This is a genomic window from Pararhodonellum marinum, assembly GCF_015354735.1.
GTDB classification, from domain to species: Bacteria; Bacteroidota; Bacteroidia; order Cytophagales; family Cyclobacteriaceae; genus Pararhodonellum; species Pararhodonellum marinum.
This window is the reverse complement of record NZ_JACEFJ010000004.1, coordinates 173,015-288,357: the sequence shown is the minus strand read 5'-3', so window position 1 is coordinate 288,357 and position 115,343 is coordinate 173,015. Positions and strand designations below refer to the sequence as shown.

The 115,343-nt window shown below is 42.5% G+C and carries 112 protein-coding genes, 1 tRNA gene and 1 other RNA gene (2 of these 114 running past the window's edge); 52 read left to right on the top strand and 62 right to left on the bottom strand.

All coding sequences use genetic code 11. The features are described from left to right. From H1A14_RS10645 to H1A14_RS10600, 10 genes are all read left to right on the top strand, one after another. Positions 1 to 399 carry the 3' end of a helix-turn-helix domain-containing protein gene (locus H1A14_RS10645; protein ID WP_194776227.1) on the top strand. The gene continues 723 nt to the left of window position 1, outside the view, so 399 of the gene's 1,122 nt are visible here — the last part of the coding sequence; the start codon falls outside the window, past its left edge; the stop codon is at positions 397 to 399. A 108-nt stretch (positions 400 to 507) separates the two neighbouring features. After that, on the top strand, positions 508 to 3,390 hold the full coding sequence (locus H1A14_RS10640; RefSeq protein WP_194776226.1) for a M1 family aminopeptidase: 2,883 nt from the start codon (positions 508 to 510) through the stop codon (positions 3,388 to 3,390). A 386-nt stretch (positions 3,391 to 3,776) separates the two neighbouring features. Next, entirely contained in the window at positions 3,777 to 3,917 is a 141-nt protein-coding gene (locus H1A14_RS10635; RefSeq protein WP_194776225.1) for a hypothetical protein, read from the top strand. A gap of 465 nt (positions 3,918 to 4,382) precedes the next feature. Continuing rightward, complete coding sequence (locus tag H1A14_RS10630) at positions 4,383 to 4,568, top strand: hypothetical protein (RefSeq protein ID WP_194776224.1); 186 nt, start codon at positions 4,383 to 4,385, stop codon at positions 4,566 to 4,568. 274 nt (positions 4,569 to 4,842) lie between these two features. Then, a complete protein-coding gene (locus H1A14_RS10625) occupies positions 4,843 to 5,166 on the top strand; it encodes a four-helix bundle copper-binding protein (protein ID WP_194776223.1) in 324 nt (107 codons plus the stop codon). 40 nt (positions 5,167 to 5,206) lie between these two features. Continuing rightward, positions 5,207 to 5,506: a cupin domain-containing protein gene (locus tag H1A14_RS10620; RefSeq protein WP_194776222.1), complete on the top strand. Its 300-nt coding sequence runs from the start codon at positions 5,207 to 5,209 to the stop codon at positions 5,504 to 5,506. 369 nt (positions 5,507 to 5,875) lie between these two features. Continuing rightward, positions 5,876 to 6,202, top strand: a complete 327-nt coding sequence (locus H1A14_RS10615) for an ArsR/SmtB family transcription factor (protein WP_194776221.1) — start codon at positions 5,876 to 5,878, stop codon at positions 6,200 to 6,202. Beyond that, positions 6,199 to 7,161, top strand: a complete 963-nt coding sequence (locus H1A14_RS10610) for an SRPBCC domain-containing protein (RefSeq protein ID WP_194776220.1) — start codon at positions 6,199 to 6,201, stop codon at positions 7,159 to 7,161. Before H1A14_RS10615 ends, H1A14_RS10610 begins: the two co-directional genes overlap by 4 nt. Positions 7,162 to 7,746: 585 nt before the next feature. Next, positions 7,747 to 9,999 carry an outer membrane protein assembly factor BamB family protein gene (locus tag H1A14_RS10605; protein ID WP_194776219.1) on the top strand — a complete coding sequence of 751 codons (2,253 nt, stop codon included), beginning with the start codon at positions 7,747 to 7,749 and terminating at the stop codon, positions 9,997 to 9,999. 60 nt (positions 10,000 to 10,059) lie between these two features. After that, positions 10,060 to 11,274: a cupin domain-containing protein gene (locus H1A14_RS10600; RefSeq protein WP_194776218.1), complete on the top strand. Its 1,215-nt coding sequence runs from the start codon at positions 10,060 to 10,062 to the stop codon at positions 11,272 to 11,274. Between the two features lie 283 nt (positions 11,275 to 11,557). Here H1A14_RS10600 and H1A14_RS10595 read toward each other — a convergent pair whose 3' ends face one another. The 3 genes from H1A14_RS10595 to H1A14_RS10585 all read right to left on the bottom strand — a co-directional run bounded on the left by H1A14_RS10595 (position 11,558) and on the right by H1A14_RS10585 (position 18,029). Continuing rightward, positions 11,558 to 13,114, bottom strand: a complete 1,557-nt coding sequence (locus tag H1A14_RS10595; protein ID WP_194776217.1) for a SusD/RagB family nutrient-binding outer membrane lipoprotein — start codon at positions 13,112 to 13,114, stop codon at positions 11,558 to 11,560. A gap of 4 nt (positions 13,115 to 13,118) precedes the next feature. Continuing rightward, positions 13,119 to 16,394 (bottom strand): SusC/RagA family TonB-linked outer membrane protein, encoded by a 3,276-nt coding sequence (locus H1A14_RS10590; RefSeq protein ID WP_228527727.1) that lies wholly within the window; start codon positions 16,392 to 16,394, stop codon positions 13,119 to 13,121. A gap of 732 nt (positions 16,395 to 17,126) precedes the next feature. Then, on the bottom strand, positions 17,127 to 18,029 hold the full coding sequence (locus tag H1A14_RS10585; RefSeq protein ID WP_194776216.1) for a helix-turn-helix domain-containing protein: 903 nt from the start codon (positions 18,027 to 18,029) through the stop codon (positions 17,127 to 17,129). Between the two features lie 556 nt (positions 18,030 to 18,585). Here H1A14_RS10585 and H1A14_RS10580 point away from each other — a divergent pair. The 9 genes from H1A14_RS10580 (at position 18,586) to H1A14_RS10540 (ending at position 24,973) form a co-directional block, all read left to right on the top strand. Continuing rightward, the gene (locus H1A14_RS10580) at positions 18,586 to 19,506 is read left to right on the top strand and encodes an RraA family protein (protein WP_194776215.1); all 921 of its coding nucleotides are present in this window, start codon (positions 18,586 to 18,588) and stop codon (positions 19,504 to 19,506) included. Positions 19,507 to 19,579: 73 nt separating this feature from the next. Continuing rightward, entirely contained in the window at positions 19,580 to 19,918 is a 339-nt protein-coding gene (locus H1A14_RS10575; RefSeq protein ID WP_228527726.1) for a hypothetical protein, read from the top strand. 437 nt (positions 19,919 to 20,355) lie between these two features. Continuing rightward, positions 20,356 to 20,661: an RNA polymerase alpha subunit C-terminal domain-containing protein gene (locus tag H1A14_RS10570; RefSeq protein ID WP_194776214.1), complete on the top strand. Its 306-nt coding sequence runs from the start codon at positions 20,356 to 20,358 to the stop codon at positions 20,659 to 20,661. Continuing rightward, positions 20,654 to 21,043, top strand: coding sequence for a VOC family protein (locus H1A14_RS10565; RefSeq protein WP_194776213.1), 390 nt, complete (start codon positions 20,654 to 20,656; stop codon positions 21,041 to 21,043). Before H1A14_RS10570 ends, H1A14_RS10565 begins: the two co-directional genes overlap by 8 nt. 258 nt (positions 21,044 to 21,301) lie before the next feature. After that, positions 21,302 to 21,706 carry a DUF1801 domain-containing protein gene (locus H1A14_RS10560; protein WP_228527725.1) on the top strand — a complete coding sequence of 135 codons (405 nt, stop codon included), beginning with the start codon at positions 21,302 to 21,304 and terminating at the stop codon, positions 21,704 to 21,706. A gap of 133 nt (positions 21,707 to 21,839) precedes the next feature. Further along, positions 21,840 to 22,268, top strand: coding sequence for a VOC family protein (locus H1A14_RS10555; protein ID WP_194776212.1), 429 nt, complete (start codon positions 21,840 to 21,842; stop codon positions 22,266 to 22,268). Beyond that, positions 22,255 to 22,593 (top strand): MmcQ/YjbR family DNA-binding protein, encoded by a 339-nt coding sequence (locus tag H1A14_RS10550; RefSeq protein ID WP_194776211.1) that lies wholly within the window; start codon positions 22,255 to 22,257, stop codon positions 22,591 to 22,593. Before H1A14_RS10555 ends, H1A14_RS10550 begins: the two co-directional genes overlap by 14 nt. Before the next feature lie 389 nt (positions 22,594 to 22,982). After that, positions 22,983 to 23,720 carry a DUF2092 domain-containing protein gene (locus H1A14_RS10545; RefSeq protein WP_194776210.1) on the top strand — a complete coding sequence of 246 codons (738 nt, stop codon included), beginning with the start codon at positions 22,983 to 22,985 and terminating at the stop codon, positions 23,718 to 23,720. A gap of 8 nt (positions 23,721 to 23,728) precedes the next feature. Next, positions 23,729 to 24,973, top strand: coding sequence for a DUF6515 family protein (locus tag H1A14_RS10540; RefSeq protein WP_228527724.1), 1,245 nt, complete (start codon positions 23,729 to 23,731; stop codon positions 24,971 to 24,973). Between the two features lie 168 nt (positions 24,974 to 25,141). Here H1A14_RS10540 and H1A14_RS10535 read toward each other — a convergent pair whose 3' ends face one another. Further along, on the bottom strand, positions 25,142 to 26,170 hold the full coding sequence (locus H1A14_RS10535; protein ID WP_194776209.1) for a DUF481 domain-containing protein: 1,029 nt from the start codon (positions 26,168 to 26,170) through the stop codon (positions 25,142 to 25,144). A 299-nt stretch (positions 26,171 to 26,469) separates the two neighbouring features. Here H1A14_RS10535 and H1A14_RS10530 point away from each other — a divergent pair, with 299 nt between their 5' ends. Continuing rightward, entirely contained in the window at positions 26,470 to 27,066 is a 597-nt protein-coding gene (locus H1A14_RS10530; protein WP_228527723.1) for a Crp/Fnr family transcriptional regulator, read from the top strand. Positions 27,067 to 27,143: 77 nt separating this feature from the next. Beyond that, entirely contained in the window at positions 27,144 to 28,019 is an 876-nt protein-coding gene (locus H1A14_RS10525) for a pirin family protein (RefSeq protein ID WP_194776208.1), read from the top strand. Positions 28,020 to 28,105: 86 nt separating this feature from the next. Here H1A14_RS10525 and H1A14_RS10520 read toward each other — a convergent pair whose 3' ends face one another. After that, positions 28,106 to 29,278, bottom strand: coding sequence for a helix-turn-helix domain-containing protein (locus H1A14_RS10520; RefSeq protein ID WP_194776207.1), 1,173 nt, complete (start codon positions 29,276 to 29,278; stop codon positions 28,106 to 28,108). A 636-nt stretch (positions 29,279 to 29,914) separates the two neighbouring features. Here H1A14_RS10520 and H1A14_RS10515 point away from each other — a divergent pair. From H1A14_RS10515 to H1A14_RS10505, 3 genes are read left to right on the top strand one after another with little or no spacing between them, the layout of a single operon-like run. After that, positions 29,915 to 30,571 (top strand): hypothetical protein, encoded by a 657-nt coding sequence (locus H1A14_RS10515; protein ID WP_228527722.1) that lies wholly within the window; start codon positions 29,915 to 29,917, stop codon positions 30,569 to 30,571. A 26-nt stretch (positions 30,572 to 30,597) separates the two neighbouring features. Next, positions 30,598 to 32,163, top strand: coding sequence for an arylsulfatase (locus tag H1A14_RS10510; protein ID WP_194776205.1), 1,566 nt, complete (start codon positions 30,598 to 30,600; stop codon positions 32,161 to 32,163). A 22-nt stretch (positions 32,164 to 32,185) separates the two neighbouring features. Beyond that, positions 32,186 to 33,217, top strand: coding sequence for an HAD family hydrolase (locus tag H1A14_RS10505; protein ID WP_194776204.1), 1,032 nt, complete (start codon positions 32,186 to 32,188; stop codon positions 33,215 to 33,217). A 9-nt stretch (positions 33,218 to 33,226) separates the two neighbouring features. Here the strand turns inward: H1A14_RS10505 and H1A14_RS10500 are convergent, their stop codons facing one another. Continuing rightward, entirely contained in the window at positions 33,227 to 33,445 is a 219-nt protein-coding gene (locus H1A14_RS10500; protein WP_194776317.1) for a hypothetical protein, read from the bottom strand. Between H1A14_RS10500 and H1A14_RS10495 the strand changes: the two genes are divergently transcribed. The 7 genes from H1A14_RS10495 to H1A14_RS10465 all read left to right on the top strand — a co-directional run bounded on the left by H1A14_RS10495 (position 33,444) and on the right by H1A14_RS10465 (position 43,461). Continuing rightward, positions 33,444 to 35,684, top strand: coding sequence for an arylsulfatase (locus H1A14_RS10495; RefSeq protein ID WP_228527721.1), 2,241 nt, complete (start codon positions 33,444 to 33,446; stop codon positions 35,682 to 35,684). The two genes, H1A14_RS10500 and H1A14_RS10495, sit on opposite strands and share 2 nt — an antisense overlap. A gap of 72 nt (positions 35,685 to 35,756) precedes the next feature. Next, positions 35,757 to 36,446, top strand: coding sequence for an outer membrane beta-barrel protein (locus H1A14_RS10490; RefSeq protein ID WP_194776203.1), 690 nt, complete (start codon positions 35,757 to 35,759; stop codon positions 36,444 to 36,446). Positions 36,447 to 36,721: 275 nt separating this feature from the next. Beyond that, positions 36,722 to 38,113, top strand: a complete 1,392-nt coding sequence (locus H1A14_RS10485; protein WP_194776202.1) for a DUF1254 domain-containing protein — start codon at positions 36,722 to 36,724, stop codon at positions 38,111 to 38,113. 40 nt (positions 38,114 to 38,153) lie between these two features. Further along, a complete protein-coding gene (locus H1A14_RS10480) occupies positions 38,154 to 39,584 on the top strand; it encodes a DUF1254 domain-containing protein (protein WP_194776201.1) in 1,431 nt (476 codons plus the stop codon). 72 nt (positions 39,585 to 39,656) lie between these two features. Further along, complete coding sequence (locus H1A14_RS10475; RefSeq protein ID WP_194776200.1) at positions 39,657 to 40,028, top strand: VOC family protein; 372 nt, start codon at positions 39,657 to 39,659, stop codon at positions 40,026 to 40,028. Positions 40,029 to 40,360: 332 nt separating this feature from the next. Next, entirely contained in the window at positions 40,361 to 41,842 is a 1,482-nt protein-coding gene (locus H1A14_RS10470; RefSeq protein WP_194776199.1) for an MFS transporter, read from the top strand. Positions 41,843 to 42,003: 161 nt separating this feature from the next. Beyond that, the gene (locus H1A14_RS10465; RefSeq protein WP_194776198.1) at positions 42,004 to 43,461 is read left to right on the top strand and encodes a porin; all 1,458 of its coding nucleotides are present in this window, start codon (positions 42,004 to 42,006) and stop codon (positions 43,459 to 43,461) included. Between the two features lie 111 nt (positions 43,462 to 43,572). Here the strand turns inward: H1A14_RS10465 and H1A14_RS10460 are convergent, their stop codons facing one another. The 26 genes from H1A14_RS10460 to H1A14_RS10335 all read right to left on the bottom strand — a co-directional run bounded on the left by H1A14_RS10460 (position 43,573) and on the right by H1A14_RS10335 (position 68,675). Then, positions 43,573 to 43,788, bottom strand: coding sequence for a hypothetical protein (locus H1A14_RS10460; protein WP_228527720.1), 216 nt, complete (start codon positions 43,786 to 43,788; stop codon positions 43,573 to 43,575). A 75-nt stretch (positions 43,789 to 43,863) separates the two neighbouring features. Beyond that, positions 43,864 to 44,343, bottom strand: a complete 480-nt coding sequence (locus H1A14_RS10455) for an urease accessory protein UreE (protein ID WP_194776197.1) — start codon at positions 44,341 to 44,343, stop codon at positions 43,864 to 43,866. Between the two features lie 49 nt (positions 44,344 to 44,392). After that, entirely contained in the window at positions 44,393 to 45,115 is a 723-nt protein-coding gene (hypB, locus tag H1A14_RS10450; protein WP_194776196.1) for a hydrogenase nickel incorporation protein HypB, read from the bottom strand. Positions 45,116 to 45,118: 3 nt separating this feature from the next. Further along, complete coding sequence (locus H1A14_RS10445) at positions 45,119 to 45,463, bottom strand: hydrogenase maturation nickel metallochaperone HypA/HybF (RefSeq protein WP_194776195.1); 345 nt, start codon at positions 45,461 to 45,463, stop codon at positions 45,119 to 45,121. 14 nt (positions 45,464 to 45,477) lie between these two features. After that, positions 45,478 to 45,960, bottom strand: coding sequence for an urease accessory protein UreE (locus H1A14_RS10440; protein WP_194776194.1), 483 nt, complete (start codon positions 45,958 to 45,960; stop codon positions 45,478 to 45,480). Beyond that, entirely contained in the window at positions 45,957 to 46,865 is a 909-nt protein-coding gene (locus tag H1A14_RS10435) for an urea transporter (protein ID WP_194776193.1), read from the bottom strand. Before H1A14_RS10435 ends, H1A14_RS10440 begins: the two co-directional genes overlap by 4 nt. Positions 46,866 to 46,881: 16 nt before the next feature. After that, positions 46,882 to 48,072, bottom strand: coding sequence for a porin (locus H1A14_RS10430; RefSeq protein ID WP_194776192.1), 1,191 nt, complete (start codon positions 48,070 to 48,072; stop codon positions 46,882 to 46,884). 122 nt (positions 48,073 to 48,194) lie between these two features. Further along, positions 48,195 to 49,058: an urease accessory protein UreD gene (locus H1A14_RS10425; RefSeq protein ID WP_194776191.1), complete on the bottom strand. Its 864-nt coding sequence runs from the start codon at positions 49,056 to 49,058 to the stop codon at positions 48,195 to 48,197. Between the two features lie 60 nt (positions 49,059 to 49,118). Then, positions 49,119 to 49,760: an urease accessory protein UreG gene (gene ureG, locus H1A14_RS10420; RefSeq protein WP_194776190.1), complete on the bottom strand. Its 642-nt coding sequence runs from the start codon at positions 49,758 to 49,760 to the stop codon at positions 49,119 to 49,121. A gap of 28 nt (positions 49,761 to 49,788) precedes the next feature. Further along, the gene (locus H1A14_RS10415) at positions 49,789 to 50,475 is read right to left on the bottom strand and encodes an urease accessory protein UreF (protein WP_194776189.1); all 687 of its coding nucleotides are present in this window, start codon (positions 50,473 to 50,475) and stop codon (positions 49,789 to 49,791) included. Between the two features lie 266 nt (positions 50,476 to 50,741). Further along, positions 50,742 to 52,463 (bottom strand): urease subunit alpha, encoded by a 1,722-nt coding sequence (gene ureC, locus H1A14_RS10410; protein ID WP_194776188.1) that lies wholly within the window; start codon positions 52,461 to 52,463, stop codon positions 50,742 to 50,744. Between the two features lie 2 nt (positions 52,464 to 52,465). Then, positions 52,466 to 52,834 (bottom strand): urease subunit beta, encoded by a 369-nt coding sequence (gene ureB, locus H1A14_RS10405; protein WP_194776187.1) that lies wholly within the window; start codon positions 52,832 to 52,834, stop codon positions 52,466 to 52,468. A gap of 24 nt (positions 52,835 to 52,858) precedes the next feature. Further along, complete coding sequence (ureA, locus tag H1A14_RS10400; protein ID WP_194776186.1) at positions 52,859 to 53,164, bottom strand: urease subunit gamma; 306 nt, start codon at positions 53,162 to 53,164, stop codon at positions 52,859 to 52,861. 561 nt (positions 53,165 to 53,725) lie between these two features. Next, entirely contained in the window at positions 53,726 to 54,802 is a 1,077-nt protein-coding gene (locus H1A14_RS10395; protein ID WP_194776185.1) for a PA0069 family radical SAM protein, read from the bottom strand. A 262-nt stretch (positions 54,803 to 55,064) separates the two neighbouring features. Continuing rightward, positions 55,065 to 56,201, bottom strand: a complete 1,137-nt coding sequence (locus H1A14_RS10390) for a family 20 glycosylhydrolase (RefSeq protein ID WP_194776184.1) — start codon at positions 56,199 to 56,201, stop codon at positions 55,065 to 55,067. Between the two features lie 15 nt (positions 56,202 to 56,216). After that, on the bottom strand, positions 56,217 to 57,422 hold the full coding sequence (locus H1A14_RS10385) for a DUF5009 domain-containing protein (protein ID WP_194776183.1): 1,206 nt from the start codon (positions 57,420 to 57,422) through the stop codon (positions 56,217 to 56,219). Positions 57,423 to 57,772: 350 nt separating this feature from the next. After that, entirely contained in the window at positions 57,773 to 60,412 is a 2,640-nt protein-coding gene (locus H1A14_RS10380) for a PVC-type heme-binding CxxCH protein (protein ID WP_194776182.1), read from the bottom strand. Positions 60,413 to 60,516: 104 nt separating this feature from the next. Beyond that, positions 60,517 to 61,422 carry a sugar phosphate isomerase/epimerase family protein gene (locus H1A14_RS10375; protein WP_228527719.1) on the bottom strand — a complete coding sequence of 302 codons (906 nt, stop codon included), beginning with the start codon at positions 61,420 to 61,422 and terminating at the stop codon, positions 60,517 to 60,519. A gap of 891 nt (positions 61,423 to 62,313) precedes the next feature. Next, positions 62,314 to 62,400: transfer RNA gene (locus tag H1A14_RS10370), tRNA-Ser, on the bottom strand. Positions 62,401 to 62,486: 86 nt separating this feature from the next. Beyond that, positions 62,487 to 63,563, bottom strand: a complete 1,077-nt coding sequence (locus tag H1A14_RS10365) for an asparaginase (protein ID WP_194776306.1) — start codon at positions 63,561 to 63,563, stop codon at positions 62,487 to 62,489. Between the two features lie 2 nt (positions 63,564 to 63,565). After that, positions 63,566 to 64,336 carry a TatD family hydrolase gene (locus tag H1A14_RS10360; protein WP_194776181.1) on the bottom strand — a complete coding sequence of 257 codons (771 nt, stop codon included), beginning with the start codon at positions 64,334 to 64,336 and terminating at the stop codon, positions 63,566 to 63,568. Next, positions 64,333 to 65,439, bottom strand: coding sequence for a glycosyltransferase (locus H1A14_RS10355; RefSeq protein WP_194776180.1), 1,107 nt, complete (start codon positions 65,437 to 65,439; stop codon positions 64,333 to 64,335). Before H1A14_RS10355 ends, H1A14_RS10360 begins: the two co-directional genes overlap by 4 nt. Next, a complete protein-coding gene (locus tag H1A14_RS10350; protein WP_194776179.1) occupies positions 65,436 to 66,062 on the bottom strand; it encodes a polysaccharide deacetylase family protein in 627 nt (208 codons plus the stop codon). The genes H1A14_RS10355 and H1A14_RS10350 overlap by 4 nt, the downstream gene beginning before the upstream one ends. A 2-nt stretch (positions 66,063 to 66,064) precedes the next feature. Continuing rightward, complete coding sequence (locus tag H1A14_RS10345; RefSeq protein ID WP_194776305.1) at positions 66,065 to 67,276, bottom strand: PP2C family protein-serine/threonine phosphatase; 1,212 nt, start codon at positions 67,274 to 67,276, stop codon at positions 66,065 to 66,067. A gap of 12 nt (positions 67,277 to 67,288) precedes the next feature. Beyond that, a complete protein-coding gene (locus H1A14_RS10340; RefSeq protein ID WP_194776178.1) occupies positions 67,289 to 67,540 on the bottom strand; it encodes a hypothetical protein in 252 nt (83 codons plus the stop codon). After that, positions 67,533 to 68,675, bottom strand: coding sequence for a glycosyltransferase (locus tag H1A14_RS10335; protein ID WP_194776177.1), 1,143 nt, complete (start codon positions 68,673 to 68,675; stop codon positions 67,533 to 67,535). The genes H1A14_RS10340 and H1A14_RS10335 overlap by 8 nt, the downstream gene beginning before the upstream one ends. 21 nt (positions 68,676 to 68,696) lie before the next feature. Here H1A14_RS10335 and ruvC point away from each other — a divergent pair, with 21 nt between their 5' ends. Continuing rightward, complete coding sequence (gene ruvC / locus H1A14_RS10330) at positions 68,697 to 69,269, top strand: crossover junction endodeoxyribonuclease RuvC (protein WP_194776176.1); 573 nt, start codon at positions 68,697 to 68,699, stop codon at positions 69,267 to 69,269. A gap of 24 nt (positions 69,270 to 69,293) precedes the next feature. Here ruvC and H1A14_RS10325 read toward each other — a convergent pair whose 3' ends face one another. The 11 genes from H1A14_RS10325 to rpsT all read right to left on the bottom strand — a co-directional run bounded on the left by H1A14_RS10325 (position 69,294) and on the right by rpsT (position 78,435). Then, the gene (locus tag H1A14_RS10325; protein WP_194776175.1) at positions 69,294 to 69,686 is read right to left on the bottom strand and encodes an HIT family protein; all 393 of its coding nucleotides are present in this window, start codon (positions 69,684 to 69,686) and stop codon (positions 69,294 to 69,296) included. Positions 69,687 to 69,734: 48 nt separating this feature from the next. Then, the gene (gene greA / locus H1A14_RS10320) at positions 69,735 to 70,208 is read right to left on the bottom strand and encodes a transcription elongation factor GreA (protein WP_194776174.1); all 474 of its coding nucleotides are present in this window, start codon (positions 70,206 to 70,208) and stop codon (positions 69,735 to 69,737) included. Positions 70,209 to 70,707: 499 nt separating this feature from the next. Continuing rightward, on the bottom strand, positions 70,708 to 70,839 hold the full coding sequence (locus H1A14_RS23300) for a hypothetical protein (protein WP_262893964.1): 132 nt from the start codon (positions 70,837 to 70,839) through the stop codon (positions 70,708 to 70,710). A 158-nt stretch (positions 70,840 to 70,997) separates the two neighbouring features. Next, positions 70,998 to 71,789: a zinc-dependent peptidase gene (locus H1A14_RS10315; protein ID WP_228527718.1), complete on the bottom strand. Its 792-nt coding sequence runs from the start codon at positions 71,787 to 71,789 to the stop codon at positions 70,998 to 71,000. A gap of 223 nt (positions 71,790 to 72,012) precedes the next feature. Next, complete coding sequence (gene rny / locus H1A14_RS10310) at positions 72,013 to 73,578, bottom strand: ribonuclease Y (protein ID WP_194776173.1); 1,566 nt, start codon at positions 73,576 to 73,578, stop codon at positions 72,013 to 72,015. A gap of 60 nt (positions 73,579 to 73,638) precedes the next feature. Further along, entirely contained in the window at positions 73,639 to 73,923 is a 285-nt protein-coding gene (locus tag H1A14_RS10305; RefSeq protein ID WP_194776172.1) for a cell division protein ZapA, read from the bottom strand. A 1-nt stretch (position 73,924) separates the two neighbouring features. Beyond that, a complete protein-coding gene (locus tag H1A14_RS10300; RefSeq protein WP_317174869.1) occupies positions 73,925 to 74,143 on the bottom strand; it encodes a hypothetical protein in 219 nt (72 codons plus the stop codon). A gap of 67 nt (positions 74,144 to 74,210) precedes the next feature. Further along, positions 74,211 to 76,622: a phenylalanine--tRNA ligase subunit beta gene (gene pheT / locus H1A14_RS10295; protein WP_194776170.1), complete on the bottom strand. Its 2,412-nt coding sequence runs from the start codon at positions 76,620 to 76,622 to the stop codon at positions 74,211 to 74,213. Between the two features lie 141 nt (positions 76,623 to 76,763). Further along, positions 76,764 to 77,375 carry a DUF1684 domain-containing protein gene (locus H1A14_RS10290; RefSeq protein ID WP_194776169.1) on the bottom strand — a complete coding sequence of 204 codons (612 nt, stop codon included), beginning with the start codon at positions 77,373 to 77,375 and terminating at the stop codon, positions 76,764 to 76,766. 6 nt (positions 77,376 to 77,381) lie between these two features. After that, complete coding sequence (radC, locus tag H1A14_RS10285) at positions 77,382 to 78,077, bottom strand: RadC family protein (RefSeq protein WP_194776168.1); 696 nt, start codon at positions 78,075 to 78,077, stop codon at positions 77,382 to 77,384. 103 nt (positions 78,078 to 78,180) lie between these two features. Next, positions 78,181 to 78,435 (bottom strand): 30S ribosomal protein S20, encoded by a 255-nt coding sequence (rpsT, locus tag H1A14_RS10280; protein WP_194776167.1) that lies wholly within the window; start codon positions 78,433 to 78,435, stop codon positions 78,181 to 78,183. Positions 78,436 to 78,636: 201 nt separating this feature from the next. On the opposite strand from rpsT, the gene H1A14_RS10275 reads away from it, so the two are divergent. Then, complete coding sequence (locus H1A14_RS10275; RefSeq protein ID WP_194776166.1) at positions 78,637 to 79,647, top strand: zinc dependent phospholipase C family protein; 1,011 nt, start codon at positions 78,637 to 78,639, stop codon at positions 79,645 to 79,647. Here the strand turns inward: H1A14_RS10275 and H1A14_RS10270 are convergent. The 5 genes from H1A14_RS10270 to ettA all read right to left on the bottom strand — a co-directional run bounded on the left by H1A14_RS10270 (position 79,627) and on the right by ettA (position 83,726). Next, the gene (locus H1A14_RS10270) at positions 79,627 to 80,967 is read right to left on the bottom strand and encodes a pyridoxal phosphate-dependent aminotransferase (RefSeq protein WP_194776165.1); all 1,341 of its coding nucleotides are present in this window, start codon (positions 80,965 to 80,967) and stop codon (positions 79,627 to 79,629) included. The genes H1A14_RS10275 and H1A14_RS10270 overlap by 21 nt on opposite strands. 225 nt (positions 80,968 to 81,192) lie before the next feature. Next, positions 81,193 to 81,456: a PqqD family protein gene (locus tag H1A14_RS10265; RefSeq protein WP_194776164.1), complete on the bottom strand. Its 264-nt coding sequence runs from the start codon at positions 81,454 to 81,456 to the stop codon at positions 81,193 to 81,195. A gap of 146 nt (positions 81,457 to 81,602) precedes the next feature. Next, positions 81,603 to 81,800, bottom strand: a complete 198-nt coding sequence (locus H1A14_RS10260; protein WP_194776163.1) for a hypothetical protein — start codon at positions 81,798 to 81,800, stop codon at positions 81,603 to 81,605. Then, positions 81,797 to 81,976: a hypothetical protein gene (locus H1A14_RS10255; RefSeq protein ID WP_194776162.1), complete on the bottom strand. Its 180-nt coding sequence runs from the start codon at positions 81,974 to 81,976 to the stop codon at positions 81,797 to 81,799. The genes H1A14_RS10260 and H1A14_RS10255 overlap by 4 nt, the downstream gene beginning before the upstream one ends. Positions 81,977 to 82,046: 70 nt before the next feature. Then, positions 82,047 to 83,726: an energy-dependent translational throttle protein EttA gene (gene ettA / locus H1A14_RS10250; protein WP_194776161.1), complete on the bottom strand. Its 1,680-nt coding sequence runs from the start codon at positions 83,724 to 83,726 to the stop codon at positions 82,047 to 82,049. 128 nt (positions 83,727 to 83,854) lie between these two features. Here ettA and H1A14_RS10245 point away from each other — a divergent pair, with 128 nt between their 5' ends. Further along, positions 83,855 to 85,102 carry a DUF349 domain-containing protein gene (locus tag H1A14_RS10245; protein WP_194776160.1) on the top strand — a complete coding sequence of 416 codons (1,248 nt, stop codon included), beginning with the start codon at positions 83,855 to 83,857 and terminating at the stop codon, positions 85,100 to 85,102. A gap of 77 nt (positions 85,103 to 85,179) precedes the next feature. Beyond that, positions 85,180 to 85,401: a DUF2795 domain-containing protein gene (locus H1A14_RS10240; RefSeq protein ID WP_008625540.1), complete on the top strand. Its 222-nt coding sequence runs from the start codon at positions 85,180 to 85,182 to the stop codon at positions 85,399 to 85,401. A 23-nt stretch (positions 85,402 to 85,424) separates the two neighbouring features. Here H1A14_RS10240 and H1A14_RS10235 read toward each other — a convergent pair whose 3' ends face one another. The 5 genes from H1A14_RS10235 to queA all read right to left on the bottom strand — a co-directional run bounded on the left by H1A14_RS10235 (position 85,425) and on the right by queA (position 89,939). Next, positions 85,425 to 86,147, bottom strand: coding sequence for a LytR/AlgR family response regulator transcription factor (locus H1A14_RS10235; protein WP_194776159.1), 723 nt, complete (start codon positions 86,145 to 86,147; stop codon positions 85,425 to 85,427). Continuing rightward, the gene (locus H1A14_RS10230; protein WP_228527717.1) at positions 86,125 to 87,141 is read right to left on the bottom strand and encodes a sensor histidine kinase; all 1,017 of its coding nucleotides are present in this window, start codon (positions 87,139 to 87,141) and stop codon (positions 86,125 to 86,127) included. Before H1A14_RS10230 ends, H1A14_RS10235 begins: the two co-directional genes overlap by 23 nt. Positions 87,142 to 87,197: 56 nt before the next feature. After that, positions 87,198 to 87,965, bottom strand: a complete 768-nt coding sequence (locus H1A14_RS10225) for a LiaF transmembrane domain-containing protein (protein ID WP_194776157.1) — start codon at positions 87,963 to 87,965, stop codon at positions 87,198 to 87,200. Between the two features lie 132 nt (positions 87,966 to 88,097). Further along, positions 88,098 to 88,778: a 2-C-methyl-D-erythritol 4-phosphate cytidylyltransferase gene (locus H1A14_RS10220; RefSeq protein WP_194776156.1), complete on the bottom strand. Its 681-nt coding sequence runs from the start codon at positions 88,776 to 88,778 to the stop codon at positions 88,098 to 88,100. Between the two features lie 111 nt (positions 88,779 to 88,889). Continuing rightward, complete coding sequence (queA, locus tag H1A14_RS10215) at positions 88,890 to 89,939, bottom strand: tRNA preQ1(34) S-adenosylmethionine ribosyltransferase-isomerase QueA (protein WP_194776155.1); 1,050 nt, start codon at positions 89,937 to 89,939, stop codon at positions 88,890 to 88,892. Positions 89,940 to 90,059: 120 nt separating this feature from the next. Here queA and H1A14_RS10210 point away from each other — a divergent pair, with 120 nt between their 5' ends. Then, the gene (locus H1A14_RS10210; protein WP_194776154.1) at positions 90,060 to 91,304 is read left to right on the top strand and encodes an ABC transporter permease; all 1,245 of its coding nucleotides are present in this window, start codon (positions 90,060 to 90,062) and stop codon (positions 91,302 to 91,304) included. 82 nt (positions 91,305 to 91,386) lie between these two features. On the opposite strand, the gene recA is transcribed toward H1A14_RS10210, so the two are convergent. Then, the gene (gene recA / locus H1A14_RS10205) at positions 91,387 to 92,415 is read right to left on the bottom strand and encodes a recombinase RecA (protein WP_194776153.1); all 1,029 of its coding nucleotides are present in this window, start codon (positions 92,413 to 92,415) and stop codon (positions 91,387 to 91,389) included. A 187-nt stretch (positions 92,416 to 92,602) separates the two neighbouring features. Here recA and H1A14_RS10200 point away from each other — a divergent pair, with 187 nt between their 5' ends. From H1A14_RS10200 to H1A14_RS10190, 3 genes are all read left to right on the top strand, one after another. Then, on the top strand, positions 92,603 to 93,409 hold the full coding sequence (locus tag H1A14_RS10200) for a DUF3108 domain-containing protein (protein WP_194776152.1): 807 nt from the start codon (positions 92,603 to 92,605) through the stop codon (positions 93,407 to 93,409). Positions 93,410 to 93,540: 131 nt separating this feature from the next. After that, positions 93,541 to 94,230, top strand: coding sequence for a response regulator transcription factor (locus tag H1A14_RS10195; protein ID WP_194776151.1), 690 nt, complete (start codon positions 93,541 to 93,543; stop codon positions 94,228 to 94,230). 5 nt (positions 94,231 to 94,235) lie between these two features. After that, positions 94,236 to 95,279, top strand: coding sequence for a sensor histidine kinase (locus H1A14_RS10190; RefSeq protein ID WP_194776150.1), 1,044 nt, complete (start codon positions 94,236 to 94,238; stop codon positions 95,277 to 95,279). Between the two features lie 4 nt (positions 95,280 to 95,283). Here H1A14_RS10190 and H1A14_RS10185 read toward each other — a convergent pair whose 3' ends face one another. Both H1A14_RS10185 and H1A14_RS10180 read right to left on the bottom strand, forming a co-directional pair. Beyond that, complete coding sequence (locus H1A14_RS10185; RefSeq protein WP_194776149.1) at positions 95,284 to 95,667, bottom strand: DUF3037 domain-containing protein; 384 nt, start codon at positions 95,665 to 95,667, stop codon at positions 95,284 to 95,286. Then, on the bottom strand, positions 95,645 to 96,448 hold the full coding sequence (locus tag H1A14_RS10180) for a HipA family kinase (RefSeq protein ID WP_194776148.1): 804 nt from the start codon (positions 96,446 to 96,448) through the stop codon (positions 95,645 to 95,647). Before H1A14_RS10180 ends, H1A14_RS10185 begins: the two co-directional genes overlap by 23 nt. Before the next feature lie 199 nt (positions 96,449 to 96,647). Between H1A14_RS10180 and H1A14_RS10175 the strand changes: the two genes are divergently transcribed. The 7 genes from H1A14_RS10175 to tsf all read left to right on the top strand — a co-directional run bounded on the left by H1A14_RS10175 (position 96,648) and on the right by tsf (position 101,830). Then, the gene (locus tag H1A14_RS10175; RefSeq protein ID WP_194776147.1) at positions 96,648 to 97,298 is read left to right on the top strand and encodes an outer membrane beta-barrel protein; all 651 of its coding nucleotides are present in this window, start codon (positions 96,648 to 96,650) and stop codon (positions 97,296 to 97,298) included. After that, the gene (locus tag H1A14_RS10170; RefSeq protein WP_194776146.1) at positions 97,298 to 97,981 is read left to right on the top strand and encodes a hypothetical protein; all 684 of its coding nucleotides are present in this window, start codon (positions 97,298 to 97,300) and stop codon (positions 97,979 to 97,981) included. Before H1A14_RS10175 ends, H1A14_RS10170 begins: the two co-directional genes overlap by 1 nt. A 316-nt stretch (positions 97,982 to 98,297) precedes the next feature. Continuing rightward, positions 98,298 to 99,008: an RluA family pseudouridine synthase gene (locus H1A14_RS10165; protein WP_194776145.1), complete on the top strand. Its 711-nt coding sequence runs from the start codon at positions 98,298 to 98,300 to the stop codon at positions 99,006 to 99,008. Between the two features lie 121 nt (positions 99,009 to 99,129). After that, positions 99,130 to 99,573 carry a 50S ribosomal protein L13 gene (gene rplM, locus H1A14_RS10160; protein ID WP_194776144.1) on the top strand — a complete coding sequence of 148 codons (444 nt, stop codon included), beginning with the start codon at positions 99,130 to 99,132 and terminating at the stop codon, positions 99,571 to 99,573. 12 nt (positions 99,574 to 99,585) lie between these two features. After that, positions 99,586 to 99,972, top strand: coding sequence for a 30S ribosomal protein S9 (rpsI, locus tag H1A14_RS10155; RefSeq protein ID WP_194776143.1), 387 nt, complete (start codon positions 99,586 to 99,588; stop codon positions 99,970 to 99,972). 44 nt (positions 99,973 to 100,016) lie between these two features. Continuing rightward, positions 100,017 to 100,784, top strand: coding sequence for a 30S ribosomal protein S2 (gene rpsB / locus H1A14_RS10150; RefSeq protein WP_194776142.1), 768 nt, complete (start codon positions 100,017 to 100,019; stop codon positions 100,782 to 100,784). Between the two features lie 218 nt (positions 100,785 to 101,002). Beyond that, on the top strand, positions 101,003 to 101,830 hold the full coding sequence (gene tsf / locus H1A14_RS10145; protein ID WP_194776141.1) for a translation elongation factor Ts: 828 nt from the start codon (positions 101,003 to 101,005) through the stop codon (positions 101,828 to 101,830). A 302-nt stretch (positions 101,831 to 102,132) separates the two neighbouring features. Here the strand turns inward: tsf and H1A14_RS10140 are convergent, their stop codons facing one another. The 3 genes from H1A14_RS10140 to H1A14_RS10130 form a co-directional block, all read right to left on the bottom strand. Continuing rightward, positions 102,133 to 103,266, bottom strand: a complete 1,134-nt coding sequence (locus H1A14_RS10140; RefSeq protein ID WP_194776140.1) for a hypothetical protein — start codon at positions 103,264 to 103,266, stop codon at positions 102,133 to 102,135. Between the two features lie 192 nt (positions 103,267 to 103,458). Then, positions 103,459 to 103,884 carry an NUDIX domain-containing protein gene (locus H1A14_RS10135; RefSeq protein WP_194776139.1) on the bottom strand — a complete coding sequence of 142 codons (426 nt, stop codon included), beginning with the start codon at positions 103,882 to 103,884 and terminating at the stop codon, positions 103,459 to 103,461. Between the two features lie 4 nt (positions 103,885 to 103,888). After that, a complete protein-coding gene (locus H1A14_RS10130) occupies positions 103,889 to 105,178 on the bottom strand; it encodes an aminopeptidase P family protein (protein ID WP_194776138.1) in 1,290 nt (429 codons plus the stop codon). 104 nt (positions 105,179 to 105,282) lie between these two features. Here H1A14_RS10130 and H1A14_RS10125 point away from each other — a divergent pair, with 104 nt between their 5' ends. Genes H1A14_RS10125 through H1A14_RS10110 form a run of 4 tightly spaced genes read left to right on the top strand, consistent with a single transcriptional unit; the run spans position 105,283 to position 109,807 of the window. Beyond that, positions 105,283 to 106,512 carry a M16 family metallopeptidase gene (locus H1A14_RS10125; RefSeq protein WP_194776137.1) on the top strand — a complete coding sequence of 410 codons (1,230 nt, stop codon included), beginning with the start codon at positions 105,283 to 105,285 and terminating at the stop codon, positions 106,510 to 106,512. Between the two features lie 2 nt (positions 106,513 to 106,514). Continuing rightward, positions 106,515 to 107,159 carry an O-methyltransferase gene (locus H1A14_RS10120; RefSeq protein WP_194776136.1) on the top strand — a complete coding sequence of 215 codons (645 nt, stop codon included), beginning with the start codon at positions 106,515 to 106,517 and terminating at the stop codon, positions 107,157 to 107,159. 8 nt (positions 107,160 to 107,167) lie between these two features. Continuing rightward, on the top strand, positions 107,168 to 108,775 hold the full coding sequence (locus H1A14_RS10115; RefSeq protein WP_194776135.1) for a LysM peptidoglycan-binding domain-containing protein: 1,608 nt from the start codon (positions 107,168 to 107,170) through the stop codon (positions 108,773 to 108,775). Positions 108,776 to 108,811: 36 nt separating this feature from the next. Next, positions 108,812 to 109,807 (top strand): DUF3078 domain-containing protein, encoded by a 996-nt coding sequence (locus H1A14_RS10110; protein ID WP_194776134.1) that lies wholly within the window; start codon positions 108,812 to 108,814, stop codon positions 109,805 to 109,807. Here H1A14_RS10110 and H1A14_RS10105 read toward each other — a convergent pair. The 3 genes from H1A14_RS10105 to H1A14_RS10095 all read right to left on the bottom strand — a co-directional run bounded on the left by H1A14_RS10105 (position 109,804) and on the right by H1A14_RS10095 (position 112,416). Next, positions 109,804 to 110,289, bottom strand: a complete 486-nt coding sequence (locus H1A14_RS10105) for a DNA polymerase III subunit gamma/tau (RefSeq protein ID WP_194776133.1) — start codon at positions 110,287 to 110,289, stop codon at positions 109,804 to 109,806. The genes H1A14_RS10110 and H1A14_RS10105 overlap by 4 nt on opposite strands. 101 nt (positions 110,290 to 110,390) lie before the next feature. Beyond that, a complete protein-coding gene (locus H1A14_RS10100; RefSeq protein WP_194776132.1) occupies positions 110,391 to 111,536 on the bottom strand; it encodes a DNA polymerase III subunit gamma/tau in 1,146 nt (381 codons plus the stop codon). A 91-nt stretch (positions 111,537 to 111,627) separates the two neighbouring features. After that, positions 111,628 to 112,416: a DUF481 domain-containing protein gene (locus tag H1A14_RS10095; protein ID WP_228527716.1), complete on the bottom strand. Its 789-nt coding sequence runs from the start codon at positions 112,414 to 112,416 to the stop codon at positions 111,628 to 111,630. 210 nt (positions 112,417 to 112,626) lie between these two features. Here H1A14_RS10095 and ssrA point away from each other — a divergent pair. Both ssrA and H1A14_RS10085 read left to right on the top strand, forming a co-directional pair. Further along, positions 112,627 to 113,033: a transfer-messenger RNA gene (ssrA, locus tag H1A14_RS10090) on the top strand. Positions 113,034 to 114,064: 1,031 nt separating this feature from the next. Beyond that, a protein-coding gene (locus H1A14_RS10085) for a glucuronyl esterase domain-containing protein (RefSeq protein ID WP_194776131.1) crosses the window boundary here: on the top strand, positions 114,065 to 115,343 show its 5' portion. 74 nt of this gene lie beyond the right edge of the window; 1,279 of the gene's 1,353 nt are visible here — the first part of the coding sequence; its start codon is at positions 114,065 to 114,067; its stop codon lies off the right edge, out of view.

Sequence of the window (115,343 nt, the reverse complement as noted above, 5' to 3'; positions counted from 1 at the left end):
TCCATTCAAAAAGTTGATTTACCAAAACCAACCAATCCCGAGGCTTTTGACAATTTAGACTTGCTCCGTTCAGCAATGGAAAATGAAAAGCTTTTCCTTAATCCCCATCTCAACCTTCAAATGGTGGCAGAACATCTTGGGATTCCTACCAAAGAAATTTCCTATGCACTCAACCAAGCCGGAAACACCAATTTCAATGATTTTGTCAACAATTATCGGGTTGAGACTTTTTGTGAAAAGCTGGAAAGTGAAAGCAAACCTAATTTGACCATTTTTGGCATTGCACAGGAATGTGGATTCAATTCACCCGCTACTTTTCAGAGGGCATTCAAAAAAGCCAAGAACATGAGTCCAAAGGTATATCTGGTCAAAAAAATGGAATACAAGGCGACAGTTTAGGCTGGATATTTTTGCTCAAATCTGGATTTGAGACGAATTGTTCCATTTTTATGCCATCATAGGGATAAGGGCATCCGTATTTTTGTATGGATTCTTCTGCCAACGAATATGAACCAACATTTAAACTTCCTCCTAAAGTGCATTATAGTTGCTTTCACTTTTTCCGCAGTTTCCGGTTATTCCCAAAGCCTGACCATTCATGGTAAAATCATAGATAAATACAGCAAAGAAGCCATCCCTTTTGTCAATGTAAGGAACATCCAATCCAATGCCAGCGCGGTCGCTGACCTTAACGGATACTTTTCCATGATCTTTTCCAAGGGGACTGATAACATCAGTTTTTCCTGTATGGGATATAGACCGATAACTATAGCAGGGCCTAATCCAGGTAAAGAAATAACTGTAGAAATGGAACAGGATGTAATCCAATTGCAAACTGTGGATGTCAAGCCACTTAATCCTGTAGCTATAATTAAAGAAGCAATGCAGCGTATACCGGAGAATTATGGAATTGACACAACAGCTATCAGTGGCTATTACCATAATTTCACTTTATTGGATGATAAAAACCTGCGTTATACAGAGGCATTTATCGATGTATACAAACCACCCTTTATTCCCCATGATAATAAAAAGAACGTGGTGGGTGATTCTATTCTAGTCAAAGAAGTCAGAACCAAACCTTCTGAATTTGATGATTGGAAGATCATGATGCTGACTCCTTGGGAATTGGGCATTCATCTGTTGCAAGGCAGAGACGTGGCAAGGGATTTTACATCTTCGGTTATGTCCGAAGGATTTGTTGGTAGTTACCATTTTGAATTGGAAGACATGGTCAATATGGAAGGTAGACCCACATACAAAATCCTGTTGGCTCCAAGAAAAAACAAGAAAACAGGTATTTGGAACGGGCATTTGTACATCGATGAGGAAACGAAAGCTTTTGTCAAAATCGATTTTAAATCCAGTCCAAAGCTATTCAAAAGGGTAATTTCCAGTCCCAGCTATATCATGGTGACCAATCTCTACAAATTCCATTATAAAGAGGGGGAATGGCGGGAAGTGATCCAATACAAACTACAGGATGGAATTTGGTATTTAGATGAAGTCAATTCAGGGAAAAACTTCATCGTCAATAGCAAAAAGCGGAATATGGATTATATCCCTTTGGTTCAAAAACTTCATTACAAAACTGCTGATTTCATAAAAAAAACTACATTACCAGATTCAGGATTTCTTTCCCATGACCTAGGCAAAGCTGATAAATACTTTGAGGCAAACTACCGGCAAGAGTTCTGGCGAACTTTTGACAAATCAATGGGAATAGAAACAGATGACCACAAATACGGGTTGAAAAATACCTTTGCAGAATCAAAACCCTATCAATTTTCCAGATTGGATACACTGAAAGGTTCTTTGACGCAGTTAAGGACAGCTTTTGATGTAGGCTATTACCATTTGGATGTGGAAGTGTTTCCGGATGCAGAAGAGATCTTGGGAAGCAGTTTGATCAGATTCAAGTTAGTGGAACCAACAGATAAAATCCAGATAGACTTGTATTCAGGAATGAAGATTGACAGTATTATTTATCGTGCAAAGCATTTGGATTTTGAAAGGGAATATGATGCTGTTTATGTTTCCTTTGAGAAACAACTAGAGCGAGACAGCATCGAAGAAATCAAGGTGTATTTTGGTGGAAGGCCTTTGGACTTTGACCCTTTGACGCCCATGTATGCCTCTTTTCTTTGGTTTACTGATAATAATGGAAATCCTTGGATCCAGGCCATTTGCCAGGGATATGGGGCAAGTGGTTGGTGGCCTAACAAAGACCATTTATCGGATGAACCCGATTCCGTAACAATCAGCATTACCAATCCTTCGGATTTGGTGGCGGTTTCCAATGGGAGATTGGTTGATAAAATGGAATTGGAAAATGATAGGACCCGTACTACCTGGCATGTCTCCTACCCCATCAACAATTATAACATCACCCTTAACCTTGGGAATTATGAACAGATTAAGAGAATTTTTCCCTCTCTGGATGGTGAATTGGATGTGGAATACCATGTGATGGATTACCATCTGGACAATGTGGCTTCGAAATATGAAACCACTGGGAAAGCCCTGAATACATTTGAAAAGTATTTTGGCCCATATCCATTTCCGAGAGATGGCATCAAGTTTATAGAAGCCCCACATGCCATGGAGCATCAGAGTGCGGTGGCATTGGGTTTTGAATATTTCCAAGATGATGAATCTGAAGGAGAGAAAAATTCAATACCTGATTTTGGGGCAGCAGAACTTCCGGATCAGATTCTTATCCATGAATTCGCCCATGAATGGTGGGGCAATAGCGTGAGTTGTACAGACAATGCCGAACTGTGGATCCATGAAGCATTTGCTACCTATGCGGAAGCCCTTTACATCGAGGAGCAATACAGCTATGAGGAATCATTGGTTTATCTCAATGCCATGAAACCAAGTATTTCCAACAAACATCCTGTTATCGGAAATTTCGGGGTCAACCATGTCCATTATAATATTTGGGACATGTATGCAAAAGGGGCGCTTTTCCTCAATACTTTAAGACATATAATTGATGATAACACTTTATGGTTTGATATTATTAAAGGAATTCCCAGAGATTTCAAATACCAAAGCATCAATACAGATCAGATCCTTGAATATTTCAACCAAAAAACCGGAAAAGAATTGAGACCAATATTTGACCAATACCTCAGATTGGCCGAGATTCCGGTGCTGGAATTTGAAATGAAAGAAAGTCCATCGGGTAATATGCTACAATATAGATGGAAAGCTAATGCCGAGGGTTTTGCCATGCCTATCTCCTATCAATTGAGTTCAGGTGAAAAACAATGGCTACAACCCAATTCTGATTGGCATGAACTGGGGTTGGATGAGTTAAACATTTTTGAAGTAGATTTCAATACTGATATGTTTTACATAGAAGTAAGAAATAATTCAAAATAAATACTATTCATAATTGTATTATTTACAAATTAGGTAAATATTACCTTTATTCTAACAATTGAATTGCACGAAATAAACAGTCAATTTTAATCTCCTTAACTTAAAGAACTATGGGTCTTTTTGACATTTTTAAGGCATTCCAAAATGAAAAAACCAAATCTGTCACAAATGATTTAGGTACATTTTTTTTGGTTGAAGCCCACAGAACAAAAGAGTATCAAGGTTCAGTCAAATCAAAGATTGATGACAGAACCAAGATTCATTTTCCTCCTGAAAATGGAGTTATTTCAAATTATCAAATTGAATATTTCAGAAGAATTGAAAATAATTGGAATTCAATTTTAAACCAATTGAAATTCAAAATTCCAAGAAATGAATTTTCGGAAATGAAAATATCAAACATCCTTATTCCGGACAAAGAAAATGATGACTATGATATGGATGCCGAAATTGTTTTCGACAGCAAAGGAGATTACATTTCAGTAATTTTAGCTGATATTGATGTGGATGAGGTAATTCAAATTTAGTCACATTGGTTTGAAGGTTGGTTCCGATATTGATTGGGCTATGAGTTATTATTGTTACCAATTTGGATCTCAAATGGCTCTATTAAAGAATTTTAATTACGATTAATTAGTTAAATTAGTACATTTAATAAAATTAGCAGATGATGAATACGCTTGAAAACATACTGAAAGAAATTAAAGATGTCCCTGATAATCGATTGAAGGAACTGTATCAGTTTGTTCAATCCTTGACTCCTAAATCCAAAATAGTTGAGTCCAAAAGTGATAAAATTCTTTCTTATGAGCATTCAGTGATTTGTAAAACTCTGATTATGAAGAATTTATCAATCAAACCAAAGTAATTAGAAAAACTCTTTTCAACAGAAAAGTGGATTTATGAAACCGTCCATGCTGGAAACTGATGAATAGTAGGACTTGAAATTGAAAATTGGAAAAATTAAGATAAATTCCTCTAGATATCTACCTATGAAACCTTTGACCAAATTCTTCAAATCAATCTGGAAACCCATCAAAAATCTGGCTTGGGCATTGATTGTGGCATTTATGCTTGGCATCCATAATTTTTATACCGGAGAGACCAAATCCAAGGACGATATTGTATTTACCATTGAACAGGACGTGGTAGAGGAGGATTCGGCACCGAAGGATTGATATTTAAATTTTTTTCCTAAATCCAATCCCGAATGGGTTTAGCTGGGAAGCCAATATCGAAAAGATATTTCCCTAAATATCTGCTTTTGAATTGAAGACCTTTATAATTCAGTAGTGGAATGACTGGCAGACTGGACAAAAATCCCGTTGTCTTTGCAGGTTAGCCGTGAGTAAATCATGTAGGATAATTATAAAAATGTGTAACGGATAATTTTTTAAAGATGCTTACATTATCAAATCATTGAAATTCATCTACACATTCAACCCCAATAAAATGAACAATTTAAAAAACAGCATAGAAGCCTGTTTGGATTGTTTGGTGACATGTGAAAGGTGCATCATAGATTGCATCAAAGAAGGCAAACAAAATTGTATCACCATCTGTCGCGATTGTGCTGACATCTGCGCTTTATGTGCAAGATTTGATGCAAGGGAATCTGAATATGCAGGGCAACTGCATGGTGTGTGTGCTGAAATCTGCAGAGCATGCGCCGAAGAATGTGCTAAACACGCTTCTCACCACGACAGTTGCAAGGAATGTGCTGAGGCCTGTCAAAAATGCGCTGAAATATGTGGGGAACTTGCTTCTTCCAATTAGTATTCAGACACTTCTATATTAAATACAACTCGATAAATAAATGACCATAAATGATATAAAAGAAGAATTGAAGGAGGCCAATCAACCGGTTGCAAAATCGCTTCATCATGGGAAAGGGTTCAAAGTTCTCATTATTGGGTTCAGGAAAGGCATGATTTTACAGAAACATAAAGCCCATACGAAGTCTAAATTGACGGTTTTGGAAGGTGCTGTAGTCTATAAAGAGGAAAGTAGAAATGTAGCGCTTACGCAATATGAAGAAGTGGAAATACCGGTTGAAATCATGCATGCTGTAGAAGCCGTTGAGGACAGTCTTTGTATTTTGACACAGGGTGAATAGAAGTCCCCACTAAAAGCACATTGAATAATGTGGAACATTGATTTTTTTATTGATACATCATCTAAAGAAAGTGTCAGCTAAATTCGATTCCTCCTCCTAAGGATTCTTAGAAACTAGAGGTAATTTTTTTTTGGAAAATGCATTATTAGGTGTAACCAAATTTGAAATTTTTCAAACTATGCCAATTCCTTATACGGATAAAAATTGAATTACTTCATAGGCAAAAAGAACGCATTGACTTGAAAAAAAATCGTTTGAGAAAAATTTGTTCTTTAACACAGAGTAAGCCATTGAAAAAACTTGTGATTTTTTTGCGCAACCAAATAATTGCATATATATTTGCAACCATAAGGTAGCAAATAAGAAATAATGGATTTTAGAAGAGATGTATTTCAGGCCATTGCCGACCCGACTAGAAGGGCTATCATCATGCTATTGACAGTGGGTGCAATGACACCCAATAACATTGCCGATCATTTTCAAAGCAGTAGGCAAGCGGTGTCAAAACATATTAAGGTGTTGACCGAATGCGAAATCCTGACCCAAGAGCAACAGGGAAGGGAAATCTATTACCACCTCAACGCCGACAAAATGAAGGACATTGAAAAATGGTTGGATCAGTTCAAGGAGCTTATGGCGAAAAGATTTGACCAATTGGATCAAGTATTACAGCAACTAAAACAATACAAAAAATGAACCCAGCAATTCTTTTCAATTTTGAGGTGGACAAAACAAACCATTCCATCCACGTAGAGCGATCCTTCCCTGCCCCTATCGACTTGGTTTGGGCGGCTTGGACAGAAGCCGAAATTTTGGATCAGTGGTGGGCACCAAAGCCCTATCAAGCCGTGACAAAATCCCTGGATTTTAAAGTGGGCGGTCGTTGGCATTACTACATGAAAGGTCCAGAAGGTGACATCCATTGGTGCAGGTTTGACTACGAATCCATCGAAAAGGAGAAGTCCTTTTCAGGGATAGATGCCTTTTGTGATGAAAATGCCAACATGAACAATACCAAACCGAGGGTAAAATGGAAAAACGAGTTTTCCGAAGAAGAAAATAATACTTTGGTCAATATCCATCTTGAATTTAACTCATTGGAAGACTTGGAAACCATCATTCAAATGGGCTTCAAAGAAGGATTCACCGCAGGGTTGGAAAATCTGGATCAATACATCAATGCACAGTTTTACCTGAGATTGCAGAAAAAAACCAACAATCATGTGAGGGTAAATACCTACGTAAACTTCCCGGGCAACACCGAAGAAGCATTCAATTTCTACAGGAATGTGTTCAAAACCGAATTTGTCAACGGTATCCAAAGATTTGGGGACATTCCAGCAGATTCAGACCATCCACCCATTGCGGAAAATGTCAAAAAATTGGTCTTGCATGTGGAGCTTCCATTGATCGGCAACCACATACTCATGGCTACTGATTCACCAAAGGAAATGGGCTTTACCGTCGTACCCGGCAACAACATGCACATCAACTTGGAACCAGAATCTAGGGAAGAAGCAACACGGTTATTCGACGCACTCTCAGTAGGTGGAAAAATTGAAATGCCACTTCAGGATACTTTTTGGGGTGCTTATTACGGTAGCTTTACAGACCAATTTGGGATCAACTGGATGATCAATTACCAAATAAAATGAAAATCCCACATAATTTAAAATGGTTATCCGCTTCTTTGCCAGTAACCCTATACTCTTCCTCAAACGGGTCGGAAGCTCGAAGTCGGAAGCCGGATGTAATGGACATTTCATTTTGCTGTGGAGAATTAAATTGAATTACCAATTTATTGGCATCATTGCGTAAATACAAATAATTTAAATGCCCATGGCCAGATCAGGTTATGGGCTTTTCTTTTATTTACACCAATCCCCCAAGTTTCTCTCCAAATAAGGGTTTTTATGATATTCTATCTGAATATAAAATCATGGGGTGAAATGATTATTCCTAAGAAAAATTCCAAATTACCATTCACCTTCCTCACCAAGGGCTTGAAAAATCAGGACAGCAATAAAATAAGTGTGAAAAAAACATTAAAAGTATTATAAGCGGTCAATATGCCATTCAGCTTTCTTGCTAAAATCATCTTACCACGATAATTTTATACTTTGCACAATGCCTTAATGCTATTGATCATGAAATGATTATATAGAAAACGCCAAGACCCAATAAGAACGTGATGGCTAAGTGCCTAAAAGCCTATTAACCTAAAATAACCTATTAATGAAATGATGAAATACCAACAAAAATTTTCGATTAAAATGGGTCGGATCGTTTTCATTTTTGTTTCCTTGGTCCTAATATTCGGATGCAGCAAGGACAAAGGGATACCCCAACACACCACCTGGACCCATTATGGTGGCTCACCCGATCAATCCAAATATTTCAAATCGGACCAAATCACCAAAGAAAATGTTTCTCAATTGGAAGTCGCTTGGGTTTATCCCACAGGTGATGAAATGCCTTATTTTTTCAGTCCCATCATCGTAGATACTACCATGTATGTCATGGGTAAAAATTCTTCATTGATAGCTGTCCACGTGGAGACCGGTGAAGAAATTTGGATTCATGCTGGCTTAATGGGCTTAACCAGAAGGGGCCTCAATTACTGGGAAAGTAAAGATAAAAAAGACAAGCGACTGATATTTACCATCAACAATACCATTCAGGCCATAGATGCCATCACAGGCCAGTCCATATTGAGTTTCGGGGAAAATGGTTACGTTGACCTTCGAAAAGGTTTGGACAGGGACCATACCTCCATCCGCAGGATTCAACCTTTGATGCCCGGGGTTATTTATGACAACCTGATCATCATCGGATCAGCACCGGGAGAAAATTATTTTTCTCCTCCCGGACATGTCAGGGCCTATAATCTGTTGACAGGAGAAATGGAATGGATATTTCATACTATCCCCCACCCTGGTGAATTTGGTTATGATACCTGGCCAAAAGATGCTTACAAATATGTGGGAGGAGTGAATGTATGGAGTGAAATTTCTGTAGATACGGAAAGAGGAATCGCTTATCTTCCTGTGGGATCGCCTACATATGATTATTATGGCGTAGACCGGATTGGCAGCAATTTATTCGGAAATTCACTGGTGGCCTTAGACGCCAAGACGGGGAAAAGACTTTGGCATTACCAGACCGTTCACCATGACCTTTGGGATTATGATCTTTCACCCGCACCACAGTTGCTCACTATCAACAAAGATGGTAAAACCATTGACGTGGTGGCTGTGGCCACCAAACATGGATTTGTATTTGTTTTTGACAGGGTTACCGGCGAGCCGATTTTTCCCATTGAAGAAACACCATTTCCAAGCAGTGATATGCCAGGAGAAGAGGCGTGGCCTACTCAACCCATTCCCTCCCTTCCTAGCTTTACTAAGCATGAAGTCACCAAAGAAAACCTGAATCCACATTTTCCAGACAGTGTCAGAAACTTTTGGCTGGAAAGGTTGGAAAGTGCAAAATCAGGGCTCTTTGTTCCCCCGTCCGATAAGTATGAAACTGTGATGATGCCAGGCGCTTTGGGCGGTTCCAACTACGGGAACACTGCTTCAGATCCCGATCGGGGAATTCTGTATGTACAAACTCAAGAACACGTGTCGATCTACCAACTGAAAAAAGTAGAACCCCCAAAAATAAACTTGTCGGACAATGAAATCCAGAGGGTGAAATCCCTCTATGCGAGTTCATGTCAGACCTGCCACGGCGCGGACATGTCTGGGGGATCAGGACCCTCCCTGTTGAATATCGGAGAGCAACTGTTCTATGATGAATTCAAAAACACCATAACCAATGGCAAAGGTCAAATGCCAGGATTTGTCCATGTAGACGAAGAAACCCTCCGGGCCCTGTACCGATACCTTGGTGGCAACCCTAGAAGTTTTAACTTTAGAAGAAATATGGATACCAGTCCACCCGAAGGGCCTGTGGTCGCTTCTGGCGGAGCCACGATAAAACCCGACACAACAAGAGGTGCTGCCATGACGGATTATCCTGAAAATGTAGACCATCCTGATGTCCGATATACCACTGATTATGGACTGGAATGGCCTGGGCTAGCTGCACCACCTTGGTCTTCCCTAGTTGCTTATGATTTAAATGAAGGCACCATCAAATGGCGCAAACCCATCGGTCAGGATTCCCTCTATGTTCAGGGAGACCAAAGTAAAGGTGCTCCTGGTGGCGTATTGAGAAAAGGAATGATTGTCACTTCAACGGGAATCGTCTTTGCCACTGCCAAAGGGGGCAAATTGTATGCTTTTGATGCAGATAATGGAGATCTTCTCTGGGAAACCACCCTAAGTCATGAGGTAAATGCCCAGCCGAGTATATACAAGCACAAGGGAAAGGAATTTCTCGTCATCAATGCAACCTCCAATTTTACCAGAGACAGCTACGACCATTCCAAGAAACCCGGTGCATTGCCCAAAGGATACGTGGTTTATGCTATACCTGAAGCAAAGTAAGACCATGACCGACATTATTGAAAATAGGATTATTTCAAATAAACCAAACCTAGCACTTCTATGAAAAGATTGATGATATTTCTATTGATACTGATATCAGTAGACTCCTTCGCACAGGCTATACATGAACGGATAGTTCCGAATGATCCCGAGAAGTATAGAGAGCTCTCCGCTGTCCATGATGGCGCCGGAAAGATGGGTTTTACGCAATTGATAGGCCGAAATGATTTGGCATCTAACTTTCTTTACCTTCATGCTGGAAGGATAGAAGGAAGGTCAGGCATAGGCCACCATTTTCATCATTCCATCGAAGAAATGTTCGTGATCCTGGATGGGGAGGCCGAATTCACCATCAATGGCCGAACCTCAAGGATTAAAGCACCGGCAATTGTCCCTTGTAAAATGGGGAGTTCCCATGGTATATTCAATCCCTCAGAGGAAGGATTAACCTGGCTCAATTTTGCCGTGAGCAGTGTCAAAGGCAGAGGAGATGCTTTCGACTTGGGAGATACCCGTGAAGGAGCAGCAATAGACCCCATCCCCACTTTTGTCAATGGCCAACTGGACAAGGAAAAGCTTCGAGCCAATACCACTGCGTATGAAGGAGAAAATGTCCGCTACCGAAGGATACTAGGCCCGGAGGTTTTTAGGTCAGACTGGAACCATGTTGACCATGTGCTCATCCCTTCTGGAAGCAAAGAGGTGATCCGTAAACTTGAAGGTCTTGAAGAAGTGTATTATGTGACCAATGGAACTGGAACTGTGGCAATTGGTTCCGATAAGGGCAGTATCCAATCTCATGTTGCCTTTTTTGGCTCATTGGGTGAAACCCTTACTTTTTCCAATGAAGGATCTGAGGATCTTGAAATTTTGGTGATTGGAATCCTTCCTGCCAAACAGAGTGGTCGCACCATTGAAAAACCGCTGGAAAACCCAAAAGCAATGGTCTTACAAATGGACTTTGTGGTAGACAAGGCCAATGCCAAAGCTTTTGAAGAAATGTATTATTCCATCTATGTTCCTGCCATGGTTCTTCAGACTGGCTATCTGGGGTCCAAATTGTTGAGACTTTTTCCGGAAAAAATTGCCAAAGAAATTGAGGCAGAACCTACCACCTACAACTACCAGATCATGATTTCATTTGATACAGAGGAAAACCGGAGAAAATGGGTGGCAAGCAAACAGCATGATATTGCCTGGCCCGCAGCCTCCTCACTGGCTAAGGAATTCAAATGGAGAGGCTATGATGTCATGGGGGACGATGACAAAAAATAGCCGCTGAAAATGGGTGATGGTGATATAAGGATATTGTATTTAGTAGATCCTTATGTCTATCAGGTTCATTACTTTTTCGAGTAATAGTATGGATAATCAGTTTTTATAATGGTCCACAAGATAAAAACACAGCATTCAGATTAGACAGAGGTGTTTTCCTTGATTGTTACCTGAACCATTGTAAGGAAAGTCCCTATCAAAACAGGAATCAGGCGATAAAAAAAGGCGGTTTGATTGAATCAAGCCGCCTTTTTAATTGAGATTTATTTACTAGTTATCAAGGTCATTGCGTATCCCAGAAAACCCTGGAAACCAAATCATTGGGCCTGATAGCAATTGCAGCCGCATAGCTTTGGGCATTTGCAGAAGCTTCACGGTCAGGGTAAGACATTCTTCTTACGAATCCTCCGTTCAGGTTGTTATTGAAGAGATTAGGCTGCAAATCAGGATATCCACTTCTTCTGAAATTGGCCCAGGCTTCACCACCGTTTCTGAGATTTACTACCCAGTATTGGGTATTGATGAGCTCCAGCGCCCTTCCTGCATCGAAAAGCACTCCCGGTTCATTGAGATAGGCGTTGATTTCCGCGTCAGTGATCGGCGAGGTTGCAGGGTATAGTTCATACACCTGCATGTCTGCCCTGATGGCATTTTCATAATAGGTGCGTACGTCACCGCTTACCCAACCTCTGTGAGCTGCTTCTGCCAGAAGTAAAGAGGTCTGGGCATAAGTAACCCAAAAATCCGGGGCTGCAGGTGAAGCTATCGCCCATATATTCATCTGAGAATAGTTCAGACCACCTAACCGACTGCCTCTGTAAGGCCCGTTTGGATCGGCAAGATCTGTACTGATCACCCCAATGGGTACACCAAACTGATTGGCCAGCTCCGTATCAGGTTCCGGATCATTTACCACCGCCGCCGGATCGGTAAAATTCGCCAGAATAAACTGGGCACGCGGATCATTGGTTGACTTCAACTGTTCCACAAAAGGCTCAGCTGCATAATAGAAGTAGGAAAAGTCGCGCAAGCCATTGTTGGCTCCCTGTGTAAACAATGATCCATCGTATTTCACATAAGCATTGTCATCATTGGAAGTCATCACCCCTCCTGCAAATGCTTCTGCCACAATAGACTGGGCCTTGGAAGGATTGACTTTGGAATAGCGCATGCCCAATCTCAACAGCAGAGAATTGCCAAGTTTTCTCCACTTTTCCACCTGTACCGTCGCATTGGCTGAAGGGTTTTCACTGTTTGCACCATAAAAAAGGTCCTCCGAAACAAAATCAGCCCCTGGATTTAATGCCGCCAAGGCACCGGTGAGCTCACTGTACAGGTCATCGTAGATGGCTTCATCAATGTCATATACAGGAAAGAAAATCTGTTCGATAACTGCCTTTCCTGCTTCGGAATAGGGAACATTTCCATAAGCATCCACCAAACCCATAAACACCTGGGCTTTCCATATGCGGATCATGCTTTTCAGATTGACCCGGTCGGTATCTTCACCTAAAATTTCCAATGCCTGAACCATAAGTCTCACATGTCCGGGACCGGAATAAGCCGAATTCCATCTTCCGGAACTCCTGAGATCAATGTCCTCGTTGAAATTAAAACCGAGTGTAGCACCCTGGTTGTAAGGGTTCACAAAATGTTGGACGATGGTGTGTTCATCTTCCCAACCTCCAAGTGGAGTCCGTTGTGCTCCTGCAAACAAAAGCGCAGGATTAATTACCGTTACCGCATAGGGGTCTGTGTTGATTTCAACAAAATCCTTATCACAGCCTAGTGTGCTCAGCAGAACAGCAGATACGATTATATAATTTTTTAGCTTTTTCATAATTCTAAAATCTAACGTTTAAGCTGAAATTGTAATTACGGGTAGTCGGAAGTGACGAGTTTTCATATCCTGCCCTGAAGTCGCCGGATGACTGAATGGCTTCGGGATCCAACCCTACGAAGTCCCTATGAAGGAATGCCAGGTTTCGGACTGCTGCCGACACTGTAAGACCACCTATAGTACTCAAGAAAGGTACTTTACGCGCCGCATCCGTAAGATTGTACGCTAGGGATACATTTCTTACCCTGATAAAATCAGTGCTGAAAATAAAAGGGTCTCCGATCTGAAGGTTCCTGTAGTCGGCATAGAAAGCCTGAAGGTTTGTAACCGCCGTGGTGTTGGGTTCTCCCGAACTTGCATAAACGCTGTTGGGAACAATAATGCCGTTTTCGCCTTCTCGTCGGCCTTCCAAAGACAGTTTCGAATGGCCCTGTCTAAGCATATTTAAATGGGTAGCTGACATTACGGTACCACCAAAATTGTATTCAATATGAACACCCAGGCTTAGTTTTTTATAAGTGAAAGTGTTGTTCCAACCTCCTACCCACTTAGGAATCGAACTGCCTATGGGAAGAAATCCATTGGTCAACTCGGCTCCCGGCGTAGCACCTGTAGTGGCAAGTAAGCGACCATCATCATTTACCAAGATCTGCCCGGCTTCATTTCTCCTGTAAGTTCTGGTGTACAATTGGTTCATCGCCAACCCCTCGGTGTATCTCAGTTCTCCAAGAAACTCATTTCCTGTTCCATTGAAAAAGATCACCAGAAGGGTTCCACTTTCATTACCCACATCCAGTACGTTGGTATACAAGTAGGAATTGTTCCAGGAAGATGTCCATCTGAAATCACTGGTTTGAATAGGTGTCACTTCAATCAAAGTTTCCAATCCACTGTTCCTTAATGAGGCCTGGTTTTGTCTTGAATTGTTATAGCCTGATGCATTGGAAATGGTGACATCAATGATTTGATCTTCAGTCACTTTGTCAAATACAGCAACATCAAAAAGCACCTTGTTGTTGAACAGCCTCATTTCAACGCCAAGTTCTTTTTCTGTAACATTATAAGGTTGGATCAACGCATTTGGGGCTAAAGTCCCGCTGATACCAGCTATCGTCTGACCGTTGAACTGATTTGGGTTGATGGAATATCTGAGTACGTTCTGATAAGGACTTGCACCGTTTTCTCTTCCTGCCATGGCCCAGGATGCTCTAACCTTACCGAATGAAAGCCAACTTGAACCTTTCAATGCCTCTGAGAAAACGAAACTTCCCGATACTGAAGGATAAAAAGCACTGTTGTTGGCAGGATCCAGCACTGAAAACCAATCCTGACGTCCTGTTATGTTCAGGAACAGCATATCATCATATCCAAACTCTGCCCAGCCGTACAGTGAATTGACTCGGAATTCACTGAAGCCAAAGCCAGGCTGTCTTACCGAACCGTTTTCAATGGAATAGAGATTCGGGACAGTAAAATTGGTCACTGTTTGATTGTTTGACTGGTTCTGTACTCTCCAGGTATTGCCTCCAAAATTTGCGTCGACGGTTAATTTGCCGAACTCTTTATAAGCACCCAAGATAAAGTCAGCATTTATATCAGTCGATACACCCTGTCTGATATTATAACTTCCTCTGTATGAACCATCTCCTGCAAAAAGACTTGTGGCTCCTGATCCATTCAATTCATTCCATTCCTGAAAACTTGACCCACGGTTATAATTGTATCTTCCTTGGGCAAAAAGCCAATCTGTGATTTGATAGCGCAGGGTGGCTGTTCCAAGTAGGCGGTTTCTGTCATCGTGGAAGTATTGGCCGTTTTGAATGTCATAGTAAGGGTTGTTGATTGTTCCAAGGAATCCATTTGTCCTAAGTTCAGCACCGGTAACGGGATCGGTAGAGTTTTCCCTATATGCCTCAATTGGCGTGGAAATACCCACTCTGGTGAAGAAGTTGACAGCCCCTCCGCCCTGCGTACCGATCTGCGGGGGATTGATGTTTTCTTCGTTGGCATAATTGATATTCAACTGTAGCTTGAGTTTACTTGTGATGTCATGGTTGATGCCTACATTGAAAATCCTCTTTCTGTATTCATTGTTGGGCACAATCCCTTTTGCATCAGTATCGGAAAAAGAAACCCTGAAACTTCCCCTTTCGCTTCCCCCTGACAGTGCTACAGTATTGGTGAAATTTGATCCATTGCGTAAAAAATCAAACAACTGATGGGGATAAGCGGAGTAGGGCCTCATAACCCCATCAAAATTCATCGTGGGCACCCCATCCAATCGGGCACCAAAACCAAACTGACCAAAAGTCTGCGCATCGCCTTGGGTCATGGGGCGATTGCCGCCTGTGCCTATACCATACTCGGTCTGAACAATTTCATCCATATAGTTCAGAGGTTCCATAGTTGTAAAGCTGGAGGTGAATTCAACTCCCATTCCACCGTCTTTTTTCCCGGACTTGGTGGTGATGATAATGGCACCTGCAGCGGCCCTTGCTCCATAAAGCGCTGCCGCAGTGGCCCCTTTCAGCACAGTCATGCTTTCAATGTCATCTGGATTGAGGTTCTGTAAATTATCCCCTTGGTCACGTTGTGCCTGTTGCCCAGCCCCGTTGGCTCCCCTTGCTTCCTGATCCAGAGGCAAACCGTTGATCACAATGAGCGGTGCGTTGTTGGATCCGGCAAATGCGGACTGTCCACGTAAACGAATCTGTGTACTGGCACCTGCTCCGGCCGCGGGTGCAGTAATGTTCAAACCTGCTACCCTACCGGTAAGCGCCTCCATCACATTGGTGGTCCGGTTGACCACAAGTTCTTCGGTATTGACTGCGGTCACAGAATATCCGAGCTTTTTGGTGTCTTTTTCTATACCCAGTGCGGTGACAACCACCTCCCCCAACGACACCAAATCAGGACTCAGAGCCACATTGATGATGGAACGTCCGGCAATGGCTTCTTCTTTGGATAAAAAGCCGATAAATGAAAAAACCAGAATGCTGTTTTCATCGGGTACATCGATGGTGTAGCGACCATCCAAATCGGTAATTGCCCCGATGGTGGTGTTTTTTACCGATACCGTTACTCCGGGAAATGGTTCCCCGTTTTCATCGGTGACGGTTCCCGAAATTCCTATCATTTCGGGGTTCATGGCAGTCACCATAGGATGACTTGAATAAAGATGTGAAATTTCTGCTTCAGAAGCATACCGATCATTTTCGATGGCATTTGCTCCTTCATGAAACAGCAGAAATAACCCGCACAATGCGTACACTTGTTTCATGGTTATTGGGTTTAATGTTGAACATGAATTCTGCAATGCAGATACATTTTCTTCAGCTGACCAATCCGTTGTTTACCCAATAATCATTGGAGCAATCTACATATCACAATCAGATCAAATGAAATGGAAATACACGACAGAAATTTTAATAAATGTTCAAAATACATTTATTATATTCTTCCAATTAAACCCAATGTAGATTTTTGAACAAAATCTTTTACAAGCATAGTTTTGATATTCCATATATAATTGAGAGATATTTTATCAATTCCATTGGATATTTTATGTTTTAAAAAAATTCAAGGAAGCTGTTTTCCTGCATATCCATCCGGTTAAGTCCTGCGTATGGAATGGATATAAAAAAACCCAAATGGCTACACATTCCTAGCAAAAATCAAGAATCTCCTTCTTTTTCATGAGGTAATTTCAAAAAATCAGGATAAAATTTTGTGATATGTTAAAGTAGAAAATTCACTATTCCAAAAAGTCAAATTTTGCCAGTGATTTAGTTATATGTTATGGAACAGCCGCACCGATTGCACCATCATTCTTTAATCCCTCAGCTTGGCAAGCTTAACCACTCGTGTAAATGTTTTTGATGGATGGGAAATGAGGACAACAATAAGATGATTTTTGGTTTGTTTGATACTGTGGCTTACTCAATAGATTAAGGGTGTAGAGATAAAAAACAGAATGCCTTTAATTTTCAAAAATGAGATCTTTATAAACTTATCAATAGCATTTCTTTTTAGAATTAACCTTCCTTCTGTATTCTCCTGGGGTATGACCAGTAAGCTTTTTGAAGGTGGTGGAAAAATGCTGGGATGAATAAAAACCAGTATCCAAGGCCACTTCTGTGATACTTACTTCCTCCCGTCCCAAAAGCTTCTTGGCTTCAGAGATCCTGATATCGATCAGAAAATGCAGAGGAGCGAATCCAGTCTGATTCTTGACTTTTTCAGTAAATGCCGAAGTCCCAAGTCCCACCATAGCAGCCATTTCAACCACTGTCCATTGGTGGTCCAGATTTTTTCTCAAGGTCTTTTCTAACTTTGTGATGGCCTTTGGGAAATTTCTCTTAGAAGCTGCCTGACGCGTGGATTGCCTACCAATATTAATCAATAAGGAATCAATCAAGGCATTGACCCGGGTTTGAAACCCAAATTCTCTGGTCTCAATTTCATGGTACAAATCTTGAAAAATCAGGCCGAAATTATTTCCCTTCAGTACAGAATGAGCATTTAATAGTAGAATTTCGCTCAAGTCTCTACACTCCATTTTTGTAAGGGAGCTCCATTTACCCATCCTCAGGATGTTTTCCCAACTTATCAGTTCCACTTCCAGTTTGAGACAATAAAACGCTCCTATTCCTAAAAACCCTTTTACTCCTCCTATTTCCTGTCCCGGTAAGACGACTGCAACGTCTTCAGGGAATAAAACATGCTGGTGATGATTGATTGTCCATTCAAACTTCCCTTCCGAAACAAAATATATTTGCAATTCATTTGCTTTTTCAGGAACAAAAGAACCAAGTTGAATGGACTTGTTTTTCACAAGACCAAACTCCAATATCTGGGGAAATAAATCTAACACCTCAGAAACTCCTTGTTGAAATTTAAATTGGGCTTGGGACATTTTAGCAGATTTGTAGGGTTTATTATGGAAATTTGGCGCTCCGCTAAAGAAATGATTCTTTTGGGTGCTTTAAATCTTAGCGATTCAGTCTTCCAATTATATCCTTTAGTATTGCCGTATAAAGGTGAAGAAACTAGCGTCTCGGTTAATGAGCATATGCTTTGCATTATAGCTTTACGAACTCAATTGTTTTTCTCAACCTTAATTTACAATTATAAAGTGTATTTTTTACAGATAATGGTAAAACAAGTTTAATGTTTTTCTTTTTTTTAAAGAAGAAAGAAACAAAATTTTACACAGTTGGTATATTTAGGTTATGTAGATGGTTTCAATTAAGGGTTCCTATGACTAAAAAATGTGTATAAAAGTAATCAAAGAGGGTTTAAACAAAGGTGCATTTCATTTTTTATGATAAAAGCATCAGTTTATCATCAAATTTTCAAAATGGTTGACCGAATTTACTTTCATACCTCCATATATGTAAAAAAAAAATAAATTATCAATTTTAATTGTATAAATTACATTTCATTTTTCTCATAGTAAAACAAACAGTAGTATGAAAATCCATTTGGTAGTTTTGATGGTGTCCATGATCTCTTTGAGCGTTTTTGTAAATGCACAAACCCTATCGAAAGAAGAGATGATTTTCCTTACCTCAGATTGGAAAGGTGAACGCTTTTCAGATGGACGGCCTAAAATACCCGATGAACTTTTGGAACGGGCAAAGCACATCATGATAGATGATGCTTGGAATGCTTTGAGAAATGAGGGCTATTTAAATCAATATGAAGGTGGATGGAAAACGGTAAACGAAACCTTGATGACAGGACGTGCTGTGACTGCCATGTACCTGCCAAGCAGACCGGATGTTGAGCGAAACATCAAGGAGCGGGGTGCCAAAGAAGGAAGAAAGGGAAATACCAATTCATGGCCAATCGACATCCTTACAAAGGGGGACCTTTATGTGGCTGATGCTTTTGGTAAAATCGGAGGTGGACCCATTATGGGGTCCACATTGGCCAATTCCATTTTCAGCAAATCTGGAAACGGTGTTGTTTTCGATGGGGCTTCTAGGGATTTGCAGGAAATCAGGAATATCCCTGGATTCAATGCGTTTGTACGTGATTTCCACCCGTCATTTACCGAAGAAATGGTCCTAATGGGACTCAATACGCCCATTCGGATCGGAAATGCGATTGTGCTTCCCGGGGACTTGGTCATAGCCACTATCGAAGGTGTGTTGTTTGTACCGGCACATTTGGCCGAAGAGGTGATCAGTGTTTCAGAATTTGTGGTTCGCAAAGATCAATTCGGTTTTGAAATGGTCCGCAACAATGTATACAGCACCGGTGAAATCGACAGCCAATGGACCGATGAAATAAAATCAGCATTCCTAAAATGGCTGGAAAAACACCCGGAACTTGGTAGTATGACAAGAGCAGAATTGGATCAGATGATGGAGAAAAGAACGTGGTAGGACGCCACTTCCCGTAAAGTGCATTTCTATTCTAACCTATATACCTTAAATCAATTTTCACAAAAAACCCAGCATGATGAAAACAGTATTGATTGCATTATTCTTTGTCGGCAGCTTGACGGCATTTGCACAAAACCCCATCGATGGAGAGTGGAAGGGCTCTCGGGACACCCCTAACGGGACCATGGAGATCAACTACACCTTTAAAGTGGAAGGCACAGAACTCAAAGGAGAATTGGAAACTCAATTCGGAGAAGTCCCATTAGAAAATGGCCAAGTGGATGGCAAAAAATTTTCATACCGCATTTCATTCAATGATTTCAGTATTGAAAGTAAAGGTGAGTTGGTCACCGATGATGAAATCATTATTAGAAATGAAATGGGAGAAATGACCCTAAAAAGGGTGAAGTAACCTGAAATTGGTTATTCATGCCCCATGAATACCGAAAAAGATTAGCCACTAAACTTTCTTTAAACTTCGAAACCTCTCAGACCAATAGTTGTCTGGGAGGTTTTTTATTCTTTTAGTGAACCCTGTACCATACTTTTTGCGCTCTGTGGTGAAATACACACCAAAAGTAAAAGTCGAGAAAGCGATTCCCCATTGATCATTAAGGACCAAACCCGAAATTTTGTCGGAATCAACCCTCCATATTGTCGAATTTCACCATTGGTTTAGCGCCAAGTGTTTTATAACTTTATTGAAGGAAAACTTCGGCGAAACAAACCCTGACATTAGGCAGGAAAGGACAAAACCAGCTTTTCCTTTAACCTGAGACAGCTGCAGACCTTTGGCATTTAGGGTATTCCATAGGTTTCTGTTTAAAAGGAGAAAATATTTTAAAAAATATGGTGACCCAAAAACAAAAAAGAACCTACAAGTTTGGACACACCTTTTACAAGAGCAGTGACTGTCCTACTTGCCCGACCTGCGAGAAACTGAAAGAACCTGCCTCGGGTTTCTTGGCTTTATTGAGTAATCCTGCGAGAAACTCCTTGCTCTATTACGGGATTGATACTATTCAGAAGCTGGCCAGTCACACGGAGAAGGAAATCTTAGCGCTACACGGAATGGGTAAAGCTTCCCTTCCTGCTTTACATAAAGCGCTAGAAGAGGAAGGTTTGACATTTAAAAATAAAGTGAACCATGACTAAAGACTTCAAACCGGAAGGTTACAATTCTGTTTCACCTTACTTCATTGTAGATGGAGCAGACAAGTTTATTGACCTGTTGAAACAGGTTTTTGATGCAAAGGTTCTCCGAGAATTCAGGTTGTCGGATGGAAACCTCATGCATGCAGAAGTACAAATTGATGACTCTGTCATTATGCTTAGCAATTCATCAGCAAAATACCCTCCCATCACGCTAGTCATGCATGTTTATGTACCTGATGTTGACAAAATTTACCAAATCGCCATTGAGGCGGGATGTGAAGCGGTGGAGGCCCCAAAAGAAAATGATGGGGATCCGGATAGGCGGGGGACATTTAAGGATTTTGCCGGAAATATGTGGTCAGTCGGAACCCAAATGTGTTGAAAATTGGGTCAAATGGCGGTTAAAACTAAATTGGTGAATGACTTCTCGCGATTTATTCGGGATTAGATATTAGTTCTATAAAAATAAAAAAATGGTTATCCGCTTCTTTGCAACTAACCCAATATCATCTTCAAAAGGGTTGGAAGTCCGAAGTCGGAAGTCATCCGCCTTTCGTCGGGCAGGAAAGTACGGGACAATTCAGTTTGGTGGCGAGAATTGTATTGAATTACCATTTTACTGACATCATTGGGTGTATACATGAATAAAAATATGAATTCGGACATCAAGAATTTTAACGAATCGCAAAGTGAAGGTGAAAACGAAATTTGCAAAGCGCTTGCCAAAGAAATTGACAAAGGACTTCCCGAAGCCGAAAGTAAAATTTGGCACCGGCACCCGGTTTGGTTTTTGGAAGACAACCCTACAGTGGGGTATAGTAAGCTGAAAGCCGGCATTCGGTTGATGTTTTGGAGTGGGGTGGACTTTAAGGAAGAAAAACTTCAGCCAGGAACAGGGAAATTCAAAGATGCGTCTATAACCTATACTTCGGTAGATCAAGTTGATAAAGGAGAACTGAAAAGGTGGCTGGAAAAATCCAAGGAAATCCGCTGGGATTATAAAAACCTGATCAAAAGAAAAGGAAAATTGGAAAAACTCAAATAATTGCCATAAAGGCACAAGGGCATAAAGGTTTGAATGGAGAATATATATAATTTCTTAGTGCCTTCGTGTCTTCGTGGCCATAGGATTTCACGCTTAATCAACTAGTTTTAATTTGACCTAAAAATTTCCACCTATGAAGAAGTCCGTTCAACCCTATTTGCATTTCGATGAAAACTGCCGGGAAGCCATGCAGTACTACCAAAGCCTGTTTGGTGGAGACCTGGAACTGATGTCCATCGGTGAGTCCCCGTCAAAAGAGGAGTTCCCCTCAAAGTTACACCATCAGATCATGCATGCCAGTTTGATCAACGAGGACTTTAACCTAATGGCCTCAGACATGTGCGGACAGGGACCACTCCATCAGGGAAACTCGGTCCAGTTGAGTCTCGATTGCAGTTCTGAGGATGAAATCAATAAACTCTATCAACAAATGATTGATGGAGGTAAGGTCGAACAGGAATTGGGTGAGCAGTTTTGGGGGGCATTGTTTGCTATGGTGATCGATAAGTTTGGTGTGCGGTGGATGCTTTCCTATGATAAAAACCAACATGAAACAGGTTGATCTCTTAAAGACTTATTCTCTTTCCCTCCCCGAGGTGACCGAAGAACCCCATTTTGAAAAGACTTCATTCCGGGTTAAAAAGAAGATGTTTGCAACCTATGATGCCTCAAAAAATCAAGCTTGCCTGAAGTTTTCTGAAACTGATCAAGACCTTTTTTCCCTGATTGACCCTTTGTTGATTTATCCTGTACCCAACAAATGGGGCAAACAGGGATGGACGATGATGGAGCTCGACCGACTGGACAATGAAATCCTTCAGGATGCGATTACCACTGCCTATTGTACAGTAGCACCCCAAAAGCTGGCTGAAATGATCAAAAGATGAAGCAATAAACGTTTCATGCAGTTTCAAAAGTGGTTCTAACCAGGGATCCAAAAATTGAGGCATTAGGGTCTTCTCAAACCTTTCATAAGCAGTGTAAAATTGGACTTGCTAGGGTTAGCTATAGCTCTTCGGCATTCCTTGACCAAATAAATGCCATTCAAGTTCATACCAAAACTAGGACCAATATTCCAGATCCTTCCTCTATTCTGGATATTGACCTCATATCCATATTTTATTTTGAAAAATTACACTTCCGGCAAAATCCGCTTTATCCAAAAATCTTATGCTTACATTTTGTATTTTTTGATTAAAAAGAATGTATTTTTAGGTTATCAAGTGTCGAAAAAAACTCTTCCATTTTCAAAGCATTGACCCCAAATCATTTACATATGAAGAAATCTCTTTTTTTTGTCCCCTTTTGGCTTTTAGCATTTTGCGGATTTAGCCAGGAAAAGGCCTTGGATTCCAGAGCGGTTATCGTCTTGGACAGGATGAGTGAAGTCATAGGTGATTTGACCTCATGTAGTTTCGAACTGAAAACTACCGTAGACCAACCTCACGATTCGGTGGGGGTCATTCGGGAATTTTTCAGCCATGATGTTTTTTTTACAGGACCCGACAAAATGCACGTAGTCACCAAAGGACCTCAAGAAACTCATGCTTACTGGTATAATGGAGACATCGTCATGTATTATTCTTTTACTTACAACAGATATGGGTTTATAGATGCTCCTGATAACATTTTAGAGACCATTGATTTTGTCAATAATGAATATGGTGTGGATTTCCCGGCTTCGGATTTCTTTTATCCCACCTTTACGGATGATTTATTGGAGAACAGTGATCGGGTGGATTACATCGGGCGAGTCAATGTGGACGGCAAAGAATGTCACCATATCGTGGCAAAATCTGAAGATTCCCACATTCAGATTTGGATCAGCAATGACACGTTTGTTTTGCCCATGCGGTATGTCATCAGTAAGAACCAAAACGGAAAAGTAATGGATTTTGAAGGTGTGTTTTCAAATTGGAAATTAAACCCCAATCTCCCAAATGCCATATATGATTTTGTGGTGCCGGAAAGTGCGCGAATTCTAACGATCCTTCCCAAATCATCCATTCAATAATTGAAATTATGAAAAGATCAGCCTTAAAATTTCAGATGGGTTTTGCGCTTTTGTTGACATTTTTTCTAGTGGTAGAACCTGAAATGCTTTATGCCCAAAGGATGAACCATGCTCCAGCCCGTGGCGGTGCAGCCCCCTCGAGGGGAGGCGGTTCTATGTCAGCCCCGCAAAGATCCGGCGGATCGATGAGTGCCCCATCCCGAGGGAACCCCAGTGCTGCTTCCAGAAACATGCCTTCAGGTCCATCGAGACAAACTGCCGCACCACCAAGAAACAATACCATAAATGGTGGAGCCCAGCGAGCGCCAAACAGAAGCGGAAGTACCAATAACGCAGGACACAATAGGTCCATCAATTCAGCCCAGCAAAACAGACAACAGACCACTAGACCCTCGGCTGGGTCAAGTAGGGATCAGGGAAATAGGGCTGCACCCTCGGATCGAACATCCAATAGGGGTGGAGACCGGTCCAACAGTGCCACAGGAAGCAGGCCGTCCAGCCGTCCTGGCAACGATAGAAACCCAGGGGTTGGGAATGGCCGTCCTAGTACGGGAGGAGGCAACAGACCGGGAGGAGGCAGGCCAGGTGGAGGAAATAATATCAACATCGGCAATAACAACAACATCAATATCAATGCCCAGCGCAATACAGTTGTAAGGATCAATGTCATGTCACCCATGATGATGCGGCCCCCCTTTATGTGGGGAGGAATTAGGGTATTTGCCTTTCATCCTTTTTATATGTTTCCTTTCAGACCTATGTTTTGGGGACCAATGTGGCACCCGTGGGGTTTTTATGTACCCATGCCCCCACCTCAGGCCCAAGTGGTCAATGTAACCAATGTAACGAATGAAAAAAACATAACAAATGTCACCAATGTGACCAATGTCATCAATGAATACCATTACTTTGACGGTGTGTTTTACCAAGAAGATGATGAGGGTTATGTCGTAGTACCTGCACCCATCGGCGCTGAAGTAAAATCCATTCCTGCCAATTACGAAAGAGTAGAAGTGGGTGAAAACGAGTACAACTACTATTGGGGAGGTGCCTTTTTTGAACAAACAGCCAATGGTTATGTGGTTGTGCCTCCTACAGCAGGAACTCTGGTAGAGAATATCTCAGAAGGTGGTGAAGAAATCAAAATGGGAGATAGAACATTGATCCGTTTTGGTGAAACCTATTATCAACCTGTACAGGTTAACGGAAGAAATATGTTTGAAGTGGTGTATATAGAACCTGAAGAGGAGTGATTTTAAAATTTAAAAAACTTCACTGAATTTAGACAAGTCCTCTATCTGAAATATTCAAATAAAATAAATCAATAAAAACTGGGTTGAACTTTAAGTTTTCCTTAGTTAAATTATCCTCTAAGAAAGACCCTGAGCAGCAAAGTTTTGGTTTGACCATAGAGTTTAGCATCATTTGAATTTATAGCCTATATTCAACACGAGACCATAGTCAAAATTGGTGTTGCTACCTTCCAATGCCCGGTTGTCATAATTGGTATAAGTTTGTATGCCTAGGTTAAGGTTGTTGATCACTTCCCAATTAACCGTAATATCTCCATCAAATCTCAGCCTGCCATCCTGGTTGACCCCGAAAAACACCCTTGGATTAAACACAAACTGTAAATTGGGAGCAGAATAATGGAAATAATTCAACCTGAAATTCAGTGGGATCTCGTACAGGCTTCCGCTGGAATTTCCGGCTAAGTCTCTTTCCTGATTGATGACTCCCCCTGTAACCAACATTCCCTGTAAATTGCTCTTCATCAGAATCCTACGGCCGAAACCCACCCCCTGCTGTAAGCGGCTTGCCAATCCGAGCTCAATATTTCTTTGGTAATTGAAGTAAATACCTCCTACCAAAACCGTGGAAAAATTGTAAAAGCCGACCAGGGAAATATTTTCCCTGTCTCTTGATTTTTCACCTTGATTATTGGTAAAAATGAAGGAGCCCATAAAATCAGCCTGAAATTTTTCCTCGTCCATATGCAGGTTCCAGTCAAAATTCGTCCTTCCGATGTCCGAATTCTTGGTGTAGGAATATCCGGCACTGACCGTTCCCTTTATTTTCTTGATAAATTTCTTTTCAAGAGATACCAACTGGTAGATTTGATCCAAATGATATGTTTGTTCCACAAACCCATCATCTACGATCACCTCTCCAAAAACATTGGAAGGTTTAATCACCCCAAAATAAATGGATTTGTCTATGGTTTCTATCCTGAAAGTCCTGGTAGCGGCCTTTAAAGTACGGATCTTGTGATACCTTACATTTTGGATATTGAGGTCCACATCATCAAATTCTATGGTGCCCAAACTGATTTTGTTGAGTTTACCCACCATGATTTGTCCGTTTCTCAGGTACACGGTATCCCGTTCCTGCGCTTGGGCCAAAAAGGAAAAAGATAACAGACAAAAACCAATACACAAAAATTTACTCATACCAACCAGTTTAGCCATGAAGATTTTAAGCTGTTAAAAAAACAAACTTGACTAATGCTAGAATATCAAGATATTCAATAAGCGTCCTTAATTGCAAAATAACAGTTTAATTTAATGAAATTCATGGTTAAACGGATATGAATTGAAAAATGATGTTTCATAAAAAGTAGACCTTAAAAACTTTTGGAATGCCTAAATCAAAATCTGATAAAGTCAGGTAAAAAAAACTTAAAAGCTGCAGTCAGATTTCAACTCAGGTAAGCCAGATAAATTGGATTCATTAAATTTGAAAAACAGCAATGCTTTTGAAGCCGATGGTTGAGCCTTTTAGAAAATACCTTCAAAACAAAGCCATGGTGCGTCAGGAGCACTTGGAGGAGATCATGGATATGGTTATCCACAAATCCATTGACAAAGGGGAATTTCTGCTGCAAAAAGGACAAGTGTGTACGCATTCGTTTTTTGTCTTGGAAGGTCTGGTAAGATTTTTTTCGATAGACCAAGAAGGCAAAGAGCACATCGTCCAATTCGCCCCGGAAAACTGGTTTATCAGTGACAGAGGCAGTATCTTTTTTGGGAAACCCTCCGAGTACTTTATAGATGCGATCGAGCCTACCCATGTGGTGATGTTGGACTCCGGATTTTTCCATAAAGCCACAGCCATCAGTTCTGAATTCCGTACCTACAATGAATATCTCCTCCAAAACCACATCCGGCAACTCCAAAACAGGATTAACCTGTTGATAGGCGCAAATGCGGAAATCCGGTACCTTGACTTTTTGACCCTTTATCCCAACATTACACAAAGGGTTCCCCAATGGATGGTGGCCTCCTACCTAGGCATCACCCCGGAAAGCCTAAGCAGGGTGAGGAAAGGATTGCTGTCTAAGGAGTAAGCCTTCCTTTCTTATCATACATCAATGTACGGCAAGGGTGTCTGATTTAACTTTGTGTCAAACAAATGAAAAAAGTTATGGCAACAAGGCAAATAGAATTGGTAGCAGCACCCAGGTCACCACATTTCGTTGGGGACGGCTTTAGGGTGCATAACTTCATTCCAAGTGGCTACTGCCTGGATATGAAACGCATGGATCCCTTTATCATGTTGGATTACAATTCGAAGTTCTACTTTCCTCCTTCCGACAAGCCAAGAGGTGTAGATGTACATCCACACAGAGGTTTTGAGACTGTCACCATCGCGTACAAGGGAAAAGTAGCCCACCATGACAGCAGTGGCGGGGGTGGCATTATAGGTGAAGGAGATGTACAATGGATGACGGCGGCTTCCGGCGTTTTGCACAAAGAATACCATGAGGAAACATTCAGTAAAGAAGGCGGTGACTTTCAAATGGTACAACTTTGGGTGAATCTCCCAGCCAAGGACAAAATGTCCACCCCCCACTATCAGGGCATCACGAATGCGATGATTCCAAAAGTCAACCTTCCCGGAAACGGGGGAACTGTTGAAGTCATTGCGGGTGAATGGAATGGGGTAAAAGGGGCTGCAACAACCTATTCTCCAGTGCACCTTTATAACCTGAAGTTAAATGCCGGGGGAAAAGGAAGCTTTTCGCTTCCAGAAACTTACAGCACAGGGCTATTGGTGATTGAAGGTAGTATTCTGGTGAATGGTGAGGTGAAAGTGGAATCTGACCATTTTGTGTTACTCGAAAACTCAGGGGAGGAATTTACAGTCGAAAGCATGACGGATGCCACAGTTCTGCTGTTGAGTGGAGAACCGCTGCATGAACCCATCGTGGCCCATGGCCCTTTTGTGATGAATACCCATGAGGAAATTGTTCAGGCAATTGACGATTTCCATTCAGGCAAATTCGGAAAATTGGACTAAAACAGCGCTTTTTATGCTCAATCAGGTTCTTTGTATATGTCAAGAACCTGATTTTTTTTAGTAAGAGCAGGGTGTTTCACCAAATGTTACAAGGCTTTTACCTTTTTGATATAAGCAGATGGGGACATTCCAGTCACCTTTTTAAAGGCCTGTGTGAAGGTGTTTCGGTTGTTGAATCCACACTGTTCGGCAATCCAGTCAATTTTTTGGTAAGAAAACCTATCTTCCTGCAATTTTTCAAGACAGTATTGAATCCTGTACCTGTTTAAAAAATCATTGAAATTGACCTGATCACATTCATTGATGGCAGCAGACAGATATTGCGCAGGCACACCCAGTTCTCCGGACATTTGAGAAAGGCTGTATTGGAGCTTGAGGTACGGTTGATGCTGTTCGAAATGATCGTGAACCAAATCGGAAAGCTCTTGAATTTTGGCTTTCGAAAGGTACCGGTCTTTGGCATTTTCGACATTTGGCCTGGACTGCTTTGAAATCAAGGAGGCCCTGTGTGGCAATTCCTGAATACCATAGAGAATTTCAGGAAAAAGAAACAAACTAACCGCCGATAGGGTACATAAGCTTCCTGTCATAAACAGATAGACCAAATATTGATATTCCCTAAATGCTTCCCCCAGGAAGGGCAAAGGTGGCATGAAAACAGTCAGCTGACAGAACAGAAATACCCCAACCCAAATCAGAAGGACTCTATTTTTTGCCAATACCTGCTGCTTTTGGTTATGGACATACCGGAATAAAATACTTGCCTGTAACATCCAATAAATCCCTTGAATCAGGTATTTGAGGGTAAGGTAACCCCCGGCGGGAAGGAAACGGCTTTCGGCAAACATCAAAATTGTAGAACCTGCTTCTCCACTGTTGAGGGCTTGCATTTTTTCTTCACCAGTCAACAAAAAAAACGGAAGAAAATCCAGCAAATATAGGAGGGCAGGCAGACCGTGCCAAAGGTCCTTTTTGGAAAGCTTGACCTGAGAAAACAAAGATCTCACATAAAGGTAAGACACCGGAACGAACAGAATCATCGCCACGTAACCGGTCCGATAGAGGTGAGGAACCACCTCTATGAATCCTGTACTCACCAAGTAAGTGAGAAATATCGGATAGGATAGCAACAAAAAGGCAAAGGAAAGCAAATTTCCGGCTTCTCTGTTGGTGGATTTAAACCACAAAAGCAAAACCCCCACAAAAAATGAAACCGAAGAGGCTAAAATCAGACTGGATTGAAAATAAACTGGATCCATAAAACAATCAATTGAAAATATACCATATGGTCAAATTCATTGGGAATACCTTATTCACTTCGGGAATTATATAGCTTAAACTTTAAATAACCCACAAAATCTTTTAAACGCTACTCTACATGACAATCAAATTCAGAAAAAAATACTACAAATACAAAAAAACGATCCTGGTATTTCCAGTTTAAAATGGAATAACTTATATGTTTTATTAAATTTTTTCTTGCAAAGAATTGATTATTTTGTGCGAAAATAATCTCCATACACTTTTCAGCTCTATTTATAGAGGATACCTTTAAATTTCTCAAAACTCAATTTAGCGTCTTGCAAAGGCGGACTGTCGGACATTTTAATAAAAGTTTCTTTATATCTCAGATCGGAAAAACTTCCCTTGTAATAAGGATCAATCCACTGGCTCCTATCTTTTACTTGGATCACAATTGGCTGGATTGAGTATAAGAATTGATTTTAAGTCTTGAAAAAGGACTTTAAGTGCTTCGACCATTAATTAAAGGGTAGAAAAACCCCATCATAAAAGTGAGTGCTAAAGGGTCTTTTGGCAGATTGTGTTGGGATGTGAATTTGAATTCTTTGCATACAAGTTATCAACCTTAAAAAACAAGTTACAATCAAATGAAAATGACCAGACACATCATCGGAATTTTGGGCCTGTTTGTCTTCATGACATGGTCAGGCTGTTCCCCTTCCACCAAAATCATTGGTTCTTGGAAAAGTCCTGAAGCTGCTGAGACAGGTTATCAAGACCTCTACGTGGTTGCCCTGATCAATGAAAACATGGTGGCCAAAAAAACCATCGAAGATGACATTGACCAGCTTTTGAGGGAAAAGGGCATTCAAGCAGAGAGTAATCTGGAAAATATACAGCCGGGACTTTCAAGAAAAAAAGACAACATCGATGAGGTCGTGCAGGCCATTAAGGAAAGTGGAAGTGACGGCATCATGACTGTGGCTGTATTGGTAAAGTCCACCGAAACCAGGTATGTGCCTGGAAGCACCAACTATTACAATCCCATGCTTTATGGAGGGTATGGCAGGTTTGGAGGCTACTACGGATTGTATCAGCCAATGGTTTCCTCTCCCGGTTACTATGAAACGGACAACAATTACTTTTTGGAAATCAACCTTTACGACACCTCCACTGAAAAACTGGTCTGGTCCGCACAGTCTCAGACCACCAATCCATCCAACATAGATACGGCTGCCAAGGCATTTTCCAAAAAGGTGGTGGAACAGCTCATTGACGATGGGATCATACTGCCAGCCACTCAGAATTAATTCCAAACCCTAAATAAAATTACACCATGAAAAATCCAGTACTTTGTTTTTTGTTCTTCACCTTGAGTATGGGCATCTTAAATGCCCAAGAGTCCAAGCCAAACATCCTCGTGATTTGGGGAGATGACATCGGCTATTGGAATGTCAGCCACAATAGCCATGGCATGATGGGATACCAAACCCCTAACATAGACCGGATTGCAAAAGAAGGCATTTCGTTTACTGATTATTATGGTCAACAGAGTTGTACTGCTGGTCGTGCAGCCTTTCTGGCAGGTACTTCCCCTGTCCGCACAGGAATGACCAAGGTAGGAATGCCTGGTTTCAAAGAGGGCTGGCAAAAAACAGATGTCACCATTGCCACGGTATTGAAGAGCCAAGGATACAATACGGGACAGTTTGGTAAAAACCATCAGGGAGATAGGGACGAACACCTGCCAACCATGCATGGATTTGATGAATTTTTTGGGAACCTCTACCACCTGAATGCAGAAGAAGAACCTGAAAACGAAGATTATCCCGGGGATATGGTGATGGCCGATGGCCGAACTTTCAAGGAGGCTTTCGGACCCAGGGGAGTGATCAAAAGCTGGGCCGATGGCAAAGGCGGTCAAAAAGTGGAAGATACCGGGGCTTTGACCAAAAAGCGCATGGAAACCGTGGATGAAGAAACCCTTGCGGCTGCAAAGGAATTTATTCAAAAACAGGTTTCGGATGGCAAGCCATTCTTTTGTTGGTGGAATGCCACCCGGATGCACTTCAGAACCCATGTTAAAGAAGAGCATAGAGGTCTATCCGGTCAGGATGAGTATGGTGATGGAATGGTGGAACATGACATGCATGTAGGCGAATTGTTGGCTTTACTGGACGAATTGGGGATCGCAGACAATACCATCGTGGTCTATTCTACGGACAATGGCCCACATTATAATACCTGGCCGGATGCAGCGACGACTCCATTCCATGGAGAAAAAAACAGCAATTGGGAAGGCGCCTACCGTGTACCTGCTTTTGTGCGCTGGCCGGGAAAATTTGAAGCCGGGAAAGTCCTCAACGGGATTGTCAGTCATGAAGACTGGCTTCCTACTTTTGCTGCCATAGCAGGAAACGCCAACATATCGGAGCAGTTGAAAAATGGCACTTCTTTAAACGGACGTAAATACAGAAATTACATTGATGGTAAAAACCAATTGGACTACCTCACCGGAAAGTCTGAAACCTCTGCGAGAGAAGGGTTCTTTTACATGACTGATGGAGGCAATATTTCCGGCATCCGCTATGGTGACTGGAAAGTCAACTTTTTGGAAAACCGTGCCAGACAATTGCAAGTTTGGCTGGAACCTTATGTGGAATTGAGGTCTCCCAGCCTGGTAAACCTAAGAAGGGATCCTTTTGAAAAAGCCATGGAATCCTCTAACACGTATTACGATTGGACCCTTGACCGTGCTTTCGTCGTTGCACCCATTCAACAATACGCTTCCCGATTTCTGATGACTTTCATAGACTATCCTCCAAGCCAGACCCCAGGTGAGTGGAGTCTGACAGCCTTGGAGAAAAGGGTAAACGATATGTTGAAGAGTATGAGTAATTGATTTATATGGACATCCATTTGTCATGGGAAAGTATATTTTTCTAATTGTTTGTTTTGGTATTCTGTGGCTATCCTTTAGCTGTGGGCAGCCACAAAATGTATTGGCATCACATCCTGAAAATGGGTTGGATGATCCCCTGCCATCTTGGAAGGAAGGTAAGGCAAAAGAGGCTGTTTTGGATTTTGTCAGGAACACAACGGATAGCTCCCACACCGATTTTGTCAAACCTCCGGACAGGATTGCCTGCTTTGACAATGATGGGACCTTATGGTCAGAACAGCCCATTTATTTCCAGTTGGCCTTTGCGCTGGATGAAATCAAACGGAAGGCTCCACAACATCCCGAGTGGAAAACGCAGCAGCCTTTCCAAGCGGTATTGGAAGATGATCATTCCTCCTTGATGGCTTCCGGAGAGAAAGGACTGGCTAACCTTATGTCGGAAAGCCATAGTGGCATGACAGCTGCCGAGTACGATGCTTCGGTCAAAGCGTGGCTGGTTACAGCCACCCATCCTGTAACGGGCAAAAAATACAATGAAATGGTGTTCCAACCTATGTTGGAGCTTTTGGAGTTTTTGCGTTCCAATGGCTACAAGACCTTTATCGTCAGCGGAGGAGGGATTGATTTTATGCGTGCATGGGTAGAGGAAGCCTATGACATACCTCCCTACCAGGTAGTGGGCAGTATGGGTGGATATGAATACCGTTTTTCTGAAGGTGAGGCCAGTCTGCAAAAGCTTCCGGAAATGGTATTCAATGACGATAAAGCAGCCAAACCCATCGGCATTCACCGTGCCATTGGAAAGATTCCGGTATTTGCTGCAGGCAACAGCGATGGGGACTTTGAAATGCTTCAATATACAACGACAGCATCAGGTCCGCGGTTTGGGATGTTGATTCACCATACTGATAGCATCAGAGAGTTTGGCTATGACCGGAAAGGGCATATCGGGGTATTGAATAAAGGATTGGACAGTGCTGCATTTTACAACTGGCAAGTTGTCGATATGGCCAAAGATTGGAAGCAAATCTTTCCCAACGGAGATTTCCCATAGACTTCCTACTTAACCTGCATTCATTTTATTGATAATCAAGTATTGATCATTTACCAAAGCCAAAAGTATGATGAAGCTACAAACATTTTCAAAATGGCCCAATTCCTTAACTAAGGCCTTCACTGTAATGGCAATGGTGCCATTCATGTATTTCCCAATACTGGCAAATGCGCAGGAAATTTTACCGTTTAAACAAACACCTTCTGCCAGTAAAGCTGGAAGGACCATGCAGGAATCGGTATATCAAAACCGACAAATCCCGTCAAATTTACCCGATGATGCGCCTAATATTTTGATCATCTTGATCGATGATTCAGGTCCGGCCCTGCCCAATACCTTTGGCGGGGAGGTAAACACACCGAGCCTGACGAAGTTGAGCAAGGAAGGCATTTCCTACAACCGGTTTCATTCCACGGCCATGTGTTCCCCTACCCGTGCCTCATTATTGACTGGCAGAAATCATACCCGGGTAAGCACGGGACAAATCACCGAGTTTGCTAATGACTGGGATGGATTCAGTGGTGTGATTCCCAAGTCAGCGGCTACCGTAGCAGAAGTGTTGAGGAATTATGGGTACAGCACTTCAGCCTTTGGAAAGTGGCACAACACCCCTACGCCCCAAACCAGCGAGACGGGTCCTTTTGAATTTTGGCCTACCGGATACGGTTTTGAATATTTCTATGGATTTCTGGCAGGGGAAGCTTCCCAATATGAACCCAATCTGGTCAAAAACACCACCTTGGTGCATCCCCCAAAAACTCCGGAAGAAGGCTACCACCTTACAGAAGACCTTGCTGACAATGCCATAGAATGGATCAGAAAGCATCAGGCTATCCATCAAGACAAGCCTTTTCTCATGTATTGGGCAACAGGGGCTGTCCACGGCCCCCATCATGTACACAAAGAATGGGCAGACAAATACAAAGGGAAGTTCGATGATGGTTGGGACAATTACAGGACAAGGGTATTTGAAAATCAAAAAAAATTGGGGTGGACACCGGAAAACACCATTTTGACTGAAAGGCCGGAGGGGTTGCAAGCTTGGAACGACATTCCAGAAAATGAAAGGCCCTTCCAAAGGCGATTGATGGAGGTATTTGCAGGGTTTACCGAACATACTGACTTTCATGCAGGCAGAATAATTGATGAGCTGGAGCATTTGGGTATCAAAGAGAACACCTTGATTTTTTATATTTGGGGGGATAACGGGTCCAGTGCTGAAGGCCAACAGGGTACGATCAGCGAATTGCTGGCCCAAAACCAGATCCCCACCCAAATTTCTGATCACCTCAGAGTGGTTGATGAATTGGGTGGATTGGATGTGATCGGAAGTCCCAAAACAGATAATATGTACCATGCAGGGTGGGCTTGGGCAGGGTCTACCCCTTTCAGAGGCACCAAATTATTGGCCTCCTTTTTTGGAGGGATCAGACAGCCCATGGTGGTGTCCTGGCCCAAAGAAATCATGCCTGATGACAAAGTCCGTTCACAGTTTCACCATGTCAATGACATCGTTCCCACGATCTACGAGATCCTGAACATAGAGGCACCACAGGTGGTAAATGGATTTCAACAAATACCGATTGATGGGGTCAGTATGGCTTACTCATTTTCAGACCCAGATGCTAAAGGAAGACTTTTGACCCAATTTTTTGACATTATGGGCAGTAGGGCCATCTACCATGATGGTTGGATGGCTTCGACTTTTGGTCCAAGGATCCCATGGGTGACTGTCACCCCGGGTATACAGGAATGGACACCTGATAAAGATGTATGGGAATTGTTTAACCTGGAGGAAGACTTCTCACAGGCAAACGATCTTTCACAGGAATTTCCTGAAAAACTGGAGGCACTCAAAGAACTCTTTTTGATTGAATCGGCTAAAAACCAAAACCTCCCCATAGGAGGAGGGCTCTACATGTTTTTACATCCTGATTCCCTTTCCTTTGGTGAGACCACTGAATTCCAATACCATGGACACATCACAAGGGTGCCTGAAGCTGCCGCACCCAGGATTGGAACCATTGCCAATAAAACCACCATAGAGGCCGAAATACCCAAAAACGGCAACGGGGTTTTGTTTTCCATTGGTGGCTATGCAGGCGGGCTTACCTGTTACATGAGGAATGGGATCATTCACTATGAGTACAATCAATTTCTGGTTTCCCGAACCTTCATGAGTGGAAAAACCAAAGTGCCGGAGGGTAAAGCCAAAATTGAAATAGACCTGAATACCAAACCCAATGAGATGTACCCCCATCTTAAAAGCGGAGAGCTTACCCTGTATGTCAACGGTAAGGAATACCTCAGTGGCCATATCCCCATTCTTGCCACGGTCGGCTTTACCGCTAATGATTGCTTTGACATTGGAGAGGATTTGGGGTCTCCTGTTTCAGATGCTTATTTCAAAAATGCGCCCTTCAAGTTCAATGGAAAAGTGAATAAATTGGAGGTGGCTTATAAATAACCAATATCCACAAATATTAAAAAACCAATAGCCCTAGGGTCCGAAGATATGATAAAATGTAAAGTAGTGCTGATGGCAGCTTTATTTTTAATTGTTCCGGCTTTCTGCCAAGGCCAGATATTGATTTCCCTGCTTTTTGGGGATGCCCTCAATACGGATAAAATCGAATTCGGCATCACCGGCGGCATGAACCGCTCGGACCTGAGAGGAATTGAGGATGCCCAAGCCCTCAATAATTTCAACCTCGGGTTCTATTTCAATATTCTCCTGATGGAAAATTCCTATTTAAGTACCGGACTGCTGGTCAAATCCAATGTAGGGGCCAGGGGAATGGCCACCTATCCTTTGGGCGACCCTGGCTTTGACGGGATATTTGAAGGGGGAGCATTGACCACAAAAATCAATTATTTCTACCTTCCTGTTATGTGGCAACAACGGATTCAATCCAGGTGGTTATTGGAAGGTGGCTTACAGGCAGGAATCAGAACTAGGGCATTTGATTTTTTCGATGTGGAATTCGATGGAGGGGATGTTGAATATCAAAGGGATGTGAGAAGTGATTATGGCAGGTTTGATGCAGGTGTAGTAGGAGGTGTGGGGTACAAACTGAAAGAAATAACAAAAAGCATGAGCGTAGGCTTTCTGTACTACCATGGACTGGTGGATGTATTGGCCTCTTCCGGGCAGGAAGTCCGGAATTCATCTTTGTACCTTTATCTGAGGATTCCCATTGGAGGGAACAAGCCAACCAAGCAAGACTAGAATCTACGGGTTGCAGAGACTTTAATATTATATAATATGATTAACCGCATCTTGGCCATTAACCCAATATTCTACCTCAAATGGCTAGAAAGTCCGAAGTCGGAAGTCAGATGTTGCCTGAGATTTCAATTTGCTAGTGAGAATTATATTGAATTACCATTTTACTGGCATCATTGCGTACATACATGTTTAATAAAACCTCAACCGATTTAATCAAAGCAAATATGTTAAAAGCCAAATTAAATTGTTCTGAATCAAAAAGAAACTGGAATTGCTTGCCGCAAAAAGCATTTTTTTCTTATGTGGCCTTGTTGGGAATGATCCTTTTGGTATCCTGTCAGGGGCCCCAGGAAGAAGAAAACAAGCTGACACCGGAAGAAGTGGAAAAGATGGTGGAAGAAGCCTATTTCCACACATTCCCCATTGTGGAAAATTACAAGGCCATATATGCCTTTTATGTAGACAAAACTTCTCCCAGGTACCAGCCTATGAACAAATTGGTTCATTCAGCCGTATTGTACACTCCAGAGGATAAATTCGTGGTCAGCCCCAACAACGACACTTTTTATTCAACCGCCACACTCGACCTTCGTTCCCAACCTGTCGTGATAAAAGTACCTGAGATCAAGGACCGTTATTATTCCTTTCAATTTATAAGTTTGGTAACCGACAATTTTGCTTATGTGGGAAGTAACTCGACTGGTACAGACGAAAATATTTTTGTCATTACCCCTCCAACCTTCAATGGTGAGCTTCCTGAGGGAGTGAAGCAAATAGCTGCTCCAAGTGAAATTGTATCGGTAATAGGCAGAACAGGGGTCAATGTGGATGATCCCGAAGATATAGAAAAGGCCAAACAAACCCAATCCCAATATGAACTGGGATTGATGAGTGAATTTTACCCTGAATTCCAAGCCAAGTCTGTTGAACCCATCAATTTCCCTTCTTATCAGGAAAGTGATAAGGAAAACCAAAGGTATTTTGAACTGCTTAATTTCCTTTTGCAATACACCAAGCCAAATGAAAAGGATGCCCAAATCATAGGCAGTTATGAAGTGATTGGCGTTAGACCTGGAGAAGGTTATCCTTTCTATGAGGAAAACCCTGAATACCGGGAAGCCATCTTAAGTGGAATAAAGAAGGGAATAGAAAAGATCGAAAGCAGCTCCAAAAACCTAGGTAAAGTGGTCAATGGCTGGACCATGTTTCCACTAGGTGAATATTTTGGGGATAATTTTACAGCCAGGACAAACATCGCCAAAATCGGGATCTATGCCAATAGCCCTTTTGAGGCATACTACCCGCTGGCCTTTGTAGATGGAGACGGGGAGATTTTGGACGGTAGCAATACCTATGCAGTAACTTTTCCTAAAGGGGAACTTCCTCCAGCCAAATATTTCTGGTCCCTGACCATGTATGACAATGAAAACCAGCTTCTCGTGGAAAACAGCATCAACAGATACTCCATCGGCGACAGGACCAAAGGACTGAAAACCAGTCCCGATGGTTCTTTGACGATATATTTCAGTCATCAAGAACCTTCCCAAGGAAAGGACAACTGGCTGCCTGCTCCAGCTGGCGGGTTCAATGTCATGATGCGGATTTATGGACCTGAAGACAAAGTATTGGATGGCACCTGGAAACCAGCCCCGATTCGGAAAATCTGAACGGATCCCTTCACTTGTTTCAGAACAAAATAGCCATATTATGAAAAATCATAGCAAAATTTTTTACCTAAGCCTTCTCATATTTATCCAAAGCTGTGGGAAACCCGATCAAAAATTACCTGTTGAGGAGGCCAAAAGCATCGCCAAGGAAGCCTACATTTATGGCCTCCCTTTGGTGCTTAATTATAAGACCCTATATGCGAATGTCGTAGATAAAAACTCAGGTGATTACAAGGGGGAGTTTAACGAAATTTCCTGTGAAGCCAGGCTTTATACGCCTGAAGACAAAGCCATTGTCACTGTCAATTCCGACACGCCCTACTGCATGTTTTGGAGTGACATACAAGAGGAACCTGTAATTTTTACAGTACCGGAAATGGAAGATGACCGGTATTACAGTTTTCAATTGATTGACCTTTATACCCATAATTTTGCTTACATAGGTTCTTTGACGACCGGCAGTCAGGCCGGAAAATATCTGGTCGCCACCAAAGATTGGTCGGGAAATGTACCGGAGGGGATTACAGAGGTGCTCCGTACAGAGACGCCTATTTTCTTTACCATCGTCAGGACCCAAATGATGGATACCCATGATCTCGGGCGAGTCCAGGAAATCCAAAACCAATACAAGATGCAAACCCTTAGGGAATATCGGGGTGAATCCTCAAGGCCAAAGAAAAGGAACATGGAATTCCCGGTTTGGCAGGAGGGGGATCAATTTACCGAAGCTGCTTTCAACTACCTGGATTTCGTGCTCAAACTCGTTCAGCCTGTGGAAAAGGAGAAGCCTTTGATGGAAAGGATGGCAAAACTGGGCATCGGTACCCAAAAGGGATATGATATCAACCGTTTTGAACCTGAAGTCCAGGAAGCCATTCAACAAGGTGTAAAAGATGCCTTTGCTGAAATGGAGGCCTTTATCGCCAAGACCAACAGTGACCCTCTTGGCAGTTCCAAAATTTTTGGCACCCGGGAATTTCTTGAAAAAAGTGCTCAGGATAACTACGGCCATGACAACATACATATGATCAGGGCTGTAGGCGCATATCTGGGAATATATGGGAACTCCGGTTCTGAAGCCACCTACCCATTTTATATGATTGATAAAGAGGGACAACCTCTGAATGCTTCGGCATATAATTACACGATGACACTGCAACCGGATAACCTTCCACCTGTAAAGGCATTTTGGTCGTTGACCATGTACGATGGTAAGTCCCAATTGCTGGTCGACAACCACATCAACAGGTATTTGGTCAATTCCAATATGATAGATGATTTCGTGAAAAATCCTGATGGATCCATTACCATCTACCTTCAAAAAAATTCCCCCGGTAAAGAACTGGAGGCCAATTGGCTGCCTGCACCCGATGGTCCTTTTTACAGTGTCATGAGACTATACGGCCCTGAAGAAACGGTTTTGACAGGAGTATGGACCAATCCTCCAATTGAGAAAGTAAAAACCCCATAATTGAAAAATCTCAAGTTTGTTTTTTCGAAATAAAGATTTTCTTATTCTAGATGTAGATAAAAAGAAACAGACATGAATCCAAAATTTTCGGGTGGCATCAACATCGCCGTAAAAATTCCTAAAAGCAAGTATGACAAAAGCGTAGCCTTTTACAGGGACATTTTAAAATTAGAAGTGGAGGAGAAACCCATAACCCACCCCACAATTTCAAGAACCCATCAGGTTAAATTTGGGAATAACATCTTATGGTTGGACTGTGTCGACAATTATACCCATTCGGAAACCTGGTTGGAACTGAATGTTGACAATGTCGAGCAAGCCACAAATTATCTTCAGGAAAATGGCATCAAGACCTGTGACGAATTGGAACAACTTCCGGAAAACATGCACTGGATTACTGACCCGGCGGGAACGGTGTTTATTGTCAGTCAAAGAGAAGATTAGCACTTTTCAAACCTTCTTTTTTTTGAATGAAAATATTTAATTTTTCTAAGATAAATCAAAATTATTGCCTCAAATATTTCAGTCAAAAACCAATCCTCCTCAGTATTCACCAGCCTTCTCCAAATTATTATTTTTTAAAATTCCTTCAAACTGAACAGGCTCTAATTGCCTTTTAATCAAGCAAAAAAGCTAATTCACATGGGTGATTACCCTATAGATAATAAAAGCAAAAATACTTTTCCCATTTTTCTATATTAGTTGTTCACGAATGATTAATATATTAATCTTATAATTATATTGAGTTTTATTTCCTTTTTAAAAAAACACGAAATATGGCCACTGAAATTTCCTCTGAATCACACAAGATTTTAGCCATAAGCACCTTGGCTTATGCACTGACTTTTGCTGCTTGGACCATGAACGGAGTACTCGTCACCTACCTGGCCAACCAAGGGATATTTGAGTGGGATTCCATCCAGACGGGCTGGTTAATCGGACTCCCGGTATTTACTGGTGCACTTTTTCGTTTTCCTGCAGGAATTTTAACTGACAAGTTTGGAGGCAAAACGATGTTTATTGCTTTGATGCTGATCAGTGCAGTTTTCTTTTATTCGTTGAGTTTTGCCACTGGATTTACATCTTTCGCCTTGATCAGCTTGGGTTGTGGATTGACAGGTGCTAGTTTTGCCATAGGAGTAGGCTATGTTTCTGCCTTTTATCCATCCAACTGGCAGGGTCGGGCCTTGGGCATATTAGGAGCAGGAACTGGAGGAGCCGCGTTGACCACCCTCATCGCTCCCTATTTGCTCAATGTGTTAACGGATGAAGGTTTAAACCCCGAAGGATGGAGGGAATTGCCAAAGATTTATGCCTATGTGTTATTGGTAACTACCGCTCTGTTTGCTGTCTTCGGAAAAAGTAAAACCGTCGTCAAAGAAAGCAAATCGCTTGCTTCAATTCTGGCTCCCATCAAACATGGCAAAGTATGGCGCTTGGGTTTGTATTATTTTCTGGTATTCGGCTGCTATGTGGCCCTTGCCCAATGGTTAGTTCCTTATTTCATGAATGTTTATGGTGTAACTTTGGTGATGGCTGGGTTCCTTGCTTCAGCATTCAGTTTACCTACTGCATTAACCCGTATTGTTGGCGGTATCATGAGCGATAAACATGGGGCCAAAAAGGTTGTATTGTTTGCCTTCCAGGCCACCATTTTGTTATCAGCCCTTTTAATGATTCCAAAAATGGATATTTACACCCCTGGAAAAGGAATCACATCCACTGTTTCTGGCCCTGTTGAGTTGGTTTCTGAAACAGAAATCCAGGTATCTGGAAGATCATTTAGCCTAAGACCCCAAGAGCTTGCCCAAGAGAGAATTGATAATCCTACTGGTATCGCAAAGTATTTTCCTGCAAAATACAGTTGGAATGAATCGGTGGTGGAACAAGGAGATAATGTAGGACAAAAAGATTTGTTGGCAAGAGGAGTGACTTTGATCTCCTTTCAGGCAGACATGTGGGTTTTCGCCGCATTTGCCATTCTATTGGGTGCCATTTGGGGGGCTGGAATGTCAGGGGTATTCAAGTATATTCCGGATTATTTTCCAAACGAAGTGGGATCTGTGGGAGGAATGGTTGCCTTCATTGGTGCAATGGGCGGATTTATCTGTCCAATCTTATTTGGCTATTTACTAAAATGGACCGGATTATGGAGCAGCTCTTGGTTTTTAATCCTTTTGTTGGCCATTGCCAGTCTCTGGATTTTGAATAACATCAGTTACAGCTATATCCCCAAGGAATCAAAAGAGGAGGTTTAACTCCTCCTCTTTTTCCAATTATTCAGATGGCATGAATCACCAATATTGATAAAATGCTAAAAAGACATTTTGGATAAGACTAGGGATTCAAAGGACTACCTAATAAATCATTTAAGGTATTTGATCTAAATATCTTTTAAGCGCAAGCACATCAAGGAATCATGAGCATGCAATTGCAAAAAATCCTCCTTTCATTTTTCATCATGGTCATTTCAATCCAAGCCTTTGGTCAGACTGAAGATCAAAATGAAGCTGACTCCCTGAGATACGCCTTTCCAGGAGATGAAATTGGAGAGGACTATCAACCCTTGATCTTAAAGCTTTCTGAGGATGGGTCCAAGTATGTGCGAATCATATTGTGGGGGCAAATTTGGTTTAGAAGTTTGGAGAATAATCCTGGGACTCTGGGAGTAGATGGGAATCCAAGAAATTCAACGGCAGATATAGGAATTAGAAGAGCCAGGATGTTGACTTATGCATCCATATCTCCCAAGTTTTTGATCCTGGCGCATTGGGGGATCAATAACCAAACTTTTATGAATGGAGGTATACCGGGTGGTGGCATGAATGGCAATGCGGGAACCATTCCCATCACTCTGGATCCTAACAATCCCAACAACAATGTAGATTTGAGATCATCAAAAAAGCCACAGATGTTTTTCCATGATGTATGGACAGAATTTAAAGTAATCCCTGAACTCCATATCGGTATGGGATTACACTACTGGAATGGCATATCAAGGATGTCAAGTGCGAGCACGCTTAATTTTCTGACCATGGACGCACCGATATTCAATTGGCCATTGATTGAAATGACGGACCAGTTTGCAAGACAGTTTGGGGTCTACGCCAAAGGGCAGGTATTAAACTGGGATTACCGCTTTGCCTTAAACAAACCATTCTCCGTTGGCGCAGGGGGGACATTTGATGAAGACCGCCAACGCCCTATTGCCGTCAATGTGGTCAATGACAACTGGGCAAGCCAAGGTTATGTGGCCTATCAGTTTTGGGAGCATGAAAACAACAAATTACCCTTTTTTGTAGGTTCTTATCTAGGTGCCAGGAAAGTATTGAATGTCGGGGGAGGCTGGCACCACCATGCTAAAGCAACCAGTTCTGTAGATGGGCAGGGAAACATCAATTCCCATGATATCAGTTTATTTTCATTGGATTTGTTTTTGGATATGCCCATTAACAGTTCTTTAGGCACTGCCTTAACGCTGTACTCTGTGTTTTACAACTATGATTTTGGCCCGAATTATATCAGGAACATTGGAATTATGAATACAGGCCTAGGTCAAGGAACCACTCAAAATGGGCCAGGCAATGCCCAACCGATGATTGGGACAGGGCATATTTTCTACAGTCAGGCCGGATATCTGCTTCCGAAAAATTTGATAGGTGATCTCGGTATGCTTCAACCTTTTGGATCTGTTACCTTCAATAGATTCGAATTCTTTGATGAGGGATCTACACAGTTCAGTTTGGGCCTCAATTATTTTATTACCGCCCATAGGTCCAAAATCAGTTTTGAATACCGACAAAGATCATTTTTTGAAAATTACAGAAATGCAGGAAATGCCGGAGAATTTATTATTCAAACGCATATTGCTTTGTGATGGTCCCTTTTTAAAACAATAAGCTACATTCCAACCCTTTACAGAAAAAATCAGATCTAAGTCTCAGCAATAAAGAAAATTGGAATGCAGGTTTATTTTACTTTGAAACGCTTATTTTCTGGAAGCTTTACTTTGTCTGTTTCTGTTTAACCTCACGACCAAATAAGCTATGGCAGCAATTGCCAATACCAAGGGAATTGAATGCTCTGGGTTTTTCAACCAATGAAGAAGGCTCTGTGGATCTTCTTCACCATGACCGGGATGGGCCGATACCATAAAAGGGACAGCAAATAAAGCTGCCGTTAGCATACTGATTAGTTTTTTCATGATTGTTTTGGTTATGTGTTTTTGTATTATTTGAAAACTGAGATTTAAAATTCCTGCTGTTGTGTATTTATAAGCTTACTGTAAATAATTTCCATAAGCTTTTATCATTTCATGTGGATGCAAGGACTTTTGCTCGATTCTGATCTGAAATCCGAATGAGGACAGCATCTGATAAGACTTTCCATCATAGGCCAATAAAAGTTCATCTTCCTGATTCAAAAAGATGGGCAAATGTTGGTTTCCGATAGCAAAAGAAACCTGCCCAACCTCATTTAAGTTTTGAGATGAAATGACGATACAATCACAGGGTTTTAACCTGATTCGAATGATCTTTTCTGAATCAATATAGATGAGGTCATGATCCTGATAAACGTGGTTGCTGCTTTTTCTGATTTGAACCTTCAGACCATGATCTGTTTCACGAGTCAGTTTGCCACTGTTCAATTCATACCATTCCAGATCCAGGTAATGGATCTCTTTTCCATCCAAATTCACCTTTGAATCAAGGATCATTGCCTCAGAAGCCAGTATGGTTTGAAGTTCTTTCGATTCCATTATTATCTTTTCAGGATCATTTGATGTAGCGTAGTGAAACTGTTTCTATTTATTCTTGAGCTACTTGATTTTTGGCTTTCTTCTCTTCGACTTTTTCAATCAACCAATCACACCATCGGTCCAAACCTTCTCCCTTCAAACTACTGATCGTAATTACCTCCAAAGTTGGGTTGACTTCACGTGCATCCTTCGTTACCGCTTCAATGGAAAAGGGAACATAGGGCAACAAATCAGACTTGGAAACAAGCATCAACTCACTTGTGAGAAACATCCTAGGATATTTTTTGGGTTTGTCATCTCCCTCAGTAGAGGCAATCAGCGTTACCCTGTAGTCCTCTCCCAAGTCAAAAGCCGCAGGACAAACCAGATTCCCTACATTCTCGATAAATAATAAATCAGTATCTGTAAGGTCAATGTGATCCAAAGCCTGAAGGATCATCTGCGCCTCAATATGACACATCCCTCCAGTAACGATTTGAAGTGCATTGATTCCAACTTCCTTCATCCTAACTGCATCTCTATCGGTTTCAGGATCACCTACCAATACAGCAATGTTCAACCGGTCCCTCAATAGCTTTCCTGTTTCCTGCATCAAGGTGGTTTTTCCACTTCCGGGAGAGGAACATACATTGACTACCAATAGGTTTGGCAATTTATCCTTGATGGCTTTTGCCACAAAATCATTGGCCTTAAGTAAGTTCAATGTGGTGTTGTCACATTGTACAGAACCTGCCGGCATTCGGTTACTCTTTGGTGTTCTTAAATCACTCATAACTTATGTCTTAATAAATTCAACTTTACTGATTTGCAATTCATCTCCTTGGATAACCTCTTTGGTTGGTTCTCCGCAAGGACAGATGAACCTGTGATATTTTACCTCAAAATTTTCATTGCACTTATTGCATCTGGCAATAATGGGCAAAACCTTGACTTCCAATTCAAGTTCCATCAATTCAGGTAACTCCAACCTCAGCGCTTCAAATGCGTTTTGAATCAACACCGGCTGAATATTACTCAGAAGACCTGCTTCAATTTCAACCTTCGTGATTTTATCGAAATTTCCTTCATATTTCTCTTTTAAAGTGCTTACAATGGTTCTAATCACAGAAATTTCATGCATGACCTCAATTCTTATTAATTCTTAAATGTGATCGGTTGGTAACTTTTTACCAGGTGGTTGACCGAACCCAACTGACTTGTTTTCAATATTTTTCTCTCCTCCCTTTTGGGCTTGTATCCAAATCTTTCCAATAAGTGATACAAGGGGTGTTCAAAGGCAACAATTACCTCGGATTCCTCATTGATGTAGATAGGGATATGTTTGTTCCCGATTTCATAACAGACTACGGCCATTTCCCTAATTGTTCGTGGGCGGAAAACGATACATAAAGTGGGTCGGATCGAAATCAAAATGACCGTCTCCTCATTTAGGTAGATCACATCGCCTTCTTCTAGAGGATTTAAGTCCTTTTTAATCCCCACCTCCACTCCGTTTCGGGTATGTTTTCTGATTATGGTCCTGCCCGCTTCAAACCACTCCAAATCCAAAAAATCAAGCCTCTTACCTGATACATCAATATCCTTGGTATTGCCTAATATTTTTTGAACTAAAATCATATCGAAACCGGATCTATCTTTGTTTTGATTTTATTATTCTGATTTTTTACTAAGAGATGCTTGATCCACAAGGTAATCCATGTGCCTGCTACAAAGGGGAAGGTAAGGAAAATCAGCCCCCTGCTCATCATAAAGTTTTCAATAAGAACAGAAAAGAAAACAGCAATCAATACAAAGAGCCCGTCTTTCTTTTCCAATCCCGAAAATACAATGGCACAAAGGACGGCATTGAAAGTAAACCATCCTTGTTGCAAAGCATCAAACTGATCGATGGTCAATACGGCAAACAAAGCTGCAAAAAATGCCCCTACGAGACCATAGATTGCAGCAATGGGATTATTGATGTACACAGCGATCATAAAGATCAATCCGGACAATAGGCTTCCCTGAAAAATGACCTCACCAAAGCCAAAACCAAAATTTGACAGTTCGAAAACAACGGTTTCTTCAATAAGCCCAGCCAAATCACCCTCTGCGGGTGGATCTACAGGAACTACTTCATGAAAGAAATAAAGGGCAATCCAGACAAGAGCAATGAAAGGAAAGGTGAAAACTGGAATTTTTTTGTTCAAGAAGAAATTCATGACAAGGGTTGAAAGGGCAGCAAGCAAAATGATCCCAATCCAAACCAATATACTTCCTTCAAAAAACACCAGCATGGCGATACCTACCAGGGCAGCATTGAAACCATAAAGGCCGCTGCTGATGTTTCCTTTATCGTATTTAAAAAGTTTTGCCGTCAAGGTACCAACAACAGCACCGACCAAAGTTCCTAAGGCCAATAGGGGAGAATTGATCAAAATTCCGATCAGGAATAAAAGCCCTGTCAAGGAATTCTCCTGAAGCATGATTTGCCCTATTCCTTTAAGAAACGGATCGTAAAATTTTTCATCTTTATTTTTCATAAATAGAGTTGTTTTTTTAGAAGAAAACCAATGGAGTTATTAAACCTACCGATAGTTGTCCGGTATTGGCGTCAGCCAAATCAAATTGCCTTATAGCATAATCTGAATGCCTAAAATACCTTCCTACATAGGCCAGAAAGATTTTATGCTTTTGAGAGGGGAAAACATGGTATTCCAATGCTGCCGTAAAACTCCATGAGGTCCTTAGATGATCATCTTTTGGAACATCGATTCCGGGTAAGTTGTCATCAAACCAATAATCTGAACTCACCATTCCTATCAGCGTTGCTGCTAGTCTTGGGGTCAAAAAATACTCTCCACGCATCCAATGCTCCACATACCTCACATCCAATGCCCTGAAACCTAACTGTTCACTGATCAGGTTACTCACTTGTCCCAAGCGGTCAATTTGATCATTGCTCAGCTTATAATCATATTGTAAGGTAAAATTATTCAGCCTTAGCTCGTTTCCAAGCTGCAAAAGAAGCATCCTTTTGTTGGCCGCTTCGGTGTAAGCACTGTAACTCCAAGCAGTATTGTATTTTCCTTCAAAAAGATTCCCCCTCCAATTGACAGTAGCACCTAGAGGTATCTTTGCCCTTTCCACACCTGGCACAAAACCATATACTTCTTCAAAGGACCGACTCCTGGAATTAACCACTTGAAAGGAAAGCAAGTGATTGGTTTCTACCTGCCATTTTCCCACGATACCTGTTTGAAAATGATCTCCATATTCTATCAGGTGATTAAAAGCATGCAGGTAGATCGGATTGAGTTCAAATTCAAATGCCCCCCACTCAGGGAGCATTTTGCCACCAGCTATAGAAAAAGTTGGGCTTACATCATACTGGATCTGAACTATATCAAGAGAATGTCTCAGCCTGTCCTGACTGTTGGGCTCTGTAGCCCGGCCGGCATAGACATCCCGAATCCTAAAATGAACTCTTTCACTGACCTTTCCCATCACCTCCATCCTTAATTCCGGCATGGCAAATCTACCGTTTGTTAAATCTCCGTTTTCAAAATCCGAATAAAACCCAAACCGGGTGTTGGCTATCATGTTGATGTCTTTCAAAAATTTGTATTTATCCAAATTTAAGACTGGCTGGGCATTCATTATGGCAGAATCATACTGAGCATAATTGACCTGTCCATACGAAGAATTCAAACACAACAAGAGCAATCCAAGTAGCGTTAATCTTTTCATAGCAGTAAATTGTTACAAAATGCGAAATCTAGATTTAGATGTTGATAGCACTACAATTTTAGATCTTCTAAAAAGATCCTGTTAAGGATTGACATCCAGTATACTCAGCTTCGTGTTGTTATCTATTTCAGGAGTAGCGTTTCCCTTTCCATTTTCTTCACTTGGACTTTTTCAGGAGAAACCTTGTTTATGTGTTTATTCAATTCCCAAAGGGATTTTTCTATTTTTTTAAAGGCATCAAGCAATTGCTCGCCACCGTTTCCTAGGACCCTCAAGACCACCAATTGTGGCAATGGCTGTGAAACTCCAAAAGCTAAATCCTCTTCTTTTGACATGGCCTCATGCATCAATTCTACTTCTGCATTGGCTTCCAAATTTCTACTGTTGACATACATTAATGTAGCTTGGTGGGTGTACCCCTCCACCTGACCCAAGGCATTGATATCAATTTTATCAGGCTGTAGCAAAATGTTGTCCTTGAGGATCAATTTTTGATTCAAAAAAACCTCTGTCAGGTTTTGAAATCGTTTAAAATGAAATATTTCACCGCACAATTTTCTGCCACAGGTTATGATTTCTCCATAGGTAAAAATGCAGTTTTCTTCAAGATGGATGGTCGATTTGGAATGAAAAATGGATTGAGACTGGGGTACAATGGGATGCTGAATGTAGCTTAGCTCACTGTTCTTCTGAAGATTGATGGTCATTTGCTGCTTTGCACCTTTTTTCATGGTGAATAAACGTTGATATCCTTGATTCAAGAGCATCATCCTACTACCTGCTTCCAGATTGATTTGTATATCCAGGTCATCATCGTCTAAAATTCCAGGAGATGAACTCATGGTCATCAAATAACAGGCAGGATCATTTCTGTTCTCACCTACATTGGCGATTTTGAAAGGAGGAGTAAAATATTTGTCTTTTAGGTATGAACCAAAGGCATTAAACCCAACGGTAATATGTAATTTTCCTATCTCTTTGATCATGCGGTTTTCTTTAATCCATGGATTTTAAACCATTCATTTCCTGTTTTGACAGATTACATTTCATTTTAACAATAAAGGAGAATCCTCGGCATTTTCCAGCAGGGCAAATTTCTTGATCCAAGCAATAACTGCATCAAGACCTTCTCCTATCATCAAGTTTGTAAATACAAAAGGCGCCCCTTTTCTCATTCTTCTTGCATCCCTTTCCATTACATCCAAATCTGCGTTGACATAAGGAGCCAGGTCCGTTTTATTGATCACGAGAAGGTCTGACCGCGTGATTCCCGGCCCTCCTTTTCGGGGAATTTTATCCCCTTCGGCCACCGAAATGACGAAGATGGTCACATCGGCAAGATCAGGACTGAAAGTGGCTGATAAATTATCCCCGCCACTCTCAATAAAGATCATTTCTATATCCTCAAAGCGGTTGGCCATCTCATCTACGGCTTCCAGATTCATACTCGCATCTTCTCGGATTGCGGTGTGGGGACAGCCTCCTGTTTCTACACCTATAATTCTATCCGCAGGAAGCAGGCTGTTTTTCGTTAGGAATTCAGCATCTTCTTTGGTATAAATATCATTGGTAATTACTCCAATGCTATATTCATCGATAAGACTTCTGGATAGTTTTTCTAAAAGTGCTGTTTTGCCTGACCCAACTGGCCCGGCTACGCCTATCTTAATGTAATTACCTTTGGACATTTTTAATCTTACAATTTGAGTTAAAATATTATGACATGTAAAGCCTTGAATACAGTTTTTCGTGCTGCATGCATCGGATATCAAAGCCGATATTGCAGATGCCTACCAGTTCTCGGTCAAGTGAAATGACTTTTTCTGTGGTCTTAATCAAGATTTCCTCCATTTGAAACAGTAAATCCTGACCTGATAATTGACCTAAGGGTACCATTTTGACCGCATTGGTAATCAAATTCACCGTAGCCGAATAACAGAATGAATAAATGGCTTCATAGAGTGGTATTTGAAATAAATGGGCATAAATACCGTACACAATGGCATATTGGCCATCTGCCCCTTTATTCTTTATTTCCAACTGGTAAGCGTCAATCAAGTCAGAACTTGCCTGTCGGTCAAAAATTTTAAAAAGCCGATTACCTAATTTTTTGCTTGCCTCTTTGATTTCAACAGGTGCTTTTAAGGCAGAGCATTCATGGTCAAGGACAATAAGCTCCTCCACATCATGCTGCTGCGCAGCCTCAAAAGCCAACTTGACAAAAGAAGCATCGTTGTACAACAGATTGTTTTCAACCATACTTTTCACAAAGGCCGCCGCCGTGGTCTCATCTTTCACGATGCCTAACTGCACATAGGTCTCCAAACCATTGGAGTGACTAAATCCTCCAATGGGTAGCGTGGGATCACATAAATGGAGCATTTTTCCGAGAAAATGGTTCATCCTGTTAATAGTTAAATGCCTATTTCGAAATTTGCAATTGTGAAAATCCATCTTAAAAGAAGGCAGACCACTTAAAAAAGATTTTATTCGAATACGCTTGATAGCTCGTTCCTTACTTTTAGAAATTCTAAAGATTGAAAGGAAAGTCAGTTATAGATGTTTCGAAGTAAATTTTTATAAAAGGAATGACAAAATTTTAAAAGGGATCTCCAGCTTAAAATATTTCCAGGCTCAAATTTTATTGAACCTGGAAATCATTTTAAAATTTAAAACAACCAATAAAGCTGGCCTAATGGTACCACATCCAAAGGTTCACAGGTGATGAGTTTTCCATCAACCTTTACTTCATAGTTTTCTGGATTCACATCAATGTTTGGAGTTTTGTCATTGTGAATCATGCTCTTCTTGGAGATGCTCCTACAGCCTGTAACTGGCACTACCATTTTTTTCAGACCATATTTCTCTGCAATGCCTTTTTCATAACCTGCTTTGGAAACGAAAGTCATACAGGTAGTAGATAGTGCTCTGCCATACGCGCCGAACATATTTCTGTAGATCACCGGCTGAGGGGTAGGGATGGAAGCACTTGGATCACCCATTCTGGAAGCAATGATCATCCCCCCTTTGATAATGATCTCCGGCTTGGCACCGAAGAAGGCCGGTTTCCAAAGCACAATGTCAGCCAATTTTCCAGGCTCAATACTTCCGACATAGTTAGAAATTCCCTGAGCAATGGCCGGATTGATGGTATATTTGGCCACATACCTTTTGGCTCTAAAATTATCATTGTCATTGCCTTTGTCTTCTTCTAAGGCCCCAAACTGCACTTTCATTTTATGGGCAGTCTGCCATGTTCTTGTCACTACTTCACTGATACGTCCCATGGCTTGGGAGTCGGAACTCATCATGCTGAAGACACCCATATCATGGAGAATGTCCTCTGCGGCAATGGTTTCTCTTCTGATCCTTGATTCAGCAAAGGCTACATCCTCGGGAATGCTTTTTTTCAAGTGGTGGCACACCATCAACATGTCCAGGTGTTCATCTATCGTGTTCTTGGTAAATGGTTTGGTAGGGTTTGTACTTGCAGGAAGTACATTGGGATACATGGAAATTTTGATGATATCCGGAGCATGTCCACCACCAGCTCCCTCGGTATGGAAGGTATGAATGACCCTGCCATTGATTGCATCCATGGTGTCCTGTAAAAATCCTGCTTCATTCAAGGTATCTGAATGTATGGCAATCTGAACATCATACTTGTCGGCCACTTTTAATGAAGCATCTATTACGGCAGGAGAAGTACCCCAATCCTCATGGATTTTAAGCCCTAGAGCACCTGCTTCAATTTGTTCATTCAAAGGCGCTTCCTGAGAACAGTTCCCTTTTCCGAAGAAGCCAAAATTCATTGGAAATACATCTCCTGATTGCATCATTTTTTCAATGAACCATGCTCCGGGAGTGACCGTGGTAGCATTCGTTCCATCAGCTGGGCCCGTTCCTCCACCGATCATGGTTGTCGTTCCGGCATAAAGCGCATGTTCCACTTGCTGCGGGCTGATAAAGTGGATGTGGGTATCAATTGCCCCAGCTGTGGCTATAAGCCCTTGACCTCCATGGACTTCTGTGGAAGCTCCAATGATCATATTGGGAGTAATGCCATCCTGGGTATCAGGATTCCCTGCCTTACCTATGCCTACGATCTTACCATCTTTTATTCCTATGTCACCTTTTACTATACCCCAGTGGTCAATGACCATCACGTTTAATATCACAAAATCAAGCACCCCCTGGTCCCGTGTAGCGGTGCTGGATTGGCCCATGCCATCTCTTACGGTTTTACCTCCACCAAATTTGTTTTCTTCCCCATAAATCCCATAATCCTTTTCAATTTCAATGATAATTTCTGTATCACCCAGTCTGACCTTATCTCCAGTAGTAGGGCCATACATGCCCGCATATTTGTTTTTATCTATTTTAAAGCTCATGGTTACTTGTTTTTGAAGTTTTTACTTTTTAAGGCAGCTAGACTTTGGTGCTTGTTGAATTCCGAGGAGGTATCTCCGTTGACGAGGTTATTGTTGCCAAAAACACGGCGTAAACCCCCATAAGGGACGAGTTCTACACTTTTCTCCTCTCCCGGTTCAAAACGGGCAGCGGTTCCTGATGGGATATTGAGCCGCATACCAAATGCTTTCTCACGGTCAAAACTCATGGATTTGTTGACTTCAAAAAAATGAAAATGAGAACCTATCTGAATCGGACGGTCCCCAGTATTGGTAGCCTTAATCTTGATGGCCTTGAAGGAGGCATTGCAGGTAATTTTTCCTTCTTTAACAAAATATTCTCCTGGTATCATAGGGTATAGATTTATCAGTTTTGATTAAACGATTGGATTGTGACAGGTAACAAGCTTGACGCCGTCTGGAAAAGTAACCTCGATCTGAATGTCTGCGATCATCTCAGGCACACCCGACATGACATCATCCCTTTTCAATAAAGTGGTCCCATGATTCATGAGTTCGGCAACAGACATGTTGCCATCTCTTGCAGCCTCCATCAAATGGCTGGATATGTAGGCGATAGATTCGGGGTAGTTCAGTTTCACTCCCCTATCTTTTCGTTTTGATGCCACTTCACCTGCCAGATGAAGCAATAATTTTTCAGTTTCTCTTGGTGTTAGATGCATATTGTATTGAATTTAGGAGTATAGATTCGTGAATATAAAAAAGTGAATAATTTCATCGATAAAGAATATGATTCTTTACCTAACAAGATAATAAAATAAATCTTATGAATATTGTAAGTTTATATAACTATTTTACCGTTCAGGAATAAAGTAGAATTAATTTTTTAAATTTTCCCAAAATCCAATTTATTCTTCTCTGAAACCTATATGATCCAGCATCTCAATAAGCCCGCAATATTAATTTTTCGAGGCCTCTAAGAAGCTATAAAAAGCTGTGTTAAAGTTTATTTTAATGGTTATCCGCTTCTTTGCCACTAACCCAATATTCTTCTTCGAACGGGTTGGAAGTCCGAAGTCCGAAGTCTGACATTTCAGTTTGCTGGCGAGAATTATATTGAATTTCATTTTATTGGCATCATTCCTTACATACACATTATTTTTTTAAAGAAGGTACCTTTAAAGCCTTATGGTTAGCACTGCGATAAGCTTTCATCAAAATCACCATACCAAAAAAAACTTTGTGCCTTCGCCCTTCGTGGCAACCCAAAATTTAAAAGTTTATCAAAATTCCAACCTGAAATTCCCCCCTTTTCTGAATTGGGTCAGGTCAAATTCAGGCATGCTTTTCTCAGAATAATAGCGGTTTTTTGATTTTTTGAACAATTGTTGGATCATGTTGGCCCAGATGCCCTCCCCTTTCATTCTTCGGCCAAACTGATTGTCGTTGACTTTTCCGCCATGCAGGTCTTCGATTTGATGGATTACTTTGGCATATCGGTTGGGATAGTTTTTTTGCAGCCAGTCTTTAAAAATTTCCGACACCCTTCCATTGAGCCGGATCACGGTCATGGCGGCACTCAAGGCTCCATGGTCTGAGGCCGCTTTTAGGATGGAGGGAATTTCCTGGTCATTGAGGCCTGGGATGATGGGGGCAGTCATGACCGCCACTGGAATGCCTGCCTGTGATAGGTTCTCTATAACCTGCAATCGTTTGGCCGCACTTGCGGTCCGCGGCTCCATTTTTCGCCTTAAATCCTCATCCAAGCTGGTGATGGAAATGTACACCTGAGCCAGTCTGTCTTTGGCCAAATCCTGCAATAGATCAAGATCTCTTTGGATCAGACTGTTTTTGGTGATCAAGCCCACAGGATGTCGGTACTTGGAGAATACCTTGAGCAATTTCCTGGTGATTTCCATTTCCTTTTCCAAGGGCTGATAGCAATCCGTATTGCCAGAAAGTGAAATGGGAGCCGCTTTCCAGTTAGGATTCAGCAGGTGTTTTTCCAACAGCTTGGGGGCATCGGGTTTGGCCATCAGTTTGGTTTCAAAATCCAGCCCTGCACTGAAACCATAGTATTCATGGGAATTTCGGGCATAACAATATGAACAGCCATGCTCACAGCCCTGATAAGGATTGAGCGAATAAGCAATCCCTATGTCGGGGCTAGTGACAGGATTGACGATGGTTTTGGGATGCTCCAGGGTCACCTGGGTTTTGGGTCTTGTGATCAAAGGCTCATCCAGGCCCTCGATGTGTTCGGTGACCACCTGCCATTCCCTGAAACGGTTTTCTGGTTGAACCTGAGCGCCTCTCCCTTTTACATAGTTTTGCTTTCCTTCTCCTTGATCTTCCCCCATTGCATCCAAATTTTCTGAGATCCTGGCTTGGCAAAGTTTCCCACACTACAGGTGCCTTGGATTTCTTATTAAGAACTTAAAGTACAAAAAAAATAATGATAACATTCAATAATTCTACTCGCACTCAGTTGTTTAGTGAGAGTTTTTTTAGGTAAATCAGAACCCAAAGGGCATGTTAGCTCCCACAACCTACCGAAGGCAAGCAAGCCCGAGAACAGCCCTCGCAGGCGGGGCTTGACAACCTGACAACGGCTATAAATCCTCAATTATCTTCAAATACAAGACTTTGGTATCGATCAAACATCTGGACAAAGGTCACCCAGGGATGATTTAGGTCCTTTTCCTCCCTTTCTTTGCCGGGGTTTTCCACATAGTCATAAAACCCATTCAAAAACGGAGTCACTCCTGACCATACGGTAAGAATCACCCCGGCAAATTTGTCCTTGACCTGATCGGGATTGTTTTTTCTGAAGAGAAACATGTCATCGACATGGGCCACGCCGACTTCAGGCCTTCTCCATGAACAGCTCATGACCTCAAATCCCTTCATGGCAAACAAAACCGGGGTATGGACGGGCTTTTCATAATGCCAATCATTGATCACCACATCCTTGGGAATCAGGTCAATGGCCTTATGGGTACGGTTGTAACTTCCCTCCCACAAGCCTACTCCGGTGGCCCTTCCGTCGATCAAGCGGTCACCCCATATCCATAGCTTCCTGTCAGATAAGGCCAGGTGATTCCTGATTTTGGTGACCTCCCCGGCAAAAAGCTCCGCTTTATCCAATCCCTGACACCTCGGACATTTGTCATCTCCGATGTAGAAAACCTCATCCATTCCGGCATGAAAAGCATCTGCTTCAAAGACCTCCACAATCTCATCCATCAAGGCAAACACCACCTGATGGACCTCCGGATGCAAAGGGCAATAGCTCTTGCAGTAAAGGCCGTCTGCATTGGGCCATTCGTATTTTTCAGGCAATGCTACATGAGGGGTTTCATCAAACTCCGGATAAACCTTAAGCAGATTGCCCAAGGTGCTGGCCCAGGATTGATGACCTAAAAGGTTGATCTGAGGAATGAGTTGGATGTCATGCTCTCTTGCGCCAGCCACCAGTTTTTTGACTTCGGATTTGCTCAGGGCATTTTCATCCCGGAGTTCGGGATGGCTTTCGAACTGATAATTGAAATCCACCCTTAGGATAACCACATTGACTCCTCTCGGTGCCAATTCCTCCTGCATAAACCGGATAAAGCGATCCAATTCCTGGGTTTTTGGCGCAGCAATGGCAAATCCCCGCACAGGGAGTTCATCTTTCACATCCTGAAAGGCAGAAGTTTCCTTTGGCCAATAAAGACCGATAATTAAAATCAGCAGTGTGTAGAAATAGGTTTTCATGTTGCTTTATTTTCTTTAAATTTTCAATCTCAGTTTTTTTCTTTCTAAAAACCCTGTTACCAAAATGATGACCAAGGCATACAAGAGGGATTTGACAATACCAAGCATCCCTGTTCTCAAAACCAATGGCAGACTGATGCCTACCAGAGTCAGTAGCGCATAATGAATGTAAGGCAGTAAATAAGCGGTCAGGGTACTCGTTCCAGCAGGTTTGATCAGGTCAAACCAATGGGCTTTGCCTTTTTGATCCACCAGCCAGATCAAGGCGGCCAAAACCAAAAAGCTAAGGCCGGTACAAATTGCTATCCAGGATGGAGAGGCCCCTATTTTATGGATTCCCCAGAGTGGTCTAGTCAACAAACCAAACAAAATCAAGGCGAAAGCAAATGCTCCCAAGACAAGCCAATAGTTTTTGTATTTCCCTGGGGACAAATAATTTTTATAATACAACCCGATGATTACACCAGCCATGGAGAAGGCTGGATTGGAACCATCTCCCGAAATCCAGATGTACGGCTTGATGTTTTGTAAAAAATCCAACCATCCCAACTTTGAAGCCGAGTTGAAAAACAGAAAGAAGAGAAAGAATCCCACATAAATGGCCATACTTTCCCGGAAAGCCAAGTATACCAAAGAAGCGATAAGGTAAGCCCAACCGATCAAGCCCAGAATTCCCCACCAATGGAACTGCATCCAGATGGGAGCATCCGAACTTCCTCCTTTGTACAACAAAGCCAAAACCCCTAGCAGCAAAATCCCAGCGAGCTGAATGGTGATCTTATTCTTTTTATGCTGGTATTTGCTGTAATCCAGCCAGATCATAAAAAATGCCACCGTAATCAATATCTGCCACATCGGTTTGGAAAGCAAGGCCTCTGATTCGTTGTAATGTTCAAGATTGACATGAAATACACCTATGGTCAAAAGCGCCAGGGTCCTAAAAAAAATATGCATCAAAGTTCCATGGATTCCCTCTCCTTTTGCTATCCTTCTGGACAAAGCAAAGGGAATGGAAAGCCCCACGATGACCAAAAAGGCAGGAAACACCACATCGGCCAAGCCCAACCCATCCACCTTAGCAGGTACATGATCCAGCCACTTTGGGATTTCTCTGAGTGTCCAAAGGTCATTCACAAAAATCATCAGCAACATGGTAAGGGCCCTGAAGACATCAATGGAATATATCCTGCTGAATGAACCTGATGTGTTGGTGCTGGGCATGTGGAATGATAGGGATTAAACAAAAGATCTAGTATGAAACGAATTTTATTTTGAAACTTCTTCTTAATTCTAATATCCCATTCCCATACCTTGCGCTATGGAGGACATTGAATTTTAAAACCTGAAAGATGGGGCAAAGCAACTCTTTTTGACTCAAAATATTGAAAACAGGTAGTAATACGAGCCCTTTTAACAAGGATTCATCCATTCTTCTACCTTTCTTAAAAATAACATAAAAATGAATAACCGATCCTTTTATTGAATAGATTTACACCAATGGTTGCCAACAAGCTTTTCACTCCTAAAATGGAATTAAAAAAGGAAACAAAAATTAGAGGGATTGGTCGGTTTCACGGGTTACCTTGAAGGTAAGCCAACAAATCCCTCAGATCCTGATCGCTCAATCGCTGTTCCAAGCCATCCGGCATCAGGGATGCTTTGATCATGCCATAATCTGCAATGTCTTTCTTGTCAACGGAGACAAAGCCCTTGGACTGAGTATACAGTTTGATGTCATTATTGCCCACGTCGATCTGTCTTCCATCGAGCCTATTGCCATCTTTGAGCAGGATATACCAACCCTGCCACTCCGGACTCATTTCTGCCGAAGGGTAGAGAATGGATGAAATCAATCCCCTACGGTCTTTTGATCTTCCTACCTGACTGAGGTCGGGTCCCAGGTCCCCGCCTTTGCCGTCCATTTGGTGGCACGTCGCACAAAGGGAGGTATTGGAAAAAAACACCCGTCTGCCCCGTTCTGAGTCCGCCTTTCCCTCAAGCAGTTCCTGCCAAAGTGCTTCTTCCTCTTTATCTGGTCTACCGGGCATTTGCTGTTCCAGTCCCAGCAGTAGCTGTTGTTGAAAGGCGTTTGGAGGGGAAGCATTGTCTTTCCTTTTCTCAAAGGCCTCTCTGACCTCTGGCCTGGATATTTTACTTCTAAGGTAGCGAGCAGCCTCTGTTCGGATGTTTTCCTCGCTCGTATCCAGTAGGGGGATGATCCTTTCCCAGTCGTCCAATGGCTGGGCCGCCAACACCGCCAAGGCATCCGAACGGATGATTTCCGGATTTGAGGTGTCTAATGCCATTTCCAAAAGCTTCGCCGCCACGGCTTTATCCGGTAGTCCCTGAAGGGTTCGAACAGTCTCCAGTCTGATTTCTGATTCATGGTTTTTTTCTAAAAAGGAAAGCAGAAAATTTTGGTGCGCACCCAAATCTTCCAGATACCTAAAAGCAAATACCCTGATTCCCGAAGGCTTGGAAGCATCCCTGACGATCTCAGAGACAAAACCTTCCGGAAGTGACCGAGGAAGGGTGTTGCTTCTGGTGATTTCCCGGCTTTGATAGGCATTTACAAATTCGGGCTGCAGCAATTTGACTGTTTCCAAATAGGTCTGAAAAAGATCATTGTTTACTGGACCTGCGGTAAGGACGGTTTCGATTTCATTTTTGTAAGCAGTCAGCTGAGCACTTCCGACCCAAATCAAGGCCATTTTTCTGACCTCCGCATCCTTATCTCTCAGAAAGTCCCTGACCAAATATTCCATGGATTCATCCCCCGATCTCATGGCCGTCAGCAATGCTGCCATTCTGATGGATGGATGGTTGTCCTTTGCGGCCATCTGTATTTTCGCAGGATGTTGTCCCATGGCCATCTGGGCAGCATGCACTTCAAAAGGATCATCCGAAACAAGATGCTTAAGGATGTCTTCCCAAGTAGCAGTGGTTAGGCTTAATAAGGGCTGCATTTTATCCTGAACAGGCGCTTGGTACATTTCACTTCTCTTCAACAGGGGGACGTCTTGCTTAGTGGTCATTTTCCAGATCTTGCCCCGGCCATGGTTGGGATAATAGCGAATGACCCAGTCTGTGAAATAGATGTTTCCTTTGCTGTCCGAAGCAAAGGAAACAGGCCTAAATTCCTCACCTCCCTGGACAATGACTTCCGCTTCACCTGTCAAAGACATTCCTTGCTCCCGAAAATTGACCCTTACAATATTGCTTTCCTCCCAGATGGTACAGAGCATCTGATCCTGATAGTCAGCTGGCAAAGCGGCGAAATTGGCATTGAGCAGCCCTGAGGGGGCTTCGCCCAAAGGCACTGCGATCGGAAGGGTGCCCGGGAGTTCGCCATCCCATGCCAGGTAAGGATGGATGCCACTTCCTCCAAAAAGCGATTGGTATCCAAAATCCGATCCTTGGACCGCATGCACCAAGCGATTGGGTCCTCGGCTGTCGGGGTCATTGTCCGCCACCAAGAGGCGTCCGTAATCATCAAATTTTAAGTCAAAGGGATTCCAATAGCCGGTGCTGAAAATCTCCACTTCAGAACCATTCCATTTTGCCCGAATGATGTTGCCTCCATCGCCAAAGCCGGAAACCTGATTTCCGTCAGTTCCTTCCATGATCCAAAGGTCACTGCCAGTATTTCCCCTACCGATATACATCCAACCGTCCGGAGAAAAAGCGATACTCAACAAGGCCGCATGGGGGTAAACATAATCCGGTTTGGTCAATTCAAGCAGCTTTTGGCGTTCTTCAGAAACTCCGTCCCCATCGCTGTCATAGAAGACCCATACTTCTCTGGAAGTGACCAGGTACAGATGTCCCTCCGGTGAAAATGCAAGGTTCAATCCTTCCAGTATGCCTTCTGCGAAAATGGTTGTTTTGTCCAGATTTCCATCACCATTGCTGTCCTCAAAAACCTTGATCAGGTCGCCATCCGGACCTGCATAGTCTTTAGGCTGCAGGTGGGTATGCGATTCCAATACAAACACCCGGTCCCGCTTATCTATCGCTATTCCTACTGGGGTGACAATATCCGGGTCTTCTACCGCTACAGAGAGATCTAGTCTTGGATCAAGAACCTTTACCCCCGCCGGGAGCTGTTCTTGAATAGGGTTGTCATTTTTACAGGCATAAAAAAAGCAACAAAGTATCAGCAAAAAAGGAATGAGGTAGCGCCTCAAGCAAGAGGTAAATAAGAATTTCATACAATAGGTTTAGGTATATTGCCAAACCTTTCAGGTCTCAAAGATCTCGAAGGTTTTTAAGCCAAACATAAGACCTTCAAGGTTTGAAAAACCTCAAAGGTCTTTTAGGACTCATACTTTTTAAACAAATCATAGGCCCTTGTGAGGTCTTTGACCAGGGTGGCTTCATTTCTGGGCGGGGCCATTTCTATCAGGAGATAGCCCGCATAGCCATGTTCCAGCATTTTTTGGACGACGGCATCGTTTTGTGTAACCCCTTCGCCATAGTTGACGACTTTATGTACGCCAAACTTTTCAGTGTCTTTCAGGTCTATGTGCAGGATTTTGGAATGGAAGCGATCGACTACTTCCAGCAGGTCAACCTTAGAGCCATCAAAATGGGCATTGTCCATACACATGCCCACATGGCTGGAATCCACTGCCTCAAAGATGCGGTCATAGTCCTCCAAAAACTCGATGTTGTTGTTGGCATGGTTTTCCACCAAAACCAATACATCCATCTCCTCCGCAGCTGGGGCGATTTCCTTGAGACAGGCAATCACAGCATCCAGCCCACCTTCTTTACCCCTTCCGGCACCGGTAAATTTCACTCTCCTGCATCCAAGTTCTTTGGCTGCCTGCATGTTCCAGAGCTTGTGGGCCACATCCTTGACAATGTTCCCCTCAGCTCCAAAAGAGCTCCCCTGCACACAAATCGGCGTCAGCCCATGTTGGTTACACCTCTCCTTGATGGAGTGGATGCCTGTTGGGGTAAGGGTGCGCCCGTACCAGCAATTGAATTCGACATTTTTGAAGGGAAGCTGCGGAAGGATTGCAAAGGCCTTTTCAAAATATTGGTCTCCAAACCCATCCATGGTAATGGTGGCAATGGCGAGCTCCACCTTTTTGTCTACTTCAGGAGCATTTTTTGACTGAGCTTCAGATAGGGCTTTATGTGACAGCAGACTGACACCTGCAAGCCCTAAACCTGCTTTTTTTAGAAAACTTCTTCTGGGTTGATTGTTGTCCATGACTGAGGTTTTGCTTTAAAATCAATTTACAATATAGTAAATATCATGTTGTTCTTTTGGGTTGGGTTTTGAAAAGTGGGTGATTATCTAAAAGAACATGCGTATTCAGCCCAAAAGAAAAGGCATGTAAACATTTGGTTAAATCCGTGTTTAACATGTGTGAGCGTAAATGGAGATGAGTGGGAAATAAGTCCCATTAAAGAATGGATTATTTAAGTTAAGGGTAACTGGATTTTAAAAAACAAGACTGCAAATAAGAGTTGCAATGGTCTAATGCAGTTGATGGCCCCACAATGCCTTGCACATCTTCGGTTTTCCGGCGTCACACCGCACAGTCTCAATGACAATTGTTCAATGATGGCCATCAAAGTCAGACCTTAAAATATTGTCTGCTGTTTTTCTACAGACGAAGACCCTTCGGCAAGCTCAGGGTGACGGAAATAAAGAAAGATTCGTTTCCATAATGACAGATTCTTATCACTACTTTGAGAACGATTGATCACTAAATGGCATCAAAAAATACACTCCTTATTATTGAGAAATGGACATTTCAGCAGAGAGGAAGGGATTGCTCGTACGCGCAAACCATGCCGCACAGCCCCTCGCGAATCTCCCTACGGTCGATTTCAAACCCGGGGGTTCTCATCCCTTCCTTGAGGATGTATGATCGGTTTAGGGCATAAAAAAACCGATCACATGTTCTGTATCGGTATTTATAATTGCAGAGAGGAAGGGATTGCTCGTACCCGCAAACCATGCCGCACAGCCCCTCGCGAATCTCCCTCCGGTCGATTTCAAACCCCGGGGGTTCTCATCCCTTCCTTAGGGCTGTTTGATCGGTTTGTGCATAAAAAAAATCCGCTCCTTTTTTTAAGGAATGGATCTTTTGGGCAGAGAGGAAGGGATTCGAACCCTCGATACCCTTGCGGGTATACACGCTTTCCAGGCGTGCTCCTTCAACCACTCGGACACCTCTCTGTATGGTTTTCGCTCAATCGAAGCGCAAAGAAAAATATAAAAAACCCCCAATCCAAATTAAACCGTGGATTCTTCCCCGAAATTCCCTAATTACTCGTCAGGGACATCTCTCCGGCTAGTGGCGTAATCAGCTTCCTCCTGATCTCTTCCTCATCGGGATCATGGGCCAGCAGGTGCATCATTTTGGTGATGGCAGCCTCAGTCGTGATGTCCCCCCCACTCAGCACCCCTACCCGCTTCAGGTCTTTGCTGGTCTCATACCTCCCCTGGATCACACGGCCACCGTTGCATTGGGATACATTCAGCACGATGATGCCTTTATCTATCGCTTTTTCCAAAGATTGAAGAAACCACTTCTCGCTAGGTGTATTGCCAGAACCATAGGTCTCCAACACCACCCCTCTCAGGTTTTTGATCGCAAAACAACTGTCCAAGACATTTTTAGTGATCCCCGGGAAAAGCTTGAGTACCATCACCCGGTTGTCCACCCGGTTTCGGTATTTGAGTTGGGCGCCTTCTTTGAAGGGTTTGATCGCTGCATAGTTATAATCGATCACGATACCGGATTCGGCTAAAGGCGGATAATTCTCCGATTCGAAAGCATCAAAATGCACACTCTGAACTTTCTTGGCTCGATTGCCCCTCAGCAACATGTGGTTGAAAAAGATGCAGACTTCAGGCACAATGGGTTTGCCATTGGCCTTGGCGGTAGCGATCTCCAAGGAAGTCATCAAATTTTCCCGGGCATCTGAACGCATGGCGGAAATGGGCAATTGGGCCCCTGTAAAGATCACTGGCTTGCTCAGACCGTCGAGCATGTAGCTCAACATGGAAGCGGAATAAGCCATGGTATCTGTTCCGTGCAAAACCACAAAACCGTCATAGGTATCGTAATTTTCATAGATGATGTATGCCATGTCCATCCAATGTTGCATGTTGACATTGGAGGAATCGATGGGTTCCGGAAAAGAAATGACGGTAATGGCGATGTGCATGTTGGTCAGATTGGGAATCTTCTCCAGAATCTGACCGAAGTTGAAGGGAACTAGTGCTCCGGTAGCGTCGTAGGCCATACCCAGCGTACCTCCGGTATAGATGATCAGCACAGATGACGTGATGGCCTCTTTGGCACTGGTATTTAACCGGACAATTTTATAATTCATTTTCATGGTATCCTGAAAAGATCTAGGGTGTTTTGGGTACTGGTTTGAGCCACTTTCTCAAGGCCCTCTCCGGTCAATTCAGATATTTTTTCAGCGATCAATGGGATATATTCAGGGGAATTTCTTTTGCCCCGGTATGGAATCGGGGCCAGATAAGGACCATCGGTTTCCAAAACAAGCCGGTCAATGCCTATCTCTGGAAGGACCTTGTCCAATCCTCCGTTTTTGAAAGTGACCACCCCTCCTATACCCAGAAGAAAACCAAGTTCCAAAATTTCTTTGGCCTGTGCAAGAGTCCCCGTAAAACAGTGGAAAACTCCCTTGAGGGCTTCATCATTCAGTTCCTTGACAATGGCTATGGTTTCATCAATGGAATCTCTGCAATGCAACACGATGGGAAGTCCCTTCTGCTTGGCCCAACGCATTTGGATCCGCAAGGCCTCTTTTTGCTCCTCAAAAAAAGTTTTGTCCCAATACAAATCCAAACCGATTTCTCCCACTGCGGCAAAGGGCCTTTTTTCCAGCCAGTCCTCCATCACATACAGGCTTTTCTCAAAATCCTTCTTGACATCACAGGGATGTAGGCCCATCATGGGAATACACATGTCAGGGTAACGGTGTTCCGCCTCCAGCATGGCATCTATGGATTCCAGGTCAATGTTGGGCATGTAAATTTTATCCAAACCCAATTCCCGGCTTCGGCGGATTACCTCATCCCGGTCATGGTCATATTTTTTGGAATAAATGTGTGCGTGGGAATCTATGTAGGTCATGGGTATGCTCTTCCTTTCCAAGTGGTTTTTCCTGGCCAAAAATAATAGAGAATGGTTGACCAAGAAACGATCAAATAATAAAGATCAAAGGTAATCAATTCCATTTTAGGGATTTTAGTTTCCGTCTTGGCTGCAAAAACGGACAGAAAAACGCCCTGCATGACCACCTTGCCCAACCATAAGCCCATACCCCAAAGAGGCAATTGACTGATTAAAAACAAAATAGCCGGAAAAAACATCACCTGTAGAAACAGTAAAAATTTCCAGATAAAGGGAAGTGACATGGCGCCATGCATCCACCTTTTGCGTTGCTGCAGTAATTCCCGCATGCTTTCTTTCCCTAAGGTTTCTATCAGGCTCTCTGGGGATACCTGTTGCCGGATGGTAAAGCCGGCTCCCGCCACGGCCTTGGCCATCTCCAGGTCTTCCGTCAGTGAAAAAGGAATTAGATCAAAACCCCCTGTCTTGTCATAGGCTTCACGGGTGACCAGCATGTTGTTTCCCATGGAGGTGAGATGGAATCCCAAATCTACGGTGACTTTGATGATCCCGAGCGTCATCCACCAATCCAATGCCTGCATTTTGGTAAACCAGGTGTTGCCTCTGACCTTGGTGGTACCGGTGACCAATCCGGTACCAGGTTTTAAGCAGCGCACCATTTCTTTTGCCCACAGTGGATTGACCTCACAATCCGCATCGGTAAACAAAAACACCTCTCCACGGGCTTTTCTGACCAACTGCGCCAAGGCATGGGCTTTTCCATTGACTTTGGCTTGAAGAGAGGGGTGAATAGTTGTAAAATGCCTGTTTGGGGCTAGTTGGCACCAAGCTTCTAAAATTGCTCCGGTTTCGTCCTGACTGTTGTCATCCCCCATGATAAATTCCAGTTTGCTCTGAGGATAATCAATTTGTGCCAAGGATGCCAACAAAGGTTTGATCACCTCGGCTTCATCCCGGCTGGGCACCAAGATGCTTACCAAAGGCAAAGCTACCTGAGGGGATTTTTCCACATGGTTTTTGAAATTACTTTGCAGCAATCCAAATAGGGCCATGTCCTGCATCCACAACAACACCACCAGGATGAAAGCTACCCATACCATCATAAAAGGGCAGTTTCGAGGTTTTTTTGACGTATAAAATCCAAATAGTCTGGCAGTACTTTTCTGATCACTGCTCTGGTTTTTTCCTGATCATGAAAAACCACAATGGAGCCTTCTTGGGTATATTTTTTGGTCTTGGCCAGGCAGGTGGTAGCAGAAAGACGGCTGTCATAATCTCCCGATAACACATCCCACATGATGATCTGATGGCTTTTCTTGATTTTGTTGGCCTGCTTAGAGGTCATCCTGCCATAGGGAGGGCGGAACAAATGCGGTCTGAGCCCCAGCTGATCGATAATGACCTGATCACAATCCTTTACATCGGCAAGGTAGGTTTCAAGGTCTGTTTCCATTCCTCTGAGGTGTCTTTGGGTGTGGTTGCCTATTCTATGTTCCGCATTGACAACGGCCAAAGCCAAAGCAGGATGTTTCCTGACATTTTCCCCAACCATAAAAAAAGTGGCTTTCATGTCCCTTTTGGACAGTTCTTCCAAAACATACTCTGTCACCCCGGGTACCGGTCCATCATCAAAGGTCAAATAAACTTTGGATTCCTGCCTGCTGTGGTTCCAGATGAAACCCGGATACCACATCTTGATCCATTGAGGTACATGATGGAAGACCATCGCTATTTTAACCTTAAGCTCAATAAAGTCACATCGTCCTTTCTGGTAACCCCCTCCGAAAACTCATTCAATTCCATGAAAAAAGTTCTGTGGAACTCGGTTGGGTCTATGCAGATGTTTCTTCTGACAAATTTCAAAAACCTCGCTTCCCCATATTCTTCATCTTTTCGGTTGAAACATTCCGTCAAACCATCGGTATAGAGGTGAATGCTGAAACCCTTCAAATGATCTCTATGGCCCATTTCCAAAAAAGGCAGCTCTTCGAAAGCACCCAGAATGGTGGTACCTGCTTCCAGTAATTCCGTCCTTTTTTCGCCTTCCCAACAGAGCACGGGCGGATTGTGCCCGGCATTGATGTATTCCAGTCTCCTGGTTTTAAAATTGTAGTAGCCCAAAAAGAAAGTGATGAACTTCTCCCCATGGGTATTTTCAAAAATGGTAAAATTGAGTTGCTCCACGATCATTTTCAAGTCCGATGTACTCCTCAAAAGGGTACGCAGGGCAGCTTGGAAATTGGACATCAATAGCGCAGCTGGCATCCCTTTGCCTGACACATCTGCCACACAGAAAAATACCTCATCGGCTGATTTTTGGATCAGGTCGTAATAATCTCCCCCTACCGTGCTATGGGGAAAATAAGTCACCTTGGCCTTTAATTTTTGGGTTTGGGGAAGTTGGGCCGGGAAAAGCATGCGTTGAACACTGCTGGCTATTTCCATTTCCTTGTTGAGCCGCTCCTGTTCCAGTTGCTTTCTGGCAAAACGTTTGTTTTCCAGTGCCACCACTAAGATATTGGTCAGGGCTTGGGTAAAATCCAGGTCAATGCCGTTTTCCTCATCTTTGGTTTTCAGGAGCAAAATGGCCAGCATCTTGTCTTTGTGATATACTGGAACATAAGTGTCCAGTTCCGCAAAGGAATACTCAGGAGGAAGAATTAGGTTAAGTTTTCCGATTTTATGGTTGTCTTCTACATCACCAATGGGAATTTGGTCAGGGATATTGTGTTTGATCCCATGCGCGATTCTGGAGTCAAAATGGCTGTCGGAAGAAACATAAAGCACCAGGGCCTTGATGTTGAGGTGTAGCAAACAGGTAAACTTGAAGATATTGAGCAATACCGTCTCGTTTTTATTTTCATTGATGGCCTGTGTGATTTCCAGCAGGGCCTTCAATTCAAGTTCTTTTCTTTGATATTTTACGGTTTCGGTGTCCAAGTCTGTCATTCTTTAAAGGGCATTGTGCTCCATCAGGCCTTTTTTGCTAGCCAGGTAGTAATAAGCCTTGCCATCTTGTAAAATCCGGGCGTCTGAAAAGATCTCCTCATCGGGCTGATAAAGACACTTGATCCATTCCTTTTGATAAAGCAGTTGCAAGGTACTCAAAAGCTTTTCATCTTCCCAACCCAGTTGTTCTTTTAAGTGGACATAAGGCTGGACAAAGTACAGCTCATCCATCAAATCAAATTCATCATCAGACATTTTCTTTCGGGTATTTTATGTTTGTGGTATGCCCTTTTCTGCCTTTCCATTCAACTTCTTTTCCAAGGGTGGATAAACCAACCCTGATGGCATAAATGGGATGGAGAAAACTGGCTTTGAGGTAATCCAAAAGCTTAAATTTAAAACCCATATCTTCCAAAACCAACCCCAGCACCTGTTTTTCTGCCAAGCATTTGATTCCCCAGAGGAAGATGAAAACCATGGCAGCGGCTTTACCAAAAAAGGGCAAAGCAAAACTGCTCAAAAAAACAATTTGAATTCCGAAAGTCCCCATGGCTGCCCATGCCTTTGACTTGTTCTCGGGATGTCTCCATTTGCCTGCCCACCTGATTCTTTGGGAAAGGTAGGCGCCCCAATCCGGTGAAGGTTCGGTATGGACCAATTGACTTTTTGAGGTTTGGTAGATTATGCTTTCAGGGCCAAAGGTGGCAGCTATTTTTGTCAACAGAAACGCATCATCTCCACTCAACCATTCCCTGTTTCCTTCGAAACCTCCAACTTTTAAAAAAGCTGCCTTTCGATAAGCCAAATTGGCTCCGCTGCACATGAGAGGGGATTTTTTATAAAAGAAAAAATGGCTCAGCAAAAGAATACTACCCCATTCTATCTGCTGGAAAGTGGCGAAAAAACCGGGTTTGGGAAGACTCATCACCGGACCTGCCACCATCATGGTTTTGCATTCCCCAAAACCTGCCAACAGGCCTGAAATCCAATGATCCGGCCACCTGCAGTCCGCATCGCTTTGGACGATAACCTCTCCTTTGGCCTTGAAGATCCCTGTTTCCAAGGCTTGCTTTTTCCCCGTACCCTCATTCAACAGGTATTGTATCGGCACCTTCAAGGCCTCATTTTCCCGGCTTTGAATCAACGCCGCACCCCCATCTTCGCTGTGGTCATCCACCAGAATTACCTCAAGATCCGGATATACCAAAGACTCTATTTCCTGAAATAGCAGGGGCAGGTGATGTGCTTCATTTCGGATGGGCAAGATCAGGGTTACCGGAATTGATGGTGATTCCAGATCAACTTCAGGAATCTTATGCCACCAGATCTGTCTCAAATAGAACAGCAAGCCTCCGTAGAGAAGGGCGAAAAAAATGTACAATGTTAGCATGAATTCCATTAAATTGCGGTGATGGGTAAAGTAGCGAAAATTGCGGTAAAAGAAAAAATCATCCTCGGTATAGATCCCGGAACCAACATCATGGGATACGGACTGATTCTCATAGAGGGGAAAGCCTACAAAATCCTGCAGTTTGGAGTCATTCACCTGAAAAAATACGGCTCCCATGAGCTTAAGTTGAAGAAGATTTTTGAAAGAATTACAGGAATTATCGATGAATTCCATCCCGATGCCGTGGCCTTGGAAGCACCTTTTTACGGGCAAAATGTCCAATCCATGTTGAAACTGGGACGCGCACAGGGGGTGGCCATGGCTGCTGCCTTAGCCAGGGATATTCCCATTGCGGAATACTCTCCCAAGAAAGTCAAGCAGTCCGTCACAGGCAACGGCAATGCGTCTAAAGAACAGGTTGCCGAAATGCTCAAAACCTTGGTTCAAATGACAGAAACGCCAAAATTGTTGGATGCCACAGATGCCTTGGCCGTGGCCATCTGTCACCACTTTCATGATGGCCGATTGCAGACCCGTGGCAGGGCTGCAGGCTGGAAATCATTTTTGCAGGAAAACCCCGACAGGATCAAATAAGCTGGACTGCATCAAAATGAATCTTTAAAGAGCAGCTTTGATTTTTTCAGCAGTCTTGGCCAAGTCCTCAGAACTTGGCTTCAACTTGGGCCGGGTAAAATTGATGTCATCCATGGTCCTGAGAGGAATCAGATGAACATGGACATGGGGAACTTCCAAACCAATCACGGCAACGCCAACCCGTGTACAGGGAATGGTTTTATCGATGGCCTTGGCTACTTTTTGGGAAAAGACATGCAATCCAGCCAGGGTCTTTTCATCCATATCAAAAATATAGTCAATCTCTTTTTTGGGTACCACCAATACATGGCCCATAACCAGTGGCATGATGTCTAAAAATGCAATGTAATCCTCGTCTTCCGCAATGATGTGACCTGGAATTTCTCTGTTGATTATTTTGGTGAAGATGCTAGCCATAGCCTAAAAATAAAAAATCCCAATGGGAATACCATCGGGAAGCGTAATTTAATAATTGATTTCCAAGACCTCAAACTCCAAGGTTCCAGCCGGCGCCTTGATCTCGGCAACCTCGCCAACCGATTTTCCAACCAGGCCTTTGCCGAATGGGGAAGCCAAAGAAATCTTTCCGGCTTTAAGGTCCGCTTCTTCTTCAGAAACCAACGTATAAGTGACCGTCATGCCGTTTTTAATGTTTTTGATTTTGACAGTGCTCAGGATACCTACCTTAGAGGGGTCCATTTTGGAATTGTCCAGGACTCTGGCATTTCCTACCACCTCTTCCAGTTTGGAAATTTTCAGTTCCAACAGACCCTGCGCATCCTTGGCAGCATCATACTCGGCATTTTCGCTCAGGTCCCCTTTGTCTCGGGCTTCAGCTATCTGCTTGGCGATGTCCTGTCTTCCTTTGGTCTTCAGTTCCTGAAGTTCATCCTTTAATTTCTTGAGTCCTTCCTCAGTATAATATTGAATTTTTCCCATGTTTTGATATTGCTATGGCTATGAAAAATAAAAGAACGGTTTCATTTCTGAAACCGTCTCTTTCCGTTTTTTGCTATTTTGTAGCTACAAAGATAAGAAGTTATTGAGGACAAAGCAATTTTAGGCGGGAAAGAATGTTTAAGGCAATCATTTAGGGTCTGAGAAAAAAAGAAAAAACGGATTATGAATGGGTATTTTTAATTTTTTAAAGAAATCTTTAGCAAAGTAGAACCCGATCCAAAATGCTAATTCATAATAGGCCCCAGAATTCTTTTCGACCAAACTGAATTGAATTTTAAAAGATAAAGACCTGGTTTCCGCAATTGGCAGCAAGACCACTGTAAGCCTAGTACTTAACCGTAAGAAATCATTGACCCTTGATATGATCAGAAACCTCTCACAATTATTGGGATTGCCCGTAGAAGTGTTGATCCAACCCTACGATCTCAATAGCAAACGGGCGTTGGTAAATTGAAAAATATCAGGTATCTCCAGTTTTTTAGCTTGCAACATTTGGTGTTGGAATGATTTTCAGCCTAGCTTGATCATGTTCTTTAAAAGCATTGCTTGCTTCCAAATGTTCTTTCATGCCATCCATATCATCTCTGATTTTTACTTCACTAAATTCCATCCCCATCAAACTTAAAAAAAGAAGAAAAATACAGTAAAGCAGAGATATTGGCATTCATGAACAAAAATATTCCATTGTAAGGGCCAAATTGGAAATTATTTTCTATTGTAAAAATAGGGGGATTTAATTATCGTTTTTTTCTGATATTTAGATTTTTGTTATTTTAACTCCGTATCCTTTTGCTTCCAGTAATCCGATAACTTCAAAGGATCCTGCTGCAGGAGCAAGACGATTCCTTTATAAAGCTCAGCATTGTAAGCCAACAACCGGTCAGGGATTTCAAAGAAAGCTTCCAGCGCTACAGCAAAGAACTCATGCTCATTCTTGCCCGCACTTTGCCGAAGGATAGTATATTCACCGGATCGGATTTTTTCAATTTCCTTGGTGGCCAAGCTCACGTATTCCTGCCAGGCCTTGGGATGAAAGAAATCACTTTCCCCATTGTAATGGATCCTGTTTTCAAGTTTTAAGGCATGCGCTATTTCATGGATGCCCAGATTGACCCCATCTCTTGTATCAAGATGACCTCTAAGGAAATTGCGCCAGGAAATCACAATCACCCCCAACCGGGGATTGACTTCTCCTTGGTGGTAGGTTTCATTGATGGTGCTGTAATAATCATCGGGATAGATCAGGATTTTATTGAAATGTTTTAGCGAAACGCCCTCCAGTCCAAAGGTCACCTTGACGGCTACTGCTCCGATCAAAATCCGCATTTCTGTACTGACCTGTTGGATATTTCCTCTCGGTATAAACTGTTTGGTCCAAAGAAAATAAATAAGGCGCTCCTTGAATTCCTTTTGGTGGGCAGGTGAAAGGCCTTTGAAGTAAGGTACATGCTGATGCAGGATCTGAATTTCTTCTTCCTGCAGCTTTCTGACCCCCAGTTTGACCAAAATCCAATGGTAAAGTTCAAAAAGAAAATTTCGATTCACCCGATGTATATTCATGTTATGTAAAAATTTATTTTTTAGCCATAGGAAGCTCTCGACCTTATTTCCTACACTTTGGGGACCGAAATCAGAGGACCGAAGTTATGTTGAATGAAATTTAGTCTTAGTCCTTACTAATTAAAAGGTGCGTATTTTTAAGGTACGATATTCATTATGGATCATTAAAAAAATAAGATCGGGATGTCCCGATCTTATGGTTATGTTCTTTCTTTCTCAAGGTTTACTTGGCATAATTGACCGCTCTCATTTCTCTGATCACCGTGATCTTGATCTGACCGGGATACTGCATTTCTTTTTCTATTTTTTGGGAAATATCAAAAGAAAGCTTGCCTGCAGTGCTGTCATCCACATTGTCTGCATCCACCAGAACCCGCAGTTCCCTGCCTGCCTGCATGGCAAAACATTTGTTGACCCCATCAAAACTCAATGCGAGATCTTCCAGTTCTTTCAGCCGCTTGATATAGGAATCCATGATTTCACGTCTGGCGCCAGGCCTGGAACCTGAGATGGCATCCGATGCCTGCACGATGGGCGAGATCATGGAAGTCATCTCGATTTCATCATGGTGGGCTCCTATGGCATTGCATACCTCAGGATTTTCCTTGTATTTTTTGGCCAGTTCCATGCCCAAAATGGCATGGGGCAGCTCGGCCTCTTCGGGGTAGACTTTCCCAATATCGTGAAGCAGGCCTGCCCGCTTGGCAAGCTTGGCATTGAGTCCCATTTCTGCGGCCATGGTGGCACAAAGCTTGGCCACTTCTCTGGAGTGTTGCAGGAGATTCTGTCCATAAGAGGACCTGAACCTCATCCTACCTACCATCCGGATCAATTCTGGATGCAGACCGTGAATACCCAGTTCGATACAGGTCCTTTCTCCGATTTCTATGATTTCATCTTCGATATTTTTCTCCGTTTTGGCCACCACTTCTTCGATTCTGGCCGGGTGAATCCTGCCATCCTGTACGAGACGGTGCAGGGAAAGTCTGGCGATTTCCCTTCTTACCGGGTCAAAACCGGAAATGATGATGGCTTCAGGGGTGTCATCCACCACAATTTCCACTCCTGTCGCAGCTTCCAAAGCCCGGATGTTCCTACCTTCCCTACCGATGATTTTACCTTTGATGTCATCGCTTTCAATGTTGAAAACCGACACGCAGTTTTCAATGGCATGCTCAGTCGCAGTACGCTGAATGGTATCCAATACAATCTTTTTGGCCTGTTTGGTAGCCGTCAGTTTGGCCTGGTCAAGGATGTCCTTGATCTGTGAGGAAGCTTTGGTGGTCGCCTCATCCCGCAGCATTTCCATCAATTGATCCTTTGCTTCATCTCTTGAAAGGTGGGCAATTTTCTCTAAATCGGAAATCCGCTGATTGGTCACCCGATCCAGTTCTTCTTTTTTTATCCCAACGGCGTGAAGCTGCGCACTCAGGTTTTCTTTCTTGCTATCAAGTTCCGCCTCTTTCCGCTTGATTTGTTCCATTTCCTTGGAAAGTACCTGCTCTCTTTGCTTCAGTTTGTTTTCATTGGTGATGAGCAGGTTTTTCTTTTTGGACACTTCCTCTTCAAACTCTGACTTGAGCCGAAGGTATTTTTCCTTGGCTTCCAGCATCCGGTCTTTCTTGGTGGCTTCAGCGGTGATTTCCGCCTCCCTGATGATTCCTTTGGCTTTCTCTCTGGCCTCTTCTTCCAGCTTTTGATTGTTTTTTCTTAGAAACAAGGCCGCAATGGCCACTCCCACGCCCAGGCCTATCAGGCCGGCCAGGATGATGTATATCGATTCTCCCATAGGTTATTTTTGTTACCTACCGGTAGCCGAAAAGTGCCGAATAAACAATATTTTCAATAATTATAAAAGGGATGCCAATTGGTCATTGATGTCAATGATGGCCGACTTTATCTGCTCGCTTCCTTCAGAATTGATCTCACTCATTTCCATGGTTTCCACCATACAATCGAAAGCTACCATGGCCAATAAATCCTGCCTGTCATCCAATCCAAATTCTTCTCTGTATCTTTTAAGTTTATCATTGATTAATTTTCCTGCCCTTCTGATTTTGGCTTCATCTTCCGCCTTCACCTTCATCGGGTATTCCCGATCTCCAATTTTCAGTCTTATTGAAAGTGTATCCATATCACTCTGACAGGTAGGTAATGATCTTATCGATTTCTTTGATATAACTATTGATCTTGTTGCTCATTTCGGCAGATTCTACTTCCTCCACCGGTATGTTATTCACAATTTTACTAATTTTAATTTGATTTTTAAAATGATCCAAGGCCTGCTCCTTCTCTTGCAACGACTGCTTAAGCAATTCCAATTCTCTAGCCATGGAAGCGTTTTGTTCTTCCATTTGCAGCATTTTCTTTTGGACCTGATTGGCTAATCTTTCTAAGCGTTGGAGTTCCTCGTGAATCATTTTATTTTCTTATGTATGCATCTATTTCCTTTTCAAATTCCTGCATCAACTTGGCCATCGTTTTGTCTATCACTTTGTCGGTCAGGGTATTTTCCTGATCCTGTAGGTAAAAACTCAGTGCATAAGCCTTTTTTCCCTCATCTATTTTATCACCCTGATACACATCGAAAACCTGTATCTTTTGAAGCAGTTTGCCACCGGCTTTGTAGGCAATCCCTCTGATCTGATCAAAGCTGATCCCTTGGTCAATGACCAAGGACAAATCCCTTCTCACTTCTGGAAACTTCGAAATTTCCTCATACTTCTTAACACCTGTTGCTTTCTTGCCTAGGTAATCCCAGTCCAGTTTGGCAAAGAAAACCTGTTGCTTGACTTCATTCAGCTGCGCAGTTTTTCTGTCCAAGAGTCCCAATATGCCTACCTCCCGCTCTCCTGCCATTAAGCGTAAGGCATATTCAAATGGGCGTTCGTGGATCACCTCCACCTCAGGCATCCTGATGTTCAGTTTTTCCAGCAAAAGCTCAACCACTGCATAAAGGTCAGAAAATGTCACTTCTTGGGTCGAAGAGCGCCAGCTTTCCACCCCTTGGTTTCCAGTAAGGAATAAAGATACATGTTTTTCTTCTCTATATCCCTTTGAAGTCTTAAAATAACAGGTACCAAACTCGAAAAACCTGAGGTCTTTCTGCCTTCTGTTGATGTTGTGGGCCAAAACTTCCATTCCTGAAAACAACAGTGTCTGCCGCATCACGCCCAAGTCTTCACTGAGCTGATTCAATATTTTGACACTATTCTTGGGATCCAAAAAACCTGATTTTTCCGCATAGGCGGGTTTTGTCAGGGAATTGGTGATGATTTCATGGAAGCCGATTCCGGATAGAATTTCAGTCAATCGGTACTGCAGCTTGTTGAGGTCTTTCTCAGGGTGCTCTGCCAGATAATCCGCATGATAATGCTCAGTTAAAGGGACCTGTTCAAATCCATAGATCCTTAAGATCTCCTCAATAATATCCGCTTCTCTTGTGACATCGACCCGGTAGGGTTTTACGATCGCCACAAAGCCCTCTTCGGTTTCCTCGCTTACTTTGATCTCTAAGTTTTTCAGGATGGATTTGATTTCTTTGCGGTCTATTTTTTTCCCTATCAGTCGGTCAATGTGCTTGTAAAGTACCGGAATGTTGCAATCCAGGATGGGTTCCGGGTAGATATCTATTATATCTGAGCTGATCACTCCCCCAGCCAGTTCCTTAATCATGAGTGCCGCCCTTTTTAAGGCATATACCGGCATATTGGGGTCAGTGCCCCGTTCAAATCGGAAAGAGGCATCCGTTTTCAGGCCGTGAAACTGGCTGCCCTTGCGGATGATATCGGGAGAAAAGCAGGCACTTTCAAGAAAAATCCCTTTCGTTTCACTGCTCACACCCGAGCCCTTGCCGCCAAAAATACCGGCCATGCAAAGCCCATCTACTTCATCACAGATCATCAACTCTTCTCCTGACAATTTCCTTTCTTTGTCATCTAAGGTAACAAACGGAGTGTCTTTGGTCAGCCGCTTGACTACTATCCAGTTTCCCTTGATCTTATCCAGGTCAAAAGCATGAAGAGGTTGGCCAAGGTCATGCAGTACATAATTGGTGATATCCACCACATTGTTGATGGGTTCCAATCCAATCCCTTTCAGAAAATGCTGCAACCATTCCGGTGAAGGTGCGATTTTCAATCCGGTAATGGTCACACCTGCATACCTGGGACAGTCCAATCCATTGGCAACGATCACCTCTACAGGTTTTTCGGTGTTATCAGGTTTAAAACCATCTACCTCAGGAAGGCAAATCTCTTTTTGCAGCAAAGCCTTCAGGTCTCTGGCAACACCCAAGTGTGAGGCAGCGTCTGCCCGATTGGGGGTAAGGCCTATTTCGAGGATATGGTCTCTGATTACTTTGAAATATTTGGATGCAGGGGTACCATTCGGCAACTTTGTGTTCAGCACCATGATGCCATCATGGCTCTCTCCCAAACCTAATTCGTCTTCGGCACAGATCATGCCTTCCGAAACCTCTCCTCTGATTTTTGCTTTCTTGATTTCAAAGGACTCTCCAGAGGTCGGATACAACTTTGCTCCTACTGTGGCAACTGCCACTTTTTGTCCCTCGGCTACGTTGGGTGCGCCACAAATAATAGGGACTATATCTGTTCCGATATCTACGGTTGTTTTGCTGAGCCTGTCAGCGTTGGGGTGGGCCTCACAGCTGAGTACTTCTCCGATCACGATGCCTTCCAAACCCCCAGGTAGTGAATCATACATCTCGATCCCTTCCACTTCCAAGCCAGCCTGAGTCAACAGGTCAGCTACTTCTTCCGGGCTTTTATCTATAAAAATGTAATCCTTGAGTCTATTGATAGAAATCTTCATTCGCTATGTGCACTAAATTTTGAAAGCTTTAAATCGGCTCAACTCAACTTAAAATAGTCAAGTTTTAAAAAGCATTCGATTAGGGATAAATGCTAAATTAGCGACAAATTTAAGATAATTGGGCAAGCCATTTGCCGAAACCTAATATTTTTTCTCTCCGGCGCGGACAGGAACGGTAAGCAGATTCTCAGCAGGGGGCAAGGGGCAGGCAAAGTCAGGGTTATAAGCGCAATAGGGATTATATGCCAGATTAAAATCAATGGTGATGGAATTCTGCCCGTCTTTTTTGAGATTGAGATAGCGTCCACCCCCATAGGTCTCTGATGCGCTCGTCTCATCAGCAAATGCCAAAAAGTAATTTCTTCGATCAGGTTCGCTGACAGCCTGAAGCAAAAGCAGGCGATGGGTGGTGCCTTCAAGATCAAATTCGGCAAAGGAATCCCGGATGTATTTCTCCACGCTACCATCGGTCATCGGCAATTCGATCACCCTTTTGTTTCGAACAGGGACCACCCTGGCCTTGATCTTGAAGTTGGCATCAATAGGAAAGTAGGACAGGGAATCCAATTCCCTTTTTTGTTCTTCGGTAAGCGGAGAATCCGGATTGTATTTGAGGTACTTAAACTGCCTTTCTCTTTCCTTTTCGATATTTTCTTGGTAAACGGCAGGATTATCGGAAGCTACAAAGGTATACGTGATTGAAGCCAGGATTACCAAAACGACTATTCCCAGCAGGATGTTTTTTTTACTCATGAAATTTCAGATCAATGCTTCATCGGCAAAGCTAAAATAGCCAACATCTGTGAAAATCAAGTGGTCCAATACCGATAACTCCAGATTTTTGCCTACTTCCACCATTTTCTTGGTCAGACGGATATCGGCCTGTGAAGGTTTTAAGTTGCCGGAAGGATGGTTGTGAACCAAAATCAAGGAACTTGCACGATGTTCGAGTGCCGCTTTGAAGATGAGCTTTGGGTCAGCAATGGTGGCACTGGTTCCCCCTTGGCTGATCAAAACTTTTTTGATCACCTGATTGGCCCTATTGAGGAGCAAGGTATAAAAAAGTTCTACCTGTTCATCAAGCATTTCTGGCTTCATCAGGTTGTAAACATCTCCTGACGAAGTGATTTTAAACTTTTTCTGAGGTTCGGTATTTTTCCTCCTTCTACCCAATTCCAGCGCACTGACGATGCTGATGGCCTTGGCCTCTCCTATTCCTTTGAACTGTTGCAGGTCTTTGATACTCATTTTTGCCAAATTCGCCAAATCATAGTCCACACTGGAAAGGATGTGTTTGGCCAGGTCCACGGCGCTGAGCGCTTTGGTACCCGATCCGATTAGGATGGCGATCAGTTCTGCATCCGTAAGTGCCGATTTGCCTTTGAGTAAAAGTTTCTCCCTGGGTCTGTCCTCCTCAGCCAAGGAGGAAATTTTGATTGACTGGTAATTGTCCATAAAAAAGTCTTTGTTAATGAACTAAAGTATCAAATATCAGGCACAAAAAAAAGCTTTTCAGAGTGAAAAGCTTTTGTAATCTCTTTTTGGCTGAAGTAAAAGCTTAAGCCATGGCGTTGACAAACTTGGTCAGCTTGGACTTTTTGTTTGAAGCGTTTTTTTTATGGATGATATTCTTCTTTGCCAGTTTATCAATCATAGAAGTCACTTGCTTCAACAGTTCTTGGGCTTCTGATTTGTCTTCGGCGTTCCTCAGTCTTTTGATAAAAGTTCTGGTGGTTTTGGCCTGATACCTGTTTCTCAAACGCTTGGCCTCGTTTGCACGAATTCTTTTAAGAGCCGATTTGTGATTTGCCATATTTTGATTTTTACTTGATTTCCTTCTTTTCCCAAATTGGAATGCAAAGTTAAGGACTTTATTTTTAAAGACAAAAGAAATTTCTCAGTAAACCTATGGTATACTTGAAATCTGTCTGTTTTAAACACCTCCTTTTACCAATAGAGCACAAATGTAGTTGATTTTACTTCCCTCTTTTTAAATTTTTCATTAATTTCCAAGATGAAAAAACTTTTTTTATCTCTATTGGTATTTTTTTTCCTTTCAGATGTGCTGGTGGCTTGGGGATTCTTTGCCCATAGGCGAATCAACCGATTGGCAGTCTATAGTCTACCTCCAGAGATGCTGGGTCTTTTCAAAGAAAACATCCAATTCATCACTGAGAATGCCGTCAATCCAGACCGTAGGAGGTATGCGGTCATGGGTGAAGCCGAAAAGCATTACATTGATTTGGAGGCTTTTGGGGACAGTGCTGCCTATCGCTTGCCAAGATACTGGCAGGATGCCGTTGACCTGTACACAGAGGATACCCTGCGGAGGTATGGCATTGGCCCTTGGAATGTTCACCGCACCACAATACAGCTTACCAAGGCTTTTGAAGAGAAAAACAAAAAGAGTATTTTAAGGCTTGCTGCAGACTTGGGACATTACATCGGTGACCTCAATGTCCCTCTACACACCACCCGCAACTACAATGGTCAGCTGACCGGACAGGTGGGTATCCATGCTTTTTGGGAAAGTCGTGTCCCTGAATTGCTCTCCGATGATTTTGATTTTTTTGTGGGAAAAGCCAGCTATATTGACAACACACAACTGGCAATTTGGGAGGCTGTAATCCAGGCGCACACGGCATTGGATTCTGTCTTGAATGTTGAAAAAATATTGAGTGATCGGTTTGAAGCAGACAAAAAATACAGTTTTGAGGAAAGGGGAAACATCAATACCCGGGTGTATTCCAAGGAATTCACCACCGCTTACCACCAAGCCCTCGATGCACAGGTGGAACGTCAGATGCGAAAATCCGTAAAAATGATCGCGGATTTTTGGTACACCGCATGGATAAACGCCGGTCAGCCCGACCTAAAAGAGCTGCAAAGAAAGCCCATGGAAGTCGACACCGAAGAAATTCACGTAGGCCCCAAGCCCCAAAATATCAGGGAACACGAAGGCTACCTAGTTCAGCCCGATCCGGATCCAAGAAGGGCCTTCATTTCAAGCATGTGGCGCCCTTGACACTTCCTTATGACTGCTTGAAGAGAGATAAAAAGAAATGCTATCTGCCAGTTTCTCGAAGGTCTCCCTAAACACCTCCTCATCTTCTTCCAGCAAAGTCACTCTAAAGCCTCTCAGGTCCGAACAAAAGGAACTCACTGGAACTACACATATCTGAGCAGCGGCTAGCAGATTATAAACAAAACGCTTGTCATGGGGCATGTCTTTTTCTTCAAGCCAATGATTCAACAACGATTGGATCCTGATGTCATCTACCGGAAGGTATTGGTCACTTTTCAGTAAGTGCTCATCGAAAACCACGGTATTGTAAAATGCCCCCTTTGTTTTATTGAATTTGATGCCTTTGACTTTTCCCAGCACCTGTTCCATGATTTCACTCCTTCTACCGATTCTGCTGTTGGCCTCCTGACGGTAGGCTGCATACTTTGGATGCTGCATGATTCTGGGAATGGCCAACTGTGGCAACATGGTGGAACATACCTCAATCATCTTGGCATTTTCAAGGGTCAGGCAAAGCTTGTTGAATTCCGGTGAAGCATCACGGTTGTAAAATTCCATCCACCCACACCTTGAACCCGGCCATGGAAATTCCTTGGAAATTCCCTTCAAAGAAATACCAGGCAAATCCCCCAGTACTTCAGCAAGAGAAATCGCCTTATGCCCATTATACGTGATGTTTTGGTAAATCTCATCCGCAATGAGCAGCAGGTTAAACTCTTTGGCCATGGCCACAAAAACCTCCAAGACCTCTCTGGGATATACCATACCCGTGGGATTATCCGGATTGATGATCAGAATACCTACAATGGCAGGATTATATTTGACTTTGTTGTAAAGGTCCTCCATATCCGGATACCAGTTGTTGTCGGGATCCAGTTTATAGGTGATGGGGCTGGTATTGGCATGGGCTGCCTCTGCTGAACTGTGGGTAGAGTAGGCAGGCGATGGGCCGATGATCCTGGCTGTTGGAATCAAAAATTGGTACAGTTTGGCAATCGCATCTCCCAATCCATTGAAAAATAAAATGTCCTCAGGTGAAATCTGCACCCCTTGGTTTTGATTGTTGAGCTCAGCCAGAAACCGCCGTGTTTCCAGCATCCCCTTGGAATCCGCATATCCGTAGGTTTTGTCCTGAGTCACTAAATCTGAAACAATATCCTTCATCCATTCAGGAATGGTATTGTGCTTCTGAATTGGATCTCCAATGTTTTCCCAAGTAATGGGATAACCAAGGTTCTCTATCATCCTGGCTTTCTTGACGATGCCACGGATCTCATAATTCAACTCTTCAGCCCCAGGCCTTAATAGCAACTGTCTCATATCAAATGTGCTGGTTTTGGTTTGCTATGGAAGGGCAAAGAAACTAAAAAGAATCCGAAATTTTCTTTTTAAACCCCATGATTCCCCGTGTTTCCATCAGAATTGGAACATTCTTGAAGGTTGTAGGCACAAAACCAAATTAATGTACATTTTTCGATAAAACTAGTCCCTCACTCAAAAGAAACTTGGGAAAAAAAATTAAAGCCGTCCCTGAAAATTCAGTTATTAAACCCTTTTTATCAATCCCAGTTTTGTCATTTCCTCCAAGTATGACAAAGTGTCCTTTTCGCAAACTTCAGAGGCAATGTCATACTCTTCCATCAATATAGAACAAAGCTCCTGTTTATTTAGCGGATTTTCAAGCAGTTCCCAGATCCTTGTAGCCACAGGATTCAAGGAAAAATATTTACCTTTTTCCAAATCCATCATCACCAGTTCTTCCTGGAGCTTCCCTGAAATCACATCTTCTTTTCTCTGGTACTTGATCATAGCATGTGCCTTTTATAGTAGGCATTTGATTTAAATTAAGGTCAAATATCCAGCTTTGTCCTTGGAATGTCAATGATAGGAGTTAGAATCGAAAGAAATGACTTGGATTAACTCATAGACACAAGCAAAAAAGCTAGATCCTGTGTTTATGGCTCTTTCTTTGGTGCTCCCGATTTCTTTTTTCTCTCTTCCATGGCCTGTAACCAAAAGCCAAATGCTCCAAGAACAAGGATAGCACCTACTACCCATCCGGGAACCTCAAACCATTCAAAATAACGGTTGATCAGGTAAAGCAAAATCAAAACCATGGTACCATAATAAAATGGCTTGATCCACCGCTTCATTTTCTTTTTTGCTGTCGCATGCTCATGATGATGCTGAAAGAAGTCAACAACATGGCCAGCGAACTGACAATGGCTGTGTTGAAATTCACTTCACCTATTTGGTACAAAATCCATGACAACACTAAAATCATCATGGCCAGCCCCAGCAAAATTCTTTGAAATCTTGTTCCTCCCATATTCAGTCAATTTTTTATAGACTTTATTTTGAAACCCTAGTCAAATTGTCATTTGCCTTGGGCATTTTCATTACTTCAGTTTCTTGTATTTGATCCTTTTTGGGGTGACATCACCCAGTCTTTTCTTCTTGTTTTCCTCATAATCGGAAAAATTACCCTCAAACCAATACACCTGAGAGTCGCCCTCAAAAGCCAAAATATGTGTACATATTCTATCTAAAAACCACCTATCGTGGGAAATAATCACTGCACAACCTCCAAAATTTTCCAAGGCCTCCTCGAGTGCCCTGAGGGTATTGACATCCAAATCATTGGTAGGTTCATCCAGAAGCAAAAGGTTTCCTCCTTCTTTCAAGGTCATTGCCAGGTGTACTCGGTTTCTTTCACCTCCGGACAGTACGCCTACTTTTTTTTCCTGATCTGATCCGCCAAAATTGAATTTGCTCACATAAGCCCGTGCATTCATCTCCTTGTTGCCCAACTTGATGAACTCATTTCCTTCCGAAATGGACTCATAGACTGATTTTTTTGGATCCAGATTGTCATGCTCTTGGTCCACATAGGCCAGTTTTACAGTGTCTCCCACTTCGAAGTGCCCTTCATCCGGCTTTTCCCTGCCGGTGATCAATTTGAATAAGGTGGATTTACCGGCACCGTTTGGCCCGATGATGCCTACTATCCCACCTTGGGGAAGGTTAAAGGATAAATTTTCAAAAAGCAACTTGTCGCCATAGGCTTTGGACACCCCATTTACTTCTATGACTTTGGCCCCTAGTCTGGGTCCCGGCGGGATGTAGAGTTCCAGTTTGGCTTCTTTTTCTTTTCCTTCATCTCCGACCAGTTTGTCATAGGCACTCAATCTGGCTTTTCCTTTGGCTTGACGGGCTTTGGGAGTCATTCTTATCCATTCCAATTCCCGCTCCAAAGTCTTCTGCCGCTTGGACTCGGTCTTCTCCTCCTGCTTGAGCCGGTTTTGTTTTTGGTCCAGCCATGAGGAATAATTTCCTTTCCAGGGAATCCCCTCGCCCCTGTCCAACTCCAGAATCCAGCCTGCCACATTATCCAGAAAATACCTATCGTGTGTCACGGCTATCACCGTTCCTTTGTATTGCTTCAGGTGCTGCTCTAGCCAAAGCACGGATTCGGCGTCGAGGTGGTTCGTAGGTTCATCCAGAAGCAGTACATCCGGTTCCTGTAGAAGTAAGCGACAAAGTGCCACCCTCCTCTTTTCTCCACCCGATAGATTTCCCACCATGGCCTCACTGGGAGGGAGTCGAAGGGCATCCATGGCTTTGTCCAGCATCACATCCAGCTCCCAGGCGTTGGCAGCATCCAGTTTTTCCTGAACCTCTCCTTGTTTGTTGATCAGTTTGTCCATGGCATCAGGATCATCCAATACGGCTGGATCCATGAATTTTTCATTGATGGCTTCAAATTCCTTGAGCAGGGCGACCGTTTCAGAAACAGCCTCCTCCACGATTTCCTTGACCGTCTTGTTGGGATCAAGTTTGGGTTCCTGTTCAAGCATCCCCACAGAATAACCGGGTGACCAAACCACTTCACCTAAAAACTCAGTGTCAACTCCTGCAATGATCCGTAACAGGGAGCTTTTACCCGAACCATTGAGTCCCAAAACCCCGATTTTGGCACCATAAAAAAAGGAAAGGTATATATCTTTTAAAACTTTTTTCTGTGGCGGGTAAATTTTGGAAACCCCAGCCATGGAAAAGATGATTTTTTCTGCACTCATTTTTTAATTTTTTCTATTCCCAATAAATTATAAAAACAAAGATGGCAAAAAATAGCCTTTCTTAGGATAAATGCTTTTGAATTAATTAATTTGCAGGAAAAACCAACTATCCACTAACCTATTAAATCATGACGGAGCATCCATACGGATACATTAAGGAAAACAAAGTCTATTTGAAGGGATTTTTGGGTCAGGGAGACAGGGTCATAGGGGAAGTAAAAGAAGACGAAGCCTCTACCCTCCGTTATTTTGAGGACCGCTTTGAATCGGTCAAGGAAAAAATTGCCCAGCTTAAAAAAGAAATAGAGGAAAACCAAAACAAAGGTTCTTTCATGATGAAATTGATCCATCTCAAAGAATCTTTGATGCAATATGATGCCTTGGGAGATTTTGTGCCTTTAATAGAAGAACTGGAAGCCCAGGAGAGCTACTTGGAAGAGATCATCGCAGCCAACAGAGAAAGAAACCTGGAAATCAAAAAAGGCCTTATCATGGAAGCAGAGGCCCTGAAAAACAATACAGATTGGAAAGCCACAAGCGAGCAATTCAGGGAAATCAAGCAACGTTGGATCAAAACAGGTCCGGTTGGAAAGGAATTAGAAGATGAGGTAGAGGGGCAGTTCAATGCTGCCATAGACACTTTTTTCAAAAACAGGAAAAACTTTTTTGAAGGCCTGGCCATCCAAGCCGAAGAAAACATCAAAGTATATGAGGCTTTGGTCAGGCAAGCCAGGGATGCCTTTGATTTACCTGATGCCAAACAGGCTTTTGAAATCAGCAAAAGAATACAGAAAGAGTGGAAAGCCTCCGGCAAGGTTCCTGCTGAAAAAAGACAGCCACTCTGGGATGAATTTTCCAAAATCAATAACCGGATTTTCAGCAGGTTTAAAAGAAATGCCCAGTCCAATCAGCTCAATCCAAGGGAACTAGCCAAGAAGGTTGAGCAAATGACCGAACAGATCAAACAGTTGTCCAAAAAGCCACCTACGCCGGAAAATGTCTCTGCAGCCAGGAGAATTCAGGCGGAGTGGAAAAAGCTCCCTCCGAAAAAACCCAGAGAAGTACAACAATTATCCTGGTCATTCGTATTTTTCTCAGATATCGTTTCTGAAAAATCATTTTTGGACAAGCTTGCCAGATCCAAATATGAAGATTTCAGAGAAAAGTCACCCGAAGAGCAGGATAAAATTAAAATCTCCATTCTCAAAGATTTGATTTACAGAGACCAAAAAGAGCTGGAGACGGTCAAAGAAAACGCCGAAAAATTTAGGACCAATGAAGATGATTTTGAGATCATGCTGAAGCGGAAACTTAGTTCTTACAAGCGTAAAGTCGATGTAAAAAACCATATCCTCAGGGAACTTTCAAACAAATAATCGGTTACCGTTTGTAATCATAAAAGAATTTCTATTTTTGCAACCCGTTACGGCGGAAAACTTTAAAAACTGACACTATGTATTGGACATTAGAACTCGCGTCTTACTTGGAAGATGCCCCTTGGCCAGCAACTAAGGATGAGCTCATTGATTATGCGATCCGTTCAGGTGCCCCTTTGGAGGTTGTGGAAAACCTACAAGAGCTTGAGGATGACGGAGAGCCTTATGAGAACATCGAAGAAATATGGCCGGATTATCCAACTAAGGATGATTTCTTCTTCAACGAAGACGAATATTAAAGAAAGCCCTCCCAGGGCTTTTTTTAAATCCCCAACAATTCTTTCAACTGAACATATCCAGTCTTACTCACTGGAATTTTTTCCCCTGTCCTCAAACGAACGATATGCTTTCCCTTTTCATAAGCCTCGATCTTGGTGATTTCGCTGACTTTGACTAAATAGGAGCGGTGGACCCTAACAAAACTTTGAGGATCCATAATTTTGTCAAAGTATTTGAGAGGTTTATTCTTTAAAAATTTACCCTCAGCGGTGTAAATGTTTATGTAATCATCATTGGCTTCGAGGTATTTTATCTCCGAAAAGGGAATAATTTTGATGCTTTGGTTCATTTTCAGGACAATTCTATCCGCAGGCATGATATCCTCCTTAGGACTTTCTGGGCTTGGGATTTGAGAGGTTTGCTGGTGAAAGCGATCAATTGCCTGGTCAAACCGCTGTTTCGAAAACGGTTTTAGCAAATAGTCAACAGCAAAGGCATCAAAAGCCTTGACCGCATACTGGTCAAATGCGGTAGTAAAAATTACGGCTGGAGAAGAATCAAGCAGTTCCAGCAGTTCAAACCCATTGATTTTTGGCATTTGTACGTCCAGAAACACAAGATCCGGCTGAAGTTCCTGAATCGCTTTGAGGCCTTCGAATCCATTATGGCAAATTTTTAGTATCTCTAAATCTTCATGGTCCTCCAGGTATTCCTCTACCAGGGCCGTCGCCAAAGGCTCGTCATCAATGATGAGTACTTTCTTCATATTGCTTTGGGATTTTGATTTCTGCTGTAAAACTATCCTTTTGAATATCCAATTGAAGGAGATCATTCCTACCGAAAAGCAAATAAAGCCTTCTGCCAATTACCTCAAGACCAAAGCCTTCACCTTTAGGCTGACCAGCTGTGCCATCATAAGGATTCTCCACTTTTACTTTTAAATAAGAAGGATTACCTTCAAAGATAACCCGAATGCATACTTCTTCCAAAGTGCCATATAGGCCATGTTTGATCGCATTTTCCAGCAGGGGCTGCACCAACAGTTGAGGCATCTTTGCCTCTTTTACCTCATCTGGGACTTCAAATGCTACCGTCAATCTGTGTCCGAACCGTATTTTTTCTATGGTAGCAAACAGTCCAAGGTATTCCACCTCTTCAGACACTGATATCCAGCTTTTGTCTTCTTTTCGGATGGTTTTCCTGAGAAAATCAGACAATTGTATGATCATCTCACGGGCTGCATCCGGCTGCCTTTTGACCAGAGAACTGATAGAGTTGAGGCTATTGAATAGAAAATGGGGCTGGAGTTGTTGGCGGAGTTGATGCAATTCCGATTCTTTCGCCATTCTTTCCAGTTGCTTTTCTCTTTCCACGCTTTGCATCTGTTGCTCTAATTTTCCATGAACAATGTGGATCAGGGAATACCCAAGCAAAACCAAAAACACGATAAAGCCCCTCAACCAAGCGGTCTGATTCAAAAATTGATCATAACCAGGGAGATCTTTAAAATACCAATTCAAAGTCCACAGGGAAATTCCTTGAATAAGCAGCATGATCAAGGTAGGGAAGATCAAAAAAACCAATACATTTTTAAGCCTCGGGGCATAATACCTGAAAATATTTTCAAGAACAAAGAAGCCAAAAAACAGGAAGGAAGAAGACAAAGTCGCATCGGTAAGCGCAATCTGGTAAGGCTGACCATAGTGAACCAAAAGGTAAGCCACACCCATTATCCATAAAAGGATAAGGAGTATGGCCATATATCTATTGATTTTACTCTTTTGGAGCAGAGACCTTATCATGGAACCAAGATCGATCAGAATGACTTGATTTCCAAACCACCGAACATCACTGATCCATAAATATGAAGGATTTTTTCAGGGTCTGTAGAGGTAGCAGGAAAAACCCGCTTATCTTCTACCCCGGCAAAAATATTGGTCACATTTACCCTCACATCCCAATGAGCGGGTACGACCAGTTTGACTCCGCCGAAAGCAACCTCCACATTCAAGGCCGCGGGTGAGGGTATATCTGCGGAAGAAAAATCTATGTCCACACCTCCCATGATGGCGGAGACTTTCCCACCTTTGAAATTTTTAGAAATGATCCTTCTTTGGTCACTGGAAAAGAGTGCCTGTGAATTGATCACATCCCCGCTTTCTTCAAACTCTCCCTTAGTGAAACCATCAAATCCCACTTCCGAGGATTTTCCTACTCCTGATTGAAAATTGAAATCCTCCGAGAGCTTGTTTTTTTTCAAGGTCTGATTCAAAATGAAAAAAGTACCTAAGATAATTAATCCAATTGGAAGCAAATACGGTTCGACCTCATGAGGGAAACCTATTTCTCTTTTGATCAAGAAAAAGCCCCCTATAAGCAAAATGACATATCCGAAAGCGCTTTGGAATTTTTGCTGTACAAGAATCACGATACCTACTGCCACAAGTGCCATAGGGAAGGAAAAAAACCACCCCGGAAACCAGATTCCTAGTCTTCTTAACAGGATGAATGAACCTACTGCAAGTAGGATGATGCCCAAGGTATAGTTGGTGCTTCGATTGGTGTAGTTTTGTTTAGTTGCCATGATGCTGTGCTTTTAGAAGTTTAACTTGAAACAAATCTAAGCCAAGTCCCTCATGAGAGAAATACCCATTAGGTAAGCAACAGACAATACTCGGTGAAAGCTTACTTTTTCTCGGTAAAATTAACCTGGTTTTTAATCTACATGCTCCGAGATTAGAAATCGGGCGTAGACCATGTCCTCCGGCGTGGTGATTTTGATGTTTTCAGGATTGCCCGCTATCAAAGTAACCTGCCAGCCTTGGTGTTCATATACCGTGGCATCATCGGTAAACTGACGCAGTTCGGGGACGCTAAAAGCCTGTTTGATTTTATTTAACTGAAAAGTCTGCGGCGTTTGAACCATCCGGAAATACTCTCTTTCCTGATAAAAAGATTTATCATCATCTGTAAGTTTACGGATGGAATCCTTGACCGCCACCACAGCTATGGCACTCCCTGACCTTAGGGCAGTTTGAAAACTCTGGGCAATGACCGCTCTTTTCACAAATGGTCTAACCCCGTCATGAATGGCCACTAAACCTTCTTCCTCCGAGATGCTTTCCAGTCCATTTCTGACCGACTGAAAGCGTGATTTTCCACCGGCAACAAGGGTATGGGGAATATTGAAATCAAATTTTTCCTTAAGCTCCTCCCAAAATTCAAAATCCTCCTTTGGAATCACCAAAATCAGCTGTAAATGAGGATCATATTGGTGGAACCTCTTCAAGGTATGCATTAGAATAGGCATCCCTCCTATTTCAAGGTATTGCTTGGGAATTGGAGTCCCCATTCGGTTGCCTTGGCCCCCTGCTACTATGATCGCAAATTTCTTCATGGTATATTCAAAGTCACAAAAGTACCTTTATGTCTGCCAATACACATTAAGTTAGGATCAAAAATAATTTAATTGTGCAAAAAAAAAGCCCCAAATCGGAGCCATTTTTTATCATAAAATTAACATTGCATCTCCATAGGAGAAGAATTTATATTTTTCCTTGATTGCTTCCTGATAAGCTTTCATGATCAAGTCGTACCCTCCAAATGCAGATGCAGTCATCAAAAGGGTTGATTCCGGCAAGTGAAAATTGGTGATCAAGGCATTGGCTATTTTGAATTCATATGGAGGAATAATGAATTTGTCTGTCCATCCGCTGCTTGCCTTCAACCTATTATTGGCAGTTACTGAGGATTCGATGGTTTTTAAGGAGGTGGTACCCACAGATACCACTCTTCTTTTATGGTCCAAAGCTGAATTGACCAAGTCCACTGTCTTTTGAGGAATATCGTAGTTTTCTGAGTCCATTTTATGTTTGGTAAGGTCTTCTACATCCACCTGACGGAAAGTTCCCAATCCAATGTGCAATGTAATAGGACTAACCTCCACACCTTTTATTTCAAGGCGTTTGAGCAAATGCTTGGTAAAGTGAAGTCCTGCGGTAGGGGCAGCTACAGCACCTACATGTTGGGCATAAATGGTCTGATAACGTTCTCTATCCTCAGTTTCTACTTTTCTGTCAATAAATTCCTTTAGGATAGGTGTTTCACCCAAGGTGTCTATGGTCTTATAGAATTCCTCGTCAGTTCCATCAAACAAAAAACGGATAGTTCTGCCTCTCGAGGTAGTATTGTCAATCACTTCCGCTACTAAATCGCTGTCCCCAAAATAAAGCTTGTTTCCAACCCGTATTTTACGTGCAGGGTCTACCAATACATCCCAAAGTCTGAGGTCTTGGTTAAGCTCTCTAAGCAAAAAAACTTCAATTTTGGCACCGGTTTTTTCTTTGTTTCCGTATAACCTGGCAGGAAACACCTTGGTGTTATTCGTGACAAAGACGTCACCTTCTTGAAAATATTCAATGATATCCTTGAATACCCTGTGCTCAATCTTACCGGTACTTCGGTGAACTACCATCAGACGGGATTCGTCTCTATTTTGAGGTGGATATAGGGAGATTAATTTTTTGGGAACTTCGAACTTGAAATCGGATAATTTCATAGGTTGTGTTAAAATGATGCTGCTTGCTTTTTTTACAATAAGTTTGTAAAAACTGCAAAGATAATAAGAAATATATCTATTTCTACTTAACTTGTCAATAACTTTATAAACAAATCTGCCGTGGCTTTGATTAGACTTATCTGGGAAAGTATCCGTTTCGCCTTTCAGGCTTTAAAATCCAACTTGACCAGAACAATTTTATCTTTATTGGGAGTTACAGTGGGTATTTTTTCGATTATAGCTGTTTTTACTTTGGTAGACTCTCTGGAAAAAAACATCAAATCAAGTTTTACTTTTCTTGGCAGCAATGTCATGCGGGTCGACCGCTTTCCTTTCGCCGGAGGTCCCGATATGCCTTGGTGGAAGTACATACGAAGGCCTGCATCCACTTTTGATGAATTTATTTTCCTGCAAAATAAGTTGAAATCAGCAGATGGAGTCACCATTTCTGCAAGCGCCAATACCATACTGAAACAGGCCAGTAACTCCTATGAAGGAGTAGGGCTACAGGGCGTACACTCTACCTATGATGATGTATATGAGGTCAAATTAAAATCAGGTCGCTTTTTTACCGATCAAGAAGTGATGGCATCCAGAAATGTAGCCATTTTGGGGGTAAAGGTGGCCGATGTCCTGTTTCCTGGAGAAGAACCTCTTGGCAAAGAAATGAAAATTAGGGGACAAAAATTCTTCATTATCGGCATCTTTGAAGAAGAAGGTGAAGGACTTTTCAATATCAGTTCTAAAGATGAAGCCTGCATGATTCCTTATGGAGCATTCAGCAAGATGTATACTATAGGTCGGTATGGCATAGAGCCCACGATTGCCGCAAAAGGTAAAGAGGAAGACATCGGTCTAATTTCTCTTGAAAACGAAATGGCTGGATTGCTCAGGGCAAAAAGAGGTCTGAAACCCTCAGAAGAAGATAATTTTGCCCTTAATAAATCAGAGTTTATTCAAGATGCCATCGGTTCGGTTTTTGATGTGATCAGTATCGCTGGTTGGGTGATAGGGGGCTTCTCCATATTGGTAGGTGGATTCGGTATCGCCAATATCATGTTTGTTTCGGTAAAAGAAAGAACCCATATCATCGGGATACAGAAATCATTGGGAGCCAAGAATTATTTTATCCTGTTCCAGTTTTTGTTTGAGGCGGTGTTTTTAAGTTTGATTGGAGGCATGGCAGGTTTATTCCTGGTGTACCTCATTACTTTTATTCCTTTAGGTACCTTGGTGGTCTCCATTTCATTAAAAAATATTCTACTCGGGCTCGGGCTTTCTTCTGCAATAGGTATGTTTTCCGGCATAATACCTGCCGTTATGGCCGCAAGGCTGGATCCTGTAGAGGCCATTAGAGCCAATTAAAGGAGAATGCATTCATAAAAAAAGAACCCTGATGACTAGAAGGCATCAGGGTTTTTTTGTCAGTACAAATCAAGGCATTTACCTATTCTTCGATGGGTTTTTCTTCTTTAAGACCGTTGATCCCGGCTTTGTCTTTGATTTTCTTTTCCAGCTCTTCCATCAATTCGGGATTGTCCAGCAGAAGTGACTTCACCGCATCCCTGCCCTGTCCCAGCTTGTTGCCATCGTAAGAAAACCAGGATCCTGCCTTTTTGATGATGTCAAACTCCACGCCCAGATCAATGATTTCCCCGACTTTTGAAATGCCCTGTCCATACATGATGTCAAACTCCACTACTTTGAATGGAGGGGCCACTTTATTTTTGACCACCTTGACTTTGGTTCTGTTGCCTAGAATATTGTCAGCTCCTTCTTTGATTTGCCCGATCCTTCTGATATCCAATCGGACGGAAGCATAAAATTTGAGTGCATTTCCACCTGTTGTGGTCTCAGGGTTGCCAAACATCACCCCTATTTTTTCTCTCAGCTGATTGATAAAAATACAGGCACATCCGGATTTATTGATCGCTCCGGTAAGTTTTCGAAGCGCTTGGGACATCAATCTGGCTTGTAGACCCATTTTGCTGTCTCCCATATCTCCTTCCAGCTCCCCTTTAGGAACCAAGGCAGCCACGGAATCAATCACTATGATGTCAATTGCCCCAGATCGAATGAGGTGTTCGGCTATTTCCAATGCTTGTTCGCCGTTATCCGGTTGGGAAATGAGTAGATTCTCGGTATCAATTCCCAATTTCTCCGCATAAGTTTTGTCAAAGGCATGTTCTGCATCTATGAAAGCAGCCAATCCACCGGCTTTCTGTGCCTCAGCGATACAATGCATGGTGAGCGTGGTTTTTCCTGAAGATTCCGGTCCATAAATTTCAATCACCCTACCCCTCGGGATTCCTCCGATTCCCAATGCCATATCCAATCCAAGAGATCCTGTGGAAATGGCAGGAATATCCAACACCTTGTTGTCACTCAGCTTCATTACAGTGCCCTTGCCATAGGTTTTTTCCAGTTTGTCTATGGTCAGTTGTAAAGCTTTTAATTTTTCATTATTTGCACTCATAGTCTTCGGTAAAAATCTTCAATATTAATTTAACATGTGAAAGTAAAGAATCAGAATCGGATAACCAACGGAAAGGGTAACCATTGTTTTCCAAATCCGTTTTACTAATTTTAACAAAGATACAGATTTTGTCCATGTAGATTTGGTATTACTTTTGAAGCATACTTTATCCATGAGAATTCAATTTATGCGTACAAAGATAATAAGCAGTATTGCCCTTTGCCTTTTTTTATGGTCAGCCAAACCCATGCACAGCCAGCAAAAAAACCAATCCTTTAATTCTGGAGAAGAGTTGCTGTTCAATGTCAGCTATGGATGGATTGGCCTTGCAGATGCAAAACTGGTCATTTCAGACAGCATTTTCACCATCAACGACCATCCAACCTACAAAATTGACGTATTCGGCAAAACCAAAGGGCCTGCAAGTTGGTTTGGCAAGGTCAATGACAACTGGGGGACTTATTTGGACACTGCCAAAATTCTCCCCCATCAATCCTACAGGCACATTCAGGAAGGCAAATACCGCAAAAACGAAAGAGTACATCTGGACCAAAAGGCCAAAAAAGCCAAAATGGAGCTTTATGACCGTGAGAATAAGGAATTGGTAGAAACAAAGTCCTTTGACTTACCCGGAACTGTCCAAGATATTGTGAGCGGATTTTATTACTTGAGGACCATTGATTTGAAAAAATTCAAATCAGGAGATGCCGTTACTATCCCAGGTTTTTTCGACAAAGAAATATATAACCTAAACTTAATATACCAGGGAAAAGAAAGGATTTCCACTCCTGTCGGTACGTTTGACACTTATATATTCACTCCACAAATGCCACCCAACAAATTGTTTAGGGGGGAGTTCCCGGTAAAGGTTTGGATTTCTGATGACAAAAATAAGATTCCAGTTAAAATTAAGGCCAATCTTGTGGTGGGCTCGTTAGATATGGAAATTGTCTCTGCTAAAGGATTGCGTAACAATTTGGTGACAAAGGATTAACATTCGGATAACATACTTGACTGTTTTTTAATTTTTGTTTGTTTTTAGATTGGATTACCTGGTCTAGAAAGCCAAACCTAATGGTTCTTTTTCTAAATTAGCACCGGATTAACCCCACAAAATCCCCACTGATGAGTGAAAAACAGAAAGTCAAAATTTTAGTTGTTGACGATGAGCCGGATATCATAGAGATACTGACTTATAACCTGGAAAAAGAAGGCTACGAAGTAGCTTCTGCAGAAGACGGTATCAAAGCCGTGAAGACCGCCATCAAATTCAAGCCAGATGTAATCCTACTCGACATCATGATGCCTAATCAGGACGGGGTAGAAACCTGCCGGCAAATCAGGGACATCAGCGACTTGAAAAATACATTCATTATATTCTTGACAGCAAGATCTGAAGAATACAGCGAAGTAGCTGCATTTGATGTCGGGGCGGATGATTACATTACCAAACCCATCAAGCCGCGGGCTTTGGTAAGCAGAATTTCAGCTTTGTTCAGGAGGGACTCCAAAAAAGAACAGGAGGTATCTCAGATCAAAATCAAAGACCTTACAATAGACCGGACCAGTTACACCATTGACAAAAACGGGAAAACCATCACCCTTCCCAAAAAAGAATTCGAACTGTTGTATTTCCTCGCAAAAAACCCTAATATGGTTTTTAGTAGAGATGACCTTCTTCAAAATATCTGGGGGGCGGACGTTTTTGTATTGGCCAGAACGGTTGATGTGCACATTCGCAAAGTCAGAGAAAAGATTGGAGAAAATTACATCACTACTGTTAAAGGAGTAGGATATAAATTTGATCTGGGGTAAATAATATGTTCACCACTTCGCGGGGAATTGCATTGGTATTGGCCTTGGCCATATCAGCACTTACCGTTGCCTTCTTGTCCCTGATGGAAAGTGCGACAGCTACTCTGTTGATAGTGGCCGGGGGAATCTCTTTTTCTGTTTCCTATCTCCTGATGAACATTACCTTGGAATACCTCATTTTCAAGGAAATCAGCAGCATTTATGTAATGCTGGAAAAAATCCAAAAGAAAGATCTTTCCAATGTGGTGGACAAACCCAACAGGGCTTCCATCTCCCCACTAAAAAAAATCAACAAAACGATCAATTCCTATGCAGTAGCCAAAAACAAGGAAATAGAAACCCTTCAAAAAAATGCGGTTTTCAGAAGGGAATTTATTGCAGACATCTCCCATGAGCTGAAAACACCCATTTTTGCTGCTCAGGGATATGTACATACCTTATTGGACGGAGCAGTGGAAGATGAGGCCGTCCGTTATAAATTTCTGAAAAGAGCAGCCAAAAGCCTCAACTCTCTGGATAAGCTGGTCCATGACCTGCTTACCCTGAACCAAATGGAAAGCGGGGTGATCAAATTCCATTTTGAGAGTTTTGACCTCAAAGATCTGGTATTGGAAGTCATCGAAGAATTGGAACAGAAAGCTGCCAAGCGGGATGTGCTGATCAGATTTTACTTCGATAAGAAAAAAAGCTACCCTACCTATGCTGACAAGGATAAAATCTTCAGGGTCTGTCAAAACCTGATATCCAATGCCATTAAATACAACCATGATGGCGGAGAGGTGGAGGTACATCTCAAGCAGCACAAAAACCAATTGCATGTGGACATCAAGGACAATGGACAAGGCATCCCACCGGAAGACATCAAGCGGGTGTTTGAGCGGTTTTATCGGGTGGAAAAAAGCCGGTCAAGGGAAAAGGGCGGTACTGGTTTGGGCTTGGCCATTGTAAAACACATTCTGGAAGGACATAAGAGCAAGATATCCGTCACCTCTACAGTGGGCAAAGGATCCATGTTCAGTTTTGAGTTGCCTTTGGAGAAAAAAAATTGATTCTTCAACCTACAAATTTATCAAAAAGATCCCGGGTCACTTCCTCTAGGTCATCTGCAAATCCGACATGGGGTCTGGAGGTCTGAATAATAGAACTTCTCATGGCTGTAAGCCATCTGAAGCGGGAGGCGGCATCCTGATGGCTTATCGGACTCCCATTGGGATCACCCTGGCAGACCTGTTTGAAGGATTGCAGATAGGTTTCTATGGTGGATAGATCCGCTTCCTTGTCCAAAGCAAGGAGTTTGTCCCGGCTTATTAAGAATTTGCACAGGAGCTCATTTGTCTTTTTGCAACATACCATGACGCCCACGTTGACAAATTCCTCTCTTTCGACCCGGGGCACTGCCCGAACCACAGCATATTCATATAAGTGTTTCCCTTGCATCCTTTGCTCCCTTTACAAATATCCCTGAATGTTTTAAACGTGTGATCAAATAAGTTGCATAGATGGCTCTACCCTCTTCGGCATTTTCCACATCCCTGGAAGCAAGTATCCATTCATCGGGCACCAATTCAACAATGGATCTGATCACTTTTTCATCAAGTTTGGATTTGAGTTCGGTATCTACCTCGTCCAATAGGGAAGCCTGTGGAAGTAACACATGGTCTTTGATCATCGGAAAAGGACTCAGGACCTTTTTTTCCCAGGTATCCCAGTTGTGGTGAAACAAAAACGAGGCACCATGATCGATCAACCAAAGTTCCCGGTTCCATATCAGCATGTTGGTATTTTTGAAGGTTCTGTCCACATTGGTAATCAAGGCATCCAACCAGACGATTTTGGAAGCCAATGCTTCATCTATCTTTCCGGCACCGGGATCAAAAGTCAGTGCCTTGGAAAGAAAGTGCAGGCCAAGGTTCAAACCTTGACTTGCTTTGAGTAAATCCTGTATTTCCTCATCCCCTTCCGACCTCCCGAAGGCTTCATCCAGATAGGCAAACACCAGTTCAGGGACCTTAAAGCCCAAAATGCGGGCAATCTCTCCCCCAAGCAGCTCGGCGATGAGGGCCTTTTCCCGCTGACCAGCTCCTTTAAATTTAAGGACATAACTGAAGCCATCATCTGCATCAGCCAAAGCCGGTAAGGATCCGCCTTCACGCAACGGCATCACATACCTGGTGACCAGTACATTTCTCAGTCCGGGAAGAACGGGATTTTGCTTCATTGTATATCTTTTAATCCCAAATGTAAGGATCATTTTGGGATTGGCTTTCAAGAAGAGGAACTAATCTATTGACCGTATCGCAGCAATGACCCCATCTTTCAAATGCATTGATAACCTGCGTGAGTTACCGAAAAAAAATTTCTGTTGTTTAGTATTTTATTTAGAAAAATAGATTTAGTTTTCCGCACAATTTTCACCCATGAGACAAAAGTTATTTTTATTGCTTGCATTTTTCCTTTTCCTACTTCATCCCTCTTTAAATGCCCAGACCAGTCAAGGCGATTGGATGATCCAAGGAAGCGGTTCCCTTCACTTTTATCGATACTCGGAACCAAACAATTTCACCAGCTTTACAAATTTCGCGGCAGGATTTAATGTTTCACCATTATATTTTGTAAATCAAAACCTCGCTTTAGGGATCGTGACCGGTATTGGTATTTTCAGGGAGACCAATACTGTCATTGCCACCAATGAATTGGAGAAATTCTGGCCTTTGCAATATTCTTTCGGTCCCCAGGTTCGCTACTTTTTTCCTTTAAGTGAAAAGTTTTCACTTTTTGCTGATGCACGTTACAGAAGAATTTATAACACCCGAAAAATTTTAAATAGCACGCTAACTGAGTACGTTTCAAAAGAGCGGAATATTTCTTCCACTGACCTTTCTTTGGGAATTGGACTGGTTTACTTCCTCAGACCCAATATCGGGTTAGAAGGGCTCCTGGCTTACCGGACCTCGCAAACGATACTCAAATATTCCAGCAATCAGAACCTTGACCTGCAAAATAGAACATCCAACACCATCTTATTTTCTGGCGGACTGCAATTTTACCTCAGAAAAAATCAAGAGTGATGAAAAAACATTTTATCCAAATTCCATCCAGAATTACCATGCCTCTTTCCAGAATCATCGCTTACTTCCTTTTTCCCTTGCTTCTAATGGTCTGTACGACTAATACTACGAGGGCACAAACAAACAAAGGTGATCTGATTATTGGAGGTCAGTTTCATGTATCAAGGCAGGAGAATAATAATGACATTGATCCACAATTTGCCTACAAAATGGTCAATTTTTCAGTAACCCCTACCCTATATTATTTCATTATCCCAAACCTGGCAATTGGTGTTCAGACTGGGCTAAACCACAACAGGGTTATTTATCCTGAATTAACTCCGGGAACCAATATAGTTAATCAGTCATTTACTTTATTTAATCTTGGCCCTGTTGCACGTTATTACTTTCCCTTGGACGAGAAGTGGGCCGTTTTTGCTGATTCTAGGTACAACCTCTCCTACAACTCCCAAAAACGTCTTGACCCTGTGACAAATCTCTTCATCCCCAAAGACCCCAAGCATGAGCAAAGGATTTTTAGTGGAGGACTGGGCTTGGTTCATTTTATTTCTCCCAACATAGGCTTGGAAGGACTGATCAGCTACCAAAACACAAAAAGATTCAGAGATTTCAATATTTATTCCATTCCTGCAACGACCACTAAAATAGGTCTGGATTTGGGGATTCAATTTTATCTTAATTGAATTTGCCATGATTGGCATCATGCAGGATTAAAAATTATTTCACAGACCTTATTCCTGATTTGTGCCGGTTTGCCATTAATATCCCGCTTGCCAAAAAATTGGATATTCACATTAAAGTTTAATAAAGCCCCGAAGGCCCATCAGATTTTTAAGAGAATTTCGGATTAGTTTCAAAGTCCTAAACCTACGTGTCCTACTTCCAGTGGAGCTAAAAAATGGCAAGTGATGAAAAGGGCTGACTAATTATTTCCTCAAATAAATATTGGGATAAATAGAATTTCCCTACTTTTGCAGGCTAATTGGGAATGCGCACAGCATGAAGAAAATAGATTTTAGAAATCTGGTCCTGTTCGAAAACGACGATTACCTGGTGGTCAATAAGCTTCCTTATTTATCGACCCTAGACGACAGGCATGAATCCCAAAATATCCTGGAATTGGCCAGACAATACACCCCTGATGCCCAGGTGTGTCACCGACTGGACAAAGAAACCTCAGGTTGCCTGGCCATTGCCAAGCATCCGGAAGCCTACAGGAACCTGGCGATACAGTTTGAAGACAGACAGGTGGACAAAATTTACCATGCTGTGGTGGATGGTGTAAAGGACTACCAAAGAGTTCTTGTAGACCGAAATCTGGCCGCAACCAATAAAGGCATCGCTAAAATCAGCAAAGATGGAAAGCCTGCCCAAACCTATATTCAAACTCTTAAAACCTATTATGCACACACCTTGGTGGAGTGCAGACCGGTTACCGGGAGGCTTCATCAGATCAGGGTCCATTTGGCTTATCTGAAAACGCCGATCTGCGGGGATGACTTATATGGAGGCAAGCCGCTTTACCTTTCTGCTTTAAAAAAGCGGTTTAACCTCAAAAAAGACACCGAGGAATTGCCCATTATGCAAAGAGTTTCCCTGCATGCCTATTCCATAGGCTTTGCGGGGATGAACGGAGAAAGGGTAGAAGTTACGGCTCCATACCCCAAAGACTTTGATGTATTGGTCAAACAACTCGAAAAAAACAGGTAACCCAAAGAAAATTAGGGGGTAATGTATTAATTCTTTTGAAATAAAAGATAATACTTCTATCTTTGTGTCCCTTTTTGAGGGTGATCTATATTTAACAAGCTAATAATTAAACGTTTACACAGTGGATACATTAAGCTATAAAACCAAATCAGCAAATACTGCTACTGTAGAGAAAAACTGGGTGGTAGTAGATGCCCAGTCTGCAGTATTGGGTAGGTTTGCGAGTGAGGTAGCGAAAATCTTGAGAGGAAAAAACAAACCCAGTTTTACTCCTCACGTGGACTGCGGTGACAATGTAATCGTCATCAATGCCGACAAAGTAAGGTTGACAGGAAAAAAGTGGAACGAAAAAGTATATGTTCGTCACACGGGATATCCTGGAGGACAAAGAATTTCTACCCCAAAAATGTTGAAGGAAAAATCGGCTGCCATCCTTGTGGAAAAAGCAGTAAGAGGCATGCTTCCTAAATCCAGATTGGGAAGAGAAATGTATAGAAATCTGTTTGTGTATGAAGGTGCTGAGCATCCTCACCAAGCACAGCAGCCTAAAGAAGTTAAATTGTAATCAAAGCAATCCATGGAAGTAATCAATACCATCGGTAGAAGAAAGACATCTGTCGCCAGAATCTACATGAAACCAGGCAACGGGGAGATTTTGGTCAACAAAAGAGCTCTAGAAACCTATTTTCCTTTTGATTTGCATCAGATTGTGGTAAAGCAGCCGCTTGAGCTCGTAGGGCAAAACGGTGCTTATGACATCATGATCAATGTAGACGGAGGCGGCATCAAAGGCCAGGCAGAAGCTGCCCGGATGGCCATCGCCAGGGCCCTATGTGAAATCAACGAGGAGCACAGATCACCTTTGAAAAAAGAAGGATTTCTGACCCGTGATCCCAGAATGGTGGAACGTAAGAAGCCAGGACGTAGAAAAGCAAGAAGAAAATTCCAGTTCTCCAAACGTTAATTGGGAGTTTATCCAATTTTATACAAGTTCAATTTTATTTATTAATGGCTAATCTAGAATATAAAGACTTACTGGATGCTGGTGTTCATTTTGGACACTTGACGAGAAAGTGGGATCCGAGAATGGCTCCATATATTTTTATGGAAAAAAACGGAATCCATATTATCGACCTTAACAAAACGCTTGTTTGCCTCGAAGAAGCATCCAACGCAATCAAGCAAATCGTACGCTCAGGAAAAAAGGTCATGTTCGTTGCCACCAAAAAGCAAGCGAAAGACCTGGTAGCTGAGGAAGCAAAAAGACTGAACATGCCCTTTGTCACTGAAAGATGGTTAGGTGGCATGTTGACCAACTTTGCTACCATTCGGAAATCATTGAAGAAAATGTCTTCTATAGACAAATTGATCAAGGATGAATCCTACACCAACCTGGCTAAAAAGGAACGGTTGATGATCACCCGACAGAGAGAGAAACTGGAATCAGTATTGGGCGGTATCGCAGATCTGACCAGACTTCCAGCAGCGCTGTTTGTAGTGGACATCAAAAGAGAACACATCGCCATTTCAGAAGCTCAAAAGTTGGGCATTCCTGTTTTCGCCCTTGTGGACACCAATTCCAACCCCAACGAGGTGGAATTTCCGATTCCGGCTAACGATGATGCATTCAAATCCATCTCTTTATTGGTAAAATCCATTGGAACAGCCATTGAAGAAGGGTTGAGCGAAAGAAAACGTGATAAGGAAGATGCCAAACTTACTGAAGAGGAAGAGGCAAAAAAGGCGGTTGATGCCGGTGCACAGGAACAAGAATAAATTTTCTTTGAAAATTGACCTATAGAAGATTGAACACAAGGCATGATCCTGTGTTCAATTTTTTATTTACCCTATTTTGATCTTTTTCCTAAACAGAGATCCACTTTCTCAGGAAATCAAAAGAATAAAAGAATACCTGAATTCGAATATAAAATTCCCATTTCTTTAAAACAGGATTGGAACTTACAAAAGAACCTAAAAAATAAACAGAAAATAAAATGGCTATTACTGCACAAGAAGTTAACAAATTGAGACAAATGACCGGTGCCGGTATGATGGATTGTAAAAAAGCACTTACCGAGGCAGAAGGTGATTTTGAAAAAGCGGTGGATATCCTTAGAAAAAAAGGACAGAAAGTATCTGCTTCAAGAGCAGACAGGGAGACCAAAGAAGGTACCATTGTCACCAAAACCAATACAGACCAGACCAAAGGATTTTTGCTTTCTTTGACCTGCGAAACTGACTTTGTGGCAAAAAATGAAGAATTTGTTTCTTTTGCCAATACCCTATTGGATTTGGCGGTGGAAAAAAATGCCACCTCTATTGAAGCTATCCATGCATTGCCATTCGATACTCTTACCGTACAGGAAAAAATCATTGAAATGACCGGTAAAATCGGTGAGAAAACTGAAATCAGCCATTTTGAAATCGTGGAAGGTGATGCAGTGGTTTCCTATATCCACTCCAACGGTAAATTGGGTGTGTTGGTAGGTCTTAAAAACGCAAACGGAGACGTGACAGAAGCAGGTAAAGACGTGGCCATGCAAATTGCAGCGATGAATCCAGTAGCTGTAGACAAAGACGGTGTAGATGCTACCATGGTGCAGAGAGAAATTGAAGTTGGTAAAGAACAGGCCAGAGCTGAAGGCAAGCCGGAAGAAATGCTGGAAAAAATCGCCATGGGCAAACTCAATAAATTCTACAAAGAGAACACCCTTTTGAGCCAGGCATTTGTAAAGGATAACAGCAAGACCATTGCCCAATACCTGGACGGAGTCAGCAAAGGACTTACAGTTTCCAGTTTTAAAAGAATTGCTATAGGGTAATAAACAGCCTCTCAAAAACATTCAAAAGCTGATCTCAAAAGGGGTCAGCTTTTTCTATTTTAACCAATGTGGTCCCAATGAACTCTAACATTAAGCCTATGACTGATTAGGTGGATGTATAATAAATTACTCACCTTAAATTAAGATGGGATTCCAAAACCGAAAAAGTCAATTCAAAAGGCCCCAAAAGCAATCGATAACAATCAAATGCTGCGTCTAAATCCATTAATTTCAAAATGTTTGAGAGATCAGAAAAATTCTATCGGCAATATAATCTGGGATAGAGAACAAAATAAGAGGAACTATTGGAGATCAGTTTTTTTCTTTAAGGGTTTTAAAACTGCCCTTCTGATAAATTTATGATCATGATTTATTGTAAATCCTTCAAAAAAATACAGGGTATCCCTTTCTATGCCCGCCAGACTTCCAAGCTCGAAGAGTTTTCTTGGTACATCGAGTTCCATCCATTTACCTTCCAACCTGTCATAGGTTATCAAATGGGTTAAAAATTCTCTGCTGTCCTCAACCTCTTTGTTATACATCCAAGTCTGAATCAATAATTGCTTTTTAGTTTCATGAATTGAAAGAAAATAGTCGTTGAGAGGGGGACTTGCTACTCCAGCCATCCTTTCTTCCATGGTTATGATCCCATCTGCTTCACGAAGGGCAAAATCGAAGTATTTGCTATTTGGAATATGAAGTATTTTCGGGTTTTGTTCAAGATTGGTCAAATCGAAGCTTTTTATTTTCTTTTCATGTGGAAAAGAAAAATTTATGGAATTGCCAAAGGAATTGGAAACAAGATACGTATTGGGCAATATCGAGCCTTTGTTAACTTGATATTCATCCGGATACTCCAAAAATGAATCCAACACTTCCCCATCATTATCAAAAATATAGATCAGATTGCCACACTTACGATAATATTCTGGATCTGAAGCACTAAACAATATGGAATGCAGTTCTACTAAATATCCATTAGGAAGAACCTTGAATTTTGAATTGATAAATTTCGGGGCTTTCCCTTCCGGCAAATTAAGCTTCTTGGTTTCTATAAAAGATTTTTGCTCTACATTAAATTTGTGGATTGTTCCCCTTCTGTGCTCTAACACATGTAAAACAGGAAATTCTGTTACGTCAAAAGAAGATGGAGAAAAAGGTGCCTCTGGAAATTCTCTAGAAGAAATGTGGCCATATTCTGTTCCGTCCACTCTAAAGAAAGAAATAGCCAATGACTTAAAAGATGAAACAGCGATCAAACTGTCTCCAATTAGCTTTACTTCTACTTGGCCATTCAGAAAAAAATCCTGCTCGATTACCAAAGTGGAATCCACCACTTCCAACTCAAAAGAATCAGTAAAGGCATGATTCTCCAACTTTTTCTGACAAGAAAAAAAAGAGAACCATGCCAAAATCACTAAACAACGTTGTATCATAAAATAAATGGATTATTCGTCACAAACATGTGCTACTCCCCCACCACAATCCCATAAAAAGCAGACCTGGCAATCAGCGTAAGCACATCCGGCAGGCCTTTAACTATTTTCTTTTCCCCTACTTCTCTAACAATTCAGAAAAAATTCTTTTGAAATCTACAGATTGACTCTCAATTAAAACAAACCTCCAATTTACGCTTGAACATTTCCAAGAATCTCAAGGTGATCAAAAGCCAATTCCGGCAATGCGATCCATTCGAACCAGCCCACCTCGCTGCTGTCAGAACCTTCCTGGACTTTGGATTTGGTTGTCTCTAAGACTTCAAAAAAATATACGACTGAGACGGTCCACCCTCTGGGATCCCTGCCTTCTTGTCCATAAACCCCCACAAGAATTTCCGGATGTCCGTAAAGTTCCAAAGCTGTTTCCTCTTTCAATTCCCTGAGACAGGCCTGAAAAGGAATTTCATAAGGATCTACAAATCCTCCCGGAAGGGCCCATTTACCATGAAAAGGTTCATTTTTCCTTTTGATCAAAAGCACCTCTTTGGTATCCATGCAATACACTATTGCATCGGCTGTAAGAGAAGGTCTTGGATAATCATAGGTATGGGCCATCAACTCATCGGTTCATCAACTCCTCAATTTCCTCTGCCTCAATAGGGATATTTTTCATTAAGTCTAGATAACCCTCTTTTTGGATCACAATATTGTTTTCCAAACGGATCCCTATTCCCTCTTCCATCACGTAAATACCAGGCTCAACCGTAAAGACCATACCCGGTTTGATGGGATTGTACATGGTCCCCACATCGTGGACATCGAGACCCAAATGATGGCTGGTTCCATGCATAAAGTACTTTTTGTAGGCTGGTTTCTGGGGATCCTGCTTTTTGATGTCTGTTTTGGTCAAAAGCTTTAATCCCAGCAACTCGGACTGCATGATGAGCCCAACTTCCTTGTGGTAATCCTGAATATTCGTGCCGGGACGGAGGAGATCCATGGCCGCTCGCTGAACCCTCAATACTGCTTGATAGATGTCTCTTTGCCTTTTGGTAAACCGTCCATTGACAGGGATCGCACGACTCATATCTGCATTGTAGTTGCCATACTCTGCCCCTACATCAAACAGGATGAGGTCCCCGTCTTGGCAGACTTCCTTGTTGTCAATGTAATGCAGCACACAGGCATTGGCACCGGAGGCGATGATGGGTTCATAGGCAAATCCTCTGCTTCCTCTTCTCACAAATTCATGCAGGTATTCTGCTTCTATTTCATATTCCTTGACACCGGGTTTTATATAAGAAAGGATGCGTCTAAAGCCCGCCTCGGTGATGTCGCAGGCTTTTTGAAGCTGCTCCCATTCCTGCTTTTCTTTGACAGCACGCAATTCTTGCATCAAAGGAGCCAATCTGTGGTATTGGTGCAAGGGGTACCTTTTCTTACAGTTTTTGATAAAGCGTGCATCGCGGGTTTCCACAGCCACAGCTGCCCTTAAATGCTCATTGGTATTGAGAAATACCCCCTCACTCAATGCCATCAGGGTATTAAATACCGACTCAAAATTGGATACCCATTGGATGTTTTTGATGCCAGATGCGGCATAGGCCTCCTCTTTGGTATATTTGTGCCCCTCCCAGATGGCAATGTGCTCATCTGTTTCCCGAAGAAAAAGGATTTCTCGCATATCAGGATTGGGAAAATCGGGACAAAGGACCAAAACCGTTTCCTCTTGGTCTATTCCCGTGAGATAAAGGAGGTCATTGTTTTGACGAAATCTCATGGTCCCATCCGCATTGGTGGGCATGATATCGTTGGAATTTAGTACCACAATGGCATTTTTCGGGAGTTTTTTGAGTAGTTTTTTCCTGTTTTTCACATAGAGTGCAGCAGGCAGGGCTTCGTATCGCATAAGCTTATCGTTGTGGTTCAAAAATAGCATATTTATCCCCTTCAAAAAAATATGCCGATAAAGTCCATTATTTTTGTAATTTCAAATTGAGATTACAATTAAGCATGACATACAACATCAAGGAGTTGGCCAATGGCATCCGTATCGTTCATCAGGAAGTCACCCATACCAGACTCGTACATTGTGGATTCATTTTAAATATAGGAAGCAGAGACGAATCAGTAGAACAGGAAGGGCTTGCCCATTTTTGGGAACACATGGCCTTCAAAGGAACCCATAAAAGAAAGGCATTTCATATCCTCAACCGCTTGGACTCCGTAGGAGGGGAACTGAACGCCTATACGACCAAGGAAAAAATCTGTTTCTACTCCAGTACATTGAAAAATCATTTCAATAAAGCAGCTGAACTCCTCTTTGACATCACTTTTCACAGTATTTTTCCGCCAAAGCAAATCGAAAAAGAAAGACAGGTAATCCTGGAGGAAATGTCCATGTACAGGGACTCGCCCGATGATTCCATACAGGATGAACTGGACGAAATGATCTATGCGAACCATGCCCTAGGTAGAAATATCCTTGGCAACACGATGACGGTTTCCCAGTTCCAACAGCAGGATTTCTTTGATTTTATTTCCAGTAGGCTGGATACCCATAAAATCGTTTTTTCGGTAGTAGGTAACATCAGCTACCAAAAAGTGCTAAAGCAGATCCAACCTTTGCTGGAAGAAATCACGGAAAAGAGAAGTCTGTATATCCGCAGTAAATTCCATCAATACGAACCTACCCATAAAACCATTTATAAGGATATTTCTCAGGCACACTGTGCCTTGGGTAAGCCTGCTTATCACCTGCACCACCCAAAGCGGTATCAATTGTATTTGCTCAACAACATCCTAGGTGGGCCAAGTATGAATTCCAGACTGAACATGGCACTTAGGGAAAAACATGGGCTGGTATATAGTGTAGAATCAAGTTTTCAGACATTTTCTGATACCGGATTCTTAGGCATATTCTATGGAACAGAAGAAAGCACCGCGCCCAAAGCCCGCAAATTGGTGCTCAGAGAGCTGAAAAGCCTCCGTGATAAAAAACTAGGTACGCTTCAACTGCACATGGCCAAGGAACAAGCCATCGGCCAAATGGCCATGGCCGAGGAAAATTACGCTGCCTTAATGTTGGTTTTTGGCAAAAACCTGTTGGATAAGGGTAAAATTGAATCTTTGGACAGTATATTTGCCACCATAAGAAACACGACTGCAGAAACCTTACAGGATATTGCCAATGAGGTATTGGACGAGGAGCAGTTGAGTTTCCTGACATATTTACCGCAATAAAAATGGAGCTGATTGACCCACTTATTTCGCAATATTGTGAAGACCACAGCAGTCCCGAAGATGCCATCCTGTCAGAAATAGCCAGAGATACACATGCTGAGGTATTGATGCCAAGGATGCTTTCGGGACACTTACAGGGCAAAGTGCTGGAACTTATCTCCAAAATGCTCCGGCCCAAAGTCATCCTTGAAATAGGCACCTATACTGGTTATTCAGGAATCTGCATGGCGAGGGGATTGGCTCCGGAGGGTAAGCTGATCACTTTAGACATCAATGATGAGCTGGAAAGCAGGGTGCGGAGCTATTTTGAAAAAGCAGGACTTCAGCATAAAATTGATTATCGATTGGGCAATGCACTGGATATAATCCCTACCCTAGAGGGAACTTTTGATTTGGTTTTCATCGATGCAGACAAGCGCAATTATATCAATTATTATGATTTGATCGTTGACAGAGTTAATCCGGGAGGCATCATCTTGGCTGACAATGTGCTGTGGTCGGGAAAAGTTGTACAGAAAACTGAAGATAAACCTGACAAAGATACAGCCGTGCTTTTGGAATACAATGCCATGGTGCAGGCTGACCCGAGAGTGGAAAATGTGCTATTGCCCATCAGGGACGGAATAATGATCGCTAGAAAAATATAAACATCTTCATGAAAACAGCATTTTCAAGATTGCTATCCCATTGCTTTATTTTTGCTTTCTTGCTTTCTTCAGGGCTCAAGGCCCAAGTGCCACAGGTACCTTCCACCATTCAATTTGCAGACATGACCCTCCGCCTCAATGAGCAGGCGAGGCGTGAGATCCAATTGGATGTGGACGCTCTGTACCGAAACCAAAACTACTTTCAAACCAAATTGGATCGGGTCAACTTGTACATGCCCGTCATAGAGCAGGTCTTGGCGGAAAAAGGAGTGCCTACAGATCTGAAATATCTGGTGATTCAGGAGAGCAGTCTGATAGCAGATGCGGTTTCTACCAGTAATGCGGTAGGTTTTTGGCAGTTTAAAAAAGGGACTGCCGAAGAGGTCTTTCTCCGGGTAGACAATCAGGTGGATGAAAGGAAAAACATTGTCTCCTCCACCCAAGGTGCTGCACTTTATTTGCAAAAACACAACCAATACTTCAACAACTGGGCCTGTGCCTTAGTCTCCTACCAAATGGGGCTAGGCGGAGCCAAGGGTTATTTTGGTGACCGATACAATGGCAACAGGACCATGAACATTGACAAAAACTCCCATTGGTACCTCAAAAAATTTCTTGCCCACAAAGTGGCCTTTGAAGGGCAACTAGGAAAGCTGGTCAGCAACAGTGCATACCTGGAAGTTATGCCAGTGAAGGGTCCCAGCACAGTCAAGCAGATAGCTCAAAGTGCGGGGGTTCATGAAAACCAAATCAGAGAATACAACAAGTGGATCGGCGGAAACCAAATCCCTGGAGACAAAACCTATTATGTCACCTACCCACGTCAAGGCATGTCTCCGTCAAGGCCCGTGCTTACTTCTAACATTCCCGACTATACCTACTCAACCAACACACCAATCATCAATCAGGCAGCCGCATTTCCCAAGGTCTCCGGAAATACTTCGAGACCTGAACTCCCCGGGCAAGTTAAAGTCAACGGAATCAAAGGCATCCTGGCTAAAAACACCATGAGCCAAGAAGCCATGGCAGATAGGGCCGGAATAAAAGAGGGGAAATTTAGAAGGGTCAATGATCTGGATAAAAACACAAAAGTAGAAGCCCAAAGATACTACTATACCAAACGCAAAAAAAATAAAGCCGCTGTACCCGACCATGTGGTCAAGCAAGGTGAAACCTTGTGGGAAATTTCACAGCTTTATGGCATCCGCTTACATGCATTGAAAGCTAAAAACAGGATATTTTCAGATAAAGACCTCCGTCCAGGTATGGTGCTGAAGCTTCAGGAATATTACCAAAGGGGCGAAAGCATTAAAATGGTTCCGGTCCCAAGCCAACAGCAAAGCCGGCCTGTCAGGACAAGTCAGGCAGTGCAGGTAAACCAAACGGTTGATTCAAATCCTGTATCAACCCCCCAAGCTACTCCCCCTGCCGCACCCAATGTAGCACAGATCACCCATACTGTGGTAACGGGTGAGACACTCTATGCACTTTCCAAAAAATACCAGGTGACGGTCGACCAATTAAAACAATGGAACAACATTGGTCCAGACAACAACCTCAAAATCGGACAGCAAATTATCATCAAAACAGATGGAGGTACATCCAACTTTCCATGATATATTTGCCCTGCCCTATGAAGAAGAATTTGCCCTATGTATAGGATTATCTGTTTGATTTTGATTTGTATGTTAGGCCTTTCCATTCATGGTTGGGCCCAAGATCAGGATCAATTTATTCTGGCAGACACGGTCTTGATCGATGGTGACACTTTGATCATGCTGGGAGATTCCTTGATCTTTAAGCCCGAAGTAAAAGAGATTTTTTGGGATAAAGGAGGAAATTATAACTTGAGCATACAGCAGGTTTCTTTAAGCAACTGGAATGCTGGTGGAGCCGGTTCCTTTGCTTTGAATACTGGATTGAACCTGTTTGCCAACTACAAAAAAGACGATAAAATCTGGGACACCAGACTCACGATAAACTTTGGGTTTAACCGGCAAACTGGTAGGGCATTTCCTACCCGAAAAACCAATGACAACTTTATTTTTTTAACAAAATATGGCCGAGAACTTTCGGAGAAACTTTACCTATCCACTCAGTTGGATGCTCGAACCCAAATGTTGGCTGGTTATAGGTATTCGAGGCCTGGGGGGTCAGATTTGGAAGTCAGGACCAAAATTTCCGATTTGCTCAGCCCGGCATACATACAGTCATCCACTGGTTTGAATTACAGAGAAGAATTTGAAAATGGAGATAAATTATCAATCATTGCTTCTCCGTTTTCAGGGAGGTTTACGATAGTTTTAGATGATTCATTGAGCAGGGCCGGCGCATTTGGGGTAATCCCCGGAGAAAAGGTAAACGCAGAGGCAGGGGTGTCACTGGGTACCTCCATAGACATGAAATTAATGGAGAATGTGTCTTGGAAAGCCGACCTCAACCTTTTCTCCAATTACGAAAGACTCGGCAACATGGTGGTAAACTTCAATTCAATTATCAATCTTAAGGTCAATAAATACATTTCCACCCGAATCGAGACCATTTTGATTTATGATGAGAAAGTTTTTATAGATCAGGGAGACGGGACGAGCAAGCAAGCAGTCCAATTGCAAAACCTGATCAATTTTGGGATAGGAATAGATTTCTAAAAATCTACCTCCAAGCCAAATCTTTTTTGGAGTTCTTTTAGCGCAGGATTTTTTTCTTTTAGGTAATTGAGTTTGTCCGTAGAAGTGTAAAGTCTACTGCCGCTGTTTTCCGAATCATCCTCAATCCGCATGTCCAGGGTAATCCTGTAATTATTGAGTGCTTTTTTCAATATACCCAAAAGCTCAGGCTTTAATTTTTGAAAAATATCTTTTTGCAGGTCTCCATGAAGCAAAAAAGTAATCTGCTCACCCTGGAGTTCAAAGGGTTGCTTTACCACGGTTAATTCCAGATTTTTATGGCCTTTTTTAAATTCCAGAATGATGTTTCCCATCACTTGTTCCAGTTTTTTCAGATCAAATGGATCATAGGGTATGGTCTCTCCCTGATTTTCTTGCTTGCCTGCTTTTTTGACCTGATCCTTTTCAGCTACATTGGAAAGCATTCTTTTTTTGGCTTCCGCTACGCTGTTGGGAATGACCATAGTCCTTTTTAAATCCTGTAAAATCGGAGTTGAAGAAGGTTTTTTTTCTATTGTACCTGCTGTAGTTACCTGCTGTTTTTGCGCCTTTGGGACGGGCTCATTCAGGCTTTTTTTTTTGTTTCCTCTTGAGCCAAAGCCGCAAGGGTGATGGCATGGGGAAGTTTTGCCAGTTTCATTAAGGCCAATTCCACATGCAACCTTTGGTTTTTGCTTGCCTTGTAATGGATGTCACATTGGTTGCAGATGTTCAATGCGGAAAGAAGAAAAGTCAGGGAAGTCTGTGCAGCCTGTTCTTTGTACCGCTGTTGTGCACTTTCTGAAACCTGCAGCAAAGTGATGGTCGTTGGATCTTTACAGACCATCAAGTCCCGAAAATGCTCACTTAGACCGACAATAAAGTTTTGTCCGTCAAATCCCTTCTTCAGGATTTCGTCAAAAACCAAAAGTACTTTGGAAATGCTTTCTTCCAACAAAGCATCTGTAACCTTGAAATAATAATCATAATCCAATATGTGCAGGTTGGCTATGGTCTCCTCATAGGTGAGTTTGCGGCCTGCGGAATAGGTGACGATCAGATCAAATATAGACAAAGCGTCCCTTAATGCTCCATCCGCCTTGGTAGCGATCAATCTCAACGCCTCCTCCTCAAAAGTGATGGTTTCCTCAGAGGCAATGTACTTGAGATGATCCGCAATGTCCTTGATCTGAATCCGGTTGAAATCAAATATCTGACAACGGGAAAGGATGGTGGGAATGATCTTGTGTTTTTCAGTGGTAGCCAAAATAAAAATGGCGTATTTGGGTGGCTCTTCCAGGGTTTTCAAAAAAGCATTGAAAGCCTGATTGGAGAGCATGTGCACCTCATCAATGATGTAGATTTTGTAATTGCCTTTTTGAGGGGCATATCTTACCTGATCTACCAGGTTTCGGATGTCCTCCACAGAATTGTTGGAGGCTGCATCCAGTTCATGTACATTGAAAGAGCTGTTGGTATTGAAGGCCTTGCAGGAATCACAGGTGTTGCAAGCTTCAAAGTCCGCGGTAAGGTTTTCACAGTTGATGGTTTTGGCAAGGATTCGCGCGCAAGTTGTCTTCCCCACACCCCTTGGTCCACAAAATAAAAATGCCTGAGCCAGGTGGTTGTTCTTGATCGCATTTTTCAAGGTTGTGGTGATGTGCTGTTGCCCCACCACTGATTTGAAATTTGACGGTCTATATTTTCTGGCTGAAACTACGAAATTTTCCATCACCGCAAGATATAAAATTATTCCTATTTACAGCTTTTCAAAAACCAAATTCCTATATGGAAAATCATTAATCAGTTGGATTCCAGCACATTTAAAAATCCAATGAAATTCCCATCCTAAAGGCAAAAATAAAAGGCGTAATAGGAACTATTGGACGATCTTCATAGGCAAATTCAAAGGTATTGTTGAATGAGAACCGATCTGTAATTTTTGTATTCAAGTTGATGGTGCTGTTGATTCGGTTCCTGAAGGCTTCAATCCCCTGATCATATCCTACCTGATAATAGGTGACGGTGTTGATATCCACATTGGGGCTTATGGTCATTCGAAGGGAGACATAATTGCTGCTTTTGAAAAAATCAATCTGCACATCCTCTTCTGTAAATGGGTGGATCCAGGTTTCATGTTCATAGATGGCGCCCATTCCTAGAATCAGGGTCATCCGATCACTTTTTACCGCTTGATACCTCAAGGTTCCGCCCATTACCCACCGAGGCTCGAGACCCCTGAAATTGTCAAAAGAATACTGGGCGAAAGTTTCAATATTGGTAATCTTTTCCCGATTAAAAACCACTCGGCCATGGATCAAACCAAAATTCAAAAAATCGTTTTCATTGATTCGGAGGTAATCAAAATTGGAGACAAAAATAAAGGAGTGTTTTCCCGGAAAGTAAACCGCATTTACATCCCACTTGTATCCAAAAAGGTTCACAGGCGCATCGGAAGCAGCACTTCTGTTGAATACATTCAGGCCAGCCGTTGCTTTAAACATGAAATTTTTTGTGGTGTCTTTTTCCAATCTGTATCTTTCAATGTTCAGAATCTGGGCCTGTGAAGCGGTGAAGGTAAAAAACAGGAGGAGAAATGTAATTCTTTTCAAAACGTGTGGCTATTTTTTGACTGTGCAAAGTTTTGGAATTTAAGCCGGGAATCCAAGGAATAAGGTCAATGGTTAGCGGCATTATCACTTCTAAATCAGAAAAACTTAAAATGGCCTTTTTTCAGTGAATATTCACGGAAAGCCCACTACCAGCAAAAAGGTTTCGGAACTTTATTTGTGGTATATTTGTCGTCCGTATTGGAACACAATGGGGCTGACCGGTTTTGACAGTAGGTGTAAGGACTGGGCTCGCATGTCGGGTGGAGCATGTACGCCCGTGAATCATTCATGCAAACCACAAATGGCGAATCTAATTACGCCATGGCTGCCTAATCTTACCCTCAGGGGATAGATCATGCTTAAAGGGTTGAACTTCGATAGAAGTTCCCCGGCCACATCCCGCAACCCTCCGTCCTTTCGGGGTTGAGTCCGGGGTGTCGAAATGATGGGACTAGTGCCTGGGATGCTGCTAAACAGGTGCGAAAATCCAGCAGATAAGTAACACATCGGTGTGTCATCCAGCAGTGTGTTAACGAAAACCCAACAGGTGACTAAACATGTAGACGGTACAGTGTTTCCCTATCTGGACGCGGGTTCGAATCCCGCCAGCTCCACTAAAAAATCCTCAAGAAACAACAATTTCAAGAGGATTTTTTTATTTCCACTTATTCCTAATATTTCAACCCAACTTCACTTGCTCCAAATACTTGGGGAACAAATTGATTTTCTTGGCATCATTGGGATTGAATAAAAAGGGTTGTACATCTACTGCCATTTCATTCATGTCCAATTATTTTGGATATATATCCCTTCCCCTGCCATTCAACCAAACGTCTTTGATCGAAGTCAGGGCATACTATTCGGTTCCAGGTCTTCCGGCAAAAAATCGTTGACCACATTGCCCAAGGAGTTCACTACGGCGATTCTCCTTGGATACTTTTTCTTGATTTTTTCCCTAAAAACAATCCACTCATCCTCCGACTTATTGGTCTTGCTTTACTCTAAATCCAATTCATCATATCCTGGAAAATACCCGATCAGGAAATACGCTTTGGTTTTTTTTTGTGCTGTTTTTCGGAAACTGGATAAAAGGCTCAATTTCCCCTGTTTCGGGATACAACCATTTAAATAGATATATATCTTGTAAAAAATTTTTGTGAATGTACGGAAAGATGCCAGTAAAATGGTAATTCAATATAATTCTCGACAGCAAATTGAAATGTCCGGTACATCAGACTTCGGACTTCGGACTTCCAACCCGTTTGAAGAAGAATATTGGGTTAGTGGCAAAGAAGCGGATAACCATTAAAATTTTTATCTGAATAATCACTATTTGGTGGAAACTCTTGGTTCATGTGATAATATTTATTTTCCAATGGCTCCATTCCATATCCCATGATTTTCAAGGTCCGATCTGGTGTTTCATAAATCCTCCCAATCGATTCGGAGGATTTTTATTTTGTAAATCTCATTTCTAACATCAATGGTACATCTTTTTAACCATGGAATTTTCAAAGTATCAATGAAAAATTCTTTTCATCAGGTGAAATAGCACCCTTGGAGGAATAATTGTCATCCTAAAAAATAAACATCAAGTATTACCTGCTATTTTGATATCTTATGTTTCGATAACCTATCTGACCCTAGCATGAAAAAAGTTTACATCCTCCTTCTATCTTTTTTTATTTTTCTACAAGCGCATGCCCAGTTTTCTCAAGCTGCCAGGGATTCCATCAACAAGCTTACTCAGGCCGATTTTGTTCAGATGCTCGAACAATTGAAGCTGGATCCCAATCAGCAAAGAAGGGGACCTTCAGGAAACCCACAGGATCCAAATGCTGCCAACAGTGCCGAGGAACTCGTCCGGAATTATGTGTTACCCGATCCTTTGCTTTTAAAAGAGGGAGGAAAGGTTAAATCCAAGGCCGATTGGTGGGAGCAAAAAAGACCGGAAACCGTCGAAGAATTTGAAAGGGAAATTTACGGTCGCCTTCCTGATAATGTCCCTGGAGTAAGTTGGAAAGTAAAAGCTGCCTACGATACTGTAATCGGCAACTTCCCCATTAGAGAAAAAATATTGATCGGGGCTGTGGACAATTCCGCCTATCCTGACATAAGCGTGGAAATAGAATTGTTGGTGGCTACCCCGCTACATGCCACAAGTGCAGTGCCTTTGGTGATGGAATTTGGCTTTATAAGATCACCATTCGGTCCCGGACCTGGAGCACCTGCTGGAATGGGTGCCAATGAACCCTCTTGGAAGGAACAGTTGATTTCCAAGGGTTGGGGCTATGCGGTTATTGTCCCTTCCAGCTTCCAGGCTGATAACGGGGCCGGTTTGACCCAAGGCATCATAGGTCTGGTGAACCAAGGAAACCCAAGAACCCCGGAGCAATGGGGAACCTTGCGGGCATGGGCCTGGGGTGCCAGCAGGGCAATGGATTATTTTGAAACAGACAAAGAAGTAGATGAAACAAAAGTCGCCATCGAGGGACTTTCCAGGTATGGCAAAGCTGCCGTGGTCGCCATGGCTTTTGAGCCGAGGTTCTCTTTAGGATTTATTGGTTCCTCCGGTGCAGGAGGAACAAAAATTCTCAGAAGGAATTTCGGGGAACAAATAGAAAATCTTGCTTCTTCGGGAGAATACCATTGGTTTTGTGGCAACTTTATCAAGTATGCCGGACCCTTGAACCAGGATGATCTTCCGGTAGATGCCCATCAACTGGTTGCCTTATGTGCACCTAGACCGGTTTTCATCAGTGTCGGTTCCCCATTTGTAGAAGGCAATTGGATAGATGCACGGGGGATGTTTATCGCCGGACTTCATGCCGGACCCGTTTACGAATTGTTAGGCAAAAAGGGCTTGGAGACCCGAGAATTTCCGGTGCTAGGTCAAGCCCTCACCCAGCATGACATCGCTTTCAGAC

Coding starts and splice junctions, on each gene's coding strand:
- H1A14_RS10355 (WP_194776180.1), bottom strand. CDS start 65,439: ATGATGGTATGGGTAGCTTTCATCCTGGTGGTGTTGTTGTGGATGCAG.
- H1A14_RS10325 (WP_194776175.1), bottom strand. CDS start 69,686: ATGGCTAGCATCTTCACCAAAATAATCAACAGAGAAATTCCAGGTCAC.
- H1A14_RS10635 (WP_194776225.1), top strand. CDS start 3,777: ATGAAAATATCAAACATCCTTATTCCGGACAAAGAAAATGATGACTAT.
- H1A14_RS10435 (WP_194776193.1), bottom strand. CDS start 46,865: ATGAAAAATAAAGATGAAAAATTTTACGATCCGTTTCTTAAAGGAATA.
- H1A14_RS10425 (WP_194776191.1), bottom strand. CDS start 49,058: ATGATCAAAGAGATAGGAAAATTACATATTACCGTTGGGTTTAATGCC.
- H1A14_RS10590 (WP_228527727.1), bottom strand. CDS start 16,394: ATGAAACAAGTGTACGCATTGTGCGGGTTATTTCTGCTGTTTCATGAA.
- H1A14_RS10115 (WP_194776135.1), top strand. CDS start 107,168: ATGAAAACAGCATTTTCAAGATTGCTATCCCATTGCTTTATTTTTGCT.
- H1A14_RS10495 (WP_228527721.1), top strand. CDS start 33,444: ATGCAGGAATCGGTATATCAAAACCGACAAATCCCGTCAAATTTACCC.
- H1A14_RS10255 (WP_194776162.1), bottom strand. CDS start 81,976: ATGGGAGGAACAAGATTTCAAAGAATTTTGCTGGGGCTGGCCATGATG.
- H1A14_RS10510 (WP_194776205.1), top strand. CDS start 30,598: ATGAAAAATCCAGTACTTTGTTTTTTGTTCTTCACCTTGAGTATGGGC.
- H1A14_RS10640 (WP_194776226.1), top strand. CDS start 508: ATGAACCAACATTTAAACTTCCTCCTAAAGTGCATTATAGTTGCTTTC.
- H1A14_RS10470 (WP_194776199.1), top strand. CDS start 40,361: ATGGCCACTGAAATTTCCTCTGAATCACACAAGATTTTAGCCATAAGC.
- H1A14_RS10575 (WP_228527726.1), top strand. CDS start 19,580: ATGATGAAAACAGTATTGATTGCATTATTCTTTGTCGGCAGCTTGACG.
- H1A14_RS10265 (WP_194776164.1), bottom strand. CDS start 81,456: ATGATCAAGTACCAGAGAAAAGAAGATGTGATTTCAGGGAAGCTCCAG.
- H1A14_RS10140 (WP_194776140.1), bottom strand. CDS start 103,266: ATGATACAACGTTGTTTAGTGATTTTGGCATGGTTCTCTTTTTTTTCT.
- H1A14_RS10440 (WP_194776194.1), bottom strand. CDS start 45,960: ATGATTTTAGTTCAAAAAATATTAGGCAATACCAAGGATATTGATGTA.
- H1A14_RS10225 (WP_194776157.1), bottom strand. CDS start 87,965: ATGGCAACTAAACAAAACTACACCAATCGAAGCACCAACTATACCTTG.
- H1A14_RS10565 (WP_194776213.1), top strand. CDS start 20,654: ATGACTAAAGACTTCAAACCGGAAGGTTACAATTCTGTTTCACCTTAC.
- rpsB (WP_194776142.1), top strand. CDS start 100,017: ATGGCTAATCTAGAATATAAAGACTTACTGGATGCTGGTGTTCATTTT.
- H1A14_RS10570 (WP_194776214.1), top strand. CDS start 20,356: ATGGTGACCCAAAAACAAAAAAGAACCTACAAGTTTGGACACACCTTT.
- H1A14_RS10300 (WP_317174869.1), bottom strand. CDS start 74,143: ATGGAAGAACAAAACGCTTCCATGGCTAGAGAATTGGAATTGCTTAAG.
- H1A14_RS10525 (WP_194776208.1), top strand. CDS start 27,144: ATGGCAACAAGGCAAATAGAATTGGTAGCAGCACCCAGGTCACCACAT.
- H1A14_RS10595 (WP_194776217.1), bottom strand. CDS start 13,114: ATGAAAAAGCTAAAAAATTATATAATCGTATCTGCTGTTCTGCTGAGC.
- radC (WP_194776168.1), bottom strand. CDS start 78,077: ATGGACAATTACCAGTCAATCAAAATTTCCTCCTTGGCTGAGGAGGAC.
- ruvC (WP_194776176.1), top strand. CDS start 68,697: ATGGGTAAAGTAGCGAAAATTGCGGTAAAAGAAAAAATCATCCTCGGT.
- H1A14_RS10430 (WP_194776192.1), bottom strand. CDS start 48,072: ATGAAAAGATTAACGCTACTTGGATTGCTCTTGTTGTGTTTGAATTCT.
- H1A14_RS10390 (WP_194776184.1), bottom strand. CDS start 56,201: ATGAAAACCTATTTCTACACACTGCTGATTTTAATTATCGGTCTTTAT.
- hypB (WP_194776196.1), bottom strand. CDS start 45,115: ATGAGTGATTTAAGAACACCAAAGAGTAACCGAATGCCGGCAGGTTCT.
- H1A14_RS10580 (WP_194776215.1), top strand. CDS start 18,586: ATGAAAATCCATTTGGTAGTTTTGATGGTGTCCATGATCTCTTTGAGC.
- H1A14_RS10365 (WP_194776306.1), bottom strand. CDS start 63,563: ATGAATTATAAAATTGTCCGGTTAAATACCAGTGCCAAAGAGGCCATC.
- H1A14_RS10600 (WP_194776218.1), top strand. CDS start 10,060: ATGAAAAGATTGATGATATTTCTATTGATACTGATATCAGTAGACTCC.
- H1A14_RS10340 (WP_194776178.1), bottom strand. CDS start 67,540: ATGTCTGATGATGAATTTGATTTGATGGATGAGCTGTACTTTGTCCAG.
- H1A14_RS10165 (WP_194776145.1), top strand. CDS start 98,298: ATGAAGAAAATAGATTTTAGAAATCTGGTCCTGTTCGAAAACGACGAT.
- H1A14_RS10625 (WP_194776223.1), top strand. CDS start 4,843: ATGAACAATTTAAAAAACAGCATAGAAGCCTGTTTGGATTGTTTGGTG.
- tsf (WP_194776141.1), top strand. CDS start 101,003: ATGGCTATTACTGCACAAGAAGTTAACAAATTGAGACAAATGACCGGT.
- H1A14_RS10110 (WP_194776134.1), top strand. CDS start 108,812: ATGTATAGGATTATCTGTTTGATTTTGATTTGTATGTTAGGCCTTTCC.
- rpsT (WP_194776167.1), bottom strand. CDS start 78,435: ATGGCAAATCACAAATCGGCTCTTAAAAGAATTCGTGCAAACGAGGCC.
- H1A14_RS10540 (WP_228527724.1), top strand. CDS start 23,729: ATGAAAAGATCAGCCTTAAAATTTCAGATGGGTTTTGCGCTTTTGTTG.
- H1A14_RS10500 (WP_194776317.1), bottom strand. CDS start 33,445: ATGGTCCTTCCAGCTTTACTGGCAGAAGGTGTTTGTTTAAACGGTAAA.
- rpsI (WP_194776143.1), top strand. CDS start 99,586: ATGGAAGTAATCAATACCATCGGTAGAAGAAAGACATCTGTCGCCAGA.
- H1A14_RS10220 (WP_194776156.1), bottom strand. CDS start 88,778: ATGAAGAAATTTGCGATCATAGTAGCAGGGGGCCAAGGCAACCGAATG.
- H1A14_RS10460 (WP_228527720.1), bottom strand. CDS start 43,788: ATGAAAAAACTAATCAGTATGCTAACGGCAGCTTTATTTGCTGTCCCT.
- H1A14_RS10520 (WP_194776207.1), bottom strand. CDS start 29,278: ATGGATCCAGTTTATTTTCAATCCAGTCTGATTTTAGCCTCTTCGGTT.
- H1A14_RS10335 (WP_194776177.1), bottom strand. CDS start 68,675: ATGCTAACATTGTACATTTTTTTCGCCCTTCTCTACGGAGGCTTGCTG.
- H1A14_RS10415 (WP_194776189.1), bottom strand. CDS start 50,475: ATGAACCATTTTCTCGGAAAAATGCTCCATTTATGTGATCCCACGCTA.
- pheT (WP_194776170.1), bottom strand. CDS start 76,622: ATGAAGATTTCTATCAATAGACTCAAGGATTACATTTTTATAGATAAA.
- H1A14_RS10200 (WP_194776152.1), top strand. CDS start 92,603: ATGCGTACAAAGATAATAAGCAGTATTGCCCTTTGCCTTTTTTTATGG.
- H1A14_RS10270 (WP_194776165.1), bottom strand. CDS start 80,967: ATGAGACAGTTGCTATTAAGGCCTGGGGCTGAAGAGTTGAATTATGAG.
- H1A14_RS10170 (WP_194776146.1), top strand. CDS start 97,298: ATGAAAAAACATTTTATCCAAATTCCATCCAGAATTACCATGCCTCTT.
- greA (WP_194776174.1), bottom strand. CDS start 70,208: ATGGGAAAAATTCAATATTATACTGAGGAAGGACTCAAGAAATTAAAG.
- H1A14_RS10195 (WP_194776151.1), top strand. CDS start 93,541: ATGAGTGAAAAACAGAAAGTCAAAATTTTAGTTGTTGACGATGAGCCG.
- H1A14_RS10465 (WP_194776198.1), top strand. CDS start 42,004: ATGAGCATGCAATTGCAAAAAATCCTCCTTTCATTTTTCATCATGGTC.
- H1A14_RS10395 (WP_194776185.1), bottom strand. CDS start 54,802: ATGGGGGAAGATCAAGGAGAAGGAAAGCAAAACTATGTAAAAGGGAGA.
- H1A14_RS10100 (WP_194776132.1), bottom strand. CDS start 111,536: ATGGAAAATTTCGTAGTTTCAGCCAGAAAATATAGACCGTCAAATTTC.
- H1A14_RS10480 (WP_194776201.1), top strand. CDS start 38,154: ATGAAAAATCATAGCAAAATTTTTTACCTAAGCCTTCTCATATTTATC.
- H1A14_RS10505 (WP_194776204.1), top strand. CDS start 32,186: ATGGGAAAGTATATTTTTCTAATTGTTTGTTTTGGTATTCTGTGGCTA.
- H1A14_RS10185 (WP_194776149.1), bottom strand. CDS start 95,667: ATGCAAGGGAAACACTTATATGAATATGCTGTGGTTCGGGCAGTGCCC.
- H1A14_RS10555 (WP_194776212.1), top strand. CDS start 21,840: ATGAAGAAGTCCGTTCAACCCTATTTGCATTTCGATGAAAACTGCCGG.
- H1A14_RS10190 (WP_194776150.1), top strand. CDS start 94,236: ATGTTCACCACTTCGCGGGGAATTGCATTGGTATTGGCCTTGGCCATA.
- H1A14_RS10530 (WP_228527723.1), top strand. CDS start 26,470: ATGCTTTTGAAGCCGATGGTTGAGCCTTTTAGAAAATACCTTCAAAAC.
- H1A14_RS10375 (WP_228527719.1), bottom strand. CDS start 61,422: ATGGACAACAATCAACCCAGAAGAAGTTTTCTAAAAAAAGCAGGTTTA.
- H1A14_RS10605 (WP_194776219.1), top strand. CDS start 7,747: ATGATGAAATACCAACAAAAATTTTCGATTAAAATGGGTCGGATCGTT.
- H1A14_RS10455 (WP_194776197.1), bottom strand. CDS start 44,343: ATGGAATCGAAAGAACTTCAAACCATACTGGCTTCTGAGGCAATGATC.
- H1A14_RS10385 (WP_194776183.1), bottom strand. CDS start 57,422: ATGCCCAGCACCAACACATCAGGTTCATTCAGCAGGATATATTCCATT.
- H1A14_RS10125 (WP_194776137.1), top strand. CDS start 105,283: ATGACATACAACATCAAGGAGTTGGCCAATGGCATCCGTATCGTTCAT.
- queA (WP_194776155.1), bottom strand. CDS start 89,939: ATGAAATTATCCGATTTCAAGTTCGAAGTTCCCAAAAAATTAATCTCC.
- H1A14_RS10240 (WP_008625540.1), top strand. CDS start 85,180: ATGTATTGGACATTAGAACTCGCGTCTTACTTGGAAGATGCCCCTTGG.
- H1A14_RS10475 (WP_194776200.1), top strand. CDS start 39,657: ATGAATCCAAAATTTTCGGGTGGCATCAACATCGCCGTAAAAATTCCT.
- H1A14_RS10620 (WP_194776222.1), top strand. CDS start 5,207: ATGACCATAAATGATATAAAAGAAGAATTGAAGGAGGCCAATCAACCG.
- H1A14_RS10305 (WP_194776172.1), bottom strand. CDS start 73,923: ATGGATACACTTTCAATAAGACTGAAAATTGGAGATCGGGAATACCCG.
- H1A14_RS10550 (WP_194776211.1), top strand. CDS start 22,255: ATGAAACAGGTTGATCTCTTAAAGACTTATTCTCTTTCCCTCCCCGAG.
- rny (WP_194776173.1), bottom strand. CDS start 73,578: ATGGGAGAATCGATATACATCATCCTGGCCGGCCTGATAGGCCTGGGC.
- H1A14_RS10230 (WP_228527717.1), bottom strand. CDS start 87,141: ATGGCCATACTCCTTATCCTTTTATGGATAATGGGTGTGGCTTACCTT.
- H1A14_RS10290 (WP_194776169.1), bottom strand. CDS start 77,375: ATGAGTAAAAAAAACATCCTGCTGGGAATAGTCGTTTTGGTAATCCTG.
- H1A14_RS10615 (WP_194776221.1), top strand. CDS start 5,876: ATGGATTTTAGAAGAGATGTATTTCAGGCCATTGCCGACCCGACTAGA.
- ureA (WP_194776186.1), bottom strand. CDS start 53,164: ATGCATCTAACACCAAGAGAAACTGAAAAATTATTGCTTCATCTGGCA.
- H1A14_RS10585 (WP_194776216.1), bottom strand. CDS start 18,029: ATGTCCCAAGCCCAATTTAAATTTCAACAAGGAGTTTCTGAGGTGTTA.
- H1A14_RS10445 (WP_194776195.1), bottom strand. CDS start 45,463: ATGCATGAAATTTCTGTGATTAGAACCATTGTAAGCACTTTAAAAGAG.
- ettA (WP_194776161.1), bottom strand. CDS start 83,726: ATGAGTGCAGAAAAAATCATCTTTTCCATGGCTGGGGTTTCCAAAATT.
- H1A14_RS10235 (WP_194776159.1), bottom strand. CDS start 86,147: ATGAAGAAAGTACTCATCATTGATGACGAGCCTTTGGCGACGGCCCTG.
- H1A14_RS10630 (WP_194776224.1), top strand. CDS start 4,383: ATGAAACCTTTGACCAAATTCTTCAAATCAATCTGGAAACCCATCAAA.
- H1A14_RS10315 (WP_228527718.1), bottom strand. CDS start 71,789: ATGAATATACATCGGGTGAATCGAAATTTTCTTTTTGAACTTTACCAT.
- ureB (WP_194776187.1), bottom strand. CDS start 52,834: ATGATACCAGGAGAATATTTTGTTAAAGAAGGAAAAATTACCTGCAAT.
- H1A14_RS10120 (WP_194776136.1), top strand. CDS start 106,515: ATGGAGCTGATTGACCCACTTATTTCGCAATATTGTGAAGACCACAGC.
- H1A14_RS10360 (WP_194776181.1), bottom strand. CDS start 64,336: ATGACCTACATAGATTCCCACGCACACATTTATTCCAAAAAATATGAC.
- H1A14_RS10535 (WP_194776209.1), bottom strand. CDS start 26,170: ATGAGTAAATTTTTGTGTATTGGTTTTTGTCTGTTATCTTTTTCCTTT.
- H1A14_RS10560 (WP_228527725.1), top strand. CDS start 21,302: ATGAATAAAAATATGAATTCGGACATCAAGAATTTTAACGAATCGCAA.
- H1A14_RS10135 (WP_194776139.1), bottom strand. CDS start 103,884: ATGGCCCATACCTATGATTATCCAAGACCTTCTCTTACAGCCGATGCA.
- H1A14_RS23300 (WP_262893964.1), bottom strand. CDS start 70,839: ATGGAATTTAGTGAAGTAAAAATCAGAGATGATATGGATGGCATGAAA.
- H1A14_RS10610 (WP_194776220.1), top strand. CDS start 6,199: ATGAACCCAGCAATTCTTTTCAATTTTGAGGTGGACAAAACAAACCAT.
- H1A14_RS10180 (WP_194776148.1), bottom strand. CDS start 96,448: ATGAAGCAAAATCCCGTTCTTCCCGGACTGAGAAATGTACTGGTCACC.
- H1A14_RS10545 (WP_194776210.1), top strand. CDS start 22,983: ATGAAGAAATCTCTTTTTTTTGTCCCCTTTTGGCTTTTAGCATTTTGC.
- ureC (WP_194776188.1), bottom strand. CDS start 52,463: ATGAGCTTTAAAATAGATAAAAACAAATATGCGGGCATGTATGGCCCT.
- H1A14_RS10490 (WP_194776203.1), top strand. CDS start 35,757: ATGGCAGCTTTATTTTTAATTGTTCCGGCTTTCTGCCAAGGCCAGATA.
- H1A14_RS10130 (WP_194776138.1), bottom strand. CDS start 105,178: ATGCGATACGAAGCCCTGCCTGCTGCACTCTATGTGAAAAACAGGAAA.
- H1A14_RS10105 (WP_194776133.1), bottom strand. CDS start 110,289: ATGGTCATTCCCAACAGCGTAGCGGAAGCCAAAAAAAGAATGCTTTCC.
- ureG (WP_194776190.1), bottom strand. CDS start 49,760: ATGTCCAAAGGTAATTACATTAAGATAGGCGTAGCCGGGCCAGTTGGG.
- H1A14_RS10380 (WP_194776182.1), bottom strand. CDS start 60,412: ATGAAATTCTTATTTACCTCTTGCTTGAGGCGCTACCTCATTCCTTTT.
- H1A14_RS10275 (WP_194776166.1), top strand. CDS start 78,637: ATGAAAAAACTTTTTTTATCTCTATTGGTATTTTTTTTCCTTTCAGAT.
- H1A14_RS10515 (WP_228527722.1), top strand. CDS start 29,915: ATGACCAGACACATCATCGGAATTTTGGGCCTGTTTGTCTTCATGACA.
- H1A14_RS10175 (WP_194776147.1), top strand. CDS start 96,648: ATGAGACAAAAGTTATTTTTATTGCTTGCATTTTTCCTTTTCCTACTT.
- H1A14_RS10245 (WP_194776160.1), top strand. CDS start 83,855: ATGACGGAGCATCCATACGGATACATTAAGGAAAACAAAGTCTATTTG.
- H1A14_RS10350 (WP_194776179.1), bottom strand. CDS start 66,062: ATGGTCTTCCATCATGTACCTCAATGGATCAAGATGTGGTATCCGGGT.
- recA (WP_194776153.1), bottom strand. CDS start 92,415: ATGAGTGCAAATAATGAAAAATTAAAAGCTTTACAACTGACCATAGAC.
- H1A14_RS10260 (WP_194776163.1), bottom strand. CDS start 81,800: ATGAAGCGGTGGATCAAGCCATTTTATTATGGTACCATGGTTTTGATT.